Source organism: Streptomyces sp. GSL17-111 (assembly GCF_037911585.1).
In the GTDB taxonomy this organism is placed as follows: Bacteria; Actinomycetota; Actinomycetes; order Streptomycetales; family Streptomycetaceae; genus Streptomyces.
Genome location: NZ_JBAJNS010000001.1, coordinates 190,001 through 303,699, shown reverse-complemented (window position 1 = coordinate 303,699; position 113,699 = coordinate 190,001). Strand labels below are relative to the sequence as shown.

The window sequence follows — 113,699 nt, the reverse complement described above, 5'->3', positions numbered from 1 at the left end:
GGTCGTCCCGGCCGGGCTCCAAAGCGGCGGGCACCGGGGCACCGCCCTCGGGCCGCTCGGTGACGACCGTCAGCCGCTCCTGTCCCGCCGCCACCTCCGGTAGCTCGTCCTCGGGCCCGGTGAGGAGGAGGTCCGGGGCGCAGTCCGCCAGAACGTGGGCCAGCTCGCGCTCGCCGCTGCGCGGATTGAGAGGCACCACGGGGACGCCCGCCAACACGGCCGCCACGACGCCGACCACCGTGGCGGGCGTCGGCGTCGCCCACACGGCCACCCGGTCGCGTCCGGCCAGCTCCGCGGCGAGCGCGCCCGTGGCCTCGCGCAGCCTCGGATAGCCGATGACCTCGTCGCCGAAGCACAGGGCCGGTGCGGCCGCTTCCTTGCCGAGCGCGGGAAAGAGGGCAGACACGCGGGCTCCTTCGCTGGGTGATCTCCTGGCTCACGATCTCATCAGCGAAGCCGTCGTGCGGCAAGGGCGGGAGGTGCCCGGTGTGATCAGCCCGCGAAGGCCTGGGGGAGAAGTGTGGTGAAGGGTTCGGTGGCGTCGGCGACGCCGCGCGCGTACGGCGCGTCGAAGTGCCAGATCAGGAAGAGCAGGAAGGCGATCAGGGCGCTGAAGAGGCCCGCCAGGAGCAGCTCGCGCGCCGTACGGCCGATCTGGAGGGCGAAGACCATGCCGACGACCACCAGAGCTCCGGCGATGAGGCCGAACCACACCACGCCCGGCATCGTCGAACCCGCGCTTTGGCCACGCGCGGTACGTGCCTCGTCGGCGGCCGCCACCTGGTCGACGAGGCCGGGGTAGGCGTGCGACTCCAGCGTCGTGCCGGGTTCGAATCCGGTGACACCGGTGCGCACGCGGTGGAACAAGGTGTCGCCCCTCGCGGTGAGTTCGCCCTGGGCGTTCATCTGCGGCCACTCCTTGCCGACGGTGTACGCGACGTAGGCGTCCACGTCGGAGCGCACCTGGTCGCGGACCGGATCCGGGTACGCCTCGACGCGTTCGTCGATCTCGTGCAGGGCCTGTGCCTCCAGCCGCACCCACTCCGTGGCCCCGTCGCGTGCCTCCCAGACGCCCGCGATGGCCAGACCCAGCACGATGGCGTACACGACTCCGATCATCATGATCAGGTACTCGATCACATCGGGGGTCTGGGAGATGTCCTCCGATTGCTCCTCCGGGCCGGCCCGGCGTTCGCGCCCGCGCTGCCAGATCACGACACCGGCGAGGACGAGGGCACAGGACGAGGTCATGGCCAGCGCGAGCATGAGCCAAGCGGACAAGGAACCTCCAGGTGGGGCGGGCGGGACCGGCGGGGCGGGCGGGGCGGGACTACTCGGAGCGGGAGGTCGGGGCGCCGGAGCGGGGGCGCAGGGCGGCTGCGGCCAGGACGGCGGGCGCGACGATCAGCAGCATCCGGCTCGTCGTGGACAGGCTGGGCTCGGGGAGTTCACGGGCCGCCGAGGCGTAGGGGGGCCCGACGAGTCGCTGTTCGGGCTCCGGAGCGGCGGGAGGGGTCGGCTCCGGCTCCGGCTCCGGCTCCGGCTCGGGTTCGGGCGCGGGCGGCGGGGCGGGCGGGGGCTCCGGCGGCGCTGGTGGCGGAGGCGGTTCCAGAGGTGGTGGCGCGGGCGGCGGTTCCGGAGCGGGCAGGGGCGGCGGGGGTTCGGGAGCCGGTGGGGCGGGGGGCCTCACCGAGCGGCACAGGCTCTCGATGGACTCACCGGCCCGCGCTCGCTCCATGAGGTCGCGCACCGAGCCGTCGCCCCCCGCGAAGGCGCAGGAGTCGAAGGGGGACACAGCCGAGGCCGATGAGGCGCCGCTCCACAGCAGCAGCCCGATCACGAATGCGGCCACGCCGGTGCGGTCCCGAAGATCTCCCATGGGGCGATCGTGCGCGCTGCCGAACCGGCGCACTGCTCCAAGCGGGCTAAATCCCCGGTTCTGATGAAAATCAGCAGAGAAGGGTTACCTGCCACGCACCTGGGGGGCCGGACGCGAGGCTCCTACTCCTCCCCGCGCTTACGCCGCTTGCGCTGCTGCCGCCGCCCACGGCTGAAGAGCCATCCCGCCGGCGGGTCGTCCGCTCGCCAGGGCTGTGGCTCGGGAGGGCTGTTCTTCCACCGCTCCCTCAGCATCCGCGTGCGGGCGGCGGGCTCGCGCACCTGAGCGTCACGGATGAAGCGCTCATCGAGCTCCAGATCGTCCCACTCGTCCCCGCGGCTCTCGTCTCTGTCCTGCGGCTCGGGCTCCACGGCAGCCTCCCGTCCGACGGATCGCCTCCCAGTCCCTCTACAACGCCCAAGGGACGCGAATCATTCCCGAGGTCTCCGATGGGGCAGGTCGCGACACTCGGTGACTCCCTGTTGCTCCTTGTGAGAGCGGTGGGCGGTGGTGGCGGTGGGCGAGGGAGGGGGTTCGGGCCTGCCTCGGGCCGGACCCTTCCCCGGTTGATCGAGTCTCCCGCAGGCAAGTAGTCCACCGATGCGTGGTTCTGTCGCTCCATTGAGTGATTGGCCGTCATTTCCCTCGTGTGTGCCGGTACATGCGGGATCTTCTGTCGTTCACGCAAGGAAAGAGCACATGACTTTTGGCATGGACACTTCTCGAACGGGTCGGGCGCTGCTACGACAGATGCCACAGGCGTTCCTCCATGTCCCCCACCACGGGAGGTTTTGTGAGACTGTCCAGATTCGCGTCCGTTTCGGCCACCGTGGCAGCGCTCCTCGCTCTCACCGGCTTGAGCGGAGCCACCGCCACCGCCCAGGAAGCATCCGTCAACTACGTCGCCCTCGGCGATTCCTACTCCTCCGGCGTCGGTGCCGGCAGCTACGAGGCGGGCGACTGCAAGCGCAGCACCCGCGCCTATCCGCACCTGTGGCGCAACGCCAACGCCCCGACGTCCTTCTCCTTCACCGCCTGTTCGGGTGCGCGCACCCCGGACGTGATCAACAACCAGCTCGGTCCCCTCAACTCCTCGACGACCCTCGTCAGCATCTCGATCGGCGGCAACGACGCGGGTTTCGCCGACGCCATGACCACCTGCGTACTGGAAAGTGAGAGCGCCTGCGTCGCACGCGTCGAGCAGGCCCGCGCCTACATCAACAACACCCTCCCGTCCCGCCTCGACGCGGCGTACGACGCCATCCGGGCCAAGGCCCCCAACGCGCACGTCGTCGTGCTCGGTTACCCGCGCATGTACCAGCTCAACGGAAGTTGCTGGTTCGGCATCAGCGAGCGGTCGCGCGCGGCCATCAACGCCGCCTCCGACGACCTGAGCGAGGTCACCGGCAAGCGCGCCGCCGACCACGGCTTCACGTACGGCGACGTCCGTGGCGCCTTCACCGGCCACGAGATCTGCTCCTCCGCGCCCTGGCTGCACAGCGTGACCTGGCCGGTCGGCGACTCCTACCACCCGACCGCGGCCGGCCAGTCCGGCGGCTACTACCCGGTGATGGAAAGCCTGGCCTGACACCGGCGCACCGCGGAACGCCCGTCGTCGCGGTGCGGCCCCGACAGCATCGGGGCCGCACCGCGGTCGCGCGTCACGCACCGCGCTCACGCAGCTCGACGAGGCCCGCCAGTTCGGCGTCGGTGAGTTCGGTCAGCGCCCCCTCACCTCCCCCGAGCACGGCGTCGGCAAGGCCCCGCTTGCGCGCGAGCAGCTCCGCGACACGGTCCTCGACGGTGCCCTCGGCGACCAGCCGGTGCACCTGGACGGGCCGCGTCTGACCGATCCGGTACGCCCGATCGGTGGCCTGGGCCTCGACCGCCGGGTTCCACCAGCGGTCGAAGTGCACCACGTGCTCGGCGCGCGTGAGGTTCAGTCCGGTACCCGCGGCCTTGAGCGAGAGCAGGAAGACGGGCACCTCACCGTCCTGGAAGCGACGGACCATCTCCTCCCGCCGGGCCACCGGGGTGCCGCCGTGCAGGAGCAGTACGGGCACGCCCCGGGCCGCCAGGTGGGCCCGGAGCAGCCGGGCCATCCGCACGTACTGGGTGAAGACCAGGGTCGCAGCCCCTTCGGCGAGGACCGTGTCGAGGAGTTCGTCGAAGAACTCCAGCTTCCCCGACCGGCCGGAGAGCCGCCCCCGTTCGCCGACCGTGGGGCCGGGCTCCTCCTTGAGGTACTGCGCGGGGTGGTTGCAGATCTGCTTGAGGGATGTCAACAGCTTCACCACGAGCCCGCGCCGCGCCATCCCACCTGTGCCGGAGACGGACGCCAACCCCTCCCGCACGGCGGCCTCGTACAAGCCCGCCTGCTCGGTCGTCAGAGGCACCGCGTGATCCGTCTCCGTCCTGCGCGGCAGTTCCGGGGCGATGCCCGGGTCAGATTTTCGGCGACGCAGCAGGAACGGCCGCACCGTCCGCGCCAGCGCGGCGGTCGTCGCGGGGTCGCGACGCCCCTCCACGGCGTCCGCGTAGCGCTGCCGGAAGGCGGGCAGCGGACCGAGCAGGCCCGGGGTCGTCCAGTCGAGGATGGCCCACAGCTCCGAGAGGTTGTTCTCCACCGGGGTACCGGTCAGCGCGACGCGGGCGGCCGACGGCACCGTTCGCAGCGCCCGGGCCGTGACGGAGAAGGGGTTCTTCACGTGCTGGGCCTCGTCGGCGACGATGAGTGACCAGGGGCCGGCGGCCGTCAGCCGCTCCGCGTCCCGCCGCATCGTGCCGTATGTCGTCAGGACGAACTCGCCGTCGCGCACTCCGTCCAGACGCCGGTCACGCCCGTGGTAGCGGCGGACCGGGGTCTGCGGCGCGAACCTCTCGATCTCTCGCCGCCAGGTGCCGAGCACGGAGGCCGGGCACACCACGAGCGTCGCCCCGGCCGTGCCCGGCAGCGTGTGCCGGTGGAGATGGAGGGCGATCAGCGTCACGGTCTTGCCGAGGCCCATGTCGTCGGCGAGGCACACCCCGAGACCGAGCGCCGTCATGCGGTGCAGCCAGCGGAACCCGTGCAGCTGGTAGTCGCGCAGCGTAGCGGCCAGGCCCGGAGGCCGGGACGGTTCTGCGGTTGTGGACGGCATGCTCTCCGGGGCGGCGAGGCATGCCCGCAGGTCCTCCAGAGCCCCGTCGGCCCGGACCTCCACCCGCTCGCCGCGCTCCTCCACGGAACCCGCCAGCACATGTCCGAGTGCTTCGACGGCCCCCATGGCACGGCCCTGGTGACCGGCGCGGCGCCGGATCTCGTCGAGGTCCAACAGCACCCACCGGTCGCGCAGCCGCACCAGTGGTCGGCGGGACTCCGCCAGCGCGTCCAGCTCCGCCCGGGTCAGCTCCTGGTCACCGACGGCGACACGCCAGCGGAACGCGTACCACGAGCCGGAGGAGAGGAGGGGACCGCCGGTCCCGGCGGCCGCCGACGCCGCCCGGGGCTCGATGACGCCCCGGGCCGTGACCGGACGGACCAGGTCACGCGGCCAGTGCACGTCGACCCCGGCGGCTGCGAGAGACCGCCCGACGGCGGGGGAGAGCAGTCCGGTGACGTCCCCATCGGTCAGTTCGACGGCGCCTGGGACCGCGCTGTGGAGCAGGGGCGCCAGCGGCTCCCAGGCGGCGACCGCCCGGCGCAGGGCCGGCCGGATGTCCGTACGGGCACGTGGGCCGAAGCCGTGCACGGCCCGCGTGCCTGCCCACACGTCTGCGGCGTCGGCGACGACCGTGGGCCCGTCATGGCTGTGCACCTGGAGTACCGCGCGGCAGCGGGCGCCGCCCTCTCCGTCGTCCGCCGTGGGCACCTCGACGCGAAGGGACAGCCGCACCCCGGGCTCGTGCTCGGCGGCCACGTCGGTGGCCCGCGCCCGACGTTCGCGGGCCCGCTGTGAAGCGCGCGCGGAAACGGACGGGCCACGCGCGGACGGCGCCGCGGCGGGTGGAGCTCCCAGGCCCTCGGCGACGGCGCCCAGGAACGCCCGCAGCAAGGGCAGCGGCTCGGGAAGGAGCGGTGGGTGTCCGGTGGGCGAGCGTGGGGCGGCACGGGCGGATGACGGCATCGTGTCGGCCAGTTCCCGCAGCCTGTGGGCGTCGGCGTCATGGAGCGGCCCGGCCGGCCCGGTGTCGTGCGGCTGCGCGTCGACGCCGGACAGCAGCCGCCCCCGGGCGGCGAGCTGAAGCGCCAGCAGCGCCGCGGCTCCCCAGAAGGCGGCCGAGGACCGGGCCGGGTCCTCCGCCTCCCGGGGAGCCGCAGCCGCCGCACGCGCGCGGGTGAGGACGGGCAGGGCCTCGGCAGCGGTGAGCCGGAGGGCGGGTACGGATCGGAGGGCGAGGGTGCCGTCCGCCTCGGGGAGGGCGACCGTCAGCTCAGCCAGATCCTTCGGCTCCGACCCGCCCGGGACGGAGCCGTCCGGGTGCCAGAAGGCGACGGTCGACGTCAGCGGGGGATCGGCGGGGAGGAAGGAGACCGCGCAGCCGCTCAGGGAGGTGGCCCGGGTGCGGGCGACGGAGGCGGCGAAACCCATTCTCGCCTCCGACACGAGTACGTTCGGGTGGTAGACGCTACAACACGAGCGGTAGGAGCGGCCGCGCGGTCCGCCGTCCCTCCACGGCACCGGGGCGGGCGAGGGAACGCGATACGCCGCGACCGCGTTCTAGTAGGCAGGCGGCCGGACCGTCCGCCTGCGTCGAGGAGGCGAAGAGACATGAGCACACGAGCGAAGGTCGCGGTAGGCGGGGTCGCCATCGGCCTCCTGCTGCTGCTGGTCGGGCTGCCCCTGTGGGCCGTGCTGCTGATCGTGGTGGGAGTCCCGGCAGTCGCCTACCTGGCACTGGACCCCTCCCAGCGTCGGCGGCTGCGTCGCGTCAACCGCAGGGAGCTGGGCAGGTAGCGGCTGCTCCCGCCCGTCCTTCGGCGGTGCGGGCGGGCCCGTGCGTGCGCGGACGGCTCGCACGGCCCCGATGGCGCTTGCGGCGCGCGGGTTCAGGACCGTTCGGCGAGGGCGAGGAAGCGGGCGTCCTCGTCGACGTAGGACACCAGGCGCCAGCCGGCGGCTCGAAGCAGCGGACGCAGCCGGGGCTCGGCCCGCAGGTCGTCCGGCGTCAGGACTCTGCCGTGGCGGGCGGCCAGTGCCGCTCTGCCTACGGGATGGAACAGGGCGAGCCGCCCTCCCGTGGTCGTGACGCGTGCCAGCTCCGCCAAGCCCGCTGCCGGGTCGGACAGGTGTGTCAGGAGCCCTGCCGCGAACACCGCGTCCAGCGTGCCGTTGCGCAGCGGCAGCCGCTCGGCGTCGGCCAGCAGCAGGCCGCCCGACCGGTGCCGGCCGGCGGCCGACGCCTCGGCGAGCATGGCCGGGGTGACGTCCACGCCCAGGACCGTGCCGCGGGGGCCCACGGCGGCGCGCAGATACGGCAGTGCTCGTCCGGTTCCGCACCCGGCGTCGAGCACCCGGTCGCCACTGCGGAGCAGTAGGGCGTCCACGGCGCCGGAACAGGCCGGGCCGTCGTCCGGGAAGCGGGCGTCCCATCCCGCCGCTCGTTCGGTGAAGAAGGCGCGAACGTCCGCCGCGTCGTACTGCGTCATGCGTCCATCGTCACTCATCGCAGGGCCGCGTGACCGTGTTGGGGTGGCGGTGGCATGGGTAGGGGTGCCACGACGAAGGGGGTAGGGATGGCTCTGCGCGCGCAGCTCGACTGGCTGCTTGAGGACGTGACCAAGCGGGTTCCCACGGTGCGGCACGCACTGGTCCTGTCCACTGACGGGCTGGTGACGGGGGCCAGCCAGGCGATTCCGGTACAGGACGCCGACCGGCTCGCGGCCGTGGCGTCGGGACTGCACAGTCTGGCCAAGGGGGCCGGCCACCACTTCGCCGCAGGTCAGGTGCGGCAGACGATGATCGAGTTCGACGACGGGATCCTGTTCGTGACCCCGGCGGGGCACGGTAGCTGCCTGTGCGTACTGACCACCGCTCAGGCCGATGTCGGGCTGGTCGCCTACGAGATGACCCTGTTGGTCAACCGCGTCGGGGAGCATCTTGCGGTCGCCGCGCGTGGCCGCCAGTGAGGCGGCAGGCAAAGCCGGTGCGGTCGTGGCGGGGCAGCCGACGGTTCGCTCGGCCGTGACGGGCGAGCCTGTCCCATCCTGAACAGGACTTTTTCCTGGGTTTCCACAGGTGACACGGAGCCGTGCGCAACGACCTACGGTGGTGACACACAGTGATCGGACAACAGCGGAGGACCGCCATGTCAGTGTGTGTCGACCGGCTCGACGTTCCCTCCCGGCGCCTGGTGCGCGGGGTGGCCCCGTGCGGGGGCCGGGAGGCGGCCAGGAGCGTGACCCGCGAGGAGGCCGCACGGGAACTGCGTCTCGCGCCCCGTGAGTTCGAGCTCGCCGTGGAGTTGGGGGAGGTGCGTACGGTGCCGCCCGCCCGTGCCGGGGGTCGGCGTCGGGTGTCGCGGAGCGAGGTGCTGCGGCTGCGCGCTCAGCCAGGCTTCCCTGAGGCGTTGCAGTCCCGGCTCCTGCTGGTGGGCGCCGGCGAAGGGGCCGCTCGGCTGGGCGTCACCGCAGCTCGCTTCGCCCGGCTCGCCCGTGCGGGGTGCGTCGGTCCTGTGCGATTCACGGTCAACCGCTACCGCAGGCTGGTCTGGCTGTATCGGGCCGTCGAGCTGGAGCAGTTCGCCGCCCGGCAGCCAGGTCTCCTGCACGGCGCCCTTCCACGCACGGTACGGGAGCTGGTGGCCGAGGGCGCTGACTGGCGCCCGCGCTGGTGGCGGGGCCGCCGCGTAGGGCAGCTCCTGCGTCAGGCGGAGGGGCCCTGGAGCGCCGCAGCCGTCCACGGCGCCGTTCTCACCACCGAGGTGTTGGAGGAGACGGTGCCGGACCCGGCCGAACGGCTTCTCCTTTCGGCGCTCCGGCCCCCGCTGGTGCCGGGACGCTCCGCCTCACCCTCGCTGCGGGCCGTGGCCGGGGAGATGTTCACGGCCCGGTCGCCGGAGGAGGTGCGCTGGCACCGGTTGCATCTGGCGCTGGAGCTGGCCCGGGCACGTGCCGCCGAGAGCGGCCGCCCGTCAGCCCCCGTGGGGACGGAAGAGCCCTTCCTGGACCACCGAGACCAGCAGCCGGCCCGCACGGTCGTAGATCCGCCCCCTGGCCAGCCCGCGCCCGCCGGTCGCGATGGGTGACTCCTGGTCGTAGAGGAACCACTCATCGGTCCGGAACGGCCGGTGGAACCACATGGCGTGGTCGAGTGAGGCCATGTCGAAGCCGCGTGGGCCCCAGAGCGGCTCCACGGGCACCCGCACCGCGTCCAGCAACATCATGTCGCTGGCGTAGGCCAGTGCGCAGGTGTGCACGAGAGGGTCGTCGCCCAGCGGGCCCACCGCGCGCATCCACACCGCGCTGCGCGGTTCGGCGCCGCGTACCTCGTCCTCGGTCCAGCGCAGCCGGTCGACGTACCGGATGTCGAACGGCTGCCGACGGGCCATTCGCTCCAGTGCCTCGGGCAGCTCCCCGAGGTGCTCCCTGATCTCGTCGGCCAGCTTCGGCAGCTTCTCCGGCCGGGGAAGCTCGCGAAGCGGCAGCTGGTGCTCGATGCCCGGTTCAGGCGCATGGAAGGAAGCCGTCAGATGAAAGATCGTCCTGCCCTGCTGCACCGCCACCACTCTCCGCGTGGTGAACGAGCGTCCGTCCCGTACCCGCTCGACCTGGTACACGATGGGCACGCCTGGTACGCCCGGGCGCAGGAAGTAGGCGTGCAGGGAGTGCACCGGGCGCTCGCCGTCCGTCGTGCGGCCCGCAGCCACGAGGGCCTGCCCGGCCACCTGCCCGCCGAAGACCCTCTGGAGATGCTCCTGGGGGCTGGAACCGCGGAAGATGTCGGCCTCGATCCGCTCCAGATCGAGGAGATCGACCAGCCGTTCCGCCGGGCTCTCGCTCATGGTGCTTCCCTTCCGCTCACACGCCCTGCCACTGTCCCGCCGGCCGACGCACCGGCAGGCGCACCCACGGCCACGGGGCCGGCACCGGCGTCACAGCGCACCGACCGCGGTCACCTTGACGACCGCGCGGCCCTCCGCGTCGGAGGCCGTCAGGTCCACTTCGGCCGAGATGCCCCAGTCATGGTCGCCCCGCGGATCCGCGAACGTCTGGCGGACGCGCCACAAGCCGTCCTCGGGCACCTCCTCCACCCGCAGAAGCCGCGGCCCTCGGGCGTCCGGGCCCGTCCCGAGCTCCTCGTACTCCTCGAAGTAGGCGTCGAGAGCGTCCGCCCAGGCCGCCGCGTCCCAGCCCGCTTCGGCGTCCAGCTCGCCGAGCTCGTCCACCCGGTCGAGCGCGGCCAGTTCCACGCGGCGGAACATGGCGTTGCGTACGAGCACGCGGAAGGCCCGCCCGTTCGCCGTGACGGGGCGGACGTGGTCTGCCCGTTCCTGCGCCTCCTCGGGGGTCTCGTCGGCCGGGTTCGCCAACTGCTCCCACTCGTCGAGGAGGCTGGAGTCCACCTGCCGCACCATCTCGCCGAGCCACTCCACGATGTCCTGGAAGTCCTCCGACTTGAGGTCGTCCGGCACCGTGTGCTGGAGCGCCTTGTAGGCGCCTGCCACGTAGCGGAGCACGATGCCCTCGGTGCGGGCCAGCTCGTAGAAGGAGACGAACTCGCTGAACGTCATGGCGCGTTCGTACATGTCCCGAATCACCGACTTCGGGGACAGCGGGTGGTCGCCCACCCACGGGTGCGACGCGCGGTAGAGGCCGTAGGCGTGGAGCAGCAGCTCCTCCAGCGGGCGGGGGTAGCTGACGTCCATCAGCCGCTCCATCCGCTCCTCGTACTCCACGCCCTCGGCCTTCATGGCCGCGACGGCCTCCCCCTTGGCCTTGTTCTGCTGGGCGGCGAGGATCTGCCGGGGATCGTCCAGGGTCGACTCCACGACCGAGACCATGTCGAGCGCGTAGGAGGGGGACTCCGGCTCCAACAGGTCGAAGGCGGCCAACGCGAAGGTGGACAGGGGCTGATTGAGAGCGAAGTTCTCCTGGAGGTCGACGGTCAGCCGGACGGTACGGCCCTGCGCGTCCGGCTGCGGAAGCCGTTCGACGACGCCGGCGTCCAGCAGCGAGCGGAAGATGGCGATCGTCCGCCTGATGTGGCGCAGTTGCGCCTTCCGGTCCTCGTGGTTGTCCTCCAGCAGCCTGCGCATGGCGGTGAAGGCGTCACCCGGCCTGGCGATGACGGCCAGCAGCATCGCGTGCGTCACGCGGAACCGGGAGGTCAGCGGCTCCGGTTCGGAGGCGATCAGCTTCTCGAAGGTGTTCTGGCCCCAGCTGACGAAGCCCTCCGGCGCCTTCTTCCGTACGACCTTGCGCCGCTTCTTCGGGTCGTCCCCGGCCTTGGCGAGGGCCTTCTCGTTCTCGATGACGTGCTCGGGGGCCTGGGCCACCACGAATCCGGAGGTGTCGAAGCCCGCCCGCCCGGCGCGTCCGGCGATCTGGTGGAACTCCCGTGCCCGCAGGGTGCGTACGCGGTTTCCGTCGTACTTGGTCAGCGCGGTGAACAGCACCGTACGGATCGGGACGTTGACCCCCACGCCGAGCGTGTCGGTTCCGCAGATGACCTTCAGGAGTCCGGCCTGTGCCAGCCGCTCCACCAGCCTGCGGTACTTGGGCAGCATGCCCGCGTGGTGGACGCCGATGCCGTGGCGCACGTACCGCGAGAGGTTACGGCCGAACTTCGTCGTGAACCGGAAGTTGCCGATGACGGAGGCGATCTCGTCCTTCTCCGCCCGGGTGCACATGTTGATGCTCATCAGCGCCTGCGCCCGTTCGACCGCCTGTGCCTGGGTGAAGTGCACGATGTACACCGGGGCCTGACGGGTCTCCAACAGCTCGGTGAGCGTCTCCGTCAGGCCGGTCGTGCGGTACTCGTAGCTGAGCGGCACGGGCCGGGTGGCCGAGCGGACCACCGCGGTGGGCCGTCCGGTGCGACGGGTGAGGTCGTCCTCGAAACGGGAGACGTCTCCCAGCGTCGCCGACATCAGGACGAACTGAGCCTGCGGAAGCTCCAGCAAGGGAATCTGCCACGCCCACCCGCGGTCCGGCTCGGCGTAGAAGTGGAACTCGTCCATCACCACCTGGCCGATGTCCGCTTCCCTGCCGTCCCGCAGCGCGATCGACGCGAGCACCTCGGCCGTGCAGCAGATGACGGGGGCGTCCGCGTTCACGGAGGCGTCACCGGTGAGCATGCCGACGTTCTCCGTGCCGAACAGCTTGCACAGGTCGAAGAACTTCTCCGACACCAGCGCCTTGATCGGTGCGGTGTAGAAGGTGACCTCGTCCCGGGCCAGTGCCGCGAAGTGCGCGCCGGCCGCCACCAGCGACTTACCGGACCCGGTCGGTGTCGAGAGGATGACGTTCGCCCCCGAGACCACTTCGATCAGCGCTTCTTCCTGCGCCGGGTAGAGGGTGATACCCCGCTCCTCGCTCCAGGTGGAGAAAGCCTCGAAGAGGGAATCGGGGTCGGCGTCCTTGGGCAGCTGATCGATGAGGGTCACACCCCCATACTGCCTTCCCGCACCTCCAACCGGGGAACCGGCGGTAGCCGCAAGATCAACGGGGGCTACGCTGTCCCGCACCGCGACCGGCCGGGCACGGCCCGTTCCACGGCGGTGGTGCTCAGTACAGCGATGGGGTGGGGCAGACATGATGGGACCGGCGCACTCTCTGTCGGGGGCGGCCGCCTGGCTGGGCGCGGGTGCCGTCGCCCACGCGGTCGACCGGCCGATGCCCTGGCCGGTCCTGGTGGCCGGCATGCTCATCTGTTCGGGCGCGGCCCTGGCCCCGGACCTGGATCAGAAGTCGGCGACGATATCCCGTGCCTTCGGCCCCTTCTCCCGAGGACTGGCCATCCTCATCGACCAGGTCTCGACGGTGGTGTTCAACGCCACGCGGGGCAAGGGCGAGCGGCGCCGCTCCGGTGGCCACCGCACACTGACCCACACCTGGGTGTGGGCCGTACTGCTCGGCGTCGGCTTCTCTGCCGCTGCCGCGCTCGGCGGGCGCTGGGCGGTCCTGGCGATCCTGTTCGTGCACATGGTCCTGGCCGTCGAAGGGCTCCTGTGGCGGGCGGCCAGGGTCTCCAGCGACATCCTGGTGTGGTTGCTGGGCGCGGCCGTGGCCTGGATCCTGGCGAACGTCCTCAACAAGCCGGGCAACGGCTCCGACTGGCTGTTCAGCGGAGCCGGCCAGGAGTACTGGTGGCTCGGTCTGCCGATCGTGCTGGGAGCCGTCGTGCACACGGTGGGGGACGCGCTGACCATCTCGGGGTGTCCCGTCCTGTGGCCGCTGTCCATCCGCGGCCGGCGCTGGTACCCCGTGGGCACACCGCGCTTCATGCGCTTCCGAGCCGGCCACTGGGTCGAGAACAAGGTGCTCATGCCGGCCTTCGGTCTGGCCGGTGCGGGCGGCGCCGTCTACGCTCTGGGGCTCCTCGGCTGACCGACCGGTGGTGGCGCCCGTCCCGGGGCCCTGGGGCGGGCGCCGCGACGTCAGCCGTGCCACGACCGCCACAGCGCGGCGTACGCGCCTTGGGCGGCCACCAGCTCCTCGTGGCTGCCCAGCTCGCTGATCCGCCCGTCCTCGACGACGGCGATCACGTCCGCGTCGTGTGCGGTGTTCAGCCGGTGGGCGATGGCCACCACCGTGCGCCCCTCCAGTACCCGGGCGAGCGAGCGCTCCAGGTGCCGGGCCGCGCGCGGGTCGAGCAGCGAGGTCGCCTCGTCCAGCACCAGCGTGTGCGGGTCGGCCAGCACGAGACGGGCCAGGGCGATCTGCTGGGCCTGCGCGGGTGTGATGGTCAGACCGCCGGAGCCGACCTCGCTGTCCAGTCCGTCGGGGAGCTTTCCCGCCCAGCCGTCGGCGTCCACGGCGGCGAGCGCGGCCCACAGTTGCTCGTCGGCCGCTTCCGCCCGGGCGAGCAGCAGGTTGTCGCGCAGCGAACCGACGAAGACGTGGTGCTCCTGGTTGACGAGCGCGACGTGCTCGCGCACCCGTTCCGCCGTCATCGCTCCCAGTTCGGCCTCGCCGAGCGTCACCGAGCCCTGCCGAGGGGCGTACACGCCGGCGAGCAGCCGCCCGAGTGTGGACTTGCCCGCGCCGGACGGCCCGACCAGGGCCACCCGCGCGCCGGGTTCGACGGACAGGGTGATGTCGTGCAGGACGTCGGCGGCGCCCTCGCCGTATCCGAACCGTACGGTGTCGGCCCGCAGATCCCGTCCGCGCGGGTCGGCCGCCGCGTCGCCCGGCTCGGGCTCGATCTCCCGCACGCCGACCAACCGCGCCAACGAGACCTGGGCCTCCTGAAGCTCGTCGTACCACCGCAGGATCAGGCCGATCGGTTCGACCAGCATCTGGGCCAGCAGGGCGCCTGTGGTCAACTGCCCCACGCTCAGCCAGCCTTCCAGCACGAAGACGCCGCCGAGTACGAGGACGCCGGCCAGGATCAGGAGGTGGGTGAGGTTCACGACGGGGAAGAGGATCGTGCGCAGCCATTGGGTGTATCGCTCCCAGGCGGTCCACTCCCGGATCCGCCGGTCCGACAGCGCGACCCGGCGTGCGCCCAACCGGTGTGCCTCCACGGTACGGCCCGCGTCGACGGTCTCGCTCAGGGCGGCGGCCACGGCGGCGTATCCGGCGGCTTCGGAGCGGTAGGCGGCAGGCGCTCTCCGGAAGTACCAGCGGCAGCCCACGTACAGCAGGGGTGCGGCGATGAGGGCGGCCGCGGCCAGCGGGGGCGCCGTGACCACCAGCCCGCCCAGGAGCAGCACGGCCCACACCACACCGATGAGCAGCTGCGGTACCGCTTCCCGCATGGCGTTCGTCAGCCGGTCGACGTCGGTGGTGATCCGCGACAACAGGTCACCGGTGCCCGCGCGTTCGAGTACGCCGGTCGGCAGGCGGACGGAGCGCACCAGGAAGTCCTCGCGCAGGTCGGCCAGCATCCGCTCGCCCAGGACGGCACCGCGCAGCCGGACCTCCCGCACGAACACGGTCTGAACGGCGAGTGCGACGGCGAACAGCGCCAGCACCCGGGGGAGACCGACGTCCCGCGCCCCTTCGGAGAGGTTCTCCACGACGCCACCGAGCAGGAAGGGCCCGGCCATCGAGGCGAGGACCGCCACCGCCTGCGCCGTGACCAGTACGGAGAACGCCCTGCGGTGCCGCCTGACGAGTTCCCGTACATAGTGCCGGACGGTGGCCGGCGAGCCCACGGGAAGCGTGGTGACCTCCTCGGGCCCCGCCGGGTCGTAGGCCGGGGCTTCGACGCCGATCATGCGGTCTCCCTCTCCTCGTGTGCGGTGTCCACTTCGCCGGGGAGCGTGCGGTGGCCGCCGGACTCCCGGCTGCCGGGTGTGGCGTCGGAACCGTGCGGGGTGGTCTCGTCGTGCAGCGGTTCCCTGCTGACGACCGCGCGGTAGGTCGCCTCCGTCCGCAGGAGCTCCCGGTGCGTGCCGCTGGCGGTCACGGTGCCTCCGGACAGCAGGACCACGCGGTCGGCCCGGTCCAGGACCAGCGGCGAGGAGGTGAGGACGACCGTCGTCCGGTCCGCGCGCAGCCGGATCATCGACTCGGCGATCCGCGCCTCGGTGTGGGCGTCCACCGCGGAGGTCGGCTCGTCCAGCACGAGGACGGGAGGGTCGGCGATCAGGGAGCGGGCCAGCGCCAGTCGCTGACGCTGGCCACCGGAGAGCGACCGGCCGCGTTCGGTGATGCCCACCGCCATCGGGTCGGCGTCCGGGCCGGCGGACCTGCCGAGAGCGCGGAGCACGTCCGCGCACTGTGCGGCGTCCAGAGCCCGCTGGTGCGGTACGGCACCGGAGCCGGGCACGTCCAGGAGGTCACGCAGGGTCCCGGAGAGCAGGACGGGGTCCTTGTCCTGGACGAGGACGGCCGCGCGGGCCGCAGCGAGCGGTACCTCGTCCAGCGCGACGCCGCCCAACAGCGCGGACGCCTCACCGGCGGTGTCCGGAGCGTGGCCGCCCAGACGGTCGGCCAGACGTCCGGCCGCGTCCGGGTCGCCGCTCACCACGGCGGTGCACTCCCCGGCCCGGGCCAGCAGTCCGGTCTCGGGGTCGTAGAGATCGCCCGCCAGGAGGGTGTCCGGGGGGTGGGTGGCGGCCTTGGCCGTCCGCCGCAGGGCGAGGACGCGGGCCGCGCGCTGTGCCGACGGCCGGGAGAACGACCAGGCCATGGCGAACTCCTGGAAGAGCCGCAGCGGGAACATGAGGAAGAGCACGGCTCCGTACACCGTCACGAGTTCGCCTACGGCCATCTGCCCCGCGGCGGCCAGGGTCGCGCCCCGCCACACCACGACGACGAGCAGCAGGCCCGGCAGCGCCACTTGCACCGCTTCGATGAGTGCCCACATGCGGGCGGTGTGCACGGACGCGCGCCGCACCTCCTGAGAGGCCCGCCGGTACCGCCCGAGGAAGAGCTCCTCACCGCCGATGCCGCGCAGCACCCGCAGCCCGGCGACGGTGTCGGCGGCCAGTTCGGTCGCCCGCCCGGCCTTGTCCCGCTGGGCGTCCGCACGGCGGGTGGCCACCGGTAGGAGAGGAAGAACGGTCAGGGCGAGGAGCAGCACGCCGAGCACCACCAGCAGTCCGAGCCGGGGTTCGTACCAGACGAGGGCCGCACAGACGCCGAGAGCGCCCAGGAGGGCCGCGGAGAAGCGGGAGGTGGACTCCACGCACCAGCCGATCTTCTCGATGTCCCCCGTGGAGACCGCCACGACCTCACCGGCCGCCACTTTGCGGGTCAGGCCGGCGCCGAGTTCGGCGGTCCGCCGGGCGAGGAGCTGCTGCGTCCGGGCGGCGGCGGTGATCCAGTTCGTGACCGCTGTGCGGTGCAGCATGGTGTCCCCCACGGTCACCGCGATGCCCGTCAGAAACAGGAGGCAGGCGGCGACGGTGAGGCGGTCCGCAGAGCGGGCGACCGCCGCCTCGACGGCCAGCCCCATCACCACCGGCAGCGAGGCCACCGCGGCCATGTGGAGCGTCCCCCAGGCGAGGGACTTGAGCTGGCCGCCCAGTTGCCCCCGCCCCAGCCAGAGAAGGAATCGCAGCCCGCTGCGCACGTCGGGCACGCCGGGGTCGGCATACGGAAGGTCTCGGATCTGCATGGCGTCCCAGGGTCTGCTGAGGGCATGGGCACGGGGCGACGCGCGGCGTGGTGGTCAACCGGACCGCGGCGTGCCAAGGCTTGCCGGAATGCCGCTGGGAGGCAAAGGGTTTTTCCGCGCGCCTCAGCCGCGGCCGGCGGTGTTCCGGCCGGTGTCCAGCACCGCCAGGAGGGCACTGAGTTGCTCGCGCTGGGCGTCACCCAGAGGTGCCAGCAGGTCCTCGGCCGCCTCCCTGCGGGCCCTGCGCAGCAGGTCCACGAGGTCGCGGCCGGACGTCGTCAGCTCGATGCGGGTGACCCGCCGGTTTGCGGGGTCGGGCACGCGGCGTACCGCCTGAACGTTCTCCAGCCCGTCGACGAGGGTCGTGACGGCGCGCGGCACCACGTCGAGGCGGTGTGCGAGGTCGGCCATCCGGGGCGGCTCCGCGCAGTGGGCGACGACCCCCAGCAGCCGGGCCTGGGCGGGCGTGACTCCCAGAGGTTCCAGGTGCCGCCGCTGGGCCCGGTGCAGCCGCCTGGAGAGCCGGATGAGCTGGTCGGCGAGCGGGCTGTCGGTGGGGCCGGAGGGGTCGGAGGGGCCGGAGGGAACCATGGCCGGGAGACTAACAGGATTCAACTCATTATGAGCAAAGGTAACCATAGGTTAGGGTCGGTGCGACACGGTCGCCGTCCGGCCGTGCCGAGGACCGGCCTGAGGAGCTCATGCACCCCGAACCGCCCCGGTGGACACCCCCGTCCAGGGAGCCCGCGGACCCCCCGCCGCCCGCTCAGCTCGGGCGCATCGTGCGGCTGTTCCGGCCCTATCGCGGCAGGCTTGCCCTGGTCGGGCTACTGGTGTGTGCCGCGTCCCTCGTCACGGTCGCCTCCCCCTTCCTCCTGCGGGAGATCCTCGATGTGGCCATCCCCGAGGGCCGTACGGGGCTGCTGTCCCTGCTGGCCCTCGGCATGATCACGATCGCCGTCCTCAACAGCGTGTTCGGGGTGCTCCAGACCCTGATCTCGACCACCGTCGGGCAGCGGGTGATGCACGACCTGCGGACCGGGGTCTACGGCAAGCTGCAGCAGATGCCGCTGGCGTTCTTCACGGCCACCCGCACCGGCGAGGTGCAGTCGCGGATCGCGAACGACATCGGCGGTATGCAGGCCACCGTCACGTCCACGGCCACCTCGCTCGTCTCCAACGTGACGTCCGTGGTGGCCACCCTGGCGGCGATGCTGGCCCTGGACTGGCGGCTGACACTCGTCTCGCTGGCGCTGCTGCCGCTCTTCGTGTGGATCAGCCGCCGCGTCGGACGCGAGCGCAAGCGGATCACGACCGCCCGGCAGCAGCAGATGGCGGCCATGGCGGCCATGGTGACGGAATCGCTGTCGGTCAGCGGTATCCTCCTCGGCCGCACCATGGGCCGGGCCGACTCACTCGTCGACGGCTTCGCCGCCGAGTCCAGGCGCCTGGCGGGGCTGGAGATCCGATCCAGTATGGCGGGCCGCTGGCGCCTGGCCACCATCGGCGTCATCATGGCCGCGATCCCCGCCCTGCTGTACTGGTCGGCGGGGCTGATGCTCCAGTTCGGCGGTCCGGCGCTGTCCATCGGCACGCTCGTCGCCTTCGTGACGTTGCAGCAGGGCCTGCTGCGCCCGGCCACCTCGCTTCTCAACACCGGTGTCGACATCCAGGCGTCCCTCGCGCTCTTCCAGCGCATCTTCGAGTACCTCGACCTGCCCGTGAACCTGGCCGAACGCCCGGACCCGGTACGCCTCACCGCACCGAGGGGCGAGGTCCGGTTCGAGAACGTCTCCTTCCGTTACGCCCCCGGCGCCGCGCCGACGCTCAAGGGCATCGACCTCGCCGTACCGGCGGGCGGCCGCGTCGCGCTGGTGGGGGAGACGGGTTCGGGCAAGACGACGCTCGGCTACCTGATCGCCCGGCTCTACGACGTCACCGGCGGCCGGGTCCTGCTGGACGGGGTCGACGTGCGGGATCTCGACTTCGCCTCCCTGGCCCGGACCGTCGGCGTCGTCTCCCAGGAGACGTACCTCTTCCACGCCTCCGTGGCCGAGAATCTGCGCTTCGCCAAGCCCGGTGCCACGGATGAGGAGCTGCGGGCCGCAGCGGAGGCGGCCCAGATCCATGATCACATCGCGGCCCTGCCCGACGGCTACGACACCCTGGTCGGGGAGCGTGGCTACCGGTTCTCCGGCGGGGAGAAGCAGCGGCTGGCCATAGCCCGCACCATTCTGCGCAACCCTCCGGTGCTCATCCTCGACGAGGCGACCTCCGCGCTGGACGCCCGCACCGAGCGGTCGGTGCAGGCCGCGATCGACGAACTCGCCACGGGGCGGACGACGGTCACGATCGCCCACCGCCTGTCGACCGTCCGCAACGCGGACCAGATCGTGGTGCTGGACGGCGGCCGCGTCGCCGAGCGCGGGACGCACGAGGAGCTGATGGCCCGCGACGGGCGCTACGCCGCGCTCGTGCGCCGCGACGCCCGGGACGAGCCGGCCTCCGCCGAGGTCGCCTCCTGACGTGGTGCGGGCCTGCCGTTCCCCGGCGGTCGTCCGGAGCCGGTCCGCGAAGGGGCCGCGCCGACGGAGCGTTCAGCGGCGCGCGAGGCGGACGCCGGGAACGGCACGGGGATCGGGCGAGAAGACGCAGAACTCGTTGCCCTCGGGGTCGGCCAGCACGTCCCAGTTCCGCTCGCCCGCACGACGCCGTACGAGGGTGGCTCCGAGCCCGAGGAGTTCCCGCGTGTCACCCCAGACATCGAGATGCATGCGGTTCTTCACGCTCTTGGCTTCCGGTACGGGGCTGACCCAGATGAGTGGTCCCTCACCGCGCGGGTCGTGGATGGGGACGGGCCATTCGCGCGGCGGCGGTTCCTCGCCGCCCGGTGGCACGCGCCGGGAGTAGCCCAACGCGGTGCACCACCAGTCGGCGAGCGCCTGATGGTCGCCTGCGTCCAGGACCAGGTCCTTGAAGCGTGCGGACATGACCGGATCGTACTGCGGCACGCCGGGCGTGGGCACGTGCGGCTGCCAGCCGTTCGGGCCCCGGACCGTGGTGTTCCTCGTGGTCCGGGGCCCGGTGGGGGAGGGTCTGCCCGTCCCCGGCGAGTGACGGGCAGACCCGGCGCCGGGTACGGGGGCAGGTGCGGCCCGGCGCCGTGCGGGGGCCGACCGCCCGCGGACGTTCCGCGTCCGTCGGGCCGGTCGGCGGCGGGACCGGCCACGGGAAGGGCCGGCCCGGGGGGGTCATTCCAGAACGTCGCGGACGACGCCGAGCCGCCCGCTGATTCCGCCCGGACGGCCGGAGACGCCCCCACCGGGAGTGCCGACGGTGTCCCCGCCGGGGTCGATCTCGGCGCCGACCGCCTCCAGGGCCGTCGTGACGGGCTGGAAGAACGTCACACCGCCGCGCGTGCAGTCACCGCTGCCACCGGAGGTCAGGCCCACGGCCGCGTCGCCGGAGAACACGGGGCCGCCGCTGTCGCCCGGTTCGGCGCACACGTCGCTCTGCACGAGCCCGGTGACGATGTCCCCGTTGCCGTAGTTCACCGTGGCGTCGAGTCCGGTCACCGTGCCGGAACGGAGTCCCGTCGTGCTGCCGCTGCGCTGCACCCGCATGCCGACGGCGGCCGGGACGGCGCGCGTGATCTCCCGCACCCTGCCGTCCTGGAGGTCGACGGTGCTCGGGGCCTCGGCCTCCGGGCCGTCGTAGGCGACGAGGGCGAAGTCGCCGTCGCCGGGGAACACCGAGGCCGTCACGGTGCCGAGCGGTTCGGCCCCGGCCGGGTCCGCGCTCCAGGTGGCGGCGGCGGTGCCGCAGTGACCGGCGGTCAGGAACGCCCTGGCGCCGCCCGCGTCGACGTTGAAGCCCAGTGAGCAGCGCGCTCCGCCGCCGAACACGGCGTCCCCGCCGTCGACGGGTCCGGCGAAGGGCCCGAACGCGCCCGTGGAGCGGCGGACGCTCACGGTGTCGCCCAGCCGCTCGGTCACCCGGACGAGACGGTCCCACCTCGCGCCGGTGACGGTGCTGTCGGCCACGACCGCGACCCGGTTGCTGCGCGGGTCGACCGACCACGCCGTGCCCGGCACCGAGGCGTCCTCGGTGAGCGCCCGGGCACTCCTCCGCAGGGCCGCCGTGCTGTGGTCCACCAGCCTCGGTACGGCGCCCGCTTCCCCGACCCGCCCGGCGCCCCGGTCGTCCAGCACGTTCACCACGAGCCTGCCGGATCCGTCGTGGTACCAGCCCGCCGCCTTGGCACCGAGCCGCTCCGCGAGCAGCGGACCGACCCGTCCCGCCTCGACCGGTGAGAAGACGCGCCCGTCCGCGTCGCCGGCGGGGGACGGCTCCTAGGGGGTGGCGTTGGCACCGGGCAGCAGGATGGCGGCTGCCAGGAGCGCGGTGCTCGCGGCGGCGGCTGCCGCACCGGCACGCCTGTTCACTCGTCGGTGGCTCACGGACTGACCTCCAGCGGCGTCGGGATGCCTCTGTCTCTGTGGCCTCCCGTACGCCCCCGGAGCGCGATGACGTTCAGGGCTCCCGAGGATTTGTCACCGCGCTCACAACCACGTCGCCCGGCGGCGACGTCTCCGCCGTCTCACGCGAAGTTGGCGCGCTCCAGCCAGAACGCGAGCAGGTCCCCGTCGCCGAGCACCTCGACACGGTCGCTGTCCAGCGGCAGCCTTCGGTAGAAGGCCAGCAGGACGTCGGTCAGTTCACCGCGCAGCGCCACCGACGCCTTGGCGTGGGCACGCCGCCAGTCGATGCCGGTCTCCGACAGTTCGATCAGCCATTCGGCGTTCAGCTCGGCGGGGGTGTCCGTGGCGTGCAGGTGGAGACTGCTGCCTGCTCGGGTGCGCAGCTCCTGCAGTTCCTCGTCCTCCTCCTGCAGCGCCGGACTGCTCAGCAGCTCCAGCCACTCGTCGATGGTGTCCACCGCGACGTCGGGCGTGACGGTGAAGGGAATGCCGGCCGCCAGACAGGCGTCGGCCCGGTGGACCACCGTCTCGTGCGTCATGCGGCGTGCCCAGAAGTCGGTGGTGCGGTCGGCGTGCCACGACCACACGCCGGTGCCCGGACCGGCGGAGAGGAGTGCGCCGTGGAGCAGTTCGGCGCCCTCGCCGAGCCAGGCGGTGAGCGGCTCGGCGTCCGTGGTGCTGGGAGCCCGCATCGCGGGGACGTCGTCGTCCTCCACCTCGGCCGTGGCCCGGGTGTGCACGATCTGGGCGGCCCAACGGTGGGCCTGGCCCACGTGTTCGGCGAGCTCGCCGAGGGTCCAGTCGGGGCAGGTGGGCACCTGCCGGGTGAGGTCGGCCTCGTCGACGACGGCGCACAGCGCCCGAGCCTGGGTCAGCACCTCGTCGCAGAGGCGCCCGTATGTCATATGCATCATCCGGACCCTAGACGTCTCCACCCGGATGGGCGAACCGTTTGCCGTGCGTCCGCCCCCTCTCGTCGCGGACCGCTTCACCTGAGCGGACGGCGCCGCCCCTCCCTGGGACGGGGAGGGACGGCGCCGCGCCGTGGTCGGGGTCTGTCAGATCAGCCAGCCCACGAAGTGGATGACACCGGCGAGCAGGTTGGTGAGCAGATCCATGGTGAAGCGTTCTCCTTGCGTGGTCGGTGGGACTGCCCCGCCGCGTCGTGGGACCTCCGGGCGGGGACGCAATCGCGGTCTGCAGCCCGCCGCTTGCGTACCGTCAGCATCGTGCGTCCCACCGTCACGCGGCAGCCCGTTCGGCCGAACCCCCTCGTACGGGGGAAGAACCGCACATCCGTGCGTCGCTCCTCCGGGCATGGCCACGCGGCGCCAGCTCCCCGGCGAGCTCCGCCGCGGCCTGCCGCCCGGCCCGGTCGGCCCCGATCGTGCTGGCCGAGGGGCCGTAGCCGACGAGGTGCACGCGGGCGTCCCGAGCCGCCCGCGTGCCCTCCAGCCGGACGCCGCCCCCGGGCTCGCGCAGGCGCAGGGGCGCCAGGTGGTCGAGGACGGGGCGGAAGCCCGTCGCCCACACCACGGCGTCCGCTTCCACGGAGCGGCCGTCGTCCCAGACGACACCGTCCGCCGTCATGCGGTCGAACATCGGCAGCCGGTCCAGGACGCCGTGCTCCCGGGCCCGCCGCATCTCCTCGTTCAACGGCAGCCCGGTGACGGAGACGACGGACTGTGGTGGCAGGCCCCGCCGGACCCGGTCGGCCACCAGCGCCACGGCGCGGCGCCCGGCCGCCGCGTCGAACGCCTCCTCCCGGAACCGGGGCGGACGGCGGGTGACCCAGGTCGTCTCCGCCGCCGTTCCGGCGATCTCCAGCAGGTGCTGCACCGCCGAGGTGCCGCCGCCCACCACCACGACCCTGCGACCGCTGAACGCTCCGGGCCCCGGGTAGTGCCGCGTGTGCACCTGCTGTCCGGCGAAATCGGCCTGCCCCGGCACCCGGGGCCAGAACGGACGCTCCCACGTGCCCGTCGCGTTGACGACCGCGCGCGTCCGCCAGGTCCCGGCGTCGCTCTCCACCAGCAGCCGTCCGTCCGCGGCCGGACGCACCGCACGGACATCGACCGGTCGGCGCACCGGGAGGTCGAACGTCTCCTCGTAGCGGGCGAAGTACGCGCGGAGCACCTCGGACGAAGGGCGCTGGGCCTCGGCGTCGGGCAGGGCCGTGCCCGGCAGCGGATGCAGGCCGTGGACCGCTCCGTAGCGCAGCGTCGGCCAGCGGAACTGCCAGGCGCCGCCGGGGTTCGGCGCGTGATCCAGCACGACGAACCCCGGGCCCGGAGCGAAGCCGCGCCGGCGCAGGTGGTAGGCGCTCGACAGCCCGGCCTGCCCGCCGCCGATCACGACGACCTCCACGTTGTCCATGCCCCCACCAACCACCGCCGGGCCCTGCGCCTTCCCGGCCGGCTGTGGCCGCAAGGGAAAATGGGGCCATGAGTGAACGCTTCAGCACCCGCATCCTCGACGTCACGACCGGCTCCACGGAGACCGTGACCGATCTCACCGCCGAGTGCGAGCGCTACCTGGCGGACGTGGCGGGGAACGGCGACGGGCTCCTCAACGTGTTCGTGCCGCACGCGACGGCCGGTGTCGCGGTCCTCGAGACCGGCGCGGGCAGTGACGACGACCTGCTGGCCGCCCTGCGCGAGCTGCTGCCCGCCGACGACCGCTGGCGGCACCGGCACGGCAGCCCCGGCCACGGGCGCGACCACGTCCTGCCCGCGCTGGTGCCGCCGCACGCGACGCTGCCCGTCATCGGCGGACGGCTCGCCCTCGGCACCTGGCAGTCCGTGTGCCTGGTGGACACCAACCGCGACAACCCCCACCGCCAGGTCCGGCTGTCCTTCCTCGGGTAGCAGCGTGGAGTACCGCAGACCGTCCACGCGGCCCGTCCCGGCCGCCACCCCTTGGGCCGAGGGCCGGGTGAGGCTCCTCACGGTCGTCCGCGCTGATTTGGCGGCGCACGCGAGCCCGTGCTTCCATCGAATCGGTGTCGTATACATGCACAGGGCGCCGCGCAGTGCCGGACGGCAACGAAGCCGTTCTCGGCCCGCGGCGCCCTCGTCGTGCCCGGCCGTCCACCACCCCCGGACGTCCCACGCGCGGCGAGAACGTGGGAAAAGGGGGCGGCCGACCGCCGTGAAGAGGATGTTCGCAGCTCCGGACCCGGAGCGACTGAGGCTACGGCAGGCGTCCCGCGCCGTCATCGGCGTCGGACTCGCGGTGCTCGCCGTGGCGGCCACCGGCCTCGACGTCCGCGCCGCCATCACCGGAGGCCTCGCGGCGCTACTCGCCCTCTTCACCGTCACCGACGCCGACGTGCGCGCTCAAGCCCGCACCACCGCACTCCTGCCGCTGGTCGGGCTCCCCGTCCTCGCGGCGGCGGCCGTGCTGCACGACGCCCCACCGCTGAGGGACGCGGCCTTCCTCGGCATCGTCTTCGCCGGCGTGTACGCCCGCCGGTACGGGCCCCGGGGCAACGCGCTGGGCATCTTCGCGTTCATGACCTTCTTCGTGGCGCAGTTCCTACGGCCCGCGCCACACGATCTCGTGCCGCTGGCCGGAGCCGTGCTGCTGGCCCTGGCCGCGGCGGCCCTCGTCCGGTTCGGGCTGTGGCCGATCGAACGGCGCACCCCGCCTCCGGCCGCACCGCCCCCCGGCGACGAGCGCGGTCTGCGCCGCCCCACCACGCGGCAGGCCGTGCAGGCGACCGTCGCCTGCGGCCTGGCCCTGCTGGCGGGGCAGGCCCTGTCCCACGAACGCTGGTACTGGGCCGTGGGCGCCGCCTGGTGGATCTTCGTCAACACGGCTTCGCGCGGTGAGACCCTCGTGCGGGGATTCCGCCGGGTGCTCGGCACGGTCGTCGGCATCGCCGCCGGCCTGCTCGTCGCATTGCCCGTGGACGGCCACCCCGCTGCGACGGCCGGGCTCGTCGCCGTGTGCGTCTTCGGCATCTTCTACACCGCGGCGGTGTCCTACAGCTGGATGATGTTCTTCGTGACGGTCATGGTGGGCCTCCTGTACGGCCTGCTGGGCGTGCTGGACGCCGGGCTGCTGGCGCTGCGCGTGGCCGAGACGCTCGTCGGGGCCCTGGGCGCGGCGGCGGCCGTCGTGTTCGTCCTCCCGGTCACCACGCACGCGACGACGAACGCCTGGATCCGGCGCGCTCTGGTGGCCCTGCAGCGCGGCACCGAGGAGGCCGCCCGGCGGCTCGCCGGTGACGCGGCCGCCGATCCGGCGGGACGGGTGGCCGAACTGGAGCTGCTCCTGGGTCGGGCCCGCCTCGCGCTCGCGCCGCTCGTTCACCCGCTCAACCCCTACCGGGAGCGCAAGGCGCGCGCCCGGCTCGTGCTCGGCCTGCTCGACGAGTGCGCCGCGCGCGCCCACGCCCTCGCGGGCATCGCGGCCGACCCGGAAGCCTCGCACGACGTCCGGCTCACCGAGGGGTGCCAGCGGGTGGAGGAGGCCGTCCAGCGGCTGCTGCGTCAGCAGGCCCCCGGAACGGCGGGGGAGCGCCGCGCCGGGGCGGAGCCCTCTCCCCGGCAGCCCGACGGCGACCGCGCGCTGGCCCACCTCCACGCGCTGGAGGCCGCGCTCACGGGCTTGGCGGGACCGCTGCACAGCGCCCCGCGCGGTCCGCTCCGGACGGCCTGAGACGTCGCGCCACCTGCCTGCCGCGCCCATCCCGTGCCCGCTGGTCCAGACCAACTGCTACGGTGCCCCGCACAGACCGGGAACGTCGTGACGGGCGGGGAAAGGGGCAGGCCGTGGCCGGTTCGGGCAGTGGGCAGCGGGCGTACATCGGATCGTTCACCTCGGAGGGCGGTGCGGGGCTGACCGTCGCGGCGGTCGACCCGGCCGACGGAGCGCTCACCGTGCTCAGTCGCACCGCCGACGTCGCCGATCCCTCCTTCCTGGCGCTCGCGCCCGGCTCGGGCACGCTCTACACGGTCCAGGAGACGCCGGACGGGGCCGTCGCCGCGTTCTCCCTGCGGGACACCGACCGTCCCGTGCTCCTGGCCGACCCGGTGCCGGTGGGCGGCGACGCGCCCACGCACCTCACCGTCGCCGCCGGGTACGTCTTCACGGCCAACTACGGATCGGGCAGCGTCAGCGCGCTGCCCCTAGGCGCGAGCGGCGTACCCCAGGGCGAGCTGCGGACCGTGCGGCAGCACCGGGGAGCGGGGCCGGACGCGGACCGCCAGGCGGGCCCGCACGCCCACTGCGTCGTCGCCGACGCGGGCTGGAACTGGCTGCTCGCCGTGGACCTCGGCACCGACTCCGTCTGGGTCTCCCGCCTCGACCACTCCGGTGCCGCTCCGCAGCGGGAGGTCCCCATGCCGCCGGGCACCGGCCCCCGGCACCTGACCTTCCACCCCTGCGGCGCCTGGGTCTACGTGATCAACGAGTTGGAGTCGACGGTCACCGTCTGCCGCTGGGACGGGGAGACGGGCGACCTGGAGCCCCTGCACCAGGTGGGCGTCCGGCCGCCGGGAGCGGGGGGCGCCAACGCGCCGTCGGCTCTCGTCGTGTCCGAGGACGGCCGGTACGCGTGGGTGGCCAACCGGGGGGACGACTCGATCACGGTCCTGGCCCTCGGTGACGACGGCCGCGAGCCCCGGTTGGTCACCACCGTGCCGTGCGGCGGACACTGGCCCCGGGACCTCGCGGCGGACCCGACCGGACGGCGGCTGTACGCGGCCAACGAACGCTCCGGGGGCGTCACCTGGTTCGACGTCGATCCCGCGACCGGAGTGCCGGCCTACGGGGGCACCCTGCCCGTGACCGCCGCGAGCTGCGTCGTCTTCGACTGAGGACGCCCGGTTCGACCGAGGACGCCCAGCGCCCCGGCGTCGCTCCGGACCCGCCTCAACAGACGGCCGAGGAGCGCGACGCGCGGTGGGGGCGGGCCCCGAGCTCCCGCCCCCACCGCGCGCCGTCAGTCCGACGGAACCTTCCCGGCACCCGTCAGTGGGCCACGCTGCCCTGCGGTGCGCCGGTGGCACCGATGCCCGCCTTCGCCCCGTACGCGGACGCCACCAGCTTCCCGATCGCCGGGTAGGCGCCCAGCGGCTCGGCCGCGTGGCAGCCGGCCTCCTCGGCGGCCGCCGTCACCAGGCCACCCGGCACCTCGGGCCCGATCAGACAGGGGGCCACGGCCAGCTGCTGCGATCCCGCCGCCGTCAGTTCCGCGGCGGCGCGGGCGACCGCGCCCTCCTCGTCCAGCGGCGCCGCCAGCACGGGCACGGCCAGCCGGGCCGCGAGCAGCATGCCGGTGATGCCCGCGACCTGCACGGCCTCCTCGCCGCCCACGGTGGCCAGAACGATGCCGTCGGCGGCGGTGGCCACGGTGAACAGCCGGGCACGGTCGGCGCGCGCGAGGCCCGCCTCGGACAGCCGCACGTGGACGGCCTCGGCCAGCAGCGGGTGCGGACCGAGGACGTCCGTCAGTTCGGCGCCCGAGCCGCTGTTCAGGACCGCCTGGCGTATGCGGCGGAGCACGGCCGCGTCCGGCCCCGCGAGGAGCGGCACGACGACGGCGCTGAGCTGCTCGGCGCCCGCTGCGGACGGTTCGCCGCGCTCGGCCGCGTCCGCGTCCTCCAGGCGGCGGGCGGCGCGGGCGGTGCGTTCGGCCACGACCTGCGTGAGGACCGCCTCCACTCCGGGGAACGCGTCGTCCGCCCCGTCGACGAAGGCGACGCGCGCGTCCATGCCGGGAAGCTCGGACCGGGCGATGCTGATGATCTCCTCGGCCAGGGAGCGCACCGGGGCCGAGGGCTCGCCGGGGACGGCCAGAACCAGCGCGGGAGCGCCTTCGGGCGCGACGACGGGCTCCGGCCGGCGATGCCTGCCGGGCTTGCGGGGACGCGGCATTCGTACGGGCAGGCCGCCTTCGGGACCAGTGGAGGAGCTCATGGCCCGGCATGCTAATGCCTTGGCACTATGCACAGCTGTGCCGGGGGTGATTGGTCCGTTGATGGGCGTTTCGCCCCGCGCGTCGAGCGGCCCGCACGCCGGGCGTTTTGTGCGACGGCGCACCCGGCACCGGCCTCCCCGCCGGTCACACGGTGCGCAGCAGCACCGGATCGGCGGGCAGCGCGACGGCGTCCCCGGCCAGCCGGGCGGCGACGAGGAGCGCACCGGCGAGCGGATCGCCGGCCGGCTCGGTGAGCCGGGCCCGGGGCAGCCGGTCGGCGAGTTCCCGGCGCAGGGGACCGAGCAGCGGCTCACCCAGGCGCACCAGCCCACCGGTGAGGGCCACGGCCGGTGTGCCCTCCGGAGGGCACACCGCGGCCAGCGCGTCGGCGACGTGTCCGGCCGCGGCCCGCAGAATCTCCGCGGCGACCGGGTCCGTCGCGGCGCAGGCCGCCACCTCGGGAGCGAAGGACGCCAGCACGGCGGGGCGGTCGGCGCGCGGGTAGAGCCGCCCGGGGAGCCCGGCGACCGGACCGAAGTGCGACTCCGCGCGATCGAGCAGGACCGCCGAGCCCGAGACCCTGCCGTCGTGCGCGCGGAGCGCCGCCTCCAGCGCCGCTCTGCCGATCCAGGCGCCGCCGCCGCAGTCGCCCAGCAGGTGCCCCCAGCCGTCGGCGCGGCGCCAGCCGCTGAGGTCGGTGCCCAGCGCCACCATGCCCGTGCCCATGGCGGCCACCGCTCCGGGCCGTACCCCGAGCGCTCCGGCGTAGGCCGTGACCGCGTCGGCGGCGAGGGCGAGCCGGTCGGTGCCGAGCGCCGCGCGGAGCACGCCGGGCAGCCGCGACCGCAGGGCGTCGCCCAGGGACGCCATGCCGGCGGCGCCGACGCACACGGTCGGGACGGGCTCGCCGGAGGCTCCCGCCTCGGTCAGCAGTCTCCGGGCCGCGGACACGACCCGGTTCCCCAGCTCTTCGGCGTCGATCCCGCCGGGCCCGGTTCGAACGGGGGGCGCGGGAAGGACCGGCCCCGTCGGCGCCGGGCTGTCCCGGACGGCGTCGGCGAGCGCGACGCGCAGCCCCGATCCGCCCGAGTCGACGCCCAGCACCCAGCGGCTCACGGCAGACGCCAGTCGACCGGCTCCGCCCCCTGTTCGGCCAGCAGTTCGTTGGTGCGGCTGAAGGGCCGCGAACCGAAGAACCCGCGGTCGGCGGACATGGGGGAGGGGTGGGCGGACTCGACCGCCGGAACCCCCTGCAGCAGGGGACGCAGGTTGCGGGCGTCGCGGCCCCACAGGACGGCGACGAGTGGGGTGCCGCGTGCGGCCAGGGCCCGGATCGCCTGCTCGGTGACCTCCTCCCAGCCCTTGCCCCGGTGGGCGGCGGGCCGCCGGGGGGCGGTGGTCAGGGCCCGGTTCAGCAGCAGGACGCCCTGCCGGGTCCATGGAGTGAGGTCGCCGGTGGAGGGGCGTGGGAGCCCGAGGTCGGTGTGCAGCTCGCGGAAGATGTTCTCCAGACTTCCCGGCAGCGGGCGGACCTCGGGGGCCACGGAGAACGACAGCCCCACCGCGTGGCCCGGTGTGGGATACGGATCCTGACCCACGATCAGCACCCTGACCTCGTCGAAGGGTTGCTGGAACGCGCGGAGGACGTTCGCCCCGGCGGGTAGGTAGGTCCGGCCCGAGGCGACCTCGGCGCGCAGGAAGTCGCCCATCGCGGCGATGCGTCCGGCGACCGGGTCCAGGGCCTTGGCCCAGCCGGCTTCGACGATCTCGTTCAGCGGTCGTGCAGCCACGGTCCTCACCCTACTGGCTCACGCGTCCGCCCGTGGCGGCGTGCTCTGCGTACGGGCCTCACACGCGTGCGGCCCGTACGCAGAGCACGTCGGGGAGATGGGCCACGACCTGACGCCACGACGTGCCGTCGTCCGCGCCGGCGTAGACCTCACCGTTGCGGTTGCCGAAGTACACCCCCGCCGGGTCGTCGCCGTCGGTGCACAGGGCGTCCCGCAGGACCGGGCCGTGGTGGTCCGTCGTGGGCAGGCCGTCGGCCGAACCGGTCCACGAACGGCCGCCGTCCTCCGTCCGGTAGACGCGGCAGCGGCGACCGGCGGGCACCCGGTCGGAGTCGGCGTTCAGCGGGAAGAGGTAGGCGGTGTCCGCGCGGTGGGGGTGGGCGAGGACGGGGAAGCCGAACGTCGACGGCAGCCCCGACTCGATCGCGCTCCACCGCCGTCCGCCGTCGTCGCTGCGGTACACACCCCAGTGGTTCTGCAGGTAGAGGCGGTCCGGGTCCACGGCGTCGCGGGCGACCTTGTGGACGCACTGGCCGAACTCGGGCTGCGGGTCGGGAAGGAAGACGGCCGACACGCCGGCGTTCGACGGCGTCCAGCTCTCGCCGCCGTCCTCGGTGCGGTAGACCCCGCCCGTCGAGACGGCGACCGTCACCCTGCCGGTGTCGCGCGGGTCGACGAGGATCGTGTGCAGACCCAGGCCGCCACCGCCGGGTTCCCACCGCTCCCGGTGGGGGTGCTCCCACAGGGAGCGCACCAGGGCGAAGGACCGCCCGCCGTCCTCCGAGCGGTAGAGCGCGGCCGGTTCCGTGCCCGCGTAGACGACGTCGGGTTCCTCGGCGCCGCCGGGCGCCAGTTGCCACAGCCGTTCCAGTGACGCCCCGGTGTCGGCGGGGAAGCGGATCGCGGGCCGCGCGGGCTCCTGCCAGCCGGCGCCCAGGTCCGTGGAGCGCAGGACGGAGGGGCCCCAATGGGAACTGTCCGCCCCGACCAGCAGCGTCGGCCGACCGGAGCGGGTGTCGAGCGCGAGGGCGGAGACGGCCTGGTCGGTGAAGTACGCCCCCGCCCGCTCCCAGCCCCCGGCGGTGGTGACCGGACCGGAACCGGCCCGGCCGCGGAAGAGGAACAGACCTTTGCGGGTGCCGACCGCGAGCAGCACGTCAGTCATGCGGAACACCTCCGGGACGCTCTGTGCCGCCAGTGTGCCCCCGGCCGCTGACATCGGCGTCCCGGACGGTGTCCGCGCAGGTCAGGCGGCGCGTCCGTACGGGAGCGGAACGGCCGGGCCGCTCGCGCCGAGCTCGCGTGCCGCCCGCCGCGCCCAGTACGGTTCGCGCAGCAGCTGGCGGCCCAGCAGGACCGCGTCGGCCTGGCCCTCCGCGATGATCTTCTCGGCCTGCGCCGGATCGGTGATAAGCCCGACCGCCGCCACGGGAAGCCGCGTCTCGGCCTTCACCCGCGCGGCGAAGGGCACCTGGTAGCCGGGGCCGGCCGGGATGGTCACGTCGGGCGCGTTGCCGCCGCTGGAGACGTCGAGCAGGTCGACGCCGTGCCGGTGCAGGACGTCCGCGAGGCGGACGGTGTCGTCCACGGTCCAGCCGTCGGGCTCGAGCCAGTCGGTGGCGGAGACGCGGAAGAACAGCGGCAGGTCCTCCGGCCAGACCGCGCGCACGGCGTCCACGACCTCCAGGGCGAAGCGGGTCCGGTTCTCGAACGAACCACCGTAGTGGTCCGTGCGGTGGTTGCTGTGCGGGGAGAGGAACTCACCGATCAGATAGCCGTGGGCCCCGTGGATCTCGGCGACCTTGAACCCGGCGTCCAGCGCGCGTCCGGCCGCCTCCGCGAACTGGCCGACGATCTCGCGGATCTGATTCACGGTCAGCTCGTCGGGCACGGGGTGCCGCTCGTCGAACGGGACGGGACTGGGTGCCACCGGCCGCCACCCCTCCTCGTGCGCTCCGAGCGGTGCGCCCCCGCGCCACGGACGGTCGGTGGCGGCCTTGCGGCCCGCGTGTGCGAGCTGGATGCCGGGGACGGTCCCCTGGCCGGTGAGGAAGTCCGTGATGCGGCGCAGTCCGGCGGTCTGCGCGTCGTTCCACAGCCCGAGGTCCGCCGGGCTGATGCGCCCCTCGGGGCTGACGGCGGTGGCCTCCACGAGGATCAGTCCCGTGCCGCCCGTGGCCCGTGCGGCGTAGTGGGCGAGGTGCCAGTCCCCGGCGACTGAGGTCCGCGACCCCTGGGTGGGGGCCGAGTACTGGCACATCGGCGCCATCCAGACCCGGTTCGGCAGGGTGAGGGACCGCAGGGTGCGGGGCTCGAACAGGACGCTCACGAAAGGCTCCTCGAAAACGGTGGCGCGCCTCGGTGCGCGCAGTCATACGATACTCATCGTAGTACGGCGAACGTCAAACTACGAGGATTCTCGTACCATGGGGAACGTGACGACGTCATCCGCCCCTTCCGCCGTCGGCCGGGACCTGCCCCACCCGGACCGCTCGGAGATCCGCCTGGAGTGCGTTCTGCACGCGCTCGCCGACCCCATGCGCCTGGCGGTGGTCCGTCGGCTGGCCGCCGGGCCGGCCGAGCAGAGCTGCTCGGCCCTGGACCTGCCCGTCAGCAAGTCGACGACGACGCACCACTTCCGCGTGCTGCGGGAGTGCGGAGTCATCAGACAGACCTACCGGGGCACGGCCAAGCTCAACCGGCTGCGCCGCGACGACCTCCAGGCCCTCTTCCCCGGGCTGCTGGACGGCGTGCTCGCCGCCGCGGAGGCGGAGGCCGTCCGGCACGCCTGACCGCTGCCCGGCACTCAGCGGCCGTCGCCCCGTGCCGCCGCGAACAGACCGTCCCAGTCCGGGATCTTCGCCGTCGTGCGGCCGAGGCTGCCGCCCAGCCGCGCCTCGGCGGCCTCGACGTTCAGCCATCCCGACCACGGCACGGGGGTGCGGTCCCCGGCACTCAGTCGCGTCAGCGGATCGGCATCGGACACCGGACGCGCCGCGAGGGCGTCGGCGTCCGACAGCAGCGCCGCCACCGTCTCCTTGGCGCACGGCCGGTTCGTGCCGATGACGCTCGTGGGCCCCCGCTTGATCCAGCCGGCCACGTACTCGCCGGGGGAGGGCCGCCCGTCGCGCAGGACTCTGCCGCGGTCGTGCGGAACCGTGCCGCGCGCCGGGTCGAACGGCAGCCCGGGCAGCGGTACGCCCCGGTAGCCGACCGACCGCAGCACCCACTGGGCCTCGATGTCCTCGAACGCGCCCGTCCCCCGGACACCGCCCCGGCCGTCCGGCTCCGTCCGCTCGAAGCGCACGGCCCGGACCGTGCCGGTGTCGCTCCCGAGGATCTCGACCGGGCGCAGGAAGAAGCGCAGCTCGATGCGGCGGCCCGGCCCCGACGCCCCGGTGCGGCTCCAGTCCCCGAGCGCGGCCAGGTTGCGCCGTACGGCGCCGGGCAGCCCCTCCGGCCGCACGTACCCCGGGTCGCGTGCCAGTTCCGCCTCGTGGACGAGCGTCCGCACGCCCGGCAGGGTGCCCAGCTCGCGCAGCTCCCTGGTGGTGAACTTCGCCTGCGAGGGGCCGCGCCGCCCGACCATGTGCACGGTGCGCATGCCGCCGTGCACCAGGTCCTCCAGGGGACGTTGCGGCATGTCCGTCCCGTGCAGCTCCGCGGCGCCCCGGACGAGCATCCGGGCCACGTCGACGGCGACGTTGCCGACGCCGATCACCACCGCTGACCGGGCGGCGAGGGGGAAGCCGTCCCGGGCGTCGGGGTGGCCGCTGTACCAGGAGACGAAGTCGGTGGCCGAGCAACTGCCGTCGAGATCCTCACCGGGGATGCCGAGCCTGCGATCCGTGGCCGCTCCGACGCAGTACACGACGGCCTGGTAGAGGTCACGGAGCTCCTCGGTGGACACGCCGTCGTCGCCGACGCGCACGTTGCCGACGAACCGCACCCTCGGATCCTCCAGCACCCTGCGGAGGTTGTGCTGGAGGGACTTGATCTTCTCGTGGTCGGGTGCCACGCCGTAGCGGACGAGGCCGTAGGGGCACGGCAGCCGGTCCAGGACGTCGACCGCCAGCGTGGACGAGGGGGCCTGGTCCAGCAGCGCCTGCACGGTGTAGACCCCGCTGGGTCCGGAACCGACGACGGCAACGCGCTCCAGAGCACTCACGGCTGTGGCTCTCCCTTCGCCCGGGTACCGTCCAGCATGGCACCGGAACCCGCCGCGCGGGAGGCCGACGGCCGGGCCACGGCCGCCCGTCGAGCCGTTCTGGCGGAGTCCTCCGGCGGCGCTCAGTCCCTCATCGCCCGCATCCGCTCGACCTCGGCCGCCTGCTGCGCCGCCGTGTCCGCCGCCAGCTCCTCCACCCGGACGTCGTTGCCCTCGCTGAGCACCTCGGTGACCATGGTCACCGCCCCGTTGTGGTGGTCGATCATCAGCTCCAGGAACAGCGCGTCGAACGCCTCGCCCTCCGCGCCCCGCAGTTCCGCCAGCTCCTCCTCGGTCGCCATGCCCGGCATGTCGGCGTGGGAGTGCCCGTGCCCGGACGCGCCCGTGCCGTCCTCCTCGGCACGGTCGGGTGCGTGCTGCTTGAGCCATGCCCGCATGGCCGTGATCTCCGGGTCCTGCGCGGCCCTGATGCGGTCGGCCAGTTTCCGCACCGCCGCGCCGCCCGCCCGCTCGGGTGCCAGGTCGGCCATCACCAGGGCCTGCTCGTGGTGCACGACCATGCGGCTCATGTAGTCGACGTCGGCGGTGTTGGGCTGGCGCTCCTTGCGCCCCTGTACCTCCGCCTCCTCGGGGGAGACGGTGCGCGCCCGTTCGCCCGGCTCGCCCGGCGCGATGACCGAGGGACCGGCGGCCGGGCTCCCCTCGGTGTCGCCGGTGCAGCCGACGGTCAGGCCGGCCAGGCCGAGCACGGCCGTCAGGGTGGCGAGGCTCCCGGATACGCGCCGGTGCTGACGGTGCATCACGACGTCTCCTCCTGTGGCGTGGTGGGCCCACGCACGCTCGGGCGGTGCTGGATGGCCACTCGACGTGCGCCGGAGGACAAGACTGCGCCTTGCCCTATTGATCTGTACATGTAAGCGCCATACTGCACGAAGTTTCTGACCGAGCGCCTCCCCGACCGGGAGGGCAGAAGGAGGAGTCCGTGACGTCGTTGCACTCACCCCCCGCACGGCGCAGACGCATAGCGGTGGCCGCGGCGGCCGCCGGCCTGTTCGCCTCGCTGCTCACGGCCGGCCCCGCGGTCGCCGTTCCCGACCCGGGGGACCCGCAGTCCTCGCCCGAGGTCGTCTCGGAGCCGAAGGAAGCGGCCATCGAGGCCGCCGTCGCCCGAGGCGAGCTGCCGGAACCGGGCGAGATCGTCCACAGTGACAACGTCTCCCACCTGACCACGATGCCCAGGACCGCGCTGACCGGCACCAACACGGACATCGCCTTCCAGGGGGACCACGCGTTCGTCGGCAACTACGACGGTTTCGTCGTCTACGACATCAGCACGCCCGCGTCGCCGCGCGTCGTCAGCCAGGTGCTCTGCCCGGGCGGGCAGAACGACATCTCGGTCTCGGGCGACCTGCTCTTCCTCTCCGTGGACTCCTCCCGCAGCGACGACAGCTGCACCAGCGTCTCGCAGCCCGCCACCGAGAAGAGCTCGTGGGAAGGCATCCGCGTCTTCGACATCAGCGACAAGAGCCACCCGCGCTACGTCTCCGCCGTGGAGACGCCGTGCGGTTCGCACACCCACACCCTCGTTCCGGGCAAGAAGAAGATCCACGTCTACGTCTCGTCGTACTTCCCCCGTGACGTCTTCCCCGACTGCCAGCCGCCGCACGACGGCATCTCGATCGTCGAGGTGCCCCGCACGGCGCCCGAGCGGGCCGAGCTCGTCTCCTTCGCCCGGCTGTTCCCCGACGGCGGGTACCCCGGCGAGGAGGACCGCCCCGACAACGTCCCCACCACCGGCTGCCACGACATCACCGCCTACCCGGCTCTGCGCGTCGCGGCCGGGGCCTGTATGGGCGACGGCGTGCTGCTCGACATCAGCAGGCCGGAGCGGCCCCGGGTCATCGACCGGGTGCAGGACCGGGAGAACTTCGCCTTCTGGCACTCCGCGACGTTCAGCCAGAACGGACGCAAGGTGGTCTTCACCGACGAGCTCGGGGGCGGCGTGGGCGCCACCTGCAACGAGCGCACCGGGGACGAGAAGGGTGCCGACGGCATCTACCACATCAGGGGCAAGGGCGCGAAGTCGCGTCTCGACTTCGTCAACTACTACAAGATCCCCCGGCACCAGGCGGACACCGAGAACTGCGTCGCCCACAACGGCTCGCTGATCCCGGTGCGCGGCCGCGACATCATGGTGCAGTCGTGGTACCAGGGCGGCATCTCGATCTGGGACTTCACCAACTCCCGGCGTCCGCGGGAGATCGGCTACTTCGAGCGGGGCCCGGAGTCGACCGAGCGGCTGACGTTCGGTGGCACCTGGTCGGCCTATTACTACAACGGCCACATCTACTCGAGCGACCAGAACGGATTCGACGTCCTGCGGATCGACGACCGGCGCACGGACGGCGCGAAGCGGGTGCGGATGGACGAGCTCAACGTCCAGACGCAGCCTCGCTACCGCCGCTGACCCCGCCACACCGGCACGTCACGCGCAGGGCCCGCAACTCACGGGTGCCGCCGTGCGGTTCGCCGCCCGGCGGCACCCCGAGCCGCCAGTCCAGGCCGTAGCGGCTGAACAGCTCGGCCCGCAGCCGGGGCAGCGGCATGGGAATGCCCGGCAGCAGGAGCGCCACGACGGCGCCCATCAACAGCGCCCGCAGCAGCGGATAGTCGGCGTCGACGTCCGGAGCGCCGTAGCAGGTCATCGCCCGGCGCAACTCCGCCGCGAGCCGCTGCTGCTCCTCGCACTGCACGAAACCCTCCTGCTGGAGGATGCCCGCCATGTGGGTGCGCATCAGCGTGGGATGCGTGCGGGCCAGCCCGAGGACGGCGTCGATCGCCCGCGCCAGCATCTCGCTCCCGGCCTCGGGGCCCTCCGGCCGCGGCTCGGCGTCCAGCGCGGCACTGAGCGTACGGTGCATCAAGCGGTGCACCGCCGACTGCAGCAACTGCCGCTTGCCCGGGAAGTAGTACGAGATCAACCCCCGCGCGGCACCGGCGCGGCCCGCGATGTCCCCGAGCGTGGTGGCCTCGTAGCCGCGTTCGTCGACCAGCTCCACCGTCGCCTGCAGCAGTCGCTCGCGCGAGCGTCGGCGCAATTCTTCGTTGACCGAAGCGCTCCGAGGGGACATGCTGTAACTCCTGCGTTGACTGGCTCCCAGCCAATATACTCAGCCAGGTGCCGGAGCATGCCCCTTCGGGGTAGTCCGGCAGCCGGTCTCGGGCGACGCGGGGGATCGTCCGAGACCGGCCTCGTCGTGCACGTCGCACCCGTTGGCCCCGTGGCTCAGCGCGGCTCAGCCGAGCGCGCGCAGTCCGGGGACGAAGGCCACCAGCAGCGGGACCACGGGGATGAGCGAGGCCAGCGCCGTCACGCGCAGCCGCCGCCCGACCGACAGCCGGTTCGCGGGCCCGAGCAGGCGGTTCACCCGCTGCGGCAGGTCCCCGTGGTCGTGAGCGTGGTCGCCGCCCGGGCCGAACACACCGCGGTCCTCGTTGAGCCCGACCAGCGCCAGCGCCGTGGTCAGCCGGCCGCAGCGGCGTGACGCGACGTCGTCGGCGGCCAGTTCCACCAGCCGGTGCATCTGCTCCCGGAACGCCCGGAAGACGGGCACCCGGGGGAAGGCCGAGGCGAGGGCCGAGGACGAGTGCAGCAGCCAGTCGTGCCGGGCGCGCACGTGCCCCTCCTCGTGCGCCAGGACGGCGTCGAGCTGGCGTCCCCTGAGTCGGTGCAGGGCCGCTGTGGTGATCACCAACCGGGCGTCGGCACCGGGCAGCCACCAGGCGCCGGGACGCTCGTCCTCCAGCACGGTCAGCCGCTCCCCGTCGGCCTCCTCCTCACCGGGCAGCCGGGGCGAGCGCTCCCGCAGCTCCGCCCGGCGGGCCCGGCGCGCGGCGCGGGCGCCGAGCACCTCCCGGCCGAGCATCGCCGCCGTCCAGGCTCCGCCGCCGAAGAGCGCGACGGCGAGCACGGCGGCCCACGGGTCGCCCTCGCCGGAGAGCGCGTAGGCGTCGATGACCTGTTGAGGGGCGGGGGCGAACACATGACCCCTGACGGCCTGCCACGCCTCCGCGCCGCACAGGGCCATGGCCAGGACGCAGCACAGCAGCACGGCCGCCACGACGCACTGCCACACCCACAGGGCGAGGATCGGTTCCCGGTCCGCCCAGGAGCTCCGGGCCAGCAGCCGCGGCGCCGTCGCCGCGGTCAGGCCACCCAGCAGGATGAGGGCGAACGCGACCGTCATGGCGCCAGCCTAGGACGGCCCACTACCCCTCGGTACGCCGACCGCCCCGAAGTGACGCACGCCTCACCGGGCTCGGCGTGCCGCCTCAGCCCAGCAGCATCGCGCACATGGCCAGTGCGAGGGTCAGCCGGCAGGCGTCGGTCACACCGGGCGAGGCGAGGACGGCCGACGGCAGGGGCCCGGGCCCGCCCGAGGCGACCGGCACGGGCAGCAGCCGGACGCCGGCGGCCACCGCGTACCCGGCGAAGTAGAGCAGGAGGCCCCCGGTCACCACGGCGGGCCCGCCGTGGTGACCCGTGCCCATGCCCAGGACCAGGTAGCCCATGGCCGCCGCCTCGGTGAGGTGGTGGAGCTGGTGCCCCATCCCGCGCAGCCGCAGGCTGAGCGCCCACAGCGCCGAGGCGGCGAACAGCGCCGCGTAGAACGGCCCGGGAAGCGGCGCGCCGGGCACCGACATGAGCGCCATCGACCAGGCCATGACGGTCTCGGCGACGGCCGCCTCCCGCGCCCGCCGCGCCGCGCGGCCGACCGTGCCGTCGGCCGCCCCCCGGCGGGCGCGGGCCAGGCAGACCGCGCCGGCGAGCGCGCACACGCCCGCCAGCAACCAGCCGACCAGTGCGGGGCCGTGCATGGCCACCTCCCCATCCCCTCGACGGGGAGTCTGCCCTCACAGGGCGGCGGCGCATGGGGGCGCGCCGGGGCAGAGGGGGCGCGTCGACGTCAGATGCCCGGCCGGTACCGCAGCGGGTGGTCATCGGGGATCTGCACCACGCACAGCCGGACGTCGTCCGGCGCGGCGACCCACATCTCGATCAGCCCCCACGGCTCCCGCACCGGCGTGCGCAGCACGTCCACGTCCCGCTCGGCGAGCTCGCGGTGCGCCTCGGCCGCGTCGGCGACCTGAAGCCACAGCCGCAACCCCGGCGCGCTGGGACGCTCGGAGCGGCCGGACACCTCCAGGAAGCCGCCCCCGAGGAAGTAGACGGTGCCCCGCTCCGGGCCGGTGCCGAACTCCCGCTGGACGGTGAGCCCCACGCGCCTGCCGTAGAAGTCCCGCGTCTCCTCCGGGTCGGTCGGTCGCAACAACACCCTGCTGCTCAGTACATGCACCATGCGGCGACTCTAGGTGTGTTGTCCCGTGAGGTGGGTTCCGCGGGCGGTCCGCGCCGGGGTGCGTCGTACACGGAGACCGCCGGATAGGCTCGGACGCCATGGACACCGCACAGCCCGCCCTCACGTTCCGGACCGCGACCGAGGACGACGTCGAGCCGCTGGTCGCGCTCGTCGAGTCCGCCTACCGGGGCGAGTCGAGCCGCGCCGGCTGGACGACGGAGGCCGACCTGCTGGACGGCCGCCGCACCGACCCCGAGGGCGTGCGCGAGCTGGTGGAGGACCGCGGCAGTCGGCTCCTGGTGGCGGAACGGGACGGGCTGCCGGTCGCGTGCTGCCACCTGGAGCGGCGGGCCCGGCCGGAAGGACCGGTCGCCTACTTCGGCATGTTCGCGGTCCGCCCCGGGCTCCAGGGCGCCGGGCTCGGCCGCCGGGTGCTGGCGGAGGCCGAGCGCGCCGCGGTCGAGCTGTGGGGCGCCCGCATGATGGAGATGACCGTCATCACCCAGCGCGAGGATCTCATCGCCTGGTACGTGCGGCGGGGTTACGCGCGGACCGGCCGGACGAGCCCCTTCCCCTACGGGGACGAGCGCTTCGGCATCCCGCGCCGGCCGGACCTGTGCTTCGAGCTCCTGGTCAAGCCCCTTGGCTGACCGCCGGGGCGTCCGGGGCCCCGCCGGCGAGCGCGTGCCGGACCTCCGGCAGGTCCGTGACGACCCCGTCCAGGCCCAGCTCCCGGGCCCGGGCGAGCTCCTGCGGTGTGTTGACGGTCCAGCTGATGACCTTGATGCCCGCCGTGTGGCAGCGCTCCACGACCTCCGGTCGCAGGTGCCGCAGCTCGCAGGAGACCGTCCGAGCGCCGAGGCGGGCCGCCCGCTCGGGAGCCGTGGGCGTCGAGCCGCCGGTGACCAGGGCGATCGGGATGTCGGGGAGACGCCTGCGGGTCTCGGCGAGTGCTTCCTCGTGGAACGAGATCACCCAGATCCTCTCGTGCAGCCCGCGCCGTTCGACCACCTCGGCCAGGACACGTGCCGCGGCCCGGTCCTTGATCTCCGCCTGCAGGGGGGCCGTGACGGCGTCGACGACCTCGTCGAACAGGGGCACCCGTTCCCCGAGCCCGGCGTCCAGGCCGCGTAGTTCCGCCACGGTCATGTCACCGACGCGCCCGGACCCGTCGGTGGTGCGGTCCACCTCGGCGTCGTGCATGACGACCAGCTCCCCGTCCTTGCTCAGGTGCAGGTCGAGCTCGATCATGTCCAGGCCTTCCGCCTGCGCGCGGCGGAAGGAGCGCAGCGTGTTCTCCGGCTCGACTCCCATGACCCCGCGGTGCCCGACGGTCAGCAGTCCCACGTGGTTCTCTCCTCCGTTGTGCGGGGTTCCCCGGTCCGGCGTCGACCGGGCGCCAGCCTAACCGGCCTGGCCAACGCGGACTGAACGCGGGACGTCCGCCCGGCGGCGTGGGCCGAACGGGTGAGTCGGAGGAGCGAAGGCCCGAAACAGGTCAAACAGCGCTTTCCTCGCTTTTTGCCTCGGGTGTCCTGGGCTTCCGAGGTGTGACCGAAAGAATCCTGCATTTTCCCCAGTGGTTCGGGAAGATTTCCTGCGTCTCCGCTTGAGGTGTGGGACGGGATGTGCCTACGGTAGGTCGTACGAGATTTTCTTCCGTGGAGGGACAGCGATGACGGATATTCTTTCGCCTGCGTTTGCCGAGGGAGATGTTCGTCCTGTCGGCTCGTCGATATCCGCGCCGGTGGACGCGGCCGAGCGGGTGGTCGGCCACCCGGCCTGGGCCGACCTCAAGGACGCTGTGGAGCGGATCCGCCCCTGGCAGGCGAAGGACGGCTCCGTCGACTTCGCGGCCGAGGACGCGCCCACCCGGGAGTCCGTCGAGGCCGAGGTCGAGCGGGTCGTCGCCGCCGTCGAGCAGCTGGCGCCGCTGCTGCCGCACAACGCCTCCTACCACCGGGCTCTGGTAGCCGACCTGCGCCGCTGGGCCGAGGGCGGGTTCCAGGTGCCGGACTTCCTGGACTCGCTGCTCGCCTTCCAGCCCGCCGAGCAGCGCGTGGACGGGCGTCAGCACCTCGTCGTCTTCCCCATGTACACGCAGAACGGCAACCCGAACCGCAACCTGGAGGCCGTCGTCCTGCGCATGGTGTGGCCCGACTGGCTGGCCGACCTGGAGCGCACCCGCTACGACAACCCGCTCTTCCTCGGCATCACCTTCGAGGACTTCACCAGCGGCTACGACACGCACTCGGCCGTCCTCTTCCCCGAGACCATCGCGGTGCGCGAGGCCCCCGAGCGGTTCACCTGGGGCGGCATCTTCTGCGACCGCGAGGCGGCCCGCTTCCGTCGCGTCGTCGAGTCCGCCTGCGACGTGACCAGCCTGCGGCTCCCCGAGGACGCCCTGGCCCTCCTCGACGACCAGGAGCGCACCCAGCAGGCCTTCGTGCTGTGGGACATGGTGCACGACCGCACGCACAGCCACGGGGACCTGCCGTTCGACCCGTTCATGATCAAGCAGCGCCAGCCGTTCTGGATGTACGGCCTGGAGGAGCTGCGCTGCGACCTCACGGCCTTCCACGAGGCCGTCAAGCTGGAGGCGGACGGCGTCCCGCAGGGCCGTGACGTGCAGTACGCCGTCCTCCTGGACCGGCTGTTCCGCTTCCCCGTCAGCGGGGAGCGCAACCGCAACTACGACGGGCTCGGCGGCCAGCTGCTCTTCGCCTACCTCCACCAGAGCGACGCCCTGCGCTGGACCGACAACAAGCTCACCATCGACTGGGACCGCGCCCGCGAGGTCACCGTCCAGCTCCGCGAGGAGATCGAGACGCTGTACCGCCGGGGTATCGACCGGCCCAAGCTGGTGCACTGGCTGAAGGCCTACGAGCTCGTCTCGACGTACCTGGCTCCGCACCCCGGCTCCACCTGGGCCAAGGGACCCGAGGCCCTCGACCTGAGCCTGCCGCCGCGCAAGCTCGTCGACGAGGTGCATCCGGACGAGTTCCCGCTCAGCATGTTCTATGAGGCGCTGGCCAAGAAGCTGCGCGGTGTGATCGCCTCCACGGAGGGCATCACCGCGGACCGTGCCACGGCTCCCGTGGCGGCGTGAGTACACGCGTCACCGGCGGCAGCGGCGGTGGTATCGGAACAGAGCGACAGGCGGGCACAGTGGAGGCGAGTGGCATGACGAGCGGCACCCCGGGCAACGGCGGAGCGGGATCACTGGAGGGCGCGGTCGTGGCCGTCGCCGGGGCCGGCGGACCCGCCGGACACGCGACGCTGCTGCGGCTCGCGGAGGCGGGCGCCGTCGTCGTCGGCGCCGACGCGGACCCGCAGCGGCTGGCCGAAGGCGTCGACGCGGCCCGCTTCGCCCACGGCGGTGCCACCGTCATCGGCGACACCGTGGACCTGCTGAACCTCGACGAGACGAGGGAGTGGGCCCGGCGCACCGAGAAGGAGTTCGGCCGGATCGACGGGCTGGTCCACCTGGTCGGAGGCTGGCGCGGCTCGGCGACCTTCGCCGACACCGACCTCGCCGACTGGGAGCTGCTGGAGAAGCTGCTCATCCGCACCGTCCAGCACACCTCCCTCGCTTTCGAGGGCGCGCTCGCGCGCTCCGGCCGGGGCCGGTTCCTGCTCGTCAGCGCCGCCGGAGCGGGCAGGCCCACGGCCGGCAACGCCGCCTACGCCGCAGCCAAGGCCGCCGCCGAGGCGTGGACGCTCGCCATGGCCGACGCCTTCCGCAAGGCGGGGGGCGAGCAGGGGCCGCAGGCGGCGGCTGCGATCCTCGTCGTGAAGGCGCTGGTGCACGACGCCATGCGAAGGGAGCGCCCGAACGCCAAGTTCGCGGGCTTCACCGACGTCACCGACCTGGCGGACGCGATCACCGGCACCTGGTCCACCCCCACCGAGGAAGTGAACGGAAACCGCCTGTGGCTCACCCCGAAGCCCTGAACGACCCCACGCCCGTGCGGACCGACGCCAAACGGCGCCACGACCCCCGGGCGCGCGGGTTCGCCAGCGACAACTACGCGGGCGCGCACCCGGAAGTGATGGCGGCCCTCGCGCTGGCCAACGACGGGCACCAGACGGCCTACGGCGGGGACGAGTACACCGAGCACCTGCAGCAGGTGGTGCGCCGGCACTTCGGCCCCCGCGCGGAGGCGTTCCCCGTCTTCAACGGGACCGGTGCCAACGTCGTCGCGCTCCAGGCGGTCACCGACCGCTGGGGCGCGGTCATCTGCGCCGAGAGCGCGCACATCAACGTCGACGAGTGCGGGGCGCCCGAGCGGGTGGGCGGGCTCAAGCTGCTCACCGTCCCCACGGAGGACGGCAAGCTGACCCCCGAGCTGATCGACCGGGAGGCCTACGGCTGGGAGGACGAACACCGCGCCATGCCGCAGGTCGTCTCGATCACCCAGAGCACGGAGCTGGGCACCCTCTACACGCCCGCGGAGATCAGGGCCATCTGCGAGCACGCACACGAACGCGGCATGGTGGTGCACCTGGACGGTTCACGGATCGCCAACGCCGCCGCCGCCCTCGACGTGCCCATGCGGACGTTCACCAACGTGGCCGGTGTCGACCTGCTCTCGCTCGGCGGCACGAAGAACGGCGCGCTGTTCGGCGAGGCCGTGGTCGTCCTCAACCCCGGCGCCGTCCGGGCGATGAAGCACCTGCGCAAGCTGTCGATGCAGCTGGCCTCGAAGATGCGCTTCGTCTCGGTGCAGCTGGAGGCCCTCCTGGCGGGGGACCTGTGGCTGCGCAACGCCCGGCACGCCAACAGCATGGCCCAGCGGCTCGCGGAGGGCGCCGGCGCCGTCAAGGGCGTGGAGATCCTCTACCCGGTACAGGCCAACGGCGTCTTCGCCCGGCTGCCGCACGACGTCAGCGAGCGGCTGATGAAGCACTACCGCTTCTACTTCTGGGACGAGGCCGCGGGCGTCGTGCGCTGGATGTGCGCCTTCGACACCACCGAGGAGGACGTCGACGGCTTTCTCGCGGCGCTGCGGGCGGAACTGGACTCCGGCTCCTGAGCCGGCGCCCCCGCAGCCGTGAGAGACGGCCGCCGCCGGACCCCGGTCCGGCGGCGGCCGTCTCTCACGGCTGCGGGGGCGCCGGCGCGGTGCCGCCCAGGTGGGCGGGCAGCCACCAGGCGTCGTCCGCGTTCTTCGGCCGGGCCGGGTAGGCGCGCTGAGCGGCCTCCAGCAGCTCCTGCACCCGGCCGCGCAACCGCTCGGTGACGGCGCCGACCGACTCCCCGGCTCGGGGGAGCAGCGGCGCGCCGACGCGGATGGTGATCGGGAAGTGGTTGCGCCCGAAGTCGCGGGGGCGCCCCTTCGTCCACAGGCGCTGCGTGCCCCACAGGGCCACCGGGAGGAGCGGAACCTCGGCCTCCTGCGCCATCCGCGCCGCGCCGCTCTTGAACTCCTTGAGCGTGAACGACGGCGAGATGGTCGCCTCCGGGAAGACGCCGACGATCTCCCCCGACCGCAGTGCCCGCACCGCGTGCCGGTAGGCGTCCTTGCCCGCCGAGCGGTCCACCGGGATGTGCTTCATGGCCCGCATCAGGGGACCGGAGACCTTGTGGCGGAAGACGGACTCCTTCGCCATGAACCGCACCAGCCGCTTCGCGGGCAGGGCGGCTCGTCCGGCGAAGATGAAGTCCAGGTAGCTGATGTGGTTGCTGACCAGGACGGCACCCCCCCGCTGCGGCACGTGCTCGGTCCCCTCGATGTCGAAGCGCAGGTCGATCGCCTTGAACCAGGTGAGCGCCGTGCGGATGACGGGGGGATAGACGAGCTCTGCCATGGGGGTCCTTCGAGAAAGCGGCTGCTGGGCGGGGTACCCGGCCAGTCCTGTGAACTTACGCGTCCGTAACTTCCCGGGCCAGTCCGGGGTGAGGAGATCCCGATCACGTTGGTCGCGGGCCCCGCCGCCCTGCGGGGAACCGCGCGCGAGGCGAGAAGTCCGCACGTCACAGCGTCCGTACCGAGTGACGGGGAACGGTCTCGCGCGCCGGGCGCGCAGGGGACCGATGCGATGCTGGCAGGGGCGGAAAAGGCCCGGACGGCCGAGGGGCCGTCCGGCGACCGGAGGAGAGGAGAGGCGGGCATGACCGAGCGGAGCCGGACACGGCGCCTGAGCGCGGCGGACCTCGCCGTGGCGCGGCTGGGGGAGCGGGCCACGCTCGTGCAGTTCTCGACGGCGTTCTGCCAGCCGTGCCGGGCGACGCGCGGCGTCCTGCGGCAGGTCAGCGGCATGGTCGACGGCGTGCTCCACGTGGAGGTCGACGCCGAGGACCGGCTGACGCTCGTCCGGGACCTGCACATCGAGGCCACCCCCACCGTTCTGGTGCTCGACGAGGGCGGGCGCATCGTGCGCCGGGCCGTCGGCCCTCCGCGCACCGTCGACGTGATCGCCGCGCTGGGCGAGGTCCTGTGAGCCGCGCGTGACGGATCTCGCACCCCCTGGCTCCCGCCGCCGCTTGACGCCGCCCACCGCCAATCGTCAGGGTGACGTTATGGGTGAGGTCAGACGGTCCGGGAGCCGCCGGTGAAGCCGGCGGGCGCGGTGGGCGCCGCGCTGCTCGACGGTGGCCCCGACCTGTTGCGCGCCGCGTTCCGCCGTCACCCGGCCGGAGTGGCCGTGATCACCGCCGCCGCGCCCGCCGCGCCTGGCGCGGGCGGCGCGGCGGCGCGTCCGGTCGGCTTCACGGCCTCGTCGGTGGCGTCGGTCGCCGCGGACCCGCCCCTGCTGTCCTTCGGAGTCGGTACCGGTTCGTCCACCTGGCCGGTCCTGGCCGAGGCCACCCATGTGGGGGTGCACTTCCTGGGCGAGCACCAGCAGGACGTGGCCGAGACGTTCGCCCGGCACGGCGCGGACCGCTTCGCGCCTCCCCTCACGTGGCGCCCGGGCCCCTTCTCCGTGCCCGTCCTGGGGGACGTCCCGGTGTGGCTGGTGTGCCGGGTGGCGGGCCGTGTGCCCGCGGGCGACCACCGTGTGGTCATCGCCGAGGTGGTGGCGGGCGACGCCGCCGGCCCCGGCCGGCCGCTGCTCTATCACCAGGGGCGCTTCACGGCGTTGCGTGATTGAGTCGAGTCAGCGTTTCGCTCTTCCCGCGTTGGCAAGGTCACAGTTAACCGGCCTTGCCTCCCGGGAAAGTGATGGATGTACTGGCGAGTAATAAACTGGTCGGAGGGACCGGTCCACCCGACCGGAACCCGCCCCAGCAGGCGCCTATGCTGCCTGCGAAGGCAGCAGCCCGTAAAGACGATGCAGTAGGAGAGCCGGCGTGAGCTTGAGGATCGTTGTCTGTGTGAAGTACGTGCCCGACGCCACCGGCGACCGGCACTTCGCCGAGGACCTGACCACTGACCGCGACGCGGTGGACGGCCTGCTCTCGGAGCTCGACGAATACGCGGTGGAGCAGGCGCTGCAGATCGCCGAGAACGCCGACGACGCCGAGGTCACCGTGCTCACGGTCGGCCCGGAGGACGCGAGCGACGCGCTGCGCAAGGCTCTGTCCATGGGTGCCGACAAGGGCGTGCACGTCGAGGACGACGACCTGCACGGCACCGACGCCATCGGTACCTCCCTGGTGATGGCCAAGGCCATCGAGCAGACCGGTTACGACCTGGTGATCTGCGGTATGGCCTCCACCGACGGCACGATGGGCGTGCTGCCCGCGCTGCTGGCCGAGCGGCTGGGCGTGCCGCAGGTGACCCTGCTCTCCGAGGTCTCCGTCGAGGACGGCAAGATCACCGGCCGCCGGGACGGCGACTCCGCCACCGAGCACCTGGAGGCCGCGCTGCCGGCCGTCGCCTCGGTCACCGACCAGTCCGGCGAGGCCCGCTACCCGTCCTTCAAGGGCATCATGGCGGCCAAGAAGAAGCCGGTGGAGTCCCTGGACCTGGACGACCTGGACATCGAGGCCGAGGAGGTCGGTCTGGAGGGTGCCTGGACGAAGGTCGAGGACGCCACCGCACGTCCGGCCCGCACCGCCGGCACCGTCGTGAAGGACGAGGGCGAGGGCGGCAAGCAGCTCGCCGAGTTCCTGGCGGGCCAGAAGTTCATCTGAGCACCGCCGCCCGCCCCCAAGCCCGCACATTCCTCGCAGGAGCAATCCCATGGCTGAAGTCCTTGTCTACGTCGACCACGTGGACGGCGCCGTCCGCAAGCCCACCCTGGAGCTGCTGACCCTCGCCCGCCGTATCGGCGAGCCCGTCGCCGTCCACCTCGGCCCCGGTGCCGACACCGCCGCCGCGACCCTGGCCGAGTACGGCGCGGTGAAGGTCCTCGCCGCCGACGCCCCCGAGTTCGCCGACTACCTGGTCGTGCCCAAGGTGGACGCGCTGCAGGCCGCGTGCGAGGCGGCGTCCGCCGAGGGCTCCCCGGCCGCCGTGCTGCTGCCCTCCTCCGCCGAGGGCAAGGAGATCGCGGCCCGCCTGGCGCTGCGTCTGGGCTCCGGCATCATCACCGACGCCGTCGACCTGGAGGCCGGTGACGAGGGTCCGGTGGCCACCCAGTCGGTGTTCGCCGCCGCCTTCACCACCAAGTCCCGCGTCTCCAAGGGCACCCCGGTCATCACGGTCAAGCCCAACTCCGCCGCTCCCGAGGCCGCCGCGGCGGCCGGAACCGTCGAGCAGCTGTCGGTCTCCTTCGGCGAGCTGGCCACCGGCACCAAGGTGGTCTCCCGCAAGGAGCGCGAGTCGACCGGGCGTCCGGAGCTGACCGAGGCCGCGATCGTGGTCTCCGGCGGCCGTGGCGTCGGCGGCGCGGAGAACTTCAACGTCGTCGAGGCGCTGGCCGACTCCCTCGGCGCCGCCGTGGGTGCCTCCCGCGCCGCCGTCGACGCCGGCTGGTACCCGCACTCCAGCCAGGTCGGCCAGACCGGCAAGACCGTGTCGCCGCAGCTGTACGTCGCGGCCGGCATCTCCGGTGCGATCCAGCACCGCGCCGGTATGCAGACCTCGAAGACGATCGTCGCCGTCAACAAGGACGCCGAGGCCCCGATCTTCGACCTGGTCGACTACGGCGTGGTCGGCGACCTGTTCGAGGTCGTCCCGCAGCTCACCGAAGAGGTCAAGACCCGCAAGGGCTGACCGCCTCCGGCACACGACGGCCGGGGTCCGCGCAGCAGTCGCCGCGCGGGCCCCGGCCGTTCGCGTGTCCCACCCGGCCGGCGGGCGGGTGTTGACGTGCGGGGAGCGGGAGGCATAGCGTCCAGGAAATTCAACGTTTTGTTGATGATTCGAGGATGCGCGGTGGCCGCCAGGGCCGCCCGGGGACGCAGGGAGTGCAGATGACGCAGGGTCGGCCGGGGGCGAACGAGGCGGAGGCGTCGGTGACCTTGACGCTCACACGGTCCGTGACGGAGCGGATCGGGGCGTCACTGGCCGCCGTCGACGCCGAACTGGACCGGCGCTACCCCGGTGATCCGGGCACGCGGCAGCCCGTGCACACCGTGTACGTGCCCGGCGACGTCTTCGCGGCCGACACCGCGCGCTCCTGGGGCGATCAGGCCCTCGGGCTGCTCGACGCCCACGCCCCCGACGCGGGCACGCTCGCCGCCGTCCTCGGACTCGACGACGAGCTCGCCGCGGGCGTCCACGAGCGGGTGCGGGCCAAGCTCCGCCGTGAGCCCGTGGAGGACCTGCGCATCGACTTCGAGGACGGCTACGGCAACCGGCCGGACCCCGAGGAGGACGCGCACGCGGCCCGCGCCGCCCGCCTCGTCGCCGCCGCGTTCGCCGACGGCGCACCCTCCCGCGTACCGCCGTTCCTCGGTATCCGCCTCAAGTGCATGGAGTCCGCCGTACGCGACCGGGGCATCCGCACCCTCGACATCTTCCTCACCGGCCTCATGGAGGCCGGCGGCCTGCCCCGGGGCCTCGTCCTCACCCTGCCGAAGGTGACGTACGCGGAGCAGGTGACGGCCATGGTCCGGCTCTGCGAGGAGTTCGAGCAGGCACGCGGCCTGACGCCCGGCCGGATCGGCTTCGAGATCCAGATCGAGACCAGCCAGTCGATCCTGGGCGCCGACGGCCGCGCCACGGTCGCCCGCATGATCGAGGCGGCCGAGGGCCGGGCCACCGGGCTCCACTACGGCACGTTCGACTACAGCGCGTGCTGCGGCGTGAGCGCGGGCCACCAGTCGCTGGACCACCCGGTCGCGGACCACGCGAAGGCCGTCATGCAGGTGGCCGCGGCGGGCACCGGCGTCCGGCTCTCCGACGGCTCGACCAACGTGCTGCCCGTCGGCCCGACGGCCCGGGTGCACGCCGCCTGGAAGCTGCACCACGACCTCGTCAGGCGCTCCCTCGCCCGCGCCTACTACCAGGGCTGGGACATGCACCCCGGCCACCTGCCGACCCGGTACGCCGCCGTCTACGCCTTCTACCGCGAGGGCTACGAGGCCGCCGCCGCCCGGCTCGCGGCCTACGCGGCCGACGCGGGGGGCGACGTCATGGACGAGCCCGCCACCGCCAAGGCACTCGCCGGGTACCTGTTGCGCGGCCTGGACTGCGGCGCCCTGGACGACACCGAGGTGGGCGGGGCCACCGGGCTGTCCCGCGCCGAAGTGGAGGGCTTCGCGGCGCCGCGCCGGAGCGCCCTGACCGTCTCCGCCCCCTGACGCCGCCCCCTGACCTCACCGGCCTCCCCGCGTCGCGCGGCCCCGCCGTCCGAGCGGCGGCGGGCTGTACAACGCGGGGAAGGGCGGGCCACCATACCCGCCATGGCCCACGACCTCGTCCGGCCGCGTCCCGGCGGTCCCCGCACCGTCGCCGTGCGGCCCGGCGCCGACGGCGTACCGCACCCCCGTGTGTCCGGTCCGCCCCGCGTGTCCCGTGTGCCGCGCCCGGCCCGGCGACGCCTCCTCCCCCCTCCCGGTCCGCCCGGAGGCGTTTCCCGCACGGGGCGGGCAGGGCACGGAACAGGGGGCGACGAAGAGGGGGACACGTGATCGTCTGGCTGAACGGCGCCATGGGCGCCGGCAAGGGTGCGGTGGCGGGGGAGCTGGTGGAACTGCTGCCCGGAAGCACGGTCTTCGACCCGTCTCTCGTCGGCTCCCAGTTGCGCGACCTGCTGCCGAGGGAACGGGCCGCAGAGGTGGCCGACTGCCGCGACCTGGCGGCCTGGCGGCGTCTGCTGGTGGAGACGGCGGCGGTGCTGCTGAGCGAGGTGCCGGGGCCGCTGGTGACGCCCATGACGTTGCTGCGCCAGGAGCACCGGGACGAGATCTTCGGTGCGCTCGCCTCCCGACGCGTGCCCGTGCGCCATTTCCTCCTCGACGCGGAGGAAACGATCCTCCGCGCACGCCTCGCGGCCCGCTCGGCGCCGGGTACCGGCCCAGGGGACGACGAGCGCGCCCGGGGGGAGCTCGCCGCCTACCGGGCCGCCCGCGCGTGGCTGGCCACCGACGCCCACACCGTGGACACCACCGAGCTCACCCCCCGCCGGACGGCCGAGCGGATCGCCAAAGCCGTGCACGACGGGGCCGGCGCGTGCGACATCGTGCAGACCCCGGAGCCGACGGCGGAGACCGTGGCGGCCGGCGTCCTGCTCTTCGACGATCAGGACCGGGTGCTGCTCGTCGACCCCACCTACAAACCCGGCTGGGAGTTCCCCGGCGGCGTCGTCGAAGCGGGTGAGCCGCCCGCCCGGGCCGGTGTCCGGGAGGTCGCCGAGGAGCTGGGGCTGCGGCTGGCGGAGGAGCCCCGGTTGCTCGTCGTGGACTGGGAGCCGCCGGCTCCGCCCGCCTACGGCGGTCTGCGGCTCCTCTTCGACGGCGGACGGCTCACCCCGGACGTCGTGGACGGCCTCCTGCTGCCCGGCGCGGAGCTGCGCGGCTGGCGCTTCGTCGGCGAGGAGGAGGCCGCCGGGCTGCTGCCGCCGGTGCGCCTGGCACGGCTGCGCTGGGCGCTGCGGGCCCGGGAGTGGGGACGCCCGCTCAACCTGGAGGCGGGCGTCCCGGTCGGGTCCGGGCCGGTCGGCTGAGCCACTCAGCCGCGGTCGGCGTACCGCTGCAGGAACAGGGCCTCGACGACCGACATGCGGTGCAGTTCGTCGGGCGAGACGCTCTCGTTGACGGCGTGGATCTGCGCGGCGGGCTCACTGAGGCCGGTCAGCAGGATCTCGGCCTCGGGGTAGAGAGCGGCCAGGGTGTTGCACAGCGGGATGGAGCCGCCCATCCCCGCCACCGCCATCCGCGCCCCGTCGTACGCCTCCGCCATCGCCTCGGCCATCGCGGTGTAGGCGGGGCTGGCGGTGTCGGCGCGGAAGGGCTGGCCCTGGCCGACCTCCTCCACGCTCACCCGCGCGCCCCAGGGGGCGCGGCTCCTCAGGTGCGCGCCCAGCAGCCGGCCCGCGTCGGCGGCGTCCGTGCCTGGCGGGACGCGCAGGCTGACCAGGGCGCGGGCGGTGGACTGCACGGAGGGGGTGGCTCCGACGACGGGCGGGCAGTCGATGCCCAGCACCGTGACGGCCGGACGGGCCCACAGGCGGTCGGCGACGGTGCCCGAGCCGATCAGCTCGACCCCCTCCAGCACCTTGGCGTCCCGGCGGAAGTCCTCCTCGGGGTAGGGCAGTCCCTCCCACACGCCCTGTGCCGCGAGCCCGTCCACGGTGGTCGAGCCGTCCTCCGCCCGCAGCGAGTCCAGCAGCCGGATCAGCGCCGCCAGGGCGTCCGGTGCGGCGCCGCCGAACTGGCCGGAGTGCAGGTTCCCTTCGAGGGTGTCCACCTGAACGCGCAGCAGGGTCATGCCGCGCAGCACACTGGTCACCGTCGGCAGACCCGTGCGGAAGTTGCCCGCGTCACCGATGACGATCGTGTCGGCCGCCAGCAGCTCCGGATGGGCCTCCGCGTAGCGCTCCAACCCGCCGGTGCCCTGCTCCTCCGAGCCTTCCACGATCATCTTGACGGTCACGGGCACGCCGCCGTGCGCCCGCAGGGCCCGCAGGGCGAGCAGGTGCAGGATGAACCCGCCCTTGCAGTCCGCCGTGCCACGCCCGTACCAGCGCCCGTCCCGTTCGGTCAGCTCGAACGGCGGCGAGTCCCAGCCCGCGAGTTCCAGGGGCGGCTGGACGTCGTAGTGGGCGTAGAGCAGCACGGTGGGCGCTCCGGCGGGGCCGGGGAGCAGCCCGTACACCGACCGCGTGCCGTCGGGCGTCTCCAGCTCGGCGACGTCCGTGAAGCCCTCGGCGCGCAGGGCGTCGGCGATCCAGCGCGCCGCGCCCTCGCACTCCTCGACGGGGAACTGCGCGGGATCGGCGACCGACTGGAAGCGCACCAGCGCGGCCAGCTCCTCGCGGGCCTGCGGCATCAGTGCCGCCACCGTCGCGGCGACGGCGTCCGGTGCCGGGGGAGTGGGCGTGCCGTGCGTGGGGTCGGCGGAGAGTGCCGGGTGGTGCGCCATGCGGAAACGTCCTCCTGGATGCCGGGGGCAGGACACCGGAGAGCGGGATCGCCGCACGTCCGGCGGTGTGTTGATCCTCCCACAGCGGTTCTCGCGGGCACCGGGCCGTAGGATGCCGCAGGGGCCAGGCCCTTCCTGGCCGGTCGGTCGAGCGGGAGCAGAGCAGATCGTGAGCAGCGAGAACACCCCCAGTACAGCCGACGCCGCCGGGGACGCGGGGGAGGAGTCGGCCGCCGTCTGGGACGTGGTCGTGGTCGGTGCCGGACCGGCGGGCGCCTCCGCCGCGCACGCGGCGGCCGTGGCCGGGCGGCGCGTACTGCTACTGGAGAAGGCCCGGCTGCCGCGCTACAAGACCTGCGGCGGCGGCATCATCGGCCCCTCCCGGGACGCGTTGCCGCCCGGGTTCGAACTGCCGCTCCAGGACCGCGTGCACGCCGTGACGTTCTCGTTGGACGGCCGTTTCAGCCGCACCCGCCGCTCGCGGCGGATGCTCTTCGGTCTGGTGAACCGGCCGGAGTTCGACCAGGCACTGGTCGAGGCGGCGCAGAAGGCGGGCGCGGAGCTGCGCACGGGCGTGACCGTCTCCCGCGTCGAGCAGCACGGTCCTGCGGTCCCCGACCGCCGCACGGTCGCCGTCGTCCTCTCCGGCGGCGAGACGGTGCTCGCGCGGGCCGTCGTGGGCGCGGACGGCAGCGCCAGCCGGATAGGGGCGCACGTCGGAGTCAAGATGGACCAGGTCGATCTGGGGCTGGAGGCGGAGATCCCCGTCCCCGACACCGTGGCGGAGGACTGGGCGGGGCGCGTCCTCATCGACTGGGGGCCGCTTCCGGGCTCGTACGGCTGGGTCTTCCCCAAGGGCGACACCCTGACCGTCGGCGTCATCTCGGCCCGTGGCGAGGGGGCGGCGACCAAGCGCTACCTGGAGGACTTCACGGCCCGGCTCGGACTGGCGGGATTCGAACCGAGCGTCTCCTCGGGGCACCTGACCCGCTGCCGTGCCGATGACTCCCCGCTGACGCGCGGCCGCGTGCTGGTGTGCGGTGACGCCGCCGGGCTGCTGGAGCCGTGGACGCGCGAGGGCATCTCGTACGCCCTGCGTTCGGGGCGGCTGGCGGGGGAGTGGGCGGTCCGCATCGCCGGTGCGGGCGACGCCGTGGACGCCCGGCGCCAGGCGCTCAACTACGCGTTCGCCATCAAGTCGGGCCTGGGCGTGGAGATGGGCGTCGGGCGGCGCATGCACCAGGTCTTCTCCCGCCGTCCCGGTCTGCTGCACGCGACCCTCACCGGCTTCCGGCCCGCCTGGAACGCGTTCGCCGCAATCACCCGGGGCTCCACCACGCTCGCCGAGCTCATCCGCACCCGTCCGCTGGCGCGCCGGGCGCTGACCGCGCTGGACAACCGCTCGCTCGACGGCGCTTCCTGACGGGCCCGGCGGGTCGGCCCCGTGGGGCGGCGGGGGAGCCCGGTCGAGCTCCCCTCAGCGCTCCTGCGCGGCCCGCTTGCGGCGGACGTAGAGCTGCTTGCGCACCTCGGCGACGACGCTGCCGTCCGCCGCGGTGACGGTGCAGGCGAACCAGGGCAGTGCCTTGGAGCCGTCGGCCGTGGCCGCGGTGATCTCCTCCAGGCGGTCCGGCGTCAGCTTGAAGTCGGCGAAGACGTCGCCGCGCCCCGGGGAGACGAAGTCGATCTCGCCCGCCCGGTCCCACACGATGTAGTCCCGGCCGAGGGACGAGACGACGAGCAGGGCCCAGAACGGGTCCGTCATGGAGAACAACGAGCCGCCGAAGTGCGTGCCGAAGTAGTTGCGGTTGAAGCGGCCGAGTCGCAGCCGTACCCGGGCACTGCTCCAGTCGTCGGCGATGTGCAGCACCCGGACGCCCGCGAAGAGGAAGGGCGGCCACAGGTTCATTCCGCGGCGCAGCGTGGCCGCACTGATTCGACGTGCCATGCGGCCAGGCTAGCAGTGATATTACCGGTGAGTAACTCGTCGGTGTCCGGAGCGGGCGCCGCACCCGGCGGGCGGCTCGCGTCGCTCAGACGGCCGACAGCTCCCGCCACCGGGCGGCCAGGCCCGGATCGCCCTCCACCGCGGCCGTCGTCAGCTCCACCCGGTTCCACAGGGCCACGTACAGCAAGGACGCCGGGCCGCTCACCGCGCAGTCCGCCCTGCCGTGCACGCCCTCGGTGACCTCCGGTGCGGCGGAGGTGATCCGCACCGTCCACGTCCGGCCGGTGCCCGGGCCCTGGGTGCGGACCCTCAGCACGCACGGCTTCTCGGCGCGCAGCCGGCTGCGTTCGCGCGTGAGGAATCCGGTGAGCAGCTCGTCGATGCCGTCGGCGGCCAAGGCGGCGTCCACCTCCGGTCGTTCGACGCCGGCGGCGAGCTCGGCGTCGACGCGGTGGATCGCGGTCTCGTGCGCCTGGCGGCGGGCCCAGAACGCCAGCGGCGTCGGGGAGCCGGTCAGGAACGTCCAGCACTGCACATCCTCCGGGGCGCCGGAGAGGGTCTCCAGCAGGCGTGCGTGCCCCTCGCGGTACCAGCGCGCGAGCGTGGCGTCGGGGACGTCGTCCGACGAGCGCCGCACCGGGGAGGCCCGGCGCTCGGCGACGGTGTCGGCCGCCCATCGGTGGACGTGTCCCTGGTGGACGACGAGGTCGCGCACCCGCCAGCCGGGGCACGTGGGTACCGTGGCGTCCCATCCCGCCTGTTCGGCGGCGGAGATGAGCGCTTCACCCTCCCGGGTGAGGGCGTGAAGGTGATCCGTGGTCCGCATGACGCGGATTGTGCCACCGCCGCCGACGGGGTCTCATTTGTTTATTGTGAGCACAAAGCCAGAATGGATGCCGTGACCCACCACCGAACCCGTTCCGACCGGGGACGCAGCGCGCTGGGACCGGCGCTCCAGCTCGTCCACACCGGCCGCGCGCCCACCCGTGCCGTGCTCACGGCGGAGCTGGGCGTCACGAGGGCGACGGCGGGCGCCGTCGCCGCCGAACTCCAGGCCCTCGGCCTCATCACCGTGGACTCCCGCCCCACCGGCTCCTCCGACGGTTCGCAGGGACGGCCCTCGCACCGCCTCGGGGTCGAGCCGGACGGGCCCGTCGTCCTCGCCGCCCAGGTGCACGCCGACGGCTTCCGCGCCGCCCTCGTCGGGCTGGGCGGAACCGTCGTGGCCACCGCCCCCGGCTGCGGGGACGTCGGCGCCGACCCCGGCCAGGTCCTGCGCGAGGTCGTCGACGCCGGCGCCGAGCTGCTGCGCCACACCGGCCGGCGCTGCGTGGGGGCCGGGCTCGCCGTGCCGTCGGCCGTCGCCGAACCTGAGGGCACCGCGCTCAATCCGCTGCACGTGGCCTGGCCGCCGGGGGCGCCGGTCCGCGAGGTCTTCAGCCGGTGCCTGGCCGACGCGGGCGTCACCGGCCCCGCCCCGGGCAGCGTGGCCGTCGGGTACGCGGCCAACGACGTCAACCTCGGAGCGCTCGCCGAGCACCGCCACGGCGCGGGGCGCGGGGCGCGGCACCTGCTGTGCGTGGCCACCGGCCACCGCGGCGTCGGCGGCGCCCTCGTGCTGGGCGGACGGCTGCACACCGGCAGCTCCGGGCTCGCCCTGGAGGTCGGCCACCTGACGGTGGATCCGCAGGGCCGCCCGTGCCACTGCGGCAGCCGCGGCTGCCTCGACGTCGAGACCGACCCGCTGGCCTTCCTGGAGGCCGCCGGGCGCGACGCCGGACCGGAGGTCTCTCTGCTCGACCAGGCCCGCGACCTGCTCCGCACGGCCTACCCCGGCGACTTCGCGGTCCGCGCGGCGGCCCACCGGCTGATCGACCGTCTCGGGCAGGGTCTCGCCTCGCTCGTGAACATCCTCAACCCCGACCGCATCATCCTGGGCGGGCTCCACCGCGAGCTGCTGCGGGCCGACGAGGAGCGGCTGCGCGCCGTCGTCGCGGACCGAAGCCTGTGGGGCCGCAGCGGAGAGGTGCCCGTCCTGGCCTGCACCCTCGACCACAACTCCCTCGTCGGAGCGGCGGAGATGGCGTGGCAGCCCGTCCTGGACGATCCGCTGCTCCTCACCGAGGGCTGACCCGACCCGTCCGGCCGATCGCCGTCCCGTGCCGCCGACCCGCAGGGCGGCACGGGACGCGGGTCAGTGCCGCAGGAAGTCGGCGAGCACGCGGTTGAACTCCCCGGGGCGTTCCACCATCGGCAGATGCGAGGCGTCCTCGATGACGGCCAGCCGCGATCCGGCGATGTGCGCGTGGAGGAACTCGGCGTCGGACACCGGCGTATAGGTGTCCTCCCGGCCGACGACCACGAGCGTGGGCACGCCGATCCGGCTCAGGACCGGCGTGTAGTCGGGTCGTTCGGCCCGCCCGCGCAGCGCGGCCGCCGCCCCCTCGGGGGGCGCGGCGAGCATCATCGCGCGCACCCGCCGGGAGGCCTCCCGGTACTGCGGCGCCACCATCCTGTCGACCGCCTCGGCCGTGTAGCCGCCCATGCCCTCCCGGAGGAGGCGCTCGGCCAGTTCACGGCGGCCGACCCTGCCGTCCTCGGTCTCCGCGTACGGCGCCGTGTCGCACAGCACGAGCCCCGCGAAACGTTCGGGGAACAGCCGGAAGAGCTCCAGGGCGATCTGGCCGCCCATGGACACCCCGGCGACCGTGGCCCGTTCCACCCCCAGGTGGTCCAGCAGCCGCGCCAGGTCCGTCGCGAAGTCCGCCAGCGGCGTCGTGCCGGGGACGACCTCACTGAGGCCGTAGCCGCGCAGGTCGGGCACGATGACGCGGTGCCCGGCCGTGGCGAACGCCTCCGTCTGGGCGGCCCACAGCGTGCGGTCGAAGGGATGGCCGTGGACGAGGAGCAGGGGTGCACCGGTGCCCTCGTCCAGATAGGCGGTGCGTATGCCGCCCAGCAACGCTTCGTTGGTCATGCCGTGATGCTAAGGCCCCGTCAGGCGCACACCGGGGCGCTCGGACGGCAGTCGCCCGCCGGAACGGGCGCCGCCGTCTCAGCCGGGCACGGGGCTGGCGTGACCGGGCTCCCGCACGGCCCCGGCGGGCGGCGCGGCGGTGGGGCGCGCGACCCCCGCGGGCCCGGCTCCCGGCCCCGTGCGCCGTTCGCCGGGCGGCGGCGCGGGAAGCGTGAACCAGACGACCTTCCCCTCGCCGCCGCGCTGGGCGCGCATGCCCCAGCTCTCACTCATGGCCGCCACCAGGGCCAGCCCGCGTCCGCTGGTGGCCGTCGTCCCGGGGGAGCGCACCTCGGGCAGCCGGGGGTCGTGGTCCCGCACCGAGATCGTCAGCCGGTCCCACAGCAGCACGATCTCCACGGTGCAGTGCTTGTCCGCGCCGGTATGCCGGTGCACGTTGGCCAGCAGCTCGGTGACGCCGAGCGCGGCGGTGTCGGTCAGCTGGGGCAGGTGCCAGTAGCGGAGCTGGGCGGAGACGATGCGGCGTACCTGGCCGATGCGCGAGGGCAGGGCCTGGAACTCGACCGCACAGTGCCTGCTGGGGGCGGGGTGACTGATCACGGCTGCGACTCCCTGGGGCCGGGGCGACGTACGGGGGCGACATGCGTGGCTGGGTCTCACCGGAACCCGGGCGACGGCCGCTGAAGGTTCCCGTGACTTACCAGCGTGATTCAGCTCACATGGTTGCGCAAATCGGGTGGTGTTCAAGGGTGCACGATGCGTCGATCAGCAGCGATCTTCGCCGCGCGTTCCCGGGCGTCACCGAGCGCGGCCGTCAACCGCGAGCGGTCGCGGAGCGCGAGGCCGAGCGTGTACCGCGTCCCGCCCAGCACGACCACCGTCCGGCGCCGGGCGGTGCGCCACGCCCTCCACCACGGCCGGGGCAGACGGACCTTCTCCACCGGGGCGCTGTCGATCTCGCGTCCGTAACTGGTGAGCAGCGCCATCCGTCCGCCGCGCACCAGGACCTGACCCGCACGCGTCAGGGTGCGCGGCGGACGACGCACCGGGACACCGTCGAGGTCGAAATCGGGAACCGCCATCGCGCACCGCCTCACCCGTCCGGCCACCGGAGGGTGACCGTCTCCTGCACGCAGTGTGCCCGGCGGTGCGGCGGTACGCCAGAGGCCGCATATCATCGCGGCGTGAACAGCCAGAACGTGTCCCGCACCGCCCGTCCCGCTCCCGCCGGGCAGCCCGCCGAGACACTGGACGTGGACCGCAGCGACACCGCCTACCGGGCCTGGCTGAAGGACGCCGTCCGCACCGTGCAGGCCGACGCCAACCGCAGCGCCGACACCCACCTGCTGCGCTTCCCCCTTCCGGAGGCCTGGGGCATCGACCTGTACCTGAAGGACGAGTCGACGCACCCCACCGGCAGCCTCAAGCACCGGCTCGCCCGGTCGCTCTTCCTCTACGGGCTGTGCAACGGCTGGATCCGCCCCGGCAAGCCGGTGATCGAGGCCTCCAGCGGCTCCACCGCCGTCTCCGAGGCGTACTTCGCCTCCCTGATCGGGGTGCCCTTCATCGCCGTCATGCCGCGGAGCACCAGCCGGGAGAAGACCCGGCTCATCGAGTTCCAGGGGGGCCGCTGCCACCTCGTGGACGATCCGCAGACCGTCTACGAGGTCTCGACCCGGCTCGCGTCGGAGACCGGCGGTCACTACATGGACCAGTTCACCTACGCCGAACGTGCGACGGACTGGCGCGGCAACAACAACATCGCCGAGTCGATCTACCACCAGTTGCGACTCGAACGCCACCCGGAGCCCGCGTGGATCGTCGCCGCCGCCGGCACGGGCGGGACGTCGGCGACCCTCGGCCGGTACGTGCGCTACATGCAGTACGACACCCGCATCTGCGTGCCGGACCCGGAGAACTCCTGCTTCTTCGACGGCTGGGTCGCCGAGGACCCGCAGACCGTGAGCGCGTGCGGCTCGCGCATCGAGGGCATCGGCCGCCCCCGGATGGAGCCGAGCTTCGTGCCGGGCGCCATCGACCGGATGATGAAGGTGCCGGACGCGGCCAGCGTCGCGGCCGTGCGCCTGCTGGAGGAGGTGGTGGGGCGCCGGGCGGGCGGCTCGACGGGGACGGGGCTGTGGAGCGCGCTGCGGATCGTCGCCGAGATGGTCGCCGCCGGCCGTCGGGGCTCGGTGGTCACCCTGATCTGTGACCCGGGCGACCGCTACCTCGACAAGTACTACTCCGACACCTGGCTCGCCGAACAGGGACTGGACATCGGCCCGTACACCGCCACGCTCACCGCTTTCCTCGACACGGGCGTCTGGCCCCGGACCGACGTCTGATCCACCAGGGCCCTCAGCCCCGTCCGGCCGGCCGCGTGTCGAGCCGGCGCATCGACCGCCGGAACATGCCGCCGAGCCACGGGCGGGCCAGCGGCGCGAGAGCGCGCAGCACCGGCGCGACGTCCAGGGCGAGCGTCCGGACCACGCGCGTGCCCCCGGTCGGGCCCGGCGTCAGCCGCCAGTCGGCGACCAGGGCCCGCACACCCGGCACCCGTACCTCGTCGGCCCGGTAGGCGTAGTGCTCCCCGGGACGCGCGGCGAGGACCGTCCCGCTGACCACCAGGCCACCGCCGTGCCGTGCCCGCTCGACCGCCGAAGCCCCGGACGCGCGGGGCCCGTTCGCCGTGGGCCGGAGCCCCGGCCGTCCTCCGGCGGTGCCCTCGGCCAGCGCCCGGTACACCTCTGACGGCGTGGCCGCCACCCGCGTCCGGCACGTCAGCCGCAGGGGTGCGAGGTGGACGAACTCCACCGGTACGTCGACGAGATGACGTCTCATCACCGGAGCGTACGGCGGCCGGGGCGACCTGTCAGCAGCCAGGACGACGCGCCGGTCGGAGCCCGTGAGATGACGGCCGCACTCCCACTCCGCCAGATTGTGCAACGACACTGCCGCGCCGTAAGGCCCCGCATACCGAGAAAAGAGCCCAACGAAGTGGAGCCAGCAGAGCACCGCGTCCCGCTCGACGTCCCCTCCTCCCCCTTCCTGTCACGATTTCGCCCCGCATTCACCCCGGGGGGCTGCGCAGCGTGGTGTTCCGGCCCGATCCTGGGACGTCAGGGCCGCCGGGACATCGGGGGAACCGCACATGGCTGACGTACCGCACATGCGCAAACCGGGCGCTCCACCGCAGCGCGGCCCGGCCGCCGTGCCGTCACTGGAACTCCTGGTGCACGGAGTCGGCGGCGCCACGCCCCAGGCGATGCTCGACGACCCCCGGACGGTCCGGGTCACCGGGGACGACACCGCCGGCATCCACCGTCGGGCGGACGACGCGCAGGCCGAGGACCACCCCGCCCGGTACGGCGGACGGCCGGTCCGCGAGGCGTACTGCTGGGCCGGACTCACCTCCGGCAACGGAGCCCGCGCGCTGTGGCTCGTCCTGCTGCCCTTCATGATCGTCAACCTGGCGCACTGGATGCGTCCGGCGGCACCGGGCGACCATCCCGCACACCGCTGGTACGGGGTGCTGGTGCGGCTCATCGCGCTCTCCCTGACCGTGCTGCTCACCGCTGCCGCCGGCGAGGTCGCCCTCGATCTGGTCGCCTGGCAGTGTGCCGGAGCTGCCCGGTGCGCCGGTGACACCTCCTGGCTCACGTTCCTCGCCGAGGACAACGCCGGCTGGTGGAGCCTGCCCGGGCGCCGTCTCGTCGTCGCCGCGGTGGTGCCCCTCGCCCTCGTCGGGCTGCTGTGGTGGCTCGCGCGCCGTACCTGGGGGGCGTACGAGTCGGCGACGCCGCCGGCCGCCGAGGAACGCCGCCCGGGCAGCGTTCCTCGGCGGCCGGGCGGAGACGGAACGGCGGAGGAACAGCCGCTGAGTCTCCCGGGGTTCTGGTACGGCCGCCGCCTCGTGGCCCGGCTGCGCGCCGCGCACACGGCCGCCGCCCTCCTCACCGTCACGGCGGCCCTGCAGGCGGCAGCGGCGCAGTACGACGGCCCGCGCGGCGGTGCGCTCCGCGTCACCGGAGCCCTGCTGGCGATCGCCTGCGTGGCGCTGTGGACGCTGGTCTGCGTCGTGGTGGCCCGGCGCGGCCGCAGTGAGCGCCGCACCGACGACCGGCCGGAGACGCCCGCCGCCCGGCTGCTGCCCTGGGCCGCCCTCACCCTCCTGGTGCTGACGGCCGTGCACACCGGCTGGGACCGCCCCGGCTGGCGGGCCAGTGCCCAACTGCCCGGCACCGGCTACTTCGGCGTCTCCACCGTCGTCCAGGGCGTCCTCGTGCTGGCCCTGGCGTGCACCGCCCTCGTCCTGCACCGGCGCGCCCCCGCCGCGCACCGCAGCGCCCTGGGCGGCCTCGGCGGCCCCGCCGTGGCCCTGCTCGCGTGTGCGCTGGGCGGGCTCCTGACCGGCGGTGTGGCCCAGCGGGCGGCCGAGACCCTCGCCCCCGGCTCGTCCGCGGCGCTCCCCGATGCCCGGATCGCCGGCCCGCCCGTGGTGCTCACGTGGCAGGCGGCCGTGATTCCGGTGGTGGTCCTGGCCGTCGCCGTCTTCGCGGCGATCTGCGCCGTGCGGGTGTGGCGGCTCGGCCGACGACTCGTCCCGGACGTCGCCCACGGCTACCCCGACGAGGACACCGACATGCCCGCGCGCAGGGCCCGTATCGCGTCCGCCATCGCCCGCGCCGGGCTCACCGACGAGGCTCCCGTCCTCGTCGGTACCGTCGCGGCCCTCACCGCCCTGCTCGGGGCCGGCGCGGTGGCCGGAGCACTCGTCAGCGGCCACGCGCCCGAGCACGCCGTGGACGGCGCACCACCGCCCGTCGCGGCGGCCGCCGATCTCGCCCAGGGCCTCGGATCCTGGCTGATGGGCGGGCTGGTCCTGGTCCTCGTCGCCCTGGGCCGCCGCGCCTACCGGGACGCCGGGGCCCGGCGGAGCGTGGGCATCCTCTGGGACGTCGGCACCTTCTGGCCCCGCGCCGCCCACCCCTTCGCGCCCCCCTGCTACGCCGAGCGCGCCGTACCCGACCTCACCTGGCGCATGTGCACCTGGACCCGGCTCACCAAGGGGCGCCTGGTCATCTCCGGTCACTCGCAGGGAAGCGTGCTGGCGGCCGCGGCCGTGTGGCAACTCGACCCGGCGACCCGGGGCCAGGTCGCCCTGCTGACCTACGGCTCGCCGCTGGAGCGGCTCTACGGGCGCTGGTTCCCCGCCTGGTTCGGCCCCGGTCCCCTCGGTGCGCTCTCCGGGCAGGTGGACCACTGGCGCAACCTGTGGCGGCTCACCGACCCCATCGGGGGCCCCGTGAAGGTGCCCGGCGTCGACCGGGGGCCGCTGCCCGACCCGCGGACCTTCGGGCGCACCCTGCGCGATCCGCTCCTCGCGCCCGTCCTGGGGCACGGCGACTACCACCTGGACCCGAGTTTCGTGGCGGAGCGGGCCGCGCTGCTGGCCGGGCTCGGGACCCGGCCCGGCGCACCGGAGCCCGGTGCCTGCGGCCGGTCGGTACCGCCGGCGCCCCGGACGCCTCGCGCCCGGATCGGGCCCGGCGGTCCCACGCCGCCTCCCCGCGCGGCCCTCCCGGATCCCGCGCCCTCCGAGGGCCGTGGCTCCGGGGGCGGCGCGGCGGAGGGAGTGCCACCGCAACAGCACACCGCGGCCGGGGGCCCGGGGGACTCGGGGCGCCGCAGGGAGGTGCGGGCCCTGGCGCGCGGCGGGCCCGGGCTGGCGCTCATCGCCCTCGTCGCGCTCGCCACGGCGGCGGCGCTGGGGTCGCTGCCCGCCGCCCGCACCCCCGGTGGCGCCACGGTGCTCATGGTCGCCGCCGGCGGCGCAGCGGCTCTCGCGGTCGGCACGGGGGCCGCCGCCCTCCTGCGGGCGGCGGGACTGCTGTCACGGGTCCGCACCGGGCTGCTGCCCGCCCGTCCCCGGCGCTCCGACACCGTACCGCCGACCGCCGGGCACGACGAACCGTCACCGGCCCGAGCGGGGCGGCAGGAGGGCGATCCGGCTCAGGGCAGCGCCGGGAGGTCCTCGGCGTAGAGCAGGGTCAACTCCTCGGTACTGGGATCGGCCAGTCCCGCGACACGGCCGGCGTGCCGCTCGACCATCGCTTCGAACGTCTGCCGCGCGGTGCGGCCGTTGCCGAACGACGGTCCGCGCGGGAGCGTGTCGAAGTACTTCAGCAGGGCGTCCGGCGTGCCTTCGGCCAGGTGGTACTCGTGCTCGTCGGCCTGCTGCTCCACGATGTGCAGCAGGTCGTCGGCCGAGTAGTCCCCGAAGGTGATGGTGCGGGAGAACCGGGAGGCGACTCCGGGATTGACCGCCAGGAAGCGCTCCATCTCCGTCGTGTACCCGGCGACGATCACCACGACCTCGTCGCGGTGGTCCTCCATGAGCTTGACCAGTGTGTCGATGGCCTCCCGGCCGAAGTCCCGCCCGGAGTCCTCGGGGGAGAGGGCGTACGCCTCGTCGATGAACAGCACGCCCCCTCGGGCCCGTTCGAAGGCCTCCTGGGTGCGCTGGGCCGTGGAGCCGATGTGCTCACCGACGAGGTCCACGCGCGACACCTCCACCAGGTGCCCGCGCTGCAGCACCTCCAGCGCGTGCAGGATCTCGCCGTACAGCCGTGCCACCGTCGTCTTGCCCGTGCCGGGGGAGCCGGTGAAGACCAGGTGCCGGCGGACCGAGGCGGCCTTGAGGCCCGCCCGCTGACGGCGCCGCCCGACCTCGATCATGTCGGTGAGGGCCCGCACCTCCCGCTTCACGCTCTCCAGACCGACCAGGGCGTCGAGTTCGGCCAGCACTTCCTCGGCGGGCCGCGCGGCCGTCGCCGCCTCCTCGGTGTCGCCGCCCGTCGTGGACCCCGACTGCCGTGCCGGTGCCGGTGCCGGTGCCGGTGGCCGGGCGGTCGGCTGCGGCAGCGGGGCCAGCAGCCCTCCGGCCCCGCCGGCGGCGGGCACCGACTCCGCGGCGGCGGGGGCGGCCGACTCGTCGCTGCCGCAGTCCTCGGCGACCGGGCCGTCCTCGGCGAACTCGTACCCGCCGCGCGCGCAGCGCTCGGTGCGGCACCGGCGCAGCACCGCCCGGCAGCCGTCGATCACGTGGAAGCCGTAACCGCGCGAGCCGGTCACGCGGCACTGGGTGAACGTGCCGCGCCCCTCGGCGGAGACGTAGAAGCCGGCTTCGGCCGGGCCCGTCACCGTGCAGCGCTCGACGACGGGGTCGGCGCCCTTGGTGACGATGACGCCGGTGGCCGCTCCGTCGATCGTGCAGCCCGAGAGCGTGCCGCCGCTGCCGTGGTCACGGAACCACGCGCCGGTGGCCGCCTCACGTATGCGGCAGTCGTCCAGCTCCACGGTGGCGCCGTCGCTCACCGACACGGCGGTGCCGCGCACCTGCGTCAGGTCGCTGTCGACGACGTCCGCGCGCGAGCCCCGGTCCAGGACGAACAGGGCGTCCGGGACGGAGTGCACGCGGCAGGTGTCGAGGACGGCGGTGGCGCCGTCGCTGACCCACACCGCCGGGTAGTCCCCGGTGCTCTCGTGGATCTCGCAGCGGTTGGCGTCCACCCGCGTGCCCGGATCCCACACGGACAGGCCGTTGCGGCCGAAGCGGCGGACGGTGGAGCGGACGAGTGTGAGCACGGACCGGGAACGCAGGTCGACGGCGTTCTCGGGGACGTCGTGGATGTCGCAGTCGGTGAGGGTGAGCACGGCGTCGGTGTCCAGGGTCACGCCGTCGGAGGTGGTCCGGTGCACATGGCAGTCCGTCAGCTGCCCGAGCGCACGGGCCGTCACGTGCACACCGCTGCCCCGCACCTCGTAGAACTCGCAGCCGACCGCCTCCACGGCCGTGCCCTCGCCCGTCAGTTCCAGGCCCGCTCCCCCCGTGTGGTGGACGCGGCACCGGTCCAGCCGGGGGTGGGCTCCGTCCCGGGCGGCGAAACCGGACCGACCGGCCGCCACCACCTCGCAGTCCTCGAACAGCCCGCCCGCGCTGCCGGACAGATCGAACCCGGCGCCCGCGGGGTTGTCCACGACGCAGCGCCGCACGGTCGGGCGGGCGCCGCCGCGGACCTCGACACCGGCCGCCGACCGCGTGACCACCCGCAGCCCGGACAGTTCGGGCGTGCCGTCCTCGACCAACAGGGCCGGAGCCGCCTGGTCCTGGCCCTCGATCTGGAGGTCCCGCACGACGGCGGCCGAGCGTATCGTCAGCGGGACGCCGTCGGGCGGACTGATCCGCACGGAGCCCGCGCCCGCGCGCTCCGGACCGCGCAGGGTGACGGCCCGGTCGACGAGGAGGTTCTCCCGGTAGGTGCCGGGCGCGACGGTCAGCACGTCGCCGTCCCCGGCGGCCTCGAGCGCGGCGGCCAGCGAGGAGTAGTCCCCGGTGCGGCGTCGCCATCGCGACGTGCTGGTGTACGTCACCTGGACCGAGCCGTGCGCCATAGGACCGTCGTGCCCCAAACCTCGTGCGATACGTGCGAGAACACGCCGTCCACCCGGGCGGACGGCGATCGGAGCCGCCCCACGCGGGCGGCGGTGCACCACGGTAGCGCGTACGGCCGGAGACCTGTCACACGTTCCCCCCGGTAGCGGTGGAGGCCCCGGTCCCGGCCGCCCGGCACGGGACGGGCGCGGCCCGGGGGACGTACGCCCAGGACTGATCCCCCGGGTGCGCCGTGTGCGCCCCCTGTGCCACCGCCTCCCGACGGCACGGCAGTTGGCTGCCGCAGGGCAGGCCGTCACAGGGCGTCACCATCCTGGGTTTCGTAGTGACGCATGGTGGATATGCGCGTGAATTTCGCGGCTCAATACCCCTGCCGACCGGTGCGCATTCACTGCACCCGCGCTTCTTTTGAGTGATTGCCGCTCGTCTCGCGGGCTGGTTAGTTTCATCGCGCACGGCGGGCGGAATCAGCCCGCGTTCCACAGTGATAGGTGGTGTCCTGCGTGACGACTTCGGTCGATCCGATCGAGATGCATTCCGGCGGCAACGGCTCCGGTGCGCGGCAGAGCCTCGCTCCGGCGGCGGCGCGGCAGCTGGCGACCACGACCAAGACGCCGCCGCAGATGCAGTCCATCACCTCGCGCTGGCTGCTGCGGGTCCTGCCGTGGGTGCAGGTGTCGGGCGGCACCTTCCGGGTCAACCGCCGACTCACCCACACCCTGGGCGACGGCCGGGTGGAGTTCACCACCACCGGCGCCGAGGTGGCCGTCATCCCCGACGAGCTGCGGGAGTTGCCGCCGCTGCGCGGATTCACCGACTCCGAGGTCCTGGCCCAGCTCGCCGGCCGATGCGTGCAGCGCGACTTCGGGCCGGACGAGGTCGTCGTCGAGGCCGGAAGCCCGGTCGAACACATCGTCCTGATCGCCCACGGCAAGCTGCGCAAGCTGCGCAGCGGACTGTACGACGAGGAGTCGGAGCTCGGCGTCCTGGCCGGGGGCGACCACGCCGGTTCCCACCAGGTCACCGCCGAGTCGCCGGGCACGTGGGACTTCACCCTCCGCTCGCTCACCAGCGGCACCGTCCTGCTGCTGCCGCGCGAGGCCGTCGGCGAGACCGCGGACCGGGCCCCCGCCCTGCGCGAGCACCTCGCCGCGTTCCGCAGCGACGCACCCGGGCGGCACAACGCCGAGGGGGAGAGGGCCATCGAACTGGCCGCCGGTCACGAGGGGGAGCCGGAGCTGCCGGGCACGTTCGTCGACTACGACTCCGCGCCGCGGGAGTACGAGCTGAGCGTGGCGCAGACGGTGCTGCGGGTGCACAGCCGCGTCGCCGACCTCTACAACGAGCCGATGAACCAGGTGGAGGAGCAGCTCCGGCTCACCGTGCAGGCCCTGCGGGAGCGGCAGGAGCACGAGATGGTCAACAACCGGGCCTTCGGGTTGCTCCACAACGCCGACCTCGGCCAGCGCGTGCACACCCGCACCGGGCCGCCCACCCCGGAGGACATGGACGAGCTGCTCGCGACGGTCTGGAAGGACCCGGGCGTCATCCTCGCCCACCCCAGGGCCATCGCCGCCTTCGGGCGCGAGTGCAGCCGCCGCGGCCTGTACCCGGGGACCGTGGACATGCGGGGCCACCAGGTCCCCGCCTGGCGCGGCGTACCCGTGCTGCCCTGCAACAAGATCCCGGTCACCGCGCAGGGCACCAGCTCCATCCTGGCCATGCGCACCGGCGAAAAGGCACAGGGTGTCGTCGGGCTGCACCGGGCGGGAATTCCCGACGAGATCGAGCCCAGCCTTTCCGCCCGTTTCATGGGTATCAACGAAAAGGCCGTCATCTCCTATCTCGTCAGCGCCTATTTCTCCGCGGCGGTTCTCGTTCCCGACGCGCTCGGAATTCTCCAGGACGTCGAGGTCGGGCACTGACCGTGTCCGGACGTGACGCACCCGACCACCCGCGAACGAAGGCCGACACGGAATGACGACGACCGACACGACGAACCCGATGAGTCTGGCCACCGCGGCGGCGCGGCAGCTGGCGACCACGACCAAGACGCCCCCGCAGATGCAGTCCATCTCCTCGCGGTGGCTGCTGAAGATCCTCCCCTGGGTGCAGGTGTCCGCCGGCACCTACCGGGTGAACCGGCGTCTGTGCCACACCCTCGGCAACGGGCGGATGGAGTTCCTGATCACGGGACGGGAGGCGCGGGTCATCCCCGCCGAGCTCACCGAGATGCCGGCCCTGTCCGGTTTCGAGGGCGACGAGCTGACCGCCCTGGCCGACCGCTGCGTCCAGCGGGAGTACAGCCCGGGGGAGTTGCTGGCCGAGCAGAACCAGCCGGTGGAGGAGGTGCTGCTCATCGTCCACGGCAAGGTCGGCAAGGTGGCGGTGGGCGCCTACGACGCCGACAGCGACCTGGGACGGCTGGCCGACGGTGAGTGGGCGGGGGACCACGCGCTGGCCGCCGACCCCGGCACCTGGGACCACAGCCTGCGCGCCCTCACCCGGTGCACCGTGCTGGCCCTGCCGCTGGGGGAGTTCCGCGGCGTCGTCGACGGGTCGCCCGCGCTGCGCGAGCACCTGGATCGCCGGTCGCGACCGGCGATCCCCAAACAGAACAAGCGGGGTGAGGCCGAGATCGAGCTGGCGTCCGGCCACGAGGGGGAGCCGGAGCTGCCGGGCACGTTCGTGGACTACGAGATCGCGCCGCGGGAGTACGAGTTGAGCGTGGCGCAGACGGTGCTGCGGGTGCACAGCCGCGTCGCCGATCTCTACAACGAGCCGATGGACCAGGTCGCCGAGCAACTGCGGCTCACGGTCCAGGCGTTGCGTGAGCGGCAGGAGCACGAGCTCGTCAACAACCGGGACTTCGGGCTGCTCCACAACGCCGACCCGCGCCAGCGCCTGCCCACGTGCTCGGGGCCGCCCACGCCGGACGACCTCGACGAACTGATCTCGCGGCGCCGCAAGACCCAGTTCCTCCTGGCCCACCCCCGGGCCATCGCGGCGATCGGTCAGGAGTGCACGGCCCGGGGCCTGTACCCGGGGGAGACCGAACTCCACGGCAGCACCGTACGCGCATGGCGCGGCATTCCGGTCCTGCCGTGCAACAAGATCCCCATCACCCCCGAGAACACCACCTCCGTCCTGGCCCTGCGCGTCGGCCAGGAGAACCAGGGCGTCGTCGGCCTGCACCAGAGCGGCATTCCGGACGAACTGGAGCCCAGCCTCAACGCCCGTTTCATGGGCGTGAGCGACAAGGCGGTGATCTCCTACCTCGTCAGCGCCTACTTCTCGGCCGCGGTCCTCGTCCCGGACGCCCTCGGCATCCTGGAGGACGTCCAGCTCTGACCGACGCGTGCGGTGGCCCGGCTCCCGCCGCGGCCACCGCACGCGTGCTCAGCGCTCCGCCGCCCCGCCCGGCCACCGCCAGCCCGTGACCTCCGGCAGGTCCGTCCCGTGCTCGCGGACCCAGGCGTGGTGGCGGTGGCGCACGTCCGCCATGGCCTGCCGCACGCCGGCCGCGCGGCCCGCGAGCCCCGGCACGCGGTCGATGACGTCCATCACCAGCCGGTACCGGTCCAGGCCGTTGCGCACGACCATGTCGAACGGCGTGGTGGTCGCCCCCGACTCACGGTAGCCGTGCACGTGGAAGCGGTCGTCGGCGCGCCTCCCGTGCAGGAGCCGGTGGATGAGCCACGGGTACCCGTGGTAGGCGAAGACCACCGGCCGGGTGTCGGTGAACAGGGCGCGGAACGCGGCGTCCGTCATCCCGTGCGGATGCCGTTCGGCGGGAACGAGCCGCGCGAGGTCGACGACGTTGACCACCCGCACCGACAGCTCCGGCAGCCACCCGCGCAGCAGTGCGGCGGCGGCCATCGTCTCCTCGGTCGGGACGTCCCCGGCGCACGCCAGGACGACGTCCGGTTCCCGCTCGCCCGTCTCGGTGCCCGCCCACTCCCAGATCCCCGCGCCGCGCGCGCAGTGCTCGCGCGCCTCGGTGGGGTCGAGCCAGTCGAAGCACGGCTGCTTGCCCGCCACGACGACGTTCACCACGTCCGTGGTGCGCAGCACGTGGTCGAAGACGCAGAGCAGGGTGTTGGCGTCCGGTGGCAGGTAGGCCCGCACCACCTCCGGGCTCTTGTTGAGGACGTGGTCCACGAAGCCGGGGTCCTGATGGGAGAAGCCGTTGTGGTCCTGCCGCCACACGTGCGACGTGAGCAGGTAGGTCAGCCCGGAGACGGGGGAGCGCCACGGCACCTCGCGGGCGCTCTGCAGCCATTTCGCGTACTGCGTGGCCATGTCGGCCACGATCCCGGCGAACGCCTCGTAGCTCGCGAAGACGCCGTGCCGCCCGGTGAGCAGGTAGCCCTCCAACCAGCCCTGGCACAGGTGCTCCGAGAGGACCTCCATCGCGCGGCCGTGTCGGCCGAGGTGCTCGTCCGTCTCCCGAAGGCCGCCCTGCCAGGCGCGCGGCGTCGCGTCGTAGACGGCACCGAGCCGGTTGGAGTCCAGTTCGTCCGGGGACAGGACGCGGAAGTCCCTGCGCTCGGCGGTGGAGTCCAGGATGTGACGCAGCAGGCCGCCGAGCACCCTGGTCGGCTCGTGGCGGGACCGGCCGCGCTCCTCGGCGGGCACGGCGTAGGCCGACGGGTCCGGCAGCGGCAGCGAGCGCCGCAGCCGGCCCCCGTCGGCGTACGGTGTCGCGCCGAGCCGCAGGTCGCCCGGTGGCACCCAGGCCAGCACCTCGGGCCGGGGGCGGCCGCCGGTGTCGAAGAGCTCGGCGGGCCGGTAGGAGCGCAGCCACGCGTCGAGCGCCCGCAGGTGTGCCGGGTTCTCCCGCACCGCCGACAGCGGGATCTGGTGGGACCGCCAGGTGTCCTCGACCCGGATGCCGTCCACGGTGTCCGGCCCGGTCCAGCCCTTGGGCGTGCGCAGCACGATCGCCGGCCAGCGCGGCCGGGCGGTGACGCCGCCTCGTCGCGCGGCCCGTTGGTGGGCGGCGATCCGGTCCGCGGCGGTGTCCAGGGCCTCCGCGAGGGCCCGGTGGACGTCGGACGGAACGCTGTCCGGCGTCGCGGTGACGAACAGCGGTTCGTGCCCGTAGCCGCGCAGCAGGTCCCGCAGCTCCTCCTCGGGGATGCGGGACAGCACGGTGGGCCCGGCGATCTTGTAGCCGTTCAGGTGCAGGACCGGCAGCACCGCGCCGTCGTGCACCGGGTCGAGGAACTTGTTGGCGTGCCAGGAGGCCGCGAGGGGCCCCGTCTCCGCCTCGCCGTCGCCGATGACGCAGACGGCGAGCAGGTCGGGATGGTCGTAGGCGGCACCGTAGGCGTGCGAGAGGCAGTGCCCCAGCTCTCCACCCTCCTGGAGCGAGCCCGGGACGGCGGGGCCGGTGTGGCTGCCGAGGCCGCCGGGGTGGGAGAACCGGCGGAACAGGTGCGCCATGCCGTCGCCGTCCCGGGCGGCGTCCGGGTCCCGTTCGCCGAGGGTCCCGTCGAGCCAGGCACCCGCCAGGACTCCCGCCGCCCCGTGGCCCGGCCCCCACACGCACAGCGTCCGCTGCTCGCGCTCGCTGATCAGCCGGTTGAGGTGGGTGTACACCAGGGTCAGACCGGGACACGTGCCCCAGTGCCCGAGGAGTCGCGCTTTGACGTGTTCGGGGCGCAGGTCTCCCCGCAGCAGCGGGTTGGCCCTGAGGTGCAGCTGCCCGGCCGCGAGGTAGTTCGCTGCGCGCCAGTGCGCATCGAGCTGCTCGCAAGCGCGTTCGGTGAGACGATGGGTGTCTGTCATGGGCCCTCCGGCGAAGGGGTGTGCGTCACGGCGGTTCCGGGGCGGGTTACCGCGCTGCTCCGGCCCACACACCCGCCTCCGCGCGAGCCCCGGCCGGGGCAGGCCCGGCCAGGCGCAGGTCCGGCGAGGCGAGGAGGCCCAGCGATGCGGACCATGACCGGACTGCTCGGCTCACTGCCGCCGGGCCACAGCGAACGGCTCCGTGCCCTCGGGCGCCCCGTCTCCTTCCCGGCCGGGGCACGCCTCTTCGAGGAGGGGGCCAAGGCCGACCGGTTCTGGATCATCCACACCGGGTCGGTCACCCTCGACCAGCACATTCCCGGCCGGCGTCCGCAGGCGGTGGAGACCGTCGGGCACGGTGAGCTGCTGGGCTGGTCCTGGCTCTTCCGCCCGTACACCTGGCACATGGGCGGGGAGGCGGGCAGCCCGGTGCGCGCCCTGGAGTTCGACGCGGCCGAGGTGCGCGGCCTGTGTCAGGAGGACCACGAACTGGGCTACGCGCTGGCGCTGGCCGTCGGTGAGATCATCTCGCACCGCCTCCAACGCTCGCGTGCCCGCCTTCTGGAGGCCTTCGGGCCGTACGGCCCGGGGTGATCCGCCCGACCGCGCTCCCCGGCTCGACCGGGCCCCCGCCCCGCAGTCCGGTCACACGTTCGACGTGGTGATTGAATGGTGAAGTTCGTTGCCGACGCCGGGCGGACCGCACCACGACGGGCTGTGTGCTGATTCCATGGCTGGCCCTGGAGAGCGGCGCCGACCCCGCCGAGCGGGCCCGGGCCGTCCGCCGGGCGCACGAGACCTTCCTCGCCGACGGCACCGTCTCCGCGCCCGTCCGGCACGTGTTCGCCGACTCCTGGCGGCGCTGCGCCGGCGCGGGCGTCGCGCCGGACGGCATCGCCCGCGTCGTCCTCACCGAGGGGGACCTCGCCGCACACCGTGCGGCGCACCCCCTGGCCCCCGTTCTCCCCCTCCTGCGCGAACTGCTCCGCACGCGCTGGCCCTCGTCCGGGCGACCGCGCGGGCCGCCGAGGGGTTCCTCGCCGCGCGGGCCCCGACGGTCCGCCGCCACAACCTCCGCGTCCTCGGCCGCGACGAGGCGCTCCTGTCCCGCTCCGCCGCCGGACCGCTCCGCCTCGGCCGCCGGCACAGCGAGATCGTGACGCTGCTGACCACCCACCCGGAAGGGCTCACCGGGGTGCGGCTGGCCGTGGAGCTGTACGGGGAACGCGACATCAACCCCGTCACGCTGCGCGCCGAACTCTCCCGGCTCCGCCAGCTGCTGGGCGACGACCTGCGCTCCCGCCCCTACCGGTTGCGCACCACCCCGGCCACCGACCTGGACGACGTCGACGACGCGCTGCGCGCCCACGACCTGACCGGCGCCCTCGCGGCCTGCCGCGGCCCGGTGCTGCCCCGCTCCGAGGCACCCGGCATCGCCCGGGTACGGCAGCGTACGGAGCACCGGTTGCGGCACGCCCTGCTCCTTCACCGCGACGCGGGAGCGCTCACCGAGTGGGTGAGCAGCCCCCACGGCGAGGAGGACCTGGCTGCCTGGGAAGCCCTCCTCACCGTCTCCCCGGCGGCGGGGCGGGGGGTGCCGGCCGCCCGGGTCGAGGCCCTGCGCGCGGCCTACGGGCTGCCGGGGCGAGGGGCCGAGCCCGGCGCAACCTCACCGCAACGTGCCGGAGGGTAGCGTCCGCGACGCGGCGGGCGGGCGGAACCGGAGCTCCTCGGACCGCGCCTCAGCCGAGGACGCGCAGTTCGTCCCCGCGGCGCACCGTGCCCGTGGTCCGCGGGACCAGGTTCTGGCCGAAGACCAGCCGGTCCCCCGACCGACGGTGGCGGGCCAGGGTGCGCAGCGGCTCCTTGCCCCGCTCGCCCGTCGCCTGGTCCGTGGTGGTCACGATGCATCTCCCGCTCGGCCTGACCACCTCGAACTCCACGTCCCCCACCCGCAGGCGCCGCCAGCCGTCCTCGGCCCAGGGGGCCGTGCCCCCGACGACGAGATTGGGCCGGAAGCGGTCCATGGGCAGCGGGCCCTCGCCCGCGTGGTCCCCCTCGGCGATCAGCGAGTTGAGTGCGGCAAGCGAGGACTCGGCGGTCAGCAGCAGCGGATAGGCGTCGGCGAAGCTCACGGTGTCCTCCGGGCGGCCGAACCGGGGATCGACCGACCGGTCCCGTTCCGGCGCCGCCATCCGCACGAGCCGTACCGGCGCGCCGACGTACCGGGACAGCCACGCGTCGGCCCGCGCGCCGGCGCTTCCGGCCCGCACCGCGTCCCCGAAGACCCGCACGTCCAGCATCTCTTCGGCTGGCCCCGGCGCGTCCACCGTGAGCCGCGGCATCCCGGGAGCGCCCAGGGACAGCCCGCCGTCCGCGCGCCCCCGCGCCACGACGAGGGCGAGACGGGGTACATCCCGCTGCGTCAGCTGACGGCCCTCCCGCACCACCATCCAGCGGCGGTCACCGGCCAGCCCCCACGGTTCGACCTCGGCTTCCCGTGGGGCGGTACCGGCCAGCGACTTCACCGGATAGACGTGCAGCGCGGTCAGTGTCGGCGTCGGCATGGTGTCATCGTGCCATCCGCCTCGGACAACGGGCCGCGCAGGCAGGGTCGTTGCGGTGTGCGGCAGGGGTCAGTAACCAGCCCCCGGGTACGCGCGCCCGTACGGGTCGCCGTACGCGCCCGGTGCGCTCGGCGCCGGCATCTGCCGGGGTGCCGCCGGGCGCGGGGCGACCGGCCGCATCTGCGGCTGTTGCTGCTGGTAGGGCTGCTGCCCGTAGCCGGGACCACCCTGCTGCGGGCCGGGGTAACCGTAGCCGCGCTCCCCGGTGTTCTGCTGCGGGACGAACGGCGCGGGCGCCTGGTGCAGGGGGGCGGGCTGCGGCGCGGTCGGCTGGGGAGCCGCGACCTGCGGATAGCCGTAGCCGCGCGGCGCGGTGTGCTGGCCGCCGGCGCCGGAGGCCAGCGCCGGCAGGGCGGCGGGGAGGGCGGGCAGGTGGCCACCCGTGTCGTACGCGGCCGGCACGCGGATGGGGGCTATCTGCGGTGTGCCTCGCTCAGCCACGAGGCTGTCGTAGATCGGGGTGTCAGCAAAGGCGGGGGCACCGTAGTAGCCACCGCCGTAGGTGCTGCGGGGGGAGGGGGAGGTCATGCTCCATAAGTTAAGCCGAAGATGTGCCGTATGAGGAGCCTGGTAAGGGGGCATTTTCCGAGCCCTGGAGAGTCGGCGTCTGCTACATCTGAGCGAACCGGGGAAAATCGGTCATCCGGTTCCGTAGGGATGTTGTAAAGAGTCGATCTTCCTGCGGGAACGCGCGAAACCCCGCACCCGCGATGTCCGCTCCCCGACCGCGCGCCGGCCGTCCCGCCGGTCGTCCCGGCGCCCTCGGGTCGGACCCGTGCGGCGTGCCCCGACCGGCACCTGCCCCCGCGCCCCGGCCGTCTCCGCGTACGCTTCTCCGCGTGAAGATCGCACTCGTCGACTCCGGAATCGGGCTCCTCCCCGCCGCCGCCGCCGTGCGCCGCGCACGCCCGGACGCCGGGCTGATCCTGTCCAGCGACCCGGACGGCATGCCGTGGGGGCCGCGTACCGCGCACGACATCGCCGCACGCGCCCTCGCCTGCGCCCGTGCCGCCGCCGAACTGGACCCCGACGCGCTGATCGTCGCCTGCAACACCGCCTCCGTCCACGCCCTGCCGGCCCTGCGCGCCGCGCTGGAACCCGCCCTGCCCGTGATCGGGACCGTCCCGGCCGTCAAACCGGCCGTGGCCGCCGGGGGGCCCGTCGCCGTGTGGGCCACCCCCGCCACCACCGGGAGCCCCTACCAGCGCCGGCTGATCGCCGAGTTCGCCGACGGCGTCGACGTCACGGAGGTGCCCTGCCACGGCCTGGCCGACGCCGTGGAACGCGCCGACGAAGCCGCCATCGACCTCGCCGTGCGGGCCGCCGCGGCCCTCACCCCGTCCGGCGTCCGCGCGGTCGTGCTCGGCTGCACCCACTACGAGCTGGTCGCCGGCCGCATCCTGGCGGCCGTGCGCACGCCGGGCGCCCCCGAGCCCGTGCTGCACGGCTCGGCGGAGGCCGTCGCCGCGCAGGCCCTGCGGCGCGTGCGGCCCCGCGACGACGCCTCGGCGCCGGTCGAGCCGCCGCTGGTGGTTCTGCGCAGCGGCCGCCGGGAGAGCCTGACCGACGCGGCGCTCGGCTACGCCGCCGGACGCGGGCTCGTCGTCCCGAGCCCCGCCTGACCGGGCGGCACGCCCCGGCGCCCCGCTCCACCCGGCAGCGGACGGCGTAGGCTCGGCGCATGCCCGTGCCCGAATTCATCCGCGAGCTGCGGGACGTCGTGGGGCAGCGCCTCCTCTCCCTCGTCGCCGTGACCGCGATCGTCCACGACGACACGGGGCGCGTCCTGCTCGGACGGCGTGCCGACACCGGGCTGTGGTCCGTCATCGGCGGCATCTGCGAACCGGGGGAACAGCCCGCCGAGACGGCTGTGCGCGAGGTCCTCGAGGAGACCGGAGTGCACTGCGTCGCGGAGCACCTCGTCCTGGTCGAGACCAGGGAGCCCATGCGCTACCCGAACGGCGACGCCTGCCAGTTCCTCGACATCACCCTGCGCTGCCGTGCGGTGGGGGGCGAGGCACGGGTGAACGACGACGAGTCGCTGGAGGTCGGCTGGTTCGCCCCCGACGCCCTGCCGCCGCTTGAGGATTTCGCCCTCTTCCGCCTCAAGCAGGCCGCCGGCGACGGCCCCGCCTGGTTCGCCCCCGCCCGTCCGACCATGAACGGTCCGGGGACGCCGGGCGCCGCACGATAGGCCGCGCGCCTACGTCTTGCGGTAGGTGTAGGCCTCTTCGGCGGCGGCCGCCACGGCGGCGGCGTCGGCACCGGCCGAGGCCGTCACCAGCGCGGCCACGGCACCCTCCACGAACGGGGCGTCCGCCAGCCGCGCCCCCGGGGGAAGTTCGTCCCCTTCGGCCAGTAGCGTCCGGACCGTCAGCACGGCGCTGCCCAGGTCCGCCAGCAGCACCACCCCGGCCCCCCGGTCGGCCCGCCGGGCGGCGTGCGCGATGAGCTCGGCGCTCGTGCCCAGCCCGCCGTCGGGTGTGCCGCCGGCCGCCACGGCCGGGGCCGTCGCGCCTCCGGCGGCCAACTCGGTGGCGAGCCGGGCGACGGACTCGGCCACGTCGCGGCTGTGGGAGACCAGCACGACGCCCACCTGCGGTTGATCCGTCACGGGGTACCACCCTCTCCGTCCGCCGCCCCGGCCCGCGCCGTGCGCGCCAGGGCGGCGAACAGCAGCGCCGACGACGTCGCGCCCGGGTCCTGGTGGCCGATGCTGCGTTCGCCCAGATAGCTCGCGCGCCCCTTGCGGGCCCGCATCGGCACCGTGTCGCCCGCCCCCTTCTCCGCAGCCCGCGCGGCGGCGTCGAGGCCCTCGTCGAGCGCGTCGAGCGCGGGTAGCAGCGCGTCGAGCATGGTCTTGTCACCGGCGGTGGCGCCGCCGAGCTGCCCGACGGCGTCCACCCCGGTGCGCAGCGCCCCGGCCAGCCGCGCGAGGCCGACCTCGGGTGCGTCGTCGAGGGCCTTGCCCGTCCGACGCAGGAGCGTGCCGTACAGCGGCCCGGACGCCCCGCCGACGGTGGAGACGAGGGTGCGCCCGGCGAGCACGAGCACCGCCCCCGGTGTGGGCGGCCGCTCCTCCTCGACGGCCGACACCACGGCGGTCAGCCCGCGCCGCATGTTGGCCCCGTGGTCGGCGTCCCCGATGGCCGAGTCGAGCTCGGTCAGCCGGTCCGCCTCCTCCTCGACGGTCGCGGCGGCGGCCGTCAGCCAGCGCCGGAAGAACGCGGCGTCCAGTGGTACCTCCGGCGCGTCCTCGGGGCCCCGCGCATCCCGGTGTTCGTCCACGAGTCCGCTCACCGTCCCCAGCGCAGCGCGGGGGTGGCGACCGGAGCGTCCCACCACCGCAGCAGTTCCTCGTCCACCTGGCAGAGCGTCACCGAACAGCCGGCCATGTCGAGCGACGTGACGTAGTTGCCGACGAGCGTGCGCGGTACCGCCACGCCGCGCTCGCCCAGCGCCCGCTGCACCTCGGCGTTGAAGCCGTACAGCTCCAGGAGCGGCGTGCCGCCCATCCCGTTGACCAGGGCCAGCACGGGTCCGCGCGGGGGATCGTCCGCCAGCAGCGCGTCCACCGTGGCGTCGGCGATCTCGCCGGACGTCATCATCGGGCGGCGCTCGCGTCCCGGCTCACCGTGGATGCCGATGCCCAGCTCCAGCTCACCGGGCGGCAGGTCGAAGGTGGGCCCGCCCTTGGCCGGGGTGGTGCAGGCGGTGAGCGCCACTCCGAAGCTGCGGCAGGCGTCGGCCACCCGCCGGGCGACGGACTCCACCCGCTCCAGCGGCACCCCCTCGGCCGCGGCGGCACCGGCGATCTTCTCCACGAAGAGCGTGCCGCCGGTGCCCCGCCGCCCGGCCGTGAACGTGCTGTCGGTGACGGCCACGTCGTCCTGCACCAGCACCTTCGCGACCCGCACGCCCTCGTCCTCCGCCAGCTCGGCGGCCATGTCGAAGTTGAGGACGTCGCCGGTGTAGTTCTTCACCACGAACAGCACGCCCGCGCCGCTGTCCACGGCCGCCGCCGCCCGGGCCATCTGGTCGGGGACCGGGGAGGTGAACACCTCGCCGGGGCAGGCGGCGTCGAGCATGCCCGGCCCCACGAACCCGCCGTGCAGCGGCTCGTGCCCGCTGCCGCCGCCGGAGACGAGGGCGACCTTGCCCGCCACCGGCGCGTCACGCCGGACGACGATGCGTCGCTCCACGTCCACGGACAGCTCCGGATGGGCCGCGGCCATGCCGCGCAGCGCGTCGGGCACCACTCGTTCGGGCACGTTGATCAGTTGCTTCACGGCAGAACTCCCGTCCGTCCCGGCGTAGGCGGTCCACCGGTCACTCTTCCACCCGGACGGCCGTCCCACCACAGCACCACGCGGGTCCGGCGGCCGCGTCGACGGCACGCGGTGCGGGGGTGCTCCGCGCGTCCCCGGCTTCTTCCGGCATAGGGTGGCAGCGTGTCAGGCGAACGTGATCTGTCGAAACTGCTCAGCCACATGCGGCCCGACCTGCGCCACGGGGCCTACGTCTTCACCACCGTCGCGGGCCCGGCGCCCGACGGTGTGCGGCCCGTCGCGTCCATCACCGAGGACGAGGGCAGCACTCTGGTGATCACCAAGGAGGAGGCGGACGCGGCCGGGCTCCCGTACGACTACGTCGCCGGGTGGATCACGCTGCGCGTGCACTCGGCGCTGGCGGCGGTCGGGCTGACGGCCGCCGTCTCCACCGCCCTCGCGGAGGCCGGGATCAGCTGCAACGTCGTGGCCGGCTACCACCACGACCATCTCTTCGTGCCCTACGACCGCTCGTCCGTGGCCGTCGCCGTCCTGGAGGACCTGGCGGGCCGTCCGCGCTAGCGGCCCGCGTACCATGGCGGCATGTCCTTCCTCCGCCGCCGCAGCCCCGCGTCGCCCGCCGGTCCGGACTTCGACGTCCTCGCCATGGACCCGGAGGACTGGCCGGGAAACCTCGGAGCGGGGCTCCTCCCGGCCCCCGACGGCAGCTGCCAGGGGGTCTTCCTGCGGTACGACCTGTTCGGCGGCCGCGGCCCCGCCATGATCATCGGCAATCTGCCGGACGGCTCGCCGGCGCGGGACATCGAGGAGGGCGAGGTGCCCTTCGAGGTGGCCCAGCTGCTCGCCGCGCTGGAGATGGACGAGCCGGTGACCGTCACCGGTACGGAGGACTGCCCCGTCATGCACGACGGGAACCTGCTGATCGTCCGCCGGATCACCTGCACCGAGGGCCGGATCGCCTGTGTGCAGTTCGACCGCAGCGACGGCGTCCTCGTCACCATCGCCAGCTGGGACCGGCCGATCACCGACGACCTCTACCAGCTGCTCAAGCCGCTTCCGGCGGAGCTGTTCCAGCAGCGCTGACGGTGATCGGGCCGGGCGCCCGTCACCGCTCCCCGGCCTCCACCAGCCGCACGTCGGCCGCTCTGACGAACGCCGTCCGGTGCCCGAACTGGATCTGCCGGTAGGGCTCGCCCCGCACGACGACGTGGCCCGAGGGGTCGAAGGTCCGCGCGAAGTAGTACTCGCTCGGGACCTGCGGCCCCGCCGCGTACCGTTGCCCCGCCCGCAGCCGGTAGGGCAGGGGCGAGACCTCCTGGGGCGGGACGCCGTCCGGGTAGGCCTCCGCCTGCGGGTAGGCCCGTCCGTAGACCGGGACGAAGTCCGCGCCCGCCCGGGGCGTCACCGCCGGTCCCCGCGCCGGTACGGCGGCCGGACGGGAGGCCGGGTCGTGGAACCACGCCCTCTCCCCCAGGTACCAGATGGCCGTCCAGTCGCCTTCGCGTCCGGCCACCGCGTACGTCTGCCCGGTCGAGGCGCGGGCTCCGACGTCGTTCACCCCGTCGGTGGCGTGGCTGCCGTCCGGGTGAAGCCCGGCGTCCCTCACGAGGGGCGCGTCGGCGCGTGGCGCGGTGTGCAGGCGTACCGCGCCCGAACCGTGCGCCGGGCACCTCGCGCCGGTGCCGTCGCACCGCGTGAACACCGGCCGGTGGGTGGCGTAGTCCGGACGGATGGTGACCAGCCCGGTGTCCGTCCCCGCCCGCTCCGCCGGGGTGAACGGGGAGCCGAGCAGCTCGAAGTAGTGCGCCCAGTCCCAGTAGGGCCCCGGGTCCGTGTGCATGCCCCGGATCGCCGCCGTCGTCACGCCGGGTACGTTGTCGTGGCCCAGGACGTGGTGCCGGTCGAGTGGGATGTCGTGGCGCTTTGCCAGGTAGCGCACCAGGCGGGCGGACGACCGGTACATCGCCTCCGTGTACCAGGCGTCGGGATCGGTGAGGAACCCCTCGTGCTCCAGCCCCACCGACGTGCTGTTGACGAACCAGTTCCCGGCGTGCCAGGCCACGTCCTCGGTCCGTACGTGCTGGGCGATGTGCCCGTCCGAAGCGCGCAGCGTGTAGTGCCACGAGACGTAGGTGGGGTCCTGCACGAGCGAGAGGGCACCCTCGTAGTAGCCCTCGATGTCGTGGACGACGATGTACCGGATCCGCTGCCCGGCGGGGCGCTCGGCCTGGTCGTGGTTCCCGTAGTCGGGGGAGCCGTCGTCGCCCCGGAACTCCTCGTAGGGAGCGGGCACCCAGGAGCACGAGAGGTCGCTCGGGCACTCGGCGCCCGTGTTCTCCCGCGGGGCTCCGGCCCGCTCCTCGCGTTCGGGGCGCAGCCCGGGGGAGGCGGGGAGCGTCATCCGCTGGCCCGTGTCGGTGGTGCGGGCGGCCCCCCGGCGCAGCAGGGCGAACACCTCGTCCGCGAAGAAGGTCCCGCCGCCCTCCTCCGCGCCGGTGTAGGCGGCGACGGCCCCGTACCAGGCGCCGGCGTCCGCGCTGAGCGGCCGGCCCAGCTCCCGCTGGGCGGCGGCCAGCAGCGCCGCGCCCCCGCGCACGTTGGCGGCCGCGTCGCCGCGCAGCCGGCCGGGCGGGAGGCCGGTCAGTCGGGCGGCCCGCTCCAGCGTGCGCAGCCGGACGGGCACCCGGCGGGTGTCCGGCAGGGGACGGGGACCGGCGCGGTAGGGGCGTGCGGTGTCCCCGCGCGGGTCCTCGGCGCCGTGCCCGTGGTGCGGCCGGGAGCGGGCCAGGGCGGTGCGGGCGTCGGTGAGGTGCATCGGCCCGTAGCCGCCCGAGACGCTGGGCTCCCCACCGTGCTGGTCCCATCGCGACTGCAGGTACGCCACGCCGAGCAGGACGTTCTCCGGTACGCCGTGGCGCCCGGCCGCCTCCGCGAAGGCGGCCTGCAGCGCGCCCCGGCCGCCTCCCGTGGCGTCGCCCGGCGCGTCCGGCGGGACCGCCGACACCAGCGGGAGCAGCAGCGCGGCCGTGACGGCGCCGACGGCCGCCCGGCGCAGCCGCCGGTCCCGACGGCGGTGCGGCGGGCGGCACGGAGGGCGGGGGGACGGAGTGGAACCTGGCACGGCGGCCTCCTGGCGCGGGCCCGGAGGTGGGGGTGGCGGCCCGCCTGCCTCACAGGTAACGCGCGGCCGACGGTGCGTCAAACACCGTCGGCCGCGCGCCGTCACGTCCGATGACCTTCAGGGAACGTTTCTTCCCGTCTCCGTCACCGCTCCCTCACCGCGATCGCCAGCGGTCCGTCAGCGCGTACCGACCGCCGCCCGCACCGCGCGACGGGCCAGGGCCACGTCGTCGTGCAGCCGGCGCAGCAGCAGGCGCTGCTCCTCGCCCGCCGACAACGCGCCGTCCCGCTCGGCGCCCGTCCCGGGTGCCGGCGCCGGACTCCGCATCGTCCGGTGCACCGCCGTCTCGCAGCTGCGGATCTCCCGGGTCAGGACGAGCATCAGGTTCACCAGGAAGGCATCTTGCGTCGCCGGACCCGCCGCCTGCGCCGCGACGCTGATCCGCCGCCGGGCCAGCGGGGCTTCGCCCAGCACGGACCACAGGGTCGCCAGGTCGTACCCCGCCAGGTACCAGCCGGCGTGCTCCCAGTCGACGAGGACGGGACCGCTCGGCGCCAACAGGACGTTGGCGGGCAGCGCGTCCCCGTGGCAGAACTGCCAGGCCGACTGGCCGCCACCCTGCAGCGCGCTGTGCAACAGTTTGTGCAGGTCGCCCATGTCCCGGTCGGTGAGCAGACCGAGCTCGTGGTAGCGGGTCAGCCGGGCGGCGTAGTCCAGCGGCTGCTCGAACAGCCCGGCCGGCGGCTGCCAGCCGTTCACCTGTCTCAGCGCGCCCAGCACCGCCCGCACGTCGCCCGCGGGCACCGGGTCCGAGGGGTGGCGCTGCAACGCGGCGGGACGGCCGGGCATCCGCTCGATGACGAGGGTGCAGCTGTCCGGGTCCGCCGCGACCAGCCGTGGCGCCCGGACCGGCGGGCGGTGGCGGACGAACGCCCGGTACGCCGCTATTTCGTGCCGGTACCGCTCGGCCCACGCGGGGGAGTGGTCCAGTAAGCACTTGGCCACCGCCGGGGTACGCCCGATGTTGCCCACCAGAAGCGCCGAGCGGCCGCTGTGCCGCAGCACCTGGACGGCCCGGAAGTCCGGGCAGATGCGGTGGACGAGAGCGAGGGCGGAGCGCAGGCGTGCGCCCTGGGCACCGGACAGGTCGAGCCTCCCGCTGATCGGCTGGCGGCCGCCCAGCGGGACGGGTCCTCGGACCCGGTGCGATCGCTCCGGGGCGCCCGCGCCGGGGAAGTGCGCGGCCAGGCCGGTCCGGGGCGGGGCGGACACGGGGGACGTTGCGTGATACATGCGCGAGCCGGATCCCTTCGTGCGCCGACAGGTGTGTGCGCTGCCCCGGTCCGGCCCACGTCCGGCGCATCCCGCACCCTGGGGAATGCCGGTCGGTCACCGGACGGCGACAGAGCCGGGGCGGCGCTCTTCTACATCACACCGCCCAGCGGGTGGCAGACCATGTGGCGGACCCTGGCGAACCCCTGGCGAATGCACCCGACCCCCCGCTGCGGCCGTTACTGTCAACTCAGCCGAGAACCTGGGGGCTTGACGTGAACAAAGGACCCAACACCCGTCTCGCGGATCTGTTCGAGCTGACCGGTTGGTCCAAGGGCGAACTCGCCCGGATGGTCAACCGGCACGCTGCGGCCATGGGGCACCTCCAACTGGCCACGGACACCTCGCGGGTGCGGCGCTGGATCGACCGGGGCGAGAGCCCGCGCGATCCCGTTCCCAGGGTGCTGGCCTCTCTGTTCACCGAGCGACTCGGCCGTGTCGTGACCATCGAGGACCTCGGGTTCGGCAGATCAGGGCCATCGGCCCGGCGGCAGTCCGTGACCGGCCTGCCGTGGGCCCCTGATCAGACCGCCCTGGTCCTCACCGAATTCACGGGAATGGACCTCATGCTCAACCGACGCGGCTTGGTGGGCGCGGGTGCCGCGCTCGCCGCAGGATCAGCCCTCCACAACTCCCTGAACGACTGGCTGCGGAGCGACCCGGCCGGATCCCCGGCCGGCCGTCCCGCCACCGCGGAACACGCCGCCTTCGACCTCGACGACGTCCCACCGGTCGGCGCCGAGGAGATCGAGGCCCTGGAACGCTCGGTCGAGGTCTTCCGCGCCTGGGACGCCTCCCGGGGCGGCGGGCTCCAGCGCAAGGCCGTCGTCGGGCAGCTCAACGAGGTCGGCGGCATGCTCGCCACCGACCATCCGCCGCACCTGAAGCGACGTCTGTGGGGCGTCGCCGCCAACCTGGCCGTCCTGGCCGGGTGGATGTCGCACGACGTCGGCCTGGAACCCACCGCGCAGAAGTACTTCGTGCTCGCCACCCACGCCGCCCGGGAAGGCGGCGACCGGCCACGCGCCGGAGAGGCGCTCTCCCGGGCCGCACGCCAGATGGTGCACCTCGGCCGTCCCGGGGACGCGCTCGACCTCATGAAGCTGGCACGCTCCGGCTCGGGTGAGGAGACGCTGCCCCGCACCCAGGCCATGCTGCACACCATCGAGGCGTGGGCCCAGGCGTCCATGGGGCGCGGCCAGGCCATGCGCCGCACCCTCGGCGAGGCGGAGGAGCTGTTCACCTCCGACCGGGGGGACGTGCCGCCGCCCAGCTGGATGCAGAACTTCGACGAGGCCGACCTGCACGGCATGCAGGCACTGGCGTTCCGCACACTGGCCGACCACGACCCGGGTGCGGCGGGCTCCGCCGAGTTCCACGCCAAGCGGGCCCTGGAGCTGCGCGGCAAGGGGTACCAGCGGTCCCAGATCTTCGACTACATCTCGCTCGCCTCGGCGTGCTTCATCGCCGACGATCCGGAGCAGGCCGACCGCTACGCACGGCTCGCCCTGGTGTCGATCGGGGAGACCTCCTCGCACCGCACCTGGGACCGGCTGCGGGAGATGTACCGGCTGACGGCCCAGTACGCCGGCTACCCGAAGATCGAGAGCCTGCGCGAGGAGCTGGAGTACGCCCTGCCGAAGGCCCCCGCCAAGCCGCGTACGGCCGCGGTCAGGAGCCCGGGAGGTCTCGACGTCTGACCTGCGGCGGGGACGTCACGTACCGGGCGCGGGCGCGCCCGGCGGCGGGCCGGGAACGCGTGCGATCAGGGCACAGGCGTCGTCCTCGCGTGCTGCTGCGCCGAACTCCTCGACGACCAGCCGCAGGCCCTCGCGCGCGGAGCGCGCTGCGGTGAGTCGGCCGCCCAGACCGAGGAGGCGGGCCGTGGCACCCGTTCCGTCCGTGGCACCCGTTCCGTCCGGGGCGTCCGGGGCGGATGCGGGGACGTGCGGGGCGAGGGCGTCCGTGTGCAGCACCAGCAGGTCGCCCGGAGCGAGCCGTTCGCTGTGCTCGGCGTAGACCGCGCCGCTGGTCGCACCGAGCAGCACGCCCTCGGGCGGATCGAGCCGACGCCCGTGCCCGGCGCGGTAGAGGACGGGCGCCGGGTTTCCGGCCTGTGCCCAGGTCAGCGTGGCCGTGCCCGGTTCGTAGCGGCAGCAGACCGCGCTCCCGAGCGCGGGCTGGGCCGCCCCGTCGAGCAACTGGTTGAGGTGTCCCATCAGCGGGCCCGGGCGCACCCCGGCCAGCGCCAGTCCCCGCACGGCGCCGAGCAGTATCGCCATGCCGGAGGTCGCTTCGACGCCGTGCCCGGTGAGGTCCCCGACGGTCAGCAGGGTCGAGCCGTCACCGAGGGCCATGGCGTCGTACCAGCTGCCGCCGATGAGGCCGTCCGAGGCGGACGGCAGGTAGCGCGCGGCGAGGTCGAGGCCGCCGCCGGTGGAGCCGTGCGGTCCCGGCAGCCGCAGCTCCTCCCGCCACGGGGGCAGCACGGCCTCCTGGAGCTCGACGGCCAGCCGGCGCTCGGTGCGGGCCAGTTGACGCTGCTGCCGCGCCAGGTCGCGGGACTCGCGCGCGGTGCGTTCCCCCCGGCGCAGTGTGCTGACGTCCCGGACGACGGCCCAGACCGAGGCGGCGCGGCCCTCGCCGTCGAGGACGGGTTCGCCGCGCATGTGAAGGGTGCGCAGCGTGCCGTCGTCCCGCAGGATGCGGAACTCGCCGTCGATGGGCCGGGCGTCGACGAGGCAGTCGGTGACGGCGCCCATCAACCACGCCTGGTCGTCGGGGAGGAGCCAGGTCGGCAGTTCGTCGAGCGAGAGGGGTCCGGTCTCGGGCGTGCGCCCGAAGATCGTGTAGAGCTCCGGGGACCACTCCACCTCGTCGGTCAGGAAGTTCCACTCGGCGTTGCCCACCCGCTCCGCCGAGGCGGCCCGCGGGGGGCACCCGGCCGGTGCGTCCGTCCCGGCGGGTCCGGTCGGCGCGGTGGACAGTCCGTCGCGCAGCTGGTCGAGCCGGCGGCCCAGGTCGTCCAGGTGCAGCACGGCGAGGTCGCACAGGGCGCGCTGCCAGCGGCGTTCCGGATCGGTGCTGTGACCTCCCTCCTCCTGCTCGGCCCCCTGGCGGACGGCGTCGACCTCGCCGCGCAGGCTGTGTGTGCGCGAGATCAGCGTGTCCAGGGTGCCGGGGCCGGGCACCGGCGCGGACGGGCTGTCCGCCGAGGAGTGTGAGGGCATCGCGTACTCCGATACGAGCAGTGAGCGGCGTGCGCCGGGGAAGAGTCCGGTAACGACTCTTGCACAGACCGCGACATGCCGTAAGCCGTTTGGCAACACCCGATACGGTGTTGCCTTCGGCATGTGTCAACGGTTGACGGGCGCCCCACCCCGGCCCGGCGGAATCCACTCCTCCAGTAGGCTGCGGCCTCGGCGCCCGCCCCGGTACACGGGATTGGGCAGCCGCCTCACCGGCAAGAAGACCCCCGACGGAAATCCCGTTGCCAGCCACTCACCCCGCACCGGATGCTGACCTCTATGTACGCGGAAAATCTCGGCCAATACGTCGATCCAGACATAGCGCCCAGCGGTACGCTGCTCGGCCTGCTGCAGCGGGGCCGTGGTGACGGCACGCTGCACGCGCTGGCGGCGCCCCGTGCCGAGGCCCTCGCCGCCCTGCACCACTGTCTGGCCAACGACCCGCGCCGTGACTGGCAGGTCGAGCACCGCTCCCTGTACTACGCCCGCCTCCACCGCGACCTCGACGCCGGGCTGGACGCCGTCGCCGCCCACCTCTTCTCGCCGCAGGATCAGCTGGACACCCGGGAGGAGCGCACCGGGCTCGCCCTCTCCGTGCTCGGGCACCTCGCCTCCTACGGCAACGTCGGGGCCCTGCGGCTGCTGCGCGAGTACACCGCCCGGGGCGCCAACTGGCCGTGGGCCCTGGACGAGCTCGCCGTCCGCGACGACGACACCGCGCTGCGTCGGCTGGGCCCCGCCGTCCTCAGCCGCTTCCCGCGCACCGCCGACGGCGACGCCGAGCTGGCCGCCGCCCTGCGCGGGGCGTTCGAGCCGCGCCCGTGGCGACTGTGGGAGGAGGACCCCACCCGCCCCGAGCAGCGCGAGCGCCTGTCCAGGGCCCGCGAGCAGCACTCCTTCGACCGCTGGTCCCGCCAGCTGCGCTCGGCCGGCCCCCGCCCCGGCTGGAGCGTCCGCGAAGTCCTCGCCTGGGCGGAGGAGCCGCCGACGCCGCCCGGCGACGAGTCCGCGGACGCCGAGCCCTTCGACCCCGATCTCGCCCGGCAGCAGCGGGCGGCCGCCGCCGCTCGCTGCCTGGCGGCCGTCGCGGGGCCGGAGGACCGGCCCGCACTGCTCGCCGCCGGGCGCGGCGGCGCCGACACGGCCCGCCAGGCCGCCCTGCGCCACCTCGCGGAGGGCGGCGACCCCGAGGCCCTCGACCTCGTCGAGCTGGCCGTGGCCGACGGCTCCCCGCAGGTCGCCCGGGCCGCCGCCGCCGCGTTCGCCCGGATGCGCGGCGCCGGCGCCGTCGTGCGCGCCCGGCGCTGGGCGGGCCGCGACGACGTCCTCGGGGTCGAGGCCGCCGCGATGCTCGCCTGCCGTGGCGACGCCGGGGACGCCGACGCCGTCCTGGCGGCCCTCCGGCGCACCGTGCGGGCGGCGGGCTGCGACAGCGACGCCTTGTGGCCCCTGGTGGACGGCGTCGGGCGACTGAGGGTCCGCTGTGCCGCGCCCGTCCTGCGGCACCTCTACCGGGAGACGACCTCCTCCCAGCTGCGCGGACGCACGGCACGGGCCCTTGCCGCCACCGACCCGGCCTTCGCGGCCTCCTTCGCCGTCGAATGCCTGTGGGACTGCGAGGAGTCCACCCGCGAGGTCGCCGCGCGGGCCGCCACCACGGGCGACGACCGGGTCGTGGAACGGCTGCGCCGACTGGCCGCCGACCCGGCCGAGGAGGCCGGCGTCCAGAGCGCCGTGCGCGGCCGGCTCGAACCGGGGGCGCAGAGCGGCGGCTGAACCGGGACGCGGGCGCTCCGCGTCGGGCCCGGGGGCAAGCGCTCACGGGGCGTTCCGCTGCCGGACACGCCGTCGCCGCCCCGGGCACGCACGGGGCGGCGAGAAACCCCCTATGAGAGTCGCCATCGTCACCGAGTCCTACCCGCCCGACGTCAACGGCGTCGCCCACAGCGCCTGGCAGACCGCCCGGCACCTGCAGCGGCGCGGCCACGCCCCGCTGGTCGTCGCGCCGGCCCCGCCGCCGGGCGCCCGTCGCCCCCGCGCCGACGGCCCCGCCCCCGTCGTGCACGTCCCCTCCCTGCCGCTGCCGGGCTATCCGCAGGTGCGTGTCGCGGTGCCCAGCCGCCGCCTCGCCGCCGCCCTCGCCGGCCACCGCGCCGACCTCGTCCACCTGGCCGGACCGTTCGTGCTCGGCGTCCGGGGCATGGCGGCCGCCGCACGGCTCGGCCTGCCCACCGTCGCCGTCTACCAGACCGACCTCGCCGGGTACGCCCGCACCTACCTCGGTGCGGGGGAGGCGGCGGCCTGGCGGCGCATCCGGGCCGTCCACGCCGCGGCCGACCGCACCCTGGCGCCCTCCACGGCCTCCGCCGCCGAGTTGGGCGCGCACGGCGTGCCCCGGGTGCACCTGTGGCCGCGCGGCGTGGACACCAGCCGGTTCGACCCCCGTCACCGTGACGTACGGCTGCGCCGCGCCCTGGCGCCCGGCGGCGAACTGCTCGTCGGCTACGTCGGCAGGCTCGCGCCGGAGAAGCAGGTCGCCCTGCTCGCCCAGGTCTGCGAGCTGCCCGGCGTACGGGTCGTCGTGGTCGGCGACGGGCCGAGCGGACCCGCCCTGCGCGCGGCCCTGCCGGGGGCCGTCTTCCTCGGCCGCCGCACGGGGGCGGAACTCGCCCGCATCTACGCCGGCCTGGACGTCTTCGCGCACACCGGCCCGTTCGAGACGTTCTGCCAGACCGTGCAGGAGGCGCAGGCCAGCGGCGTGCCCGTCGTGGCACCGGCGTCCGGCGGCCCGCTGGACCTGATCGACCACGGCCGCACCGGGCTCCTGGTGCCCCCGGGCGACGCCGTGGCCGTGCGGGAGGCCGTCCGCACCCTGCGCGACGACCCGGCGCTGCGCGCCCGGCTGGCCGAGGCGGGGCGGGCGGGCGTCGCCGCACGCACCTGGGAAGCGGTCGGCGACCGGCTCCTGATCCACTACGAGCAGGTCCGCGACGCCCGCGCCGGGCTTCCCGTCTGACCGGCGGCGCGGCCGCGCCCGTACCTGACACGATGGAGCGATGAGCGGACGCTGGGAGTTCTGGATCGACCGGGGCGGCACCTTCACCGACGTCGTCGGCCGACGGCCCGACGGGCGGCTGATCACGGCGAAGCTGCTGTCCCACGACCCGGGCCGCTACCGGGACGCCGCCGTGGCCGGTATCCGCCGCATGCTGGGACTCGGCCCGGACGAGCCGGTGCCCGCCGACCGCGTCGCCGCCGTCAAGATGGGCACCACCGTCGCGACGAACGCCCTCCTGGAGCGCACCGGTGAGCCGACCGTCCTGCTCACCACCGCCGGATTCCGCGACGCGCTGCGCATCGCCTACCAGAACCGCCCGCGCCTCTTCGACCGGCACATCGTGCTGCCGGAAGCGCTCTACGACCGCGTCGTCGAGATCCCCGAACGCGTCGGCGCCCACGGTGAACCGGTCACCGCGCTGGACACCGCCGCCACCGTGCGGCTCCTGCGCGAGGTACGGGCGGACGGATTCCGCTCGGCCGCCGTCGTGCTGCTGCACGGCTACCGCCACCCCGGCCACGAGCGGGAGGTCGCCCGCCTCGCGGCCGAGGCCGGCTTCACCCAGGTCAGCTGCTCCCACGAGGTCAGCCCGCTCATCAAGCTCGTGCCGCGCGGCGACACGACCGTCGTCGACGCCTACCTCTCGCCGGTGCTGCGCCGCTACGTCGAGCAGGTGGCGGCCGAGCTCAGCGGCGTCGACCTGATGTTCATGCAGTCCGGCGGGGGCCTGCGGGAGGCGGCTCACTTCCGCGGCAGGGACGCCGTTCTCTCGGGTCCGGCCGGCGGGGTCGTCGGCATGGCCCGGAGCTGCGCCGAGGCCGGCCACCACCGGGCCATCGGCTTCGACATGGGCGGCACGTCCACCGACGTCTCGCACTACGCCGGGGATCTGGAGCGCACCTTCGACGCCGAGGTGGCCGGGGCGCGGATGCGCGCGCCCATGATGGACATCCACACCGTCGCGGCGGGCGGTGGGTCCGTCCTGCACTTCGACGGCGCCCGCTACCGCGTCGGCCCCGACTCCGCCGGAGCCGTGCCGGGACCGGCCGCCTACCGCCGGGGCGGCCCCCTGACCGTCACCGACGCCAACGTCATGCTCGGACGGATCCAGCCCGACCACTTCCCGCACGTCTTCGGCCCCCGGGGGGACGAGCCGCTCGACGCCGAGGAGGTCCGGCGCCGCTTCACCGCCCTCGCCGAGGAGATCACCGCCGCCACCGGGGACCGTCGCACCCCGGAGGAGGTGGCCGCCGGCTTCCTGGAGATCGCCGTGCTCAACATGGCGAACGCCGTCAAGAGGATCTCCGTCCAGCGCGGCCACGACGTCACGCGCTACGCCCTGGCCGCGTTCGGTGGCGCGGGCGGACAGCACGCCTGCGCCGTGGCCGACGCCCTGGGAATCGACACCGTTCTCGTGCCCCCGCTCGCCGGCGTGCTGTCCGCCTACGGCATCGGGGTCGCCGACGCCACGGCGATGCGGGAGCGATCGGTGGAGGCCGAACTCGGCGACGCCACGCTGCCCGCCGTACGGGAGGTCTGCGCGGAACTGGCCGAGCAGACGGCCGCCGAGCTGCGGGCGGACGGCTTCGCGGCGCCGGACGTCAGCACCCGCGCCCGGGTGCACCTGCGCTACGCCGGCACCGACGCCGCCCTGCCCGTCGAGCTCGACGACCTCGCCTCGATGCGCGGCGCGTTCGAGGCCGCCCACCGTGCCCGGTACGGGTTCACCATGGACAAGCCCCTGGTCGCCGCCACGGCCGTCGCCCTGGCCACCGCCCGGGCCGGTGCGTACACGCCGCACCGCGATGAGCGCGCCGCCCGTCCCGGCGTGCCGCCCCCGGCCGCGCGGGTCCGTGCCCACGGGCCCGAGGGCCGGCGCGACGTCCCCCTGTACCGGCGCGCGGACCTGCGTCCGGGCGAGACCGTCCGGGGCCCGGCGATCATCGCCGAACCCGACGCCACCACCGTCGTCGACGAGGGCTGGCAGGCGGGTGCGGGGGAGTGGGGGCACCTGGTCGTCACCCGGGCCACGCCCCGGCCCCGCACCACCGCCGTCGGCACCGAGGTCGACCCGGTGAAGCTGGAGGTCTTCAACAACCAGTTCATGGCCGTGGCCGAGCAGATGGGGCTGCGCCTGGAGAACACCGCCCACTCCGTCAACATCAAGGAACGGCTGGACTTCTCCTGCGCGCTCTTCGACGCCGACGGGAACCTCATCGCCAACGCCCCGCACATCCCCGTTCACCTCGGGTCGATGGGTGAGTCCATCAAGGAGGTGCTGCGCCGCAACACCGGCACCATGCGGCCCGGCGACGTGTACGCGATCAACGACCCCTACCACGGCGGTACGCACCTGCCCGACGTCACCGTCGTCACCCCCGTCTTCGCCGAGCCGGGGGCGGTCGGCGAGGCCCGCACGCCCGAGCTGCTGTTCCTGGTCGCCTCGCGCGGGCACCACGCCGAGATCGGCGGCCTCACCCCCGGCTCCATGCCCGCCTTCAGCCGCACCGTCCACGACGAGGGCGTGCTGTTCGACAACTGGCTCCTCGTCCGTGACGGAGTGCTGCGCGAGGCCGGGACGCGTGCCCTGCTCGGCGCGGGCCCCCACCCCTCCCGCAACCCGGACGCCAACCTCGCCGACCTGCGCGCGCAGATCGCCGCCAACGAGAAGGGCATCAGCGAGATCCGGGGGATGATCGAGCACTTCGGCCTCGACGTGGTACGGGCCTACATGGGGCACGTGCAGGACAACGCCGAGGAGTCGGTGCGGCGCATCATCGCCGGGCTGCGGGACGGCTCCTGCCGGTACGAGACGGACAGCGGCGCCGTGATCGCCGTCTCCCTGCGCGTGGATCGCGAACACCGCAGCGCCGAACTGGACTTCACCGGCACCTCGCCCCAGCGCGACGACAACTTCAACGCGCCCAGCTCGGTCGTCATGGCCGCCGTCCTGTACGTGTTCCGCACCCTGGTCGCCGACGACATCCCCCTCAACAGCGGGTGCCTGACACCGCTCACCGTCCGCATCCCCGCCGGCTCGATGCTCGCGCCCGCCCACCCGGCCGCCACGGTCGCGGGCAACGTGGAGACCTCGCAGGCCGTCACCGGCGCCCTCTACGCCGCCCTCGGCGTGCAGGCCGAAGGCTCGGGCACGATGAACAACGTCACCTTCGGCAATGACCGCGTCCAGTACTACGAGACCGTGGCCAGCGGCTCCGGAGCGGGCGACGGCTTCCCCGGCGCCCACGCCGTCCAGACCCACATGACCAACTCCCGCCTCACCGACCCCGAGATCCTCGAATGGCGCTACCCGGTGCGCGTCGAGGAGTTCCGCGTCCGCACCGGCAGCGGCGGCGCGGGCCGCTGGCCGGGCGGCGACGGTGTCGTGCGGCGGCTGCGCTTCCTCGAACCCATGACGGCCGCCCTGCTGACCGGGCACCGCCGGGTGCCGCCCTACGGCATGGCGGGCGGCGCCCCGGGCGCCTGCGGACGCAACAGCGTGGAACGGGCCGACGGGACGGTGACACCGCTCGACGGCGTCGCCTCGGTGGACCTCGGCACCGACGACGTGCTCGTCGTCGAGACACCGGGCGGCGGAGGGTACGGCCGCCCGTTGGGCCGACCGGCCCGGTGAGCGCGCCTCCGGGCCGCGCGGCGTCCGGTGTCGTCGGCAGCGCCTACGCTGTGCTTCGTGAGTTCCGCCGTACCCGTCCCCCGCCCCGGACCGCTCCGTCCGGCCCCCGGGCCCGCTGCCGACGAAGGCCTGGCCCGTCGGCTGCGCGCCCTCGCCTGCACCGCGCCACTGCACGACCTCGACGCCCGCAAGGTCAACCTCGCGGGGGAGTACGGCACCTACGCGATGGCCGAGGTGGCGCTCGCCGCCATCGACCTGGTCACCCTCCAGATGGACTTCGACACCGGCGCCGACCACGAGGACGTCGTCTCCCGGCTGATGCCCCGCGTCGCCGCGCAGGCCCCGCAGCGGCCGGCGGCCGAACACGAACGCGTCGCCCGCTGGGTGCTGGAGAACCTCATCAACGTCGGCAGCGTCGACCGCGGCTTCCGCGCCGTCTACGGGACGTTCGCCCCCGACGGCAGCTACGTGCGCCGGGACTACGACTTCAAGCTCGTCGAAGAGGTCCCCGGACCCGGCGGCCGGGTCTACCTGCGCACCACGGACGAAGCGGTCAACGTCCTGGTCGGCGCCCTGGACACGGACGTCACCAGCGCCCAGATCGCCGCCGAGGTCAAGCTGGAGGTGCTGGTCAGCCGCGGCCGGCTCGCGGACGCCCAGCTCGCCGCCGAGCAGGCCCGCTACCGCACCGTCCAGTACGCCGAGACGCTGCGCCGCACGTTGGAGGCCACCCGGCGCAACGTGCGCGCCGTCGACTGGCTGCACACCGTGCCCGACCTCATCGCCGAGGCGCTGGACCACGTCGCCGACCGCTACCGGCACGAGAACGCGATCCTCACCAACATCCGCCGCGCCCGGGACGAGACGGGCGAGGACAAGCACCCCGACCACAAGCTCCGCGCCGCCGAGCTGGTCGACATCGTCAAGGACTGCATCCGGCGCCACACCCAGCTCCAGTCCCGGCTGCTGGAGGCGGGCCCCCTCTTCCGAGCCGAGCAGGACCGCCAGGCCTTCGCCCCGCCGGCCGCCCGCGTCGGGCTCGACCTCCACGGGCAGCTCCTCGCCCCTCTGCTGCCCGAGCCCCTGGAGCGGGCCGCCCGGGTCACCGACGCCTTCTTCGCGGCGGGCTCCGGCCTGCGCCCGCCCGCCGCCGTACGCCTGAGCGATCTCACCGACCTGCTCCTCACCCCGCCCGCCCCGCGCGAACACCTCGGCGCCGAGATGCCCGAGCCCGACCTCGTCGCGACACCGGACGACAGCCGCTTCAGCGAGGAGCAGTTCGCCGCCGCCCACGAGCTGCTGCGGCTCCCTCCCGACGCCCCGCGCCGGCTCTCCGGCCTCCTCGCCGACGCCCGGCGCCGCGACCCCGAGCTGCCGTACCTCGTGTCGCTGCTCGCCGTGCACGCCGCCAGCCCGCCCGTCGGCACGGCCTACCGGCAGGGCGAGCGGCAGCTGCTGTTCGCCGTGGACGACGGCACCGAACTGTCGGACGAGGAGTTCGGCGGGGCCGACCTCATCGTCGGCACCGCGCTGCTGGACGCCGCCTCCATGGCCGCCGCGCGCAGCGAGGCCGCCTCGTGAACCCCACACCCGTCACTCCGCTCGACCGCACCACCCCCGAGGAGCCCCTGCCGTGACCGACACCGGCACCGAGGCCGCCCCGCGCGGCCCCCAGGACGGGCCCGCCGCCCTCACCCCGGCCGACGCCGCGGACGCCGCCCGGCTGGTCGCCTTCGGTCTCCAGCCCAAGCTGGTCCCGGCCCGCGACGCCGACTACGCCGAACTGCTGCGCCGTCACCGGGACGACCCGGGCTTCGCCCGGCTCACCGACGCCGTCGCCGCCGGGCTCGGCCTCGTCGTCCTGGAGGTGTCCGCGCGGGCCGGCATGGCCGTCACCGCCGCCGAGGACTCGGTCTTCGCCGTCCGCATGGGCGACTACGCGCGTCGTGCCGCCACCGACGCCACCGACCGCTTCCTGCACGGCCTGGCTCACCTCGCCGTCGCCGCCCTGGCCTTCCCGCGCCCCGAGGACCTGGCGGACGACGGCTACATCGGCCGGGTCTCCGTCAACGGCGTGGACGCCTTCGTCCGCCAGGCCTGCCGCCGACTGGAGGAGCGGGCCGAGGAGCAGGGCGAGAACACCGACCCCGCCACCGACGCCCCCGGCCTGGAGGCCGCCTGGCGCGTCTACGCCCGGCGCAGCGCCACCGGGGCCACCAAGGACGCCCGCCGCCTGGCCGGCTCCACCACCGGCATCGTCGGCAAGGCGGTCGCCTTCCTCGTCGACTCCGGCTTCCTCCAGCGCACCGGCGACGATTCGGGCGGCACGTTCCGCACGACCGCCCGCTACCAGCTCCAGGTGCGCGACATGGCGGGCAGCGCCGCCCTGACCGAGCTGCTGGAGCTCGGCGTCGTCCCCGTCAGCGACGGCACCGGAACCCTCCTCCCCCCGGTCGAGGACCCGGAGGCCGAGCTGGCCGACGGAGCGGGCCTCCCCTTCCACGCCTGACGTCACACGCCCTGCCCGACGTCCGCCCGGCCGACGCCCGCCCCACCGACATCCGCACCCCGCCGACCACGCCGCAACGAGAGTCCGCCCCCTCATGTACGAGCTGTCCCGCATCCGCCTGTACTCCATCGGCCCGGCCGGTGCTCGCTACGCCGACACCGTGCTGGACCTGCGCGGCGTCGGCGAGCCGGTGCCCACCCCGGCCCCCGCGCAGGCGGACTTCTTCGAGGACGAGCCCACCGGCCCGCCCCGCCGCCCCGCCCCCGCCGGCGTGCTGTTCCTGGAGAACGGCGGTGGCAAGTCGGTGCTGCTGAAGCTCATCTTCTCGGTGATGCTGCCCGGGCACCGCAACACCCTGGGTGGGGCCAGCTCCGGGGTGCTGCGCAAGTTCCTGCTCGCCGACGACACCGGGCACGTCGCCCTGGAGTGGCAGCACACGCTCACCGGCGAGAGCGTCGTCGTCGGCAAGGTCAGCGAGTGGCGCGGGCGTCAGGTCTCCGGTGACCCGCGCAAGTTCGCCGAGGCCTGGTACTCCTTCCGCCCCGGCCCCGGCATGACGCTCGACTCGCTCCCCGTCGCCGAGTCCACGGCCCTGCGGCCCACCGAGGGCGCCTCGGGGGCCCGGGGCCGCCGACGCACCATGAAGGGCTTCCGGGACGTCCTCACCGAGACCGGCAAGGCCTACCCGAACCTGGACGTCGTCTGGGAGGAGATCCACGACCGCTGGAAGGAGCACCTCGGCGCCCTCGGCCTCGACCCGGAGCTGTTCCGCTACCAGCGGGAGATGAACGCCGACGAGGGCGAGGCGGCCGGCCTGTTCTCCGTCAAGAACGACTCGGACTTCACCGACCTGCTGCTGCGCGCCGTCACCGACACCCGCGACACCGACGGTCTGGCCGACCTCGTCCACGGCTTCGCCCACAAACTGGGCCGCCGCGCCGAGCTCACCGCGGAACGCGACTTCACCGCCGGGTCGCTCGACCTCCTGCGCCGCATCGCCGACTCCGCCGAACAGCGCGACCGCAGCCGCGCCGTGCACGCCGGTGCCGAACGCCGCACCCGCACCCTGGCCGCCCGGCTCACCGCACGCGGCGTGCGCGAGCGGGGCAACGCCGCCGAGCTCGCCGACCGCACCGAGCAGGCGGCCCGCGCCGTCGCCGACGCCGAGCGGTGCCGCACCCGAGCCGCGGACGTCGCCGCCGAACTGGCCTACCGGCACGCCTCGCTGGCTCTGGCCGCCGGCGAGAAGGCGGCCGCCGCCCAGCGCCGCGAACTCACCGAGGCCCGCACCCTGTACGCCGCCTGGCAGGCCGCCGAGACGGTGCTCCGGCACCGCGCCGCGGCCGACCGCGCGGCGCGTGCGGCAGCGGCCATCCAGGACGCGGAACGGGACGCCGCCCCCGCCCTCGCCGCCCGCTCGAAGGCCGCCCACGCCCTGGTACGCGCCCTGCACGCCGCCGCCGCCGACGCCGAGGAGCAGGCCGCCACCGGTGAGGAGCGGTCCGCCGCCCTCCAGCGGGAGGCCGAGGCCGCCCACCGCGAGGCGACCACCGCCGCCACCGAGGCCCAGCGGGCCCGCAGCGAGAGCGATCACCTGCGCGAACGGCTGGTCGAGGTCGAGCGGGAGACCGCCGAGGCGCTGCGTGCGGGCTGGCTGCCGAACGCCGCGCCCGACACCGACCCGGCCCGTGCCGCGCTGGCGGCCGATGACGCCGAGCGGGAGGCGACGGCCGCCTGGGACGCGGCCCGACAGGCGGCCCGCGCGGCCGCCGAACGGGAGCGGGAGACCGCCGCCGCCCTGAGCCGGGCGGAGCTGGCCGCCGCCCGGGCCGCCGACGCCGCGCGGTCGGCCGAAGCCGCCTGCGCGGCCGAGCGGGCGACCGCCGAGACGCTGGGCGCCGAACCCCGCGTCATCGAACTGCTCGAAGCGCAGGACCCGTTGTCCGCCCTGGAGCTGGACCGGGCAGCCGACCCGCTCGGGGAACTGCTGGAGCAGCGCGTCACCGAGGCCGAGCGGCGGCTGTTCGACCTGCGCACCGCCGCCGCCGACGACGCGCGCATCCTGGCCGCGCTCGGGGACGGCGGCCTCCTGCCGCCCGGCCCCGACGTCCTGGCCACCGTGGAGTTCCTCGGCGAGCACGGCGTTCCGGCGCTGCCCGGCTGGCGATACCTCGCCCAGGCCGTCGCGCCCGCCGACCACGCGGCCGTGCTCGCCGCCCGGCCCGAACTCGTCGACGGCGTCGTCATCACCGACGAGGACAGTCACGCCCGGGCCCGCGAGGTCCTGGCCGACGCGGCACTGCTGCCCCGCTCCGCGGTGGCCGTGGGGACGGCGGCGGCCCTCCTCGCCCCCACCCCCGCCGGCCCGGACGGGGACGGTCGCGGTGTCTTCCTCGTACCGCCCAACCCGGCGATGCACGACGAGGGCGCGGCGGACGGGGAACGGCACGTCCTGCGCGAGCGCGCGGCCGGGCGGGACGCGGAGATCCGCGCCCTGGCCGACCGGCTCTCCGAGGACCGGGCGCTCGCCGCGCGGCTGGCGTCCTGGCGCACCGGCTGCCCCACCGGGCACCTCGCGGAGCTCACCGCCGCCGCCGAGTCCGCCCGCGAGGCCGCCGACGAGGCCGTGGACCACCACACCCGTACCGCCGCCGACCGGGAGGAGGCGCAGCGGGCCGCGGCGGAGACCGCAGCCGTACGGGAGCAGCGGCAGGAGGACGCCGCCCGTGCCCGCCGCTGCGCCGACGCCCTCGCCGGTCTCGCCTTCCGGCTGCGGGAGCGCTCCGCCTGGCAGGCGCGGCTGCGCGAGCTGGCCGATGACGCCGCCGACGCCGAGGGCCGCGCCGCCACCTGCCTCGAACGGGCCCGCGCCGCCGACGAGGACCGCCGGGCCGCCCAGCGCGCCGCCGACGACGCACACCGCACCGCCCGGGCCCTGCGGGCCGAGCGGGCCGAGATCGCCGGTGTCACCGACGAGCCGCCCGCCACCGACGAGCAGTCCGCTGCCGAGGCGCCGGACGACGGCGGGGACTTCGCGACGTCCCTGCCCGCGCGGCGTGAGGCGTACCGCTCCGCCTCCCGGCTCTACGAGAAGGTCGGCGTGGGTGCCGACCTGCGCGCCGAACAGGCCCGCGCCGAGGGGGACGAGAGCGCCGCCCTCGCGGAGCTGGAACGCCTGACCAACAAGGTCCGCACCCGAGCCGCCCAGTTGCTCCGGACGTCCGACGGCGCGGACGGCCCCTCCCGCCAGGCCGCCGCCTCGCGGGCCGAACAGGCCGTCCAGCTCCTGGAGTCGCGCGCCGCCGACGCGAGCGAACAGCTCGGCCGGCTGCGGGGCGAGGCCGAACGGCTCGCCCCGCCCGAGGGCGCCGTCCACACCGACCTGCCCGAGGAGCAGCGGCCCGGCACCGCCGAGGAGGCCCAGGCGCTCCTGCGCACCGCCACCACCGACCTGGCCTCCCGCGCCGACGCGCTGGAGGCCGCGCGGGCGGCCCACGAGGACCTCCTCCACGCCCGCCGCGCGGCGGAGGACGCGGCGGGCGCCTTCGAGGAGACCGCCGCGCTCCTGCGCGACCTCCTGCGCGACCCGGCGCCCGTCGACGTCGACGGAACGCCACCGGAGCCCTACCCCGGCACCCCCGCCGAGGCCCGGCAGGCGGCCGCCGAGACCCGCCGCTCCCTGCGCGGCTGCGCGGCCGACCTGTCGGCGGCCGAGACGGCGCTGCGCGAGGCGGGCGACATCCTCGTGCGGCACGCCAACGCGGCCCGGTACGAAGCCGTGCGCACCCCCGCCCGCCAGCAGATCCGGGAGCTCCCGGCCGCCGCCCTGCCCGACCACGCCGCAGCCTGGGCGGAGGCGTTCGCCCCCAGGCTGCGCGTCCTCACCGATGAGCTGGAGCAGCTGGAACGCAACCGCGACAGCATCGTCGACCGGCTGCGCGGGCTGACAGAGTCGGCCCTGGCCACCCTGCGCTCGGCCCAGCGGCTCTCCCGGCTGCCCGAAGGGCTCGGCGAGTGGTCCGGTCAGGAGTTCCTGCGGATCCGCTTCGACGACCCGGACCAGGCGACGCTCACCGAACGCCTCGGCGAGGTCATCGACGAGGCCACCCGCGCCGCCGTCCGCAAGAACACCGACCTGCGCCGGGACGGCATGACGCTGCTGCTGCGCGGGGTGCAGGCCGCGCTGGCGCCCAGGGGCGTGAGCGTGGAGATCCTGAAGCCCGACGCCGTCCTGCGGGCCGAGCGCGTCCCGGTGGGCCAGATGGGCGACGTCTTCTCCGGCGGGCAGCTGCTCACCGCCGCCATCGCCCTCTACTGCACGATGGCGGCTCTGCGCAGCAACGACCGGGGCAGGGACAAGCACCGGCACGCCGGCACCCTCTTCCTCGACAACCCCATCGGCCGGGCCAACGCCACCTACCTCCTGGAGCTCCAACGCGCCGTGGCCGACGCGCTCGGTGTGCAACTGCTCTACACCACCGGCCTGTTCGACACCACGGCGCTCGCCGAGTTCCCCCTGGTGATCCGGCTGCGCAACGACGCCGACCTGCGTGCGGGGCTGAAGTACATCAGCGTCGAGGAGCACCTGCGCCCCGGACTGCCGCGCACCGAGGAGGACGCCGAAGCCGTCCACGGCGAGATCACGGCCACCCGTGTGTACCGCCGTCCCCCCGCCGAGAGCCCCGGGGCGGGCCGGCCCGCGGCGTCGTCCGGAATTCCCGCACAGGTCAACGTCCCTGCGCCGTCACCGAGTTCTCCGCAGGACTCCTGACGGACGGGCTACGGATCACGAGGGACGCGGGCCGCTCGCCATGCCGGCCCGCTCCCTCACCCCGCGCCGGAGCGGCGGCGCAGGAGCTTCTCCCGCGCCACGCTGCTCGGTTCGGAAAGCACACCGTGCCGCTGGACCCACACCTGGCGTGTCACCCACACGTCCAGTACGGCCCAGGTCGCCACCACCGCGCCGCCGAGGGCGCACAGGACGGCGGGGAACGCCAACCACACACCGGCGACGGCGCTGAGCACCGCGACCAGCACGATGACCAGCACGAGCGCGGTGACGATGACCGCGCGTACGGCGGCGGCCCGCACCGGGTCGGGCAGCCGCGGCTTGTCGTACATGGACCGTTCCCCTCCTCGTGCGCCGGCGGAACCGGCGTCCGGATCAGCATGTGCTCTACCACAACGGGGCCGCGATATCCCATGATGGCCCGAAACATCCGGACGGTTCTCTTCCGATCGTCCGTTCCATGGCTCGGACTCCTCTACGAGTTCCCCACATCGCAGTAGTAGGCTCACGCCGTTCACCGGTGGCACGTCCCCGGAAGGCCGGAAGCGGCCCGGGTGGCCGAGGAACGCCGCAGGGGCCGGGGCCGCCGCGACGGGCGGACGGGCCGGGATGCAACGCCAGTGTCGCGTACGGACGGTGTCGACGTAGGGGAGGCCATGCGCTTTCGCGGGAGCAGCATCCGCCGGAAGATCGTGGCGCTGATGCTCGTGCCCCTGGTGACGCTCGTGTCCATCTGGGCCTTCGCCACCTACCACACCGGCAGTGACGCCAAGCGCCTCCTGGACAGCTCGCGGCTCATCACCGAACTCGGCCGCCCCGCCGCGGACACCGTCCAGGCCGTCCAGGAGGAGCGTCGGCAGGTCCTCGTGCACCTCGCGGACCCCCGGCGTTCCGACGCGCTCGCCCGGCTGGAGCGGCGGCAGGGCGATACGGACGCCGCCGTCGGCCGGCTGCGCGAGCGGTCCTCCGAGGTGCGCGAGGACCTCTCCCACGACGCCCGCGAGCGGCTCGACGCGCTGCTGACCGAGTTGGACCGACTGGGCTCCCTGCGCGGTCAGGTGGAGCGCAACACCGCCACCCGCGAGAGCGCCTACGCCTCCTACAACTCCATCGTCGACCCCTGCCACGCCCTGCTGATCACCCTGCACTCCCTGCATGACGGCGAACTGGACCGCGAGGGCCGTGCGCTGGTCGCCCTCAGCCGGGCCAGGGAACTCGTCGCCCGGGAGGACGCCCTGATGGCCGCCGCGCTCGCGGCCGGCCGGATCACCCAGGCCGAACTGCGGGCCCTGTCCGACCGCGTGGCCGAGCGCGACATGACGTACGGCAACAACCTGGCCATCCTCCCCGACGAGGACCGGCGCCTGTACAGCGAGTACTGGGCGGGCCCGGCCGGGACGACGCTGACCGGACTGGAGAACGCGGCCATCGACGCCGGTCCCGGTGGCGCGCTGGACGCCGTCAACGCCGAACGCTGGGACGCCGCCGCCGGCACCGTCCTCGACGACCTGGAGCGGATGGACCAGAAGGCCGCCGAGCGCTACGCGGAGCGGGTGGAGCCGGCCGCCGTGCACGTACTCCTGGAGGCCGGGATCGCGGGCGTCCTCGGCTTCTGCGGCGTGCTGCTCTCCGTCGTCGTCTCCTTCCGCATCGGCCGCCGGCTCGTGCGCGACCTGGGCACCCTTCGGCGGGAGGCCCACGAGGTCTCCGGGGTGCGGCTGCCGGGCGTCATGCGACGGTTGGCGGCGGGGGAGCAGGTGGACGTCGAGACCGAGGCACCGCGTCTGGAATACGGCTCCGACGAGATCGGTCAGGCGGGGCAGGCACTCAACACCCTCCAGCGGGCCGCCGTCGAGGCCGCCGTCAAGCAGGCCGAACTGCGCCGTGGTGTCTCGGAGGTCTTCGTCAACCTCGCCCGCCGCAGCCAGGTCCTCCTGCACCGGCAACTCGCGCTCCTGGACACGATGGAACGCCGCACCGAGGACGCCGACGAACTCGCCGACCTCTTCCGGCTGGACCACCTCACCACCCGGATGCGGCGGCACGCCGAGGGCCTGGTGATCCTCTCCGGCGCCGCGCCCTCCCGGCAGTGGCGCAAGCCGGTGCGGCTCATGGACGTCGTGCGCGCCGCGGTGGCCGAGGTCGAGGACTACGAGCGCATCGAGATCCGCCGCCTGCCCGAACTCGCCGTGGACGGCCCGGCGGTGGCCGACCTCACGCACCTGGTCGCCGAACTGCTGGAGAACGCCACCTCGTTCTCCCCGCCGCACACCGCCGTGCAGGTCCGGGGGCAGCGCGTCGCCAACGGGTTCACGCTGGAGATCCACGATCGCGGCCTCGGCATGACGCCCGAAGCGCTCCTGGAGGCGAACCTGCGGCTCGCGGAGACACCGGAGTTCGAACTGTCCGACACCGACCGCCTCGGCCTGTTCGTCGTCTCCCGCCTGGCGCAACGCCAGGCGGTGCGGGTCTCGCTCCAGCCCTCGCCCTACGGCGGCACCACCGCCGTGGTCCTCATACCCGGCGCGGTGCTGAACGAGTCGGAGGGGCGCGGGGAGCCCGAGCTCGACGGCGCACGCCGCACCGGCCCCGCGGACGCCGACGAGCACACGCTCACGCGGGTGCCGTCCGCGCCGCGGCGCGACCTCGCAGCCGCCCTCGGAGTGGGCCGCCGTCCGCAGGGCACTCCCGGTCTGCACGGCCGGGGGCGGCCCGTCGAACTGGACGGGCCGCTGGACCTGGACGCGCTGGCCGGCCCGGCCACGACCGACACCCCGGCGCACGGCATCGGCAGCATCTTCCACGCACTCAACGAACGCGCCGAGAAGGGCGCGGACCGCCCTCACGCCGAGGGGGCGACCGGCGGCGCCGAGGCACCGCGGGACGAGCGGACGGAAACGGACGCCGGTGGCCCCGATGAGCCCCCGGGCCCGGGCGGGCCCCCGGGCCTGCCGCGCCGCCGCCCCGGTGCCTCCGGCCGCCCCGTCCTGGTCTCCGACCACGGGCGTCCCGTGGCCGATCGGCAGCACCCGCGTTCGCCGGCGGAGGACGCCCGTGACCCGGCCGCGCAGCCGGCGCCCGGCGGGCTCCGCCCGGTGGGCCCGCCCGAGGACCGGGCGCCCTCCGGCGGACCCGCCCCGGACGGCGCCCCCTCCGACGGGTCCCGCCCGACCACCGCCGACGGGCTGCCCCGACGGCGTCGGACCGCACCCGCCGCGCAGCCCCGGCACGATGGCCGGGAGCCCGGCCGTTCCGTGCCCACCACCGCCCCCGGACCTTCCGGCGACCCGGCAGGGCCCGCCACGGACCGGGACGCCGACGAGGTCCGCGACCGGATGGCGGCGCTCCAGCGCGGCTGGCGGCGCGGACGCGAGCACAACGACGGAACCACACCGGAGGGGGTCGGTCGATGACCGCACCGCATGCCCATGCCCACCACGCCGGCGGCCAGGGCGGCGACGACCTGAACTGGCTGCTCGACGACCTCGTCGGACGGATCGGCAGCATCCGCAAGGCGCTGGTCCTCTCCGGCGACGGCCTCCCCCGGGGGGCCTCGCAGGACCTCTCCCGGGAGGACGGGGAGCACCTGGCGGCGGTCGCCTCCGGATTCCACAGTCTGGCGCGGGGCGTCGGCCGGCACTTCGGGGTCGGCGGCGTCCGGCAGACCGTCATCGAACTGGAGGACGCGTTCCTCTTCGTCACCGCCGCCGGGGACGGGAGCTGCCTCGCCGTCCTCGCCGACGCCGACGGTGACGTGGGCCTGATCGCCTACGAGATGACACTCCTGGTCAAGCGGGTCGGCGTCCACCTCGGCACCGCTCCCCGGTCCGACCTGCCCGGCGGAGGGTGAAGGGCGGGCCCATGAGCGAGGCCTGGTTCGACGACGCGGCAGGGCCGGTGGTCCGGCCCTACGCGATGACGCGCGGCCGCACCCGCAGCGACGCCCGCCTCCGGCTCGACCTGATCTCCCAGGTCGTCACCGAGGACGGCGCGCTGCGGGACGCCGAGTCCGCCGAGTCCGCCGGACGGCCGGAGACCGCGCGGCTCGGCCCGGAGCACCTCGCGATCCTCCGCGGCTGCACGGCCGCCTCCCGCTCCGTCGCCGAACTCGCCGCCGACCTCGACCTCCCCGTCGGTGTGGTGCGCGTCCTGATCGGCGACCTGGTGGATGCCGCGCTCGTCCGCGTCACCCGTCCCGTCCCCCCGGCCGACCTGCCCGACGAGGGCATCCTGCGCGAGGTGATCGATGGCCTCCGGGCACTGTGACCGGGCCCCGTCCCCCGCGGCGGCGCCGGTCGCCCTGAAGGTCCTGGTGACCGGTGGCTTCGGGGTCGGCAAGACCACCTTCACCGGGGCGGTCAGCGAGATCCGGCCGCTGCGCACCGAGGCGGCGATGACCGAGGCGGGCCGTCCCCACGACGACCTGGCCGGAGTGGAGGCCAAGTCGACCACCACGGTCGCCATGGACTTCGGCCGCATCACCCTCGGCGACTCGACGGTCCTCTACCTCTTCGGCACACCCGGACAGGACCGCTTCCGCTTCCTGTGGGACGAGCTGGCCGCCGGCGCCCTCGGGGCCGTCGTCATCGCCGACACCCGCCGCCTGGAGGACAGCTTCGCCGCCCTGGACGACGTCGAGCGGCGCGGCCTGCCGTTCGCCGTGGCCGTCAACCGCTTCGACGGCGCCCGCCCGTACCCGGCGGGCAGCGTGCGCACCGCCCTCGACCTCGACGACCACGTACCCGTCGTCCTGTGCGACGCCCGCCGCCGTGAGTCCGCCCGCGACGTCCTGGTCACCCTCGTCGAGCACGCGCTGCGCACTGTGGCCGCCCGGCGCGTCGCGGCCCCCTGAGACCGCCCGGGCCGCCGGTCTCAGAACGCCACGTTGAAGACCACCGCCGCCACGGCGCCGCCGATCAGTGGCCCGATGACCGGCACCCACGCGTACCCCCAGTCGGACGTGCCCTTGTTCGGGATGGGCAGCACCTGGTGCACGATCCGCGGTCCCAGGTCGCGCGCCGGGTTGATCGCGTACCCCGTCGGTCCGCCCAGTGACAGGCCGATGCCGACGACGAGGAGTGCGACGATCAGCGTCTGCGTGCCCGAGGTGCCGAGCCCCTCGGTGAGGCCGAAGGCCAGCACTGGCAGGACGAGCGCGACCGTCGCGATGACCTCGGTGACGAGGTTGACCCCCGGGCTGCGGATCTCCGGAATGGTCGCGAACCCGCCCAGGGTCGGCTGCGAACGCTCCGCGTCCGCGTTCGCCCGGTACTGGGCCAGATAGGCCAACCAGGCCAGAACGGCGCCGAGCATGGCACCGACCAGCTGTCCGGCCATGTAGACCGGCACCTTGTCCCACACCCCGCTCTCGATCGCGATGCCGAGGGTGACGGCCGGATTGATGTGGCCGCCGGACAGCGGACCGGCGGTGTACGCCCCCGCCAGGACGCCGAACCCCCAGCCGAAGGAGATGACCACCCAACCGCTCGCCCGGGCCTTGGAGTGGTGCAGCGTCACCGCCGCACACACGCCGGCACCGAAGAGCACCAGGATCGCCGTACCGATGATCTCGCCGATGAAGATGTCGCCGGATGGATAGTCCATGACCGCTCCTCGTGGATGCACATCTGCCACCAGCATGACCGAAGGCACCGCGATCAGCGCGTCGCGCGGGCAGCAGGGGACCCTTCAGCCGGACAGCGCCGCACGGGAGACGGGGAAGTCGAACCGGCGCCCCGGATACGGCTCGTCCCGGTAGGTGAAGTGCCACCACTCCTGCGGCAGGTTCTCGAACCCCGCCCCCTCCATCAACCGCCTGAGCAGCAGCCGGTTCGCGCGCTGCTCCCCGGTCACGTCCGCGTGCAGGGTGCGCGCCTTCTCATCGAAGCAGTCGTACCCGGTGCCCATGTCCACCGAGCGGTCGGGGAAGCGTGCCGCACGGGGCGCGAAGCACGGCACCAGACGCTCGCCCGGCACGTAGGACCGCGTCGGGGGCGCGGAGCGCGGGACCAGCGTCACGTCCACCGTGCCTCCGCCGCTGTGCCCCGAGCGGCGCGCGATGTACCCCTCCGCGAAGAGGCGGTCCTTGGCCACGCGGGGATAGAACTCCGCCTTCATCCGCCCCCGCCCGGCGTCGGCCGCCCACCGGACGAAGTGGTCGACGGCGCGCTGCGGCCGGTAGCAGTCGTACACCTGCAGGGTGTACCCGTGCCGCAGCGCCGCGCGCTGTACCTCGCGCAGCGCGCGGGCCACCGGGCGGGTGACGAGACAGACGTCCTCCGCGTACCCGTCGATCCGTGTGCCCACGAAGTTGTGCGGCCCCGTGTACCGCATCTCCCGCACCACCCCCGGGGCCACGTCCGCCAGCGCCACGAAGCCCTCCGGCGCCGACTCGTCCCGCCACGGGCCCGATCCCGTGACGGTCGTCGCCACGCCCAGGGCCACCGCCATCGCCACCGCACGTCTCATGCCCGCACCCTCACCCACCACGCCGAAGCGCCCGGTCCACCACACGGCCGCCCTCCCCCCGACGGGTGACGCCCTGGCCCGATCGCCGTGCCCGCACCACGCCATCGAGCCACCGGGCCATCGGGCTACCGGGCCACTCCTCGGCTCCGGCACCGCGCACCGGTCGTCAGCCCTCGCCGCCCGTCAGCCCGACCCACTCCCGCACCGCCCGCTCCATCGGCCCCATCAGTACCCAGTACGCCACCGGCCCGGCGGACATCCGTACGTCACACCGGCCCGGGCGGTCATGGGCCGAACCGTCGCCCGGGACGCCCTCGCGGAGCCTGAGCCCGCCCTCGGCCGCGGCGGAGTGGACCACCAGGTGCGTGCCCGCGCCGGAGACGACCAACTGCGCCGGGACCCGGCGACCCCCCGTCCGCAGCGGGCCGCCCCCGGGATCGAGGAACCGGGCGTCGGCGCGAACCCGGGACCGCTGCACCCAGGGGCCACCCGCCCCCGGTTCGGCCTCCCACCACCGGGGCGGGGCGTCGTGCCGCAGCAGTACCCCTCCCGGCGTCCGCAGGCGCACGGACCCCTCCCGGCCGACCGTCACCAGCACCCGCTGGGACACCACGCGCCAGCCCCCGGCGGTGTCCGGCTCCAGCGTGGCCCGTGCGTCCGGCGGCGGGCAGGTCCCGCCGCCAGCCCCACTCCCGCCGCGTGGCTCGGGCTGTTCGGGGCCCGCCGCGTCCCAGCCCACGAAGACGGCGCCGCCCTGTGCCACCACGATCCGCAGCACCGACCGCTCGCAGTGCACCAGACCGCCTCCGGGGCCCGGTTCGGCGGTCAGCACAGCGCCCGGGGCCCGGACCCGCAACGGAGGTCCGGCCGCGCGCGCCGTGGCGAGGGCCGCCCGCCGGGTACGCCACCACACCGCCACCGCGCGGCCCGCTCCCACCCGACCGGCCGACCACCCCAGGCCCCCAGCGTTCATGCTGCTCAGCCTGCCACCGTCCGCACGCCGCACCGTCCGCGTTCGCCGAGAGTTCACCCGGAACCCCCCGGACGTTGCACCACGTCCACCACATGCCCGAGCCGTCCGATATGGGGTGCCGCCCCTGGTGTCGCGAACGATCACGTGGCATCGTCCTGCACAGCCGCGTCACGCGCACACCCCGCCCGTGCGCGCACCGCACGCACACCCTCGCGTACCGTCCGGGAGCCGCCCATGACCGCCGCCGCAGCCACGCCCCAGCCCAGCCCCCTGTGGCAGCCGGGCCCCGACCGCATCGCGCGGGCCCGGCTCACCCGCTTCCACAGCTGGGCGGCCGAGCACCACGGCGCCCCCGCCGCGGCGCCCGGCGACCCGGCCGCGAGCTACGCCGCTCTGCACCGCTGGTCCGTCGAACAGCTGCCGGCCTTCTGGACGGCCGTCACCGAGTGGTTCGACGTCCACTTCTCCACGCCGTACGACACGGTCCTCGCCGACCGCTCCATGCCCGGTGCCACCTGGTTCCCCGGCGCCACCGTGAACTACGCCGAGCACGCCCTGCGCACCGCCGGCGACCCCGCCCGCGCCCTCGACCCGGCCATCCTGCACGTCGACGAGCGTCAGGAGCCGCAGCCCGTCAGCTGGCTGGAGCTGCGCCGCCAGGTCGGCTCCCTCGCCGCCGAGCTCCGGCGCCTCGGCGTCCGTCCCGGCGACCGTGTCAGCGGCTACCTGCCCAACATCCCCGAGGCCGCCGTCGCCCTCCTGGCCACCGCCGCCGTCGGCGGCGTCTGGACCTCCTGCGCGCCGGACTTCGGCGCCCGCAGCGTCCTCGACCGCTTCCAGCAGGTCGAGCCCGTCGTCCTGTTCGCCGTCGACGGGTACCGCTACGGCGGCAAGGAGCACGACCGCGCGCGGACCGTCGCCGAACTGCGCGCCGAGCTCCCCACCCTGCGCGCCGTCGTGCACGTCCCGCTGCTGGGCACGCCCGCCCCCGACGGCGCCCTCACCTGGCAGTCCCTCACCTCCGCCGACGTCGAGCCCGTCTTCGAACAGGTCCCCTTCGACCACCCTCTGTGGGTGCTGTACTCCTCGGGCACGACGGGGCTGCCCAAGGCGATCGTGCAGTCGCAGGGCGGCATCCTGCTCGAACACCTCAAGCAGCTCGGCCTGCACTGCGACCTCGGTCCGGACGACCGCTTCTTCTGGTACACCTCCACCGGCTGGATGATGTGGAACTTCCTCGTCTCCGGCCTGCTCACCGGCACCACGGTCGTCACCTACGACGGCAGCCCCGGCCATCCCGGTACGGGCGCCCAGTGGGACATCGCCGAGCGCACCGGCGCCACCTTCTACGGCACCTCCGCCGCCTACGTCATGGCCTGCCGCAAGGCCGAGGTCCATCCCGGCCGGGACAACGACCTCTCCGCACTGCGCTGCGTCGCCACCACCGGCTCCCCGCTCCCGCCCGACGGCTTCCGGTGGCTGCACGAGGAGGCCGGAGCGGACCTGTGGATCGCCTCCGTCAGCGGCGGCACGGACGTGTGCAGCTGCTTCGCCGGAGCCGTGCCCACCCTCCCCGTCCACATCGGCGAGCTGCAGGCCGCCTGTCTCGGCACGGACCTGCAGTCCTGGGACCCGCAGGGGAAGCCACTGACGGACGAGGTCGGCGAACTTGTGGTCACCAACCCCATGCCGTCGATGCCGGTCCGATTCTGGAACGACGCCGACGGCTCCCGCTACCGCGACAGCTACTTCGAGATGTTCCCCGGAGTGTGGCGCCACGGCGACTGGATCACGCTGACCTCGCGCGGGTCCGTGGTCATCCACGGCCGCTCCGACTCCACCCTCAACCGCCAGGGCGTCCGCATGGGGTCCGCCGACATCTACGAAGCGGTCGAGCGACTCCCGGAGATCCGCGAGTCTCTCGTCATCGGCGTGGAGGAGCCGGAGGGCGGCTACTGGATGCCGCTCTTCGTCCACCTGGCCCCGGGCGCCGTCCTGGACGAGGCGCTGAAGGACCGCGTGAAGCGGACCATCCGCAGCCGGCTCTCGCCCCGGCACGTTCCGGACGAGATCATCGAGATCCCCGCCGTGCCCCACACGCTCACCGGCAAGCGCCTCGAAGTACCGGTCAAGCGACTGCTCCAGGGCACCCCCCTGGACAAGGCCGTGAACCCCGGATCGGTGGACGACGTCGAACTGCTCCGGGCGTACGAACGCCTCGGCCGGGAGCGCGCCCGCCGCTGAGGACGGCCGCTGTCAGACCCCCCGGCTACGGTGTGTGACGAATCGATCACCTGACCCGGGGGGCGTCATGCACGACCACAGCCACGACACCGGCCGCACCCGCGAGCGGCCCCCGCACGGACGGCGGGCGCTCCGGGCGCTGCGCCGCGAGGCGCCCAGCACGCTCGCCGTCCTGGCCCAGCCCTGTGACTTCGAGGCCATGCGGCGCTACCGCAGCTTCCCTCACCGGGACCACCCCGGCTATCTCCGCGCCGTCGAGCGGGTGCTGCGCTTCCTCACGGCCCAGGGCGTACACATCCGCCTCGCCCCCTTCGACCCCGCCCGCTACGCCCGCTTCTGCGCCGAAACCGGGCTCGACCCGGACTCGCCCCGCACCCGCGCGCGCTACACGGCCGAGATCGCCGTCGGCGCGCCGACCTTCCCCTACGGGGGCGAGCCGGTCGAAGCCCTGGTCCCACGGCTGCTCGGCGGGCCGGGCAGCACCCCGGACGGGAGGCGTGCCACCGTGCTCCCTCCGTCCGTCGGCATCTGCCGGAGCTGTGGCCGTGGCCCGGGCCCGGGGGCGACGGACCGCGCCCGCACGGCCCTCGGCCGACTGCTGGACGTCGCGGGTCCCGGGAGCCACCACCTTGTGTGCAGCGTCAGCCCGACATCGGGTGGAGCGGGCCTCCCGCTCGTCGCGGCCCTCGGGGTACCCCGAGGCGCGGCGGCGTCCACCGCCGCCCACCCCGGCGACACCGAGGTCCTGCTGTTCACCACGGTGCTCGCCGCCGGCCTCGCCACCGGCGCACCCGGCGGAGTCGTGCTGCGGACGACGCGCGCCGGGCGGCAGACGGTGCGCGGCTGGCGGCTCCACGGCGACTGGCTCCGGCCGCTCACGGAGGCCGAGGTCTTCGCCGCCTACTGCACGGACCCGGCCACCGGCGCGCCCGTCCCACCCGAGCCGGGCGTCGCCTACCGGCCCGGCGTTCGGCTCCCGCCACCGAACCGATCGGCACCTTGAGACGTCCGGCCGTCCGGCCGTCCGGCCGTCCCGCGTCGGCCCCACGCCGGGCGACCGGACCTGTGGGCGCGGCGCGGGCTACTCGCCGGAGAGCACGGCCTGCGCGGCACGGCGGGCGTCCTGGCCGCTCTCGGCGGCACGGGCCGCCGCAGCCGCGCGTTCGCACTGCGCCAGCGTGTGCTTGGCCAGGGTGGCCCGCACGTAGGGAATGGCGGAGGCCCCCATCGACAGGCTTGTCACGCCGAGGCCGGTCAGCACGCACGCCAGCAGGGGATCGGAGGCCGCCTCACCGCAGACGCCGCAGCCCTTCCCCTCCGCCTTCGCGGCCTCGGCCGAGAAGGCGACGAGGTCGAGCAGTGCCGGTTGCCACGGGTCCTGGTGGCGTGCCACGGCTCCGAGCTGCCGGTCCGCGGCGAACGTGTACTGCGCGAGGTCATTGGTACCCAGCGACAGGAACTCCACTTCCTGGAGCACCGAACGGGCTCGCAGGGCGGCGGCGGGGATCTCCACCATCGCTCCGAACTTCGCCCGCAGACCGGCCTCCCGGCAGGCGTCCGCGAACGCCCGCGCGTCGGCCCGGTCGGCGACCATCGGTGCCATGACCTCCAGGTACACCGGGAGCCCCTCGGCGGCCCTGGCCAGGGCGGTGAGCTGGGTGTGCAGCACGTCGGGGTGATCCAGCAGCGTCCGCAGTCCGCGCACGCCGAGGGCCGGGTTCGGCTCGTCGGCCGGTGTCAGGAAGCCCAGGGGTTTGTCGGCACCCGCGTCCAGGACCCGCACCACCACCCGGCCCTCCGGGAACGCCGCCAGCACCTGACGGTAGGCCTCGGCCTGCCGGTCCTCGGACGGTGGCCGTGCGCCGTCGTCGAGGAAGAGGAACTCCGTGCGGAACAGCCCCACCCCTTCCGCCCCGGCCTCGACGGCGGCCTGTACGTCCCCCGGGCCTCCGACGTTGGCCAGCAGCGGCACCTTGTGTCCGTCGGAGGTCGCGCCCGGCCCCCGCGCTCCCTCCACAGCGGCCTTCCGCTCCGCCGCGGCTCGCGACAGCGCGGCACGTTCGGCCTCGTCCGGGTTGACCACGACCTCGCCCGCGCTCCCGTCCACCGCGACGAACAGCCCCTCCGCCAAGTCACCCGCGCCCGGCACGGCCGCCACGGCGGGCACCCCGAGCGCCCGCGCGAGGATGGCGCTGTGGCTCGTCGGTCCCCCCTCCTCGGTGACGAACCCGAGCACCAGAGAAGGATCGAGCAGCGCCGTGTCCGCGGGCGCCAGGTCGCGGGCGATCAGGACGTACGGCCGGTCGCTGTCCGGGACGCCCGGCACCGGGACGCCCAGCAGCCGTGCGACGATGCGGTTGCGGACGTCGTCCAGGTCGGCCACCCGCCCGGCGAAGTACTCACCCGCGCCCGCGAGCACGGCGCGGTAGGCGGCGAAGGCGTCGTAGACGGCACGCTCGGCGCTGCTGCCCACCGTGATCCGCCGCTCGACATCCGCCATCAGCTCCGGGTCCTGAGCCATCAGGGCCTGCGCCTCCAGCACCGCCTGCGCCTCCCCGCCGGCGAGATGGCCGCGCGCCATGAGATCCGCAGCGACGGCGTCGACCGCCCGCTGGGCCCGCTGCCGCTCGCGGGGTGCCTCCTCGGCGGCGATCCGCCGGGTCGGAGGCTCCAGCACGGCCGTGCCCATATGCCGTACCTCGCCGATGGCGACGCCATGGCTGACGCCGACACCTTGCAGCTTCGTGTCCATACGACTGTCTCCGTCTCGGTGCGGCCACGCGCTCTCCGCCGCTGTGCGCCTGGGGGAGCCGTCTGGCTGGGGCAGGGGAGGGGGTGAGTTTCAGTCCCAGGTGAAAAGCGTGTCCCCGGCACGGACCACGACGCCATCGGACAGGTCCGTCAGCGCGTCGGCCGCCCCGTCCAGCGCCACCACGGGACTGACCGGCGACTTTCCGCCCTCCTCCACCGCTGCCGGGTTCCAGCGCACGAGGGCGTC

At 74.3% G+C, this 113,699-nt stretch carries 98 protein-coding genes and 1 pseudogene (2 of these 99 running past the window's edge); 48 read left to right on the top strand and 51 right to left on the bottom strand.

Features of this window, described 5'->3' with window-relative positions:
* From V6D49_RS01415 to V6D49_RS01400, 4 genes are all read right to left on the bottom strand, one after another.
* Positions 1-406 carry the start of an acyl-CoA synthetase gene (locus V6D49_RS01415; RefSeq protein ID WP_340556363.1) on the bottom strand. It extends 1,046 nt beyond the left edge of the window, so 406 of the gene's 1,452 nt are visible here — the first part of the coding sequence; the start codon lies at positions 404-406; its stop codon lies off the left edge, out of view.
* 86 nt (positions 407-492) lie between these two features.
* Positions 493-1,281 (bottom strand): bestrophin-like domain, encoded by a 789-nt coding sequence (locus tag V6D49_RS01410; RefSeq protein ID WP_340556362.1) that lies wholly within the window; start codon positions 1,279-1,281, stop codon positions 493-495.
* Positions 1,282-1,330: 49 nt separating this feature from the next.
* Positions 1,331-1,879: a hypothetical protein gene (locus V6D49_RS01405; RefSeq protein ID WP_340556361.1), complete on the bottom strand. Its 549-nt coding sequence runs from the start codon at positions 1,877-1,879 to the stop codon at positions 1,331-1,333.
* A gap of 122 nt (positions 1,880-2,001) precedes the next feature.
* Entirely contained in the window at positions 2,002-2,250 is a 249-nt protein-coding gene (locus tag V6D49_RS01400) for an SGM_3592 family protein (RefSeq protein ID WP_340556359.1), read from the bottom strand.
* 398 nt (positions 2,251-2,648) lie between these two features.
* Here V6D49_RS01400 and V6D49_RS01395 point away from each other — a divergent pair, with 398 nt between their 5' ends.
* Positions 2,649-3,467, top strand: coding sequence for an SGNH/GDSL hydrolase family protein (locus V6D49_RS01395; RefSeq protein ID WP_445330449.1), 819 nt, complete (start codon positions 2,649-2,651; stop codon positions 3,465-3,467).
* A 73-nt stretch (positions 3,468-3,540) separates the two neighbouring features.
* On the opposite strand, the gene V6D49_RS01390 is transcribed toward V6D49_RS01395, so the two are convergent.
* Positions 3,541-6,450, bottom strand: coding sequence for a DEAD/DEAH box helicase (locus tag V6D49_RS01390; protein ID WP_340556356.1), 2,910 nt, complete (start codon positions 6,448-6,450; stop codon positions 3,541-3,543).
* A gap of 180 nt (positions 6,451-6,630) precedes the next feature.
* Here V6D49_RS01390 and V6D49_RS01385 point away from each other — a divergent pair, with 180 nt between their 5' ends.
* On the top strand, positions 6,631-6,816 hold the full coding sequence (locus V6D49_RS01385) for a hypothetical protein (protein ID WP_340556354.1): 186 nt from the start codon (positions 6,631-6,633) through the stop codon (positions 6,814-6,816).
* 92 nt (positions 6,817-6,908) lie between these two features.
* Here V6D49_RS01385 and V6D49_RS01380 read toward each other — a convergent pair whose 3' ends face one another.
* Positions 6,909-7,508 (bottom strand): class I SAM-dependent methyltransferase, encoded by a 600-nt coding sequence (locus tag V6D49_RS01380; RefSeq protein WP_340556353.1) that lies wholly within the window; start codon positions 7,506-7,508, stop codon positions 6,909-6,911.
* Between the two features lie 87 nt (positions 7,509-7,595).
* Between V6D49_RS01380 and V6D49_RS01375 the strand changes: the two genes are divergently transcribed.
* Both V6D49_RS01375 and V6D49_RS01370 read left to right on the top strand, forming a co-directional pair.
* Entirely contained in the window at positions 7,596-7,988 is a 393-nt protein-coding gene (locus tag V6D49_RS01375; protein WP_340556352.1) for a roadblock/LC7 domain-containing protein, read from the top strand.
* 179 nt (positions 7,989-8,167) lie between these two features.
* On the top strand, positions 8,168-9,106 hold the full coding sequence (locus tag V6D49_RS01370; RefSeq protein ID WP_340556350.1) for a DUF6397 family protein: 939 nt from the start codon (positions 8,168-8,170) through the stop codon (positions 9,104-9,106).
* Here V6D49_RS01370 and V6D49_RS01365 read toward each other — a convergent pair.
* Both V6D49_RS01365 and V6D49_RS01360 read right to left on the bottom strand, forming a co-directional pair.
* A complete protein-coding gene (locus tag V6D49_RS01365) occupies positions 8,993-9,862 on the bottom strand; it encodes an acyl-CoA thioesterase (protein ID WP_340556348.1) in 870 nt (289 codons plus the stop codon). The genes V6D49_RS01370 and V6D49_RS01365 overlap by 114 nt on opposite strands.
* A 90-nt stretch (positions 9,863-9,952) precedes the next feature.
* Complete coding sequence (locus V6D49_RS01360) at positions 9,953-12,466, bottom strand: DEAD/DEAH box helicase (protein ID WP_340556346.1); 2,514 nt, start codon at positions 12,464-12,466, stop codon at positions 9,953-9,955.
* 148 nt (positions 12,467-12,614) lie between these two features.
* On the opposite strand from V6D49_RS01360, the gene V6D49_RS01355 reads away from it, so the two are divergent.
* Positions 12,615-13,409, top strand: coding sequence for a metal-dependent hydrolase (locus tag V6D49_RS01355; protein WP_340556344.1), 795 nt, complete (start codon positions 12,615-12,617; stop codon positions 13,407-13,409).
* Between the two features lie 50 nt (positions 13,410-13,459).
* Here the strand turns inward: V6D49_RS01355 and V6D49_RS01350 are convergent, their stop codons facing one another.
* The 3 genes from V6D49_RS01350 to V6D49_RS01340 form a co-directional block, all read right to left on the bottom strand.
* A complete protein-coding gene (locus V6D49_RS01350; RefSeq protein ID WP_340556343.1) occupies positions 13,460-15,244 on the bottom strand; it encodes an ABC transporter ATP-binding protein in 1,785 nt (594 codons plus the stop codon).
* The gene (locus V6D49_RS01345; RefSeq protein WP_340556341.1) at positions 15,241-17,091 is read right to left on the bottom strand and encodes an ABC transporter ATP-binding protein; all 1,851 of its coding nucleotides are present in this window, start codon (positions 17,089-17,091) and stop codon (positions 15,241-15,243) included. The genes V6D49_RS01350 and V6D49_RS01345 overlap by 4 nt, the downstream gene beginning before the upstream one ends.
* A gap of 123 nt (positions 17,092-17,214) precedes the next feature.
* Positions 17,215-17,682, bottom strand: a complete 468-nt coding sequence (locus V6D49_RS01340) for a MarR family winged helix-turn-helix transcriptional regulator (protein ID WP_340556339.1) — start codon at positions 17,680-17,682, stop codon at positions 17,215-17,217.
* A 110-nt stretch (positions 17,683-17,792) separates the two neighbouring features.
* Between V6D49_RS01340 and V6D49_RS01335 the strand changes: the two genes are divergently transcribed.
* Entirely contained in the window at positions 17,793-19,616 is a 1,824-nt protein-coding gene (locus V6D49_RS01335; protein WP_340556337.1) for an ABC transporter ATP-binding protein, read from the top strand.
* Positions 19,617-19,688: 72 nt separating this feature from the next.
* Here V6D49_RS01335 and V6D49_RS01330 read toward each other — a convergent pair whose 3' ends face one another.
* Positions 19,689-20,081 carry a VOC family protein gene (locus tag V6D49_RS01330; protein ID WP_340556336.1) on the bottom strand — a complete coding sequence of 131 codons (393 nt, stop codon included), beginning with the start codon at positions 20,079-20,081 and terminating at the stop codon, positions 19,689-19,691.
* Here V6D49_RS01330 and V6D49_RS01325 point away from each other — a divergent pair.
* Positions 20,080-20,208 carry a hypothetical protein gene (locus tag V6D49_RS01325; protein WP_340556334.1) on the top strand — a complete coding sequence of 43 codons (129 nt, stop codon included), beginning with the start codon at positions 20,080-20,082 and terminating at the stop codon, positions 20,206-20,208. The genes V6D49_RS01330 and V6D49_RS01325 overlap by 2 nt on opposite strands.
* Before the next feature lie 134 nt (positions 20,209-20,342).
* On the opposite strand, the gene V6D49_RS01320 is transcribed toward V6D49_RS01325, so the two are convergent.
* The 3 genes from V6D49_RS01320 to V6D49_RS01310 all read right to left on the bottom strand — a co-directional run bounded on the left by V6D49_RS01320 (position 20,343) and on the right by V6D49_RS01310 (position 23,948).
* Positions 20,343-21,311: a S1 family peptidase gene (locus V6D49_RS01320; RefSeq protein ID WP_340556332.1), complete on the bottom strand. Its 969-nt coding sequence runs from the start codon at positions 21,309-21,311 to the stop codon at positions 20,343-20,345.
* A gap of 380 nt (positions 21,312-21,691) precedes the next feature.
* A complete protein-coding gene (locus V6D49_RS01315) occupies positions 21,692-22,486 on the bottom strand; it encodes a maleylpyruvate isomerase family mycothiol-dependent enzyme (RefSeq protein ID WP_340556330.1) in 795 nt (264 codons plus the stop codon).
* 328 nt (positions 22,487-22,814) lie between these two features.
* Complete coding sequence (locus V6D49_RS01310; protein ID WP_340556328.1) at positions 22,815-23,948, bottom strand: NAD(P)-binding domain-containing protein; 1,134 nt, start codon at positions 23,946-23,948, stop codon at positions 22,815-22,817.
* A 68-nt stretch (positions 23,949-24,016) separates the two neighbouring features.
* Between V6D49_RS01310 and V6D49_RS01305 the strand changes: the two genes are divergently transcribed.
* The 3 genes from V6D49_RS01305 to V6D49_RS01295 all read left to right on the top strand — a co-directional run bounded on the left by V6D49_RS01305 (position 24,017) and on the right by V6D49_RS01295 (position 27,397).
* Positions 24,017-24,439: a YjbQ family protein gene (locus V6D49_RS01305; protein ID WP_340556327.1), complete on the top strand. Its 423-nt coding sequence runs from the start codon at positions 24,017-24,019 to the stop codon at positions 24,437-24,439.
* Between the two features lie 292 nt (positions 24,440-24,731).
* Positions 24,732-26,237, top strand: coding sequence for an FUSC family protein (locus V6D49_RS01300; protein ID WP_340556325.1), 1,506 nt, complete (start codon positions 24,732-24,734; stop codon positions 26,235-26,237).
* A 113-nt stretch (positions 26,238-26,350) separates the two neighbouring features.
* Positions 26,351-27,397 carry a lactonase family protein gene (locus tag V6D49_RS01295; RefSeq protein WP_340556324.1) on the top strand — a complete coding sequence of 349 codons (1,047 nt, stop codon included), beginning with the start codon at positions 26,351-26,353 and terminating at the stop codon, positions 27,395-27,397.
* Between the two features lie 154 nt (positions 27,398-27,551).
* Here the strand turns inward: V6D49_RS01295 and V6D49_RS01290 are convergent, their stop codons facing one another.
* The 5 genes from V6D49_RS01290 to V6D49_RS01270 all read right to left on the bottom strand — a co-directional run bounded on the left by V6D49_RS01290 (position 27,552) and on the right by V6D49_RS01270 (position 32,619).
* Complete coding sequence (locus V6D49_RS01290) at positions 27,552-28,499, bottom strand: hypothetical protein (protein ID WP_340556322.1); 948 nt, start codon at positions 28,497-28,499, stop codon at positions 27,552-27,554.
* A gap of 145 nt (positions 28,500-28,644) precedes the next feature.
* A complete protein-coding gene (locus V6D49_RS01285; RefSeq protein ID WP_340556320.1) occupies positions 28,645-29,616 on the bottom strand; it encodes an N-acetylglucosamine kinase in 972 nt (323 codons plus the stop codon).
* On the bottom strand, positions 29,613-30,290 hold the full coding sequence (locus tag V6D49_RS01280; protein ID WP_340556318.1) for a uracil-DNA glycosylase: 678 nt from the start codon (positions 30,288-30,290) through the stop codon (positions 29,613-29,615). The genes V6D49_RS01285 and V6D49_RS01280 overlap by 4 nt, the downstream gene beginning before the upstream one ends.
* Positions 30,291-30,348: 58 nt before the next feature.
* Positions 30,349-31,455, bottom strand: coding sequence for a WD40/YVTN/BNR-like repeat-containing protein (locus tag V6D49_RS01275; RefSeq protein ID WP_340556316.1), 1,107 nt, complete (start codon positions 31,453-31,455; stop codon positions 30,349-30,351).
* Between the two features lie 81 nt (positions 31,456-31,536).
* Positions 31,537-32,619, bottom strand: a complete 1,083-nt coding sequence (locus tag V6D49_RS01270) for an NADH:flavin oxidoreductase/NADH oxidase (protein WP_340556314.1) — start codon at positions 32,617-32,619, stop codon at positions 31,537-31,539.
* 97 nt (positions 32,620-32,716) lie between these two features.
* Between V6D49_RS01270 and V6D49_RS01265 the strand changes: the two genes are divergently transcribed.
* Positions 32,717-33,082: an ArsR/SmtB family transcription factor gene (locus tag V6D49_RS01265; protein ID WP_445330448.1), complete on the top strand. Its 366-nt coding sequence runs from the start codon at positions 32,717-32,719 to the stop codon at positions 33,080-33,082.
* 14 nt (positions 33,083-33,096) lie between these two features.
* Here the strand turns inward: V6D49_RS01265 and V6D49_RS01260 are convergent, their stop codons facing one another.
* Both V6D49_RS01260 and V6D49_RS01255 read right to left on the bottom strand, forming a co-directional pair.
* Positions 33,097-34,449, bottom strand: coding sequence for an FAD-dependent oxidoreductase (locus V6D49_RS01260; protein ID WP_340563600.1), 1,353 nt, complete (start codon positions 34,447-34,449; stop codon positions 33,097-33,099).
* A 131-nt stretch (positions 34,450-34,580) separates the two neighbouring features.
* Complete coding sequence (locus V6D49_RS01255; protein ID WP_340556310.1) at positions 34,581-35,258, bottom strand: DUF305 domain-containing protein; 678 nt, start codon at positions 35,256-35,258, stop codon at positions 34,581-34,583.
* A 182-nt stretch (positions 35,259-35,440) separates the two neighbouring features.
* On the opposite strand from V6D49_RS01255, the gene V6D49_RS01250 reads away from it, so the two are divergent.
* The gene (locus tag V6D49_RS01250; RefSeq protein ID WP_340556308.1) at positions 35,441-36,925 is read left to right on the top strand and encodes an LVIVD repeat-containing protein; all 1,485 of its coding nucleotides are present in this window, start codon (positions 35,441-35,443) and stop codon (positions 36,923-36,925) included.
* Here V6D49_RS01250 and V6D49_RS01245 read toward each other — a convergent pair.
* From V6D49_RS01245 to V6D49_RS01230, 4 genes are all read right to left on the bottom strand, one after another.
* On the bottom strand, positions 36,891-37,589 hold the full coding sequence (locus V6D49_RS01245; RefSeq protein WP_340556306.1) for a TetR/AcrR family transcriptional regulator: 699 nt from the start codon (positions 37,587-37,589) through the stop codon (positions 36,891-36,893). The genes V6D49_RS01250 and V6D49_RS01245 overlap by 35 nt on opposite strands.
* Before the next feature lie 165 nt (positions 37,590-37,754).
* A complete protein-coding gene (locus V6D49_RS01240; protein ID WP_340556305.1) occupies positions 37,755-38,705 on the bottom strand; it encodes a M56 family metallopeptidase in 951 nt (316 codons plus the stop codon).
* A gap of 85 nt (positions 38,706-38,790) precedes the next feature.
* Positions 38,791-39,336, bottom strand: coding sequence for a DUF5134 domain-containing protein (locus V6D49_RS01235; RefSeq protein WP_340556304.1), 546 nt, complete (start codon positions 39,334-39,336; stop codon positions 38,791-38,793).
* Between the two features lie 89 nt (positions 39,337-39,425).
* Complete coding sequence (locus tag V6D49_RS01230; protein WP_340556303.1) at positions 39,426-39,818, bottom strand: VOC family protein; 393 nt, start codon at positions 39,816-39,818, stop codon at positions 39,426-39,428.
* Between the two features lie 98 nt (positions 39,819-39,916).
* On the opposite strand from V6D49_RS01230, the gene V6D49_RS01225 reads away from it, so the two are divergent.
* Entirely contained in the window at positions 39,917-40,468 is a 552-nt protein-coding gene (locus tag V6D49_RS01225; RefSeq protein ID WP_340556302.1) for a GNAT family N-acetyltransferase, read from the top strand.
* Here the strand turns inward: V6D49_RS01225 and V6D49_RS01220 are convergent.
* Positions 40,452-41,165, bottom strand: a complete 714-nt coding sequence (locus V6D49_RS01220) for a glycerophosphodiester phosphodiesterase (protein ID WP_340556300.1) — start codon at positions 41,163-41,165, stop codon at positions 40,452-40,454. The genes V6D49_RS01225 and V6D49_RS01220 overlap by 17 nt on opposite strands.
* A 328-nt stretch (positions 41,166-41,493) precedes the next feature.
* On the opposite strand from V6D49_RS01220, the gene V6D49_RS01215 reads away from it, so the two are divergent.
* The 3 genes from V6D49_RS01215 (at position 41,494) to V6D49_RS01205 (ending at position 44,854) form a co-directional block, all read left to right on the top strand.
* Positions 41,494-42,927 (top strand): DUF6421 family protein, encoded by a 1,434-nt coding sequence (locus V6D49_RS01215; protein WP_340556298.1) that lies wholly within the window; start codon positions 41,494-41,496, stop codon positions 42,925-42,927.
* 74 nt (positions 42,928-43,001) lie between these two features.
* A complete protein-coding gene (locus V6D49_RS01210; RefSeq protein WP_340556296.1) occupies positions 43,002-43,772 on the top strand; it encodes an SDR family NAD(P)-dependent oxidoreductase in 771 nt (256 codons plus the stop codon).
* Positions 43,769-44,854 (top strand): threonine aldolase family protein, encoded by a 1,086-nt coding sequence (locus V6D49_RS01205; protein WP_340563597.1) that lies wholly within the window; start codon positions 43,769-43,771, stop codon positions 44,852-44,854. The genes V6D49_RS01210 and V6D49_RS01205 overlap by 4 nt, the downstream gene beginning before the upstream one ends.
* A 64-nt stretch (positions 44,855-44,918) precedes the next feature.
* Here V6D49_RS01205 and V6D49_RS01200 read toward each other — a convergent pair whose 3' ends face one another.
* Positions 44,919-45,629: a lysophospholipid acyltransferase family protein gene (locus tag V6D49_RS01200; RefSeq protein WP_340556294.1), complete on the bottom strand. Its 711-nt coding sequence runs from the start codon at positions 45,627-45,629 to the stop codon at positions 44,919-44,921.
* 303 nt (positions 45,630-45,932) lie between these two features.
* On the opposite strand from V6D49_RS01200, the gene V6D49_RS01195 reads away from it, so the two are divergent.
* From V6D49_RS01195 to V6D49_RS01170, 6 genes are all read left to right on the top strand, one after another.
* Positions 45,933-46,262, top strand: coding sequence for a TlpA family protein disulfide reductase (locus V6D49_RS01195; protein ID WP_340556292.1), 330 nt, complete (start codon positions 45,933-45,935; stop codon positions 46,260-46,262).
* Between the two features lie 111 nt (positions 46,263-46,373).
* Positions 46,374-46,913, top strand: a complete 540-nt coding sequence (locus tag V6D49_RS01190; protein WP_340556290.1) for a flavin reductase family protein — start codon at positions 46,374-46,376, stop codon at positions 46,911-46,913.
* 199 nt (positions 46,914-47,112) lie between these two features.
* Positions 47,113-47,898, top strand: coding sequence for an electron transfer flavoprotein subunit beta/FixA family protein (locus V6D49_RS01185; RefSeq protein WP_340556288.1), 786 nt, complete (start codon positions 47,113-47,115; stop codon positions 47,896-47,898).
* Between the two features lie 49 nt (positions 47,899-47,947).
* The gene (locus V6D49_RS01180; RefSeq protein WP_340556286.1) at positions 47,948-48,922 is read left to right on the top strand and encodes an electron transfer flavoprotein subunit alpha/FixB family protein; all 975 of its coding nucleotides are present in this window, start codon (positions 47,948-47,950) and stop codon (positions 48,920-48,922) included.
* 200 nt (positions 48,923-49,122) lie between these two features.
* Positions 49,123-50,454, top strand: coding sequence for a DUF6986 family protein (locus tag V6D49_RS01175; protein ID WP_340556284.1), 1,332 nt, complete (start codon positions 49,123-49,125; stop codon positions 50,452-50,454).
* A 326-nt stretch (positions 50,455-50,780) separates the two neighbouring features.
* Positions 50,781-51,818: an NUDIX hydrolase gene (locus V6D49_RS01170; protein WP_340556282.1), complete on the top strand. Its 1,038-nt coding sequence runs from the start codon at positions 50,781-50,783 to the stop codon at positions 51,816-51,818.
* A 5-nt stretch (positions 51,819-51,823) separates the two neighbouring features.
* Here V6D49_RS01170 and V6D49_RS01165 read toward each other — a convergent pair whose 3' ends face one another.
* The gene (locus V6D49_RS01165; protein ID WP_445330610.1) at positions 51,824-53,143 is read right to left on the bottom strand and encodes a dipeptidase; all 1,320 of its coding nucleotides are present in this window, start codon (positions 53,141-53,143) and stop codon (positions 51,824-51,826) included.
* Between the two features lie 262 nt (positions 53,144-53,405).
* Here V6D49_RS01165 and V6D49_RS01160 point away from each other — a divergent pair, with 262 nt between their 5' ends.
* Positions 53,406-54,659, top strand: a complete 1,254-nt coding sequence (locus V6D49_RS01160) for a geranylgeranyl reductase family protein (RefSeq protein WP_340556279.1) — start codon at positions 53,406-53,408, stop codon at positions 54,657-54,659.
* A gap of 54 nt (positions 54,660-54,713) precedes the next feature.
* Here the strand turns inward: V6D49_RS01160 and V6D49_RS01155 are convergent, their stop codons facing one another.
* Together V6D49_RS01155 and V6D49_RS01150 are read right to left on the bottom strand one after the other, a co-directional pair.
* A complete protein-coding gene (locus V6D49_RS01155) occupies positions 54,714-55,184 on the bottom strand; it encodes a DUF4442 domain-containing protein (RefSeq protein ID WP_340556277.1) in 471 nt (156 codons plus the stop codon).
* A gap of 85 nt (positions 55,185-55,269) precedes the next feature.
* Entirely contained in the window at positions 55,270-56,010 is a 741-nt protein-coding gene (locus V6D49_RS01150) for a maleylpyruvate isomerase family mycothiol-dependent enzyme (protein WP_340556275.1), read from the bottom strand.
* A gap of 72 nt (positions 56,011-56,082) precedes the next feature.
* Here V6D49_RS01150 and V6D49_RS01145 point away from each other — a divergent pair, with 72 nt between their 5' ends.
* Positions 56,083-57,315 carry an ROK family protein gene (locus tag V6D49_RS01145; RefSeq protein ID WP_340556274.1) on the top strand — a complete coding sequence of 411 codons (1,233 nt, stop codon included), beginning with the start codon at positions 56,083-56,085 and terminating at the stop codon, positions 57,313-57,315.
* 63 nt (positions 57,316-57,378) lie between these two features.
* Here the strand turns inward: V6D49_RS01145 and V6D49_RS01140 are convergent, their stop codons facing one another.
* The 3 genes from V6D49_RS01140 to V6D49_RS01130 form a co-directional block, all read right to left on the bottom strand.
* Positions 57,379-58,161 carry an alpha/beta fold hydrolase gene (locus tag V6D49_RS01140; protein ID WP_340556272.1) on the bottom strand — a complete coding sequence of 261 codons (783 nt, stop codon included), beginning with the start codon at positions 58,159-58,161 and terminating at the stop codon, positions 57,379-57,381.
* Between the two features lie 78 nt (positions 58,162-58,239).
* Entirely contained in the window at positions 58,240-58,761 is a 522-nt protein-coding gene (locus V6D49_RS01135; RefSeq protein WP_340556271.1) for an ATP-binding protein, read from the bottom strand.
* A gap of 143 nt (positions 58,762-58,904) precedes the next feature.
* Entirely contained in the window at positions 58,905-59,243 is a 339-nt protein-coding gene (locus tag V6D49_RS01130; RefSeq protein ID WP_340556269.1) for a hypothetical protein, read from the bottom strand.
* 102 nt (positions 59,244-59,345) lie between these two features.
* On the opposite strand from V6D49_RS01130, the gene V6D49_RS01125 reads away from it, so the two are divergent.
* A complete protein-coding gene (locus V6D49_RS01125; RefSeq protein ID WP_340556268.1) occupies positions 59,346-60,506 on the top strand; it encodes a PLP-dependent cysteine synthase family protein in 1,161 nt (386 codons plus the stop codon).
* 13 nt (positions 60,507-60,519) lie between these two features.
* Here the strand turns inward: V6D49_RS01125 and V6D49_RS01120 are convergent, their stop codons facing one another.
* A complete protein-coding gene (locus V6D49_RS01120; RefSeq protein WP_340556266.1) occupies positions 60,520-61,002 on the bottom strand; it encodes an SRPBCC family protein in 483 nt (160 codons plus the stop codon).
* Between the two features lie 328 nt (positions 61,003-61,330).
* On the opposite strand from V6D49_RS01120, the pseudogene V6D49_RS01115 reads away from it, so the two are divergent.
* Positions 61,331-63,667: pseudogene (locus V6D49_RS01115) on the top strand (hypothetical protein); the annotation flags it as partial.
* A 506-nt stretch (positions 63,668-64,173) separates the two neighbouring features.
* Here V6D49_RS01115 and V6D49_RS01110 read toward each other — a convergent pair.
* Positions 64,174-66,615, bottom strand: coding sequence for a right-handed parallel beta-helix repeat-containing protein (locus V6D49_RS01110; protein WP_340556262.1), 2,442 nt, complete (start codon positions 66,613-66,615; stop codon positions 64,174-64,176).
* 504 nt (positions 66,616-67,119) lie between these two features.
* On the opposite strand from V6D49_RS01110, the gene V6D49_RS01105 reads away from it, so the two are divergent.
* Together V6D49_RS01105 and V6D49_RS01100 are read left to right on the top strand one after the other, a co-directional pair.
* Positions 67,120-68,541, top strand: a complete 1,422-nt coding sequence (locus V6D49_RS01105) for a family 2B encapsulin nanocompartment shell protein (RefSeq protein ID WP_445330447.1) — start codon at positions 67,120-67,122, stop codon at positions 68,539-68,541.
* Between the two features lie 52 nt (positions 68,542-68,593).
* Complete coding sequence (locus tag V6D49_RS01100) at positions 68,594-69,967, top strand: family 2B encapsulin nanocompartment shell protein (protein WP_340556260.1); 1,374 nt, start codon at positions 68,594-68,596, stop codon at positions 69,965-69,967.
* Positions 69,968-70,015: 48 nt separating this feature from the next.
* Here the strand turns inward: V6D49_RS01100 and V6D49_RS01095 are convergent, their stop codons facing one another.
* The gene (locus V6D49_RS01095) at positions 70,016-72,409 is read right to left on the bottom strand and encodes a phosphoketolase family protein (protein WP_340556259.1); all 2,394 of its coding nucleotides are present in this window, start codon (positions 72,407-72,409) and stop codon (positions 70,016-70,018) included.
* A 144-nt stretch (positions 72,410-72,553) separates the two neighbouring features.
* On the opposite strand from V6D49_RS01095, the gene V6D49_RS01090 reads away from it, so the two are divergent.
* The 3 genes from V6D49_RS01090 (at position 72,554) to V6D49_RS01080 (ending at position 74,102) form a co-directional block, all read left to right on the top strand.
* Positions 72,554-73,003, top strand: a complete 450-nt coding sequence (locus tag V6D49_RS01090) for a Crp/Fnr family transcriptional regulator (RefSeq protein WP_340556258.1) — start codon at positions 72,554-72,556, stop codon at positions 73,001-73,003.
* A 125-nt stretch (positions 73,004-73,128) separates the two neighbouring features.
* A complete protein-coding gene (locus tag V6D49_RS01085) occupies positions 73,129-73,569 on the top strand; it encodes a hypothetical protein (protein ID WP_340556256.1) in 441 nt (146 codons plus the stop codon).
* Positions 73,566-74,102, top strand: coding sequence for a hypothetical protein (locus V6D49_RS01080; protein ID WP_340556254.1), 537 nt, complete (start codon positions 73,566-73,568; stop codon positions 74,100-74,102). Before V6D49_RS01085 ends, V6D49_RS01080 begins: the two co-directional genes overlap by 4 nt.
* A 49-nt stretch (positions 74,103-74,151) precedes the next feature.
* On the opposite strand, the gene V6D49_RS01075 is transcribed toward V6D49_RS01080, so the two are convergent.
* Positions 74,152-74,976 (bottom strand): MOSC domain-containing protein, encoded by an 825-nt coding sequence (locus V6D49_RS01075; protein ID WP_340556252.1) that lies wholly within the window; start codon positions 74,974-74,976, stop codon positions 74,152-74,154.
* A 69-nt stretch (positions 74,977-75,045) separates the two neighbouring features.
* A complete protein-coding gene (locus tag V6D49_RS01070) occupies positions 75,046-75,564 on the bottom strand; it encodes a DUF6643 family protein (RefSeq protein ID WP_340556250.1) in 519 nt (172 codons plus the stop codon).
* Between the two features lie 311 nt (positions 75,565-75,875).
* Between V6D49_RS01070 and V6D49_RS01065 the strand changes: the two genes are divergently transcribed.
* Both V6D49_RS01065 and V6D49_RS01060 read left to right on the top strand, forming a co-directional pair.
* Positions 75,876-76,658 carry a glutamate racemase gene (locus V6D49_RS01065; RefSeq protein WP_340556249.1) on the top strand — a complete coding sequence of 261 codons (783 nt, stop codon included), beginning with the start codon at positions 75,876-75,878 and terminating at the stop codon, positions 76,656-76,658.
* Positions 76,659-76,717: 59 nt separating this feature from the next.
* Positions 76,718-77,230, top strand: coding sequence for an NUDIX hydrolase (locus tag V6D49_RS01060; protein WP_340556248.1), 513 nt, complete (start codon positions 76,718-76,720; stop codon positions 77,228-77,230).
* Positions 77,231-77,239: 9 nt separating this feature from the next.
* Here V6D49_RS01060 and V6D49_RS01055 read toward each other — a convergent pair whose 3' ends face one another.
* The 3 genes from V6D49_RS01055 to dhaK are packed head-to-tail and all read right to left on the bottom strand — an operon-like array spanning position 77,240 to position 79,325.
* Entirely contained in the window at positions 77,240-77,650 is a 411-nt protein-coding gene (locus tag V6D49_RS01055) for a PTS-dependent dihydroxyacetone kinase phosphotransferase subunit DhaM (RefSeq protein ID WP_340556246.1), read from the bottom strand.
* Complete coding sequence (dhaL, locus tag V6D49_RS01050; RefSeq protein ID WP_445330609.1) at positions 77,647-78,324, bottom strand: dihydroxyacetone kinase subunit DhaL; 678 nt, start codon at positions 78,322-78,324, stop codon at positions 77,647-77,649. The genes V6D49_RS01055 and dhaL overlap by 4 nt, the downstream gene beginning before the upstream one ends.
* An 8-nt stretch (positions 78,325-78,332) precedes the next feature.
* The gene (gene dhaK, locus V6D49_RS01045) at positions 78,333-79,325 is read right to left on the bottom strand and encodes a dihydroxyacetone kinase subunit DhaK (RefSeq protein WP_340556244.1); all 993 of its coding nucleotides are present in this window, start codon (positions 79,323-79,325) and stop codon (positions 78,333-78,335) included.
* Between the two features lie 162 nt (positions 79,326-79,487).
* Here dhaK and V6D49_RS01040 point away from each other — a divergent pair, with 162 nt between their 5' ends.
* Positions 79,488-79,886, top strand: a complete 399-nt coding sequence (locus V6D49_RS01040) for an ACT domain-containing protein (protein WP_340556242.1) — start codon at positions 79,488-79,490, stop codon at positions 79,884-79,886.
* Between the two features lie 21 nt (positions 79,887-79,907).
* The gene (locus tag V6D49_RS01035) at positions 79,908-80,408 is read left to right on the top strand and encodes a hypothetical protein (protein ID WP_191208321.1); all 501 of its coding nucleotides are present in this window, start codon (positions 79,908-79,910) and stop codon (positions 80,406-80,408) included.
* Between the two features lie 22 nt (positions 80,409-80,430).
* On the opposite strand, the gene V6D49_RS01030 is transcribed toward V6D49_RS01035, so the two are convergent.
* Both V6D49_RS01030 and V6D49_RS01025 read right to left on the bottom strand, forming a co-directional pair.
* Complete coding sequence (locus V6D49_RS01030; protein ID WP_445330446.1) at positions 80,431-82,446, bottom strand: N-acetylmuramoyl-L-alanine amidase; 2,016 nt, start codon at positions 82,444-82,446, stop codon at positions 80,431-80,433.
* Positions 82,447-82,623: 177 nt separating this feature from the next.
* Entirely contained in the window at positions 82,624-83,739 is a 1,116-nt protein-coding gene (locus V6D49_RS01025) for an aminoglycoside phosphotransferase family protein (RefSeq protein ID WP_340556240.1), read from the bottom strand.
* Between the two features lie 254 nt (positions 83,740-83,993).
* On the opposite strand from V6D49_RS01025, the gene V6D49_RS01020 reads away from it, so the two are divergent.
* Complete coding sequence (locus tag V6D49_RS01020; protein WP_340556238.1) at positions 83,994-85,478, top strand: DNA-binding protein NsdB; 1,485 nt, start codon at positions 83,994-83,996, stop codon at positions 85,476-85,478.
* Between the two features lie 15 nt (positions 85,479-85,493).
* Here V6D49_RS01020 and V6D49_RS01015 read toward each other — a convergent pair whose 3' ends face one another.
* Entirely contained in the window at positions 85,494-87,008 is a 1,515-nt protein-coding gene (locus V6D49_RS01015; RefSeq protein ID WP_340556236.1) for a PP2C family protein-serine/threonine phosphatase, read from the bottom strand.
* A 297-nt stretch (positions 87,009-87,305) separates the two neighbouring features.
* On the opposite strand from V6D49_RS01015, the gene V6D49_RS01010 reads away from it, so the two are divergent.
* From V6D49_RS01010 to V6D49_RS00985, 6 genes are all read left to right on the top strand, one after another.
* The gene (locus V6D49_RS01010) at positions 87,306-88,802 is read left to right on the top strand and encodes a HEAT repeat domain-containing protein (protein ID WP_340556234.1); all 1,497 of its coding nucleotides are present in this window, start codon (positions 87,306-87,308) and stop codon (positions 88,800-88,802) included.
* Positions 88,803-88,914: 112 nt separating this feature from the next.
* Positions 88,915-90,042, top strand: coding sequence for a glycosyltransferase family 4 protein (locus V6D49_RS01005; RefSeq protein ID WP_340556232.1), 1,128 nt, complete (start codon positions 88,915-88,917; stop codon positions 90,040-90,042).
* A gap of 40 nt (positions 90,043-90,082) precedes the next feature.
* Positions 90,083-93,718 (top strand): hydantoinase B/oxoprolinase family protein, encoded by a 3,636-nt coding sequence (locus tag V6D49_RS01000; RefSeq protein WP_340556230.1) that lies wholly within the window; start codon positions 90,083-90,085, stop codon positions 93,716-93,718.
* Positions 93,719-93,775: 57 nt separating this feature from the next.
* Complete coding sequence (locus V6D49_RS00995) at positions 93,776-95,299, top strand: hypothetical protein (RefSeq protein ID WP_340556229.1); 1,524 nt, start codon at positions 93,776-93,778, stop codon at positions 95,297-95,299.
* Between the two features lie 52 nt (positions 95,300-95,351).
* On the top strand, positions 95,352-96,227 hold the full coding sequence (locus V6D49_RS00990; protein ID WP_340556227.1) for a hypothetical protein: 876 nt from the start codon (positions 95,352-95,354) through the stop codon (positions 96,225-96,227).
* 94 nt (positions 96,228-96,321) lie between these two features.
* Positions 96,322-100,998, top strand: a complete 4,677-nt coding sequence (locus V6D49_RS00985) for a hypothetical protein (protein WP_340556225.1) — start codon at positions 96,322-96,324, stop codon at positions 100,996-100,998.
* A 56-nt stretch (positions 100,999-101,054) separates the two neighbouring features.
* Here V6D49_RS00985 and V6D49_RS00980 read toward each other — a convergent pair whose 3' ends face one another.
* Positions 101,055-101,348, bottom strand: a complete 294-nt coding sequence (locus V6D49_RS00980; protein WP_340556224.1) for a hypothetical protein — start codon at positions 101,346-101,348, stop codon at positions 101,055-101,057.
* Positions 101,349-101,672: 324 nt separating this feature from the next.
* Between V6D49_RS00980 and V6D49_RS00975 the strand changes: the two genes are divergently transcribed.
* From V6D49_RS00975 to V6D49_RS00960, 4 genes are read left to right on the top strand one after another with little or no spacing between them, the layout of a single operon-like run.
* Positions 101,673-104,429 (top strand): nitrate- and nitrite sensing domain-containing protein, encoded by a 2,757-nt coding sequence (locus V6D49_RS00975; protein WP_340556223.1) that lies wholly within the window; start codon positions 101,673-101,675, stop codon positions 104,427-104,429.
* The gene (locus tag V6D49_RS00970; protein ID WP_340556221.1) at positions 104,426-104,866 is read left to right on the top strand and encodes a roadblock/LC7 domain-containing protein; all 441 of its coding nucleotides are present in this window, start codon (positions 104,426-104,428) and stop codon (positions 104,864-104,866) included. The genes V6D49_RS00975 and V6D49_RS00970 overlap by 4 nt, the downstream gene beginning before the upstream one ends.
* A gap of 11 nt (positions 104,867-104,877) precedes the next feature.
* The gene (locus V6D49_RS00965) at positions 104,878-105,282 is read left to right on the top strand and encodes a DUF742 domain-containing protein (protein ID WP_340556219.1); all 405 of its coding nucleotides are present in this window, start codon (positions 104,878-104,880) and stop codon (positions 105,280-105,282) included.
* Positions 105,263-105,868 (top strand): GTP-binding protein, encoded by a 606-nt coding sequence (locus tag V6D49_RS00960; RefSeq protein ID WP_340556217.1) that lies wholly within the window; start codon positions 105,263-105,265, stop codon positions 105,866-105,868. The genes V6D49_RS00965 and V6D49_RS00960 overlap by 20 nt, the downstream gene beginning before the upstream one ends.
* 20 nt (positions 105,869-105,888) lie before the next feature.
* Here the strand turns inward: V6D49_RS00960 and V6D49_RS00955 are convergent, their stop codons facing one another.
* The 3 genes from V6D49_RS00955 to V6D49_RS00945 form a co-directional block, all read right to left on the bottom strand.
* Positions 105,889-106,620, bottom strand: a complete 732-nt coding sequence (locus V6D49_RS00955; RefSeq protein WP_340556215.1) for an MIP/aquaporin family protein — start codon at positions 106,618-106,620, stop codon at positions 105,889-105,891.
* An 84-nt stretch (positions 106,621-106,704) separates the two neighbouring features.
* Complete coding sequence (locus V6D49_RS00950; protein ID WP_340556213.1) at positions 106,705-107,484, bottom strand: M15 family metallopeptidase; 780 nt, start codon at positions 107,482-107,484, stop codon at positions 106,705-106,707.
* 166 nt (positions 107,485-107,650) lie between these two features.
* Positions 107,651-108,457: a hypothetical protein gene (locus tag V6D49_RS00945; RefSeq protein WP_340556211.1), complete on the bottom strand. Its 807-nt coding sequence runs from the start codon at positions 108,455-108,457 to the stop codon at positions 107,651-107,653.
* Positions 108,458-108,691: 234 nt separating this feature from the next.
* On the opposite strand from V6D49_RS00945, the gene V6D49_RS00940 reads away from it, so the two are divergent.
* Both V6D49_RS00940 and V6D49_RS00935 read left to right on the top strand, forming a co-directional pair.
* Positions 108,692-110,701 carry an acetoacetate--CoA ligase gene (locus V6D49_RS00940; RefSeq protein WP_340556209.1) on the top strand — a complete coding sequence of 670 codons (2,010 nt, stop codon included), beginning with the start codon at positions 108,692-108,694 and terminating at the stop codon, positions 110,699-110,701.
* A gap of 67 nt (positions 110,702-110,768) precedes the next feature.
* The gene (locus V6D49_RS00935) at positions 110,769-111,704 is read left to right on the top strand and encodes a hypothetical protein (protein ID WP_340556207.1); all 936 of its coding nucleotides are present in this window, start codon (positions 110,769-110,771) and stop codon (positions 111,702-111,704) included.
* A 78-nt stretch (positions 111,705-111,782) separates the two neighbouring features.
* Here the strand turns inward: V6D49_RS00935 and ptsP are convergent, their stop codons facing one another.
* Both ptsP and V6D49_RS00925 read right to left on the bottom strand, forming a co-directional pair.
* A complete protein-coding gene (gene ptsP / locus V6D49_RS00930) occupies positions 111,783-113,453 on the bottom strand; it encodes a phosphoenolpyruvate--protein phosphotransferase (RefSeq protein WP_340556205.1) in 1,671 nt (556 codons plus the stop codon).
* A 90-nt stretch (positions 113,454-113,543) separates the two neighbouring features.
* Positions 113,544-113,699 carry the 3' portion of a PTS sugar transporter subunit IIA gene (locus tag V6D49_RS00925; protein ID WP_340556203.1) on the bottom strand. 294 nt of this gene lie beyond the right edge of the window, so only the last 156 of its 450 coding nucleotides appear in the window; its start codon lies off the right edge, out of view — the gene reads right to left on this strand; it ends in the stop codon at positions 113,544-113,546.

Bases quoted from the DNA above. Each gene is read 5' to 3' on its own strand.
- V6D49_RS00980 (WP_340556224.1), bottom strand. From the start codon at position 101,348: ATGTACGACAAGCCGCGGCTGCCCGACCCGGTGCGGGCCGCCGCCGTA.
- V6D49_RS01255 (WP_340556310.1), bottom strand. From the start codon at position 35,258: ATGCACCGTCAGCACCGGCGCGTATCCGGGAGCCTCGCCACCCTGACG.
- V6D49_RS01165 (WP_445330610.1), bottom strand. From the start codon at position 53,143: ATGCCGCAGGCCCGCGAGGAGCTGGCCGCGCTGGTGCGCTTCCAGTCG.
- V6D49_RS01290 (WP_340556322.1), bottom strand. From the start codon at position 28,499: ATGAGCTCCTCCACTGGTCCCGAAGGCGGCCTGCCCGTACGAATGCCG.
- V6D49_RS01240 (WP_340556305.1), bottom strand. From the start codon at position 38,705: ATGACGGTCGCGTTCGCCCTCATCCTGCTGGGTGGCCTGACCGCGGCG.
- V6D49_RS00960 (WP_340556217.1), top strand. From the start codon at position 105,263: ATGGCCTCCGGGCACTGTGACCGGGCCCCGTCCCCCGCGGCGGCGCCG.
- V6D49_RS01355 (WP_340556344.1), top strand. From the start codon at position 12,615: ATGATGGGACCGGCGCACTCTCTGTCGGGGGCGGCCGCCTGGCTGGGC.
- V6D49_RS01015 (WP_340556236.1), bottom strand. From the start codon at position 87,008: ATGCCCTCACACTCCTCGGCGGACAGCCCGTCCGCGCCGGTGCCCGGC.
- V6D49_RS01230 (WP_340556303.1), bottom strand. From the start codon at position 39,818: ATGGTGCATGTACTGAGCAGCAGGGTGTTGTTGCGACCGACCGACCCG.
- V6D49_RS00940 (WP_340556209.1), top strand. From the start codon at position 108,692: ATGACCGCCGCCGCAGCCACGCCCCAGCCCAGCCCCCTGTGGCAGCCG.
- V6D49_RS01075 (WP_340556252.1), bottom strand. From the start codon at position 74,976: ATGCCGACGCCGACACTGACCGCGCTGCACGTCTATCCGGTGAAGTCG.
- V6D49_RS01180 (WP_340556286.1), top strand. From the start codon at position 47,948: ATGGCTGAAGTCCTTGTCTACGTCGACCACGTGGACGGCGCCGTCCGC.
- V6D49_RS01025 (WP_340556240.1), bottom strand. From the start codon at position 83,739: ATGTATCACGCAACGTCCCCCGTGTCCGCCCCGCCCCGGACCGGCCTG.
- V6D49_RS01330 (WP_340556336.1), bottom strand. From the start codon at position 20,081: ATGTCCGCACGCTTCAAGGACCTGGTCCTGGACGCAGGCGACCATCAG.
- V6D49_RS00955 (WP_340556215.1), bottom strand. From the start codon at position 106,620: ATGGACTATCCATCCGGCGACATCTTCATCGGCGAGATCATCGGTACG.
- V6D49_RS01390 (WP_340556356.1), bottom strand. From the start codon at position 6,450: ATGGGTTTCGCCGCCTCCGTCGCCCGCACCCGGGCCACCTCCCTGAGC.
- V6D49_RS01340 (WP_340556339.1), bottom strand. From the start codon at position 17,682: ATGGTTCCCTCCGGCCCCTCCGACCCCTCCGGCCCCACCGACAGCCCG.
- V6D49_RS01010 (WP_340556234.1), top strand. From the start codon at position 87,306: ATGTACGCGGAAAATCTCGGCCAATACGTCGATCCAGACATAGCGCCC.
- V6D49_RS01405 (WP_340556361.1), bottom strand. From the start codon at position 1,879: ATGGGAGATCTTCGGGACCGCACCGGCGTGGCCGCATTCGTGATCGGG.
- V6D49_RS01150 (WP_340556275.1), bottom strand. From the start codon at position 56,010: ATGCGGACCACGGATCACCTTCACGCCCTCACCCGGGAGGGTGAAGCG.
- V6D49_RS01225 (WP_340556302.1), top strand. From the start codon at position 39,917: ATGGACACCGCACAGCCCGCCCTCACGTTCCGGACCGCGACCGAGGAC.
- V6D49_RS00975 (WP_340556223.1), top strand. From the start codon at position 101,673: ATGCGCTTTCGCGGGAGCAGCATCCGCCGGAAGATCGTGGCGCTGATG.
- V6D49_RS01005 (WP_340556232.1), top strand. From the start codon at position 88,915: ATGAGAGTCGCCATCGTCACCGAGTCCTACCCGCCCGACGTCAACGGC.
- V6D49_RS01245 (WP_340556306.1), bottom strand. From the start codon at position 37,589: ATGTCCCCTCGGAGCGCTTCGGTCAACGAAGAATTGCGCCGACGCTCG.
- V6D49_RS00935 (WP_340556207.1), top strand. From the start codon at position 110,769: ATGCACGACCACAGCCACGACACCGGCCGCACCCGCGAGCGGCCCCCG.
- V6D49_RS01380 (WP_340556353.1), bottom strand. From the start codon at position 7,508: ATGACGCAGTACGACGCGGCGGACGTTCGCGCCTTCTTCACCGAACGA.
- V6D49_RS01350 (WP_340556343.1), bottom strand. From the start codon at position 15,244: ATGATCGGCGTCGAAGCCCCGGCCTACGACCCGGCGGGGCCCGAGGAG.
- V6D49_RS01140 (WP_340556272.1), bottom strand. From the start codon at position 58,161: ATGACCAACGAAGCGTTGCTGGGCGGCATACGCACCGCCTATCTGGAC.
- V6D49_RS01275 (WP_340556316.1), bottom strand. From the start codon at position 31,455: ATGACTGACGTGCTGCTCGCGGTCGGCACCCGCAAAGGTCTGTTCCTC.
- V6D49_RS01215 (WP_340556298.1), top strand. From the start codon at position 41,494: ATGACGGATATTCTTTCGCCTGCGTTTGCCGAGGGAGATGTTCGTCCT.
- V6D49_RS00950 (WP_340556213.1), bottom strand. From the start codon at position 107,484: ATGAGACGTGCGGTGGCGATGGCGGTGGCCCTGGGCGTGGCGACGACC.
- V6D49_RS01035 (WP_191208321.1), top strand. From the start codon at position 79,908: ATGTCCTTCCTCCGCCGCCGCAGCCCCGCGTCGCCCGCCGGTCCGGAC.
- V6D49_RS01315 (WP_340556330.1), bottom strand. From the start codon at position 22,486: ATGATGCATATGACATACGGGCGCCTCTGCGACGAGGTGCTGACCCAG.
- V6D49_RS00945 (WP_340556211.1), bottom strand. From the start codon at position 108,457: ATGAACGCTGGGGGCCTGGGGTGGTCGGCCGGTCGGGTGGGAGCGGGC.
- V6D49_RS01335 (WP_340556337.1), top strand. From the start codon at position 17,793: ATGCACCCCGAACCGCCCCGGTGGACACCCCCGTCCAGGGAGCCCGCG.
- V6D49_RS01370 (WP_340556350.1), top strand. From the start codon at position 8,168: ATGTCAGTGTGTGTCGACCGGCTCGACGTTCCCTCCCGGCGCCTGGTG.
- V6D49_RS01305 (WP_340556327.1), top strand. From the start codon at position 24,017: ATGAGTGAACGCTTCAGCACCCGCATCCTCGACGTCACGACCGGCTCC.
- V6D49_RS01235 (WP_340556304.1), bottom strand. From the start codon at position 39,336: ATGCACGGCCCCGCACTGGTCGGCTGGTTGCTGGCGGGCGTGTGCGCG.
- V6D49_RS01175 (WP_340556284.1), top strand. From the start codon at position 49,123: ATGACGCAGGGTCGGCCGGGGGCGAACGAGGCGGAGGCGTCGGTGACC.
- V6D49_RS01120 (WP_340556266.1), bottom strand. From the start codon at position 61,002: ATGAGACGTCATCTCGTCGACGTACCGGTGGAGTTCGTCCACCTCGCA.
- V6D49_RS01130 (WP_340556269.1), bottom strand. From the start codon at position 59,243: ATGGCGGTTCCCGATTTCGACCTCGACGGTGTCCCGGTGCGTCGTCCG.
- V6D49_RS00985 (WP_340556225.1), top strand. From the start codon at position 96,322: ATGTACGAGCTGTCCCGCATCCGCCTGTACTCCATCGGCCCGGCCGGT.
- V6D49_RS01325 (WP_340556334.1), top strand. From the start codon at position 20,080: ATGACCGGATCGTACTGCGGCACGCCGGGCGTGGGCACGTGCGGCTGC.
- V6D49_RS01155 (WP_340556277.1), bottom strand. From the start codon at position 55,184: ATGGCACGTCGAATCAGTGCGGCCACGCTGCGCCGCGGAATGAACCTG.
- V6D49_RS01385 (WP_340556354.1), top strand. From the start codon at position 6,631: ATGAGCACACGAGCGAAGGTCGCGGTAGGCGGGGTCGCCATCGGCCTC.
- V6D49_RS01060 (WP_340556248.1), top strand. From the start codon at position 76,718: ATGCCCGTGCCCGAATTCATCCGCGAGCTGCGGGACGTCGTGGGGCAG.
- V6D49_RS01200 (WP_340556294.1), bottom strand. From the start codon at position 45,629: ATGGCAGAGCTCGTCTATCCCCCCGTCATCCGCACGGCGCTCACCTGG.
- V6D49_RS01070 (WP_340556250.1), bottom strand. From the start codon at position 75,564: ATGACCTCCCCCTCCCCCCGCAGCACCTACGGCGGTGGCTACTACGGT.
- V6D49_RS01310 (WP_340556328.1), bottom strand. From the start codon at position 23,948: ATGGACAACGTGGAGGTCGTCGTGATCGGCGGCGGGCAGGCCGGGCTG.
- V6D49_RS01110 (WP_340556262.1), bottom strand. From the start codon at position 66,615: ATGGCGCACGGCTCGGTCCAGGTGACGTACACCAGCACGTCGCGATGG.
- V6D49_RS00965 (WP_340556219.1), top strand. From the start codon at position 104,878: ATGAGCGAGGCCTGGTTCGACGACGCGGCAGGGCCGGTGGTCCGGCCC.
- V6D49_RS01300 (WP_340556325.1), top strand. From the start codon at position 24,732: ATGTTCGCAGCTCCGGACCCGGAGCGACTGAGGCTACGGCAGGCGTCC.
- ptsP (WP_340556205.1), bottom strand. From the start codon at position 113,453: ATGGACACGAAGCTGCAAGGTGTCGGCGTCAGCCATGGCGTCGCCATC.
- V6D49_RS01100 (WP_340556260.1), top strand. From the start codon at position 68,594: ATGACGACGACCGACACGACGAACCCGATGAGTCTGGCCACCGCGGCG.
- V6D49_RS00970 (WP_340556221.1), top strand. From the start codon at position 104,426: ATGACCGCACCGCATGCCCATGCCCACCACGCCGGCGGCCAGGGCGGC.
- V6D49_RS01365 (WP_340556348.1), bottom strand. From the start codon at position 9,862: ATGAGCGAGAGCCCGGCGGAACGGCTGGTCGATCTCCTCGATCTGGAG.
- V6D49_RS01195 (WP_340556292.1), top strand. From the start codon at position 45,933: ATGACCGAGCGGAGCCGGACACGGCGCCTGAGCGCGGCGGACCTCGCC.
- V6D49_RS01345 (WP_340556341.1), bottom strand. From the start codon at position 17,091: ATGCAGATCCGAGACCTTCCGTATGCCGACCCCGGCGTGCCCGACGTG.
- V6D49_RS01265 (WP_445330448.1), top strand. From the start codon at position 32,717: ATGGGGAACGTGACGACGTCATCCGCCCCTTCCGCCGTCGGCCGGGAC.
- V6D49_RS01000 (WP_340556230.1), top strand. From the start codon at position 90,083: ATGAGCGGACGCTGGGAGTTCTGGATCGACCGGGGCGGCACCTTCACC.
- V6D49_RS01090 (WP_340556258.1), top strand. From the start codon at position 72,554: ATGCGGACCATGACCGGACTGCTCGGCTCACTGCCGCCGGGCCACAGC.
- V6D49_RS01095 (WP_340556259.1), bottom strand. From the start codon at position 72,409: ATGACAGACACCCATCGTCTCACCGAACGCGCTTGCGAGCAGCTCGAT.
- V6D49_RS01375 (WP_340556352.1), top strand. From the start codon at position 7,596: ATGGCTCTGCGCGCGCAGCTCGACTGGCTGCTTGAGGACGTGACCAAG.
- V6D49_RS01395 (WP_445330449.1), top strand. From the start codon at position 2,649: ATGTCCCCCACCACGGGAGGTTTTGTGAGACTGTCCAGATTCGCGTCC.
- V6D49_RS01210 (WP_340556296.1), top strand. From the start codon at position 43,002: ATGACGAGCGGCACCCCGGGCAACGGCGGAGCGGGATCACTGGAGGGC.